Origin of the sequence: Actinacidiphila paucisporea (assembly GCF_900142575.1) — a bacterium.
Lineage (GTDB): Bacteria > Actinomycetota > Actinomycetes > Streptomycetales > Streptomycetaceae > Actinacidiphila > Actinacidiphila paucisporea.
In genome coordinates this window covers 574,846-676,636 of the sequence record NZ_FRBI01000002.1, presented here as the reverse complement: position 1 = coordinate 676,636, position 101,791 = coordinate 574,846, and the positions used below count along the sequence as shown (strand labels likewise).

85 protein-coding genes, 1 other RNA gene and 1 pseudogene (1 of these 87 cut by a window edge) are annotated in these 101,791 nt (G+C 72.1%); 38 read left to right on the top strand and 49 right to left on the bottom strand.

Annotated features, from left to right (window positions below):
- Positions 1-173 precede the first annotated feature (173 nt).
- On the bottom strand, positions 174-2,453 hold the full coding sequence (locus BUE44_RS06080; protein WP_073494469.1) for a galactose-binding domain-containing protein: 2,280 nt from the start codon (positions 2,451-2,453) through the stop codon (positions 174-176).
- Positions 2,454-2,624: 171 nt separating this feature from the next.
- Here BUE44_RS06080 and BUE44_RS06075 point away from each other — a divergent pair, with 171 nt between their 5' ends.
- From BUE44_RS06075 to BUE44_RS06045, 7 genes are all read left to right on the top strand, one after another.
- Positions 2,625-3,650: a LacI family DNA-binding transcriptional regulator gene (locus BUE44_RS06075; protein ID WP_073494467.1), complete on the top strand. Its 1,026-nt coding sequence runs from the start codon at positions 2,625-2,627 to the stop codon at positions 3,648-3,650.
- Positions 3,651-3,950: 300 nt separating this feature from the next.
- A complete protein-coding gene (locus BUE44_RS06070) occupies positions 3,951-5,354 on the top strand; it encodes an ABC transporter substrate-binding protein (RefSeq protein WP_073494464.1) in 1,404 nt (467 codons plus the stop codon).
- Positions 5,355-5,440: 86 nt separating this feature from the next.
- On the top strand, positions 5,441-6,394 hold the full coding sequence (locus BUE44_RS06065) for a carbohydrate ABC transporter permease (protein WP_073494461.1): 954 nt from the start codon (positions 5,441-5,443) through the stop codon (positions 6,392-6,394).
- Positions 6,395-6,408: 14 nt separating this feature from the next.
- Positions 6,409-7,299, top strand: a complete 891-nt coding sequence (locus tag BUE44_RS06060) for a carbohydrate ABC transporter permease (RefSeq protein WP_073494459.1) — start codon at positions 6,409-6,411, stop codon at positions 7,297-7,299.
- A 126-nt stretch (positions 7,300-7,425) separates the two neighbouring features.
- Positions 7,426-9,063 (top strand): glycoside hydrolase family 13 protein, encoded by a 1,638-nt coding sequence (locus BUE44_RS06055; protein WP_073494457.1) that lies wholly within the window; start codon positions 7,426-7,428, stop codon positions 9,061-9,063.
- A 139-nt stretch (positions 9,064-9,202) separates the two neighbouring features.
- Complete coding sequence (locus tag BUE44_RS06050) at positions 9,203-10,963, top strand: NAD+ synthase (protein WP_073494455.1); 1,761 nt, start codon at positions 9,203-9,205, stop codon at positions 10,961-10,963.
- A gap of 119 nt (positions 10,964-11,082) precedes the next feature.
- Positions 11,083-12,594: a N,N-dimethylformamidase beta subunit family domain-containing protein gene (locus tag BUE44_RS06045; RefSeq protein ID WP_235001918.1), complete on the top strand. Its 1,512-nt coding sequence runs from the start codon at positions 11,083-11,085 to the stop codon at positions 12,592-12,594.
- 26 nt (positions 12,595-12,620) lie between these two features.
- On the opposite strand, the gene BUE44_RS06040 is transcribed toward BUE44_RS06045, so the two are convergent.
- The 3 genes from BUE44_RS06040 to BUE44_RS06030 form a co-directional block, all read right to left on the bottom strand.
- A complete protein-coding gene (locus tag BUE44_RS06040; protein ID WP_073494627.1) occupies positions 12,621-13,544 on the bottom strand; it encodes an endonuclease/exonuclease/phosphatase family protein in 924 nt (307 codons plus the stop codon).
- Positions 13,545-13,825: 281 nt separating this feature from the next.
- Positions 13,826-14,446 carry a TetR/AcrR family transcriptional regulator gene (locus BUE44_RS06035; RefSeq protein WP_073494452.1) on the bottom strand — a complete coding sequence of 207 codons (621 nt, stop codon included), beginning with the start codon at positions 14,444-14,446 and terminating at the stop codon, positions 13,826-13,828.
- Positions 14,443-16,035, bottom strand: coding sequence for an MFS transporter (locus BUE44_RS06030; RefSeq protein ID WP_073494450.1), 1,593 nt, complete (start codon positions 16,033-16,035; stop codon positions 14,443-14,445). Before BUE44_RS06030 ends, BUE44_RS06035 begins: the two co-directional genes overlap by 4 nt.
- Before the next feature lie 200 nt (positions 16,036-16,235).
- Here BUE44_RS06030 and BUE44_RS06025 point away from each other — a divergent pair, with 200 nt between their 5' ends.
- On the top strand, positions 16,236-18,626 hold the full coding sequence (locus BUE44_RS06025; RefSeq protein WP_073494448.1) for an ATP-binding cassette domain-containing protein: 2,391 nt from the start codon (positions 16,236-16,238) through the stop codon (positions 18,624-18,626).
- 7 nt (positions 18,627-18,633) lie between these two features.
- On the opposite strand, the gene BUE44_RS06020 is transcribed toward BUE44_RS06025, so the two are convergent.
- Entirely contained in the window at positions 18,634-19,308 is a 675-nt protein-coding gene (locus BUE44_RS06020) for a methyltransferase domain-containing protein (protein WP_073494446.1), read from the bottom strand.
- A 170-nt stretch (positions 19,309-19,478) separates the two neighbouring features.
- Between BUE44_RS06020 and panB the strand changes: the two genes are divergently transcribed.
- From panB to BUE44_RS05995, 5 genes are all read left to right on the top strand, one after another.
- Entirely contained in the window at positions 19,479-20,351 is an 873-nt protein-coding gene (panB, locus tag BUE44_RS06015) for a 3-methyl-2-oxobutanoate hydroxymethyltransferase (RefSeq protein WP_073494444.1), read from the top strand.
- A 309-nt stretch (positions 20,352-20,660) separates the two neighbouring features.
- Positions 20,661-21,152, top strand: a complete 492-nt coding sequence (locus BUE44_RS06010) for a sigma-70 family RNA polymerase sigma factor (RefSeq protein ID WP_235001929.1) — start codon at positions 20,661-20,663, stop codon at positions 21,150-21,152.
- Positions 21,149-21,829, top strand: coding sequence for an anti-sigma factor family protein (locus tag BUE44_RS06005; RefSeq protein WP_073494441.1), 681 nt, complete (start codon positions 21,149-21,151; stop codon positions 21,827-21,829). The genes BUE44_RS06010 and BUE44_RS06005 overlap by 4 nt, the downstream gene beginning before the upstream one ends.
- A gap of 28 nt (positions 21,830-21,857) precedes the next feature.
- The gene (locus BUE44_RS06000; RefSeq protein WP_407640003.1) at positions 21,858-23,030 is read left to right on the top strand and encodes an ATP-binding cassette domain-containing protein; all 1,173 of its coding nucleotides are present in this window, start codon (positions 21,858-21,860) and stop codon (positions 23,028-23,030) included.
- Positions 23,027-23,860, top strand: coding sequence for an ABC transporter permease (locus BUE44_RS05995; protein ID WP_073494439.1), 834 nt, complete (start codon positions 23,027-23,029; stop codon positions 23,858-23,860). Before BUE44_RS06000 ends, BUE44_RS05995 begins: the two co-directional genes overlap by 4 nt.
- A gap of 18 nt (positions 23,861-23,878) precedes the next feature.
- Here the strand turns inward: BUE44_RS05995 and BUE44_RS05990 are convergent, their stop codons facing one another.
- Positions 23,879-27,277 carry a BTAD domain-containing putative transcriptional regulator gene (locus BUE44_RS05990; protein ID WP_073494437.1) on the bottom strand — a complete coding sequence of 1,133 codons (3,399 nt, stop codon included), beginning with the start codon at positions 27,275-27,277 and terminating at the stop codon, positions 23,879-23,881.
- A gap of 176 nt (positions 27,278-27,453) precedes the next feature.
- On the opposite strand from BUE44_RS05990, the gene BUE44_RS05985 reads away from it, so the two are divergent.
- Positions 27,454-28,239: a site-2 protease family protein gene (locus BUE44_RS05985; RefSeq protein WP_073494435.1), complete on the top strand. Its 786-nt coding sequence runs from the start codon at positions 27,454-27,456 to the stop codon at positions 28,237-28,239.
- A 55-nt stretch (positions 28,240-28,294) separates the two neighbouring features.
- On the opposite strand, the gene BUE44_RS37775 is transcribed toward BUE44_RS05985, so the two are convergent.
- Complete coding sequence (locus BUE44_RS37775) at positions 28,295-28,462, bottom strand: hypothetical protein (protein WP_200804337.1); 168 nt, start codon at positions 28,460-28,462, stop codon at positions 28,295-28,297.
- A 141-nt stretch (positions 28,463-28,603) separates the two neighbouring features.
- On the opposite strand from BUE44_RS37775, the gene BUE44_RS05980 reads away from it, so the two are divergent.
- On the top strand, positions 28,604-29,548 hold the full coding sequence (locus BUE44_RS05980; protein WP_200804336.1) for an NADP-dependent oxidoreductase: 945 nt from the start codon (positions 28,604-28,606) through the stop codon (positions 29,546-29,548).
- A 36-nt stretch (positions 29,549-29,584) separates the two neighbouring features.
- On the opposite strand, the gene npdG is transcribed toward BUE44_RS05980, so the two are convergent.
- From npdG to BUE44_RS05965, 3 genes are all read right to left on the bottom strand, one after another.
- Positions 29,585-30,337 (bottom strand): NADPH-dependent F420 reductase, encoded by a 753-nt coding sequence (npdG, locus tag BUE44_RS05975; RefSeq protein WP_073494433.1) that lies wholly within the window; start codon positions 30,335-30,337, stop codon positions 29,585-29,587.
- A gap of 289 nt (positions 30,338-30,626) precedes the next feature.
- Positions 30,627-31,538: a dimethylargininase gene (gene ddaH / locus BUE44_RS05970; protein ID WP_407640002.1), complete on the bottom strand. Its 912-nt coding sequence runs from the start codon at positions 31,536-31,538 to the stop codon at positions 30,627-30,629.
- Positions 31,539-31,705: 167 nt separating this feature from the next.
- Positions 31,706-32,362 carry a biliverdin-producing heme oxygenase gene (locus BUE44_RS05965; RefSeq protein WP_073494429.1) on the bottom strand — a complete coding sequence of 219 codons (657 nt, stop codon included), beginning with the start codon at positions 32,360-32,362 and terminating at the stop codon, positions 31,706-31,708.
- 217 nt (positions 32,363-32,579) lie between these two features.
- On the opposite strand from BUE44_RS05965, the gene BUE44_RS05960 reads away from it, so the two are divergent.
- A complete protein-coding gene (locus BUE44_RS05960; RefSeq protein ID WP_073494427.1) occupies positions 32,580-33,296 on the top strand; it encodes a bifunctional DNA primase/polymerase in 717 nt (238 codons plus the stop codon).
- Positions 33,297-33,340: 44 nt separating this feature from the next.
- On the opposite strand, the gene BUE44_RS05955 is transcribed toward BUE44_RS05960, so the two are convergent.
- Positions 33,341-34,306, bottom strand: a complete 966-nt coding sequence (locus tag BUE44_RS05955; protein WP_073494425.1) for a hypothetical protein — start codon at positions 34,304-34,306, stop codon at positions 33,341-33,343.
- A 66-nt stretch (positions 34,307-34,372) separates the two neighbouring features.
- Entirely contained in the window at positions 34,373-35,230 is an 858-nt protein-coding gene (gene map, locus BUE44_RS05950) for a type I methionyl aminopeptidase (RefSeq protein WP_073494423.1), read from the bottom strand.
- A 64-nt stretch (positions 35,231-35,294) separates the two neighbouring features.
- On the opposite strand from map, the gene BUE44_RS05945 reads away from it, so the two are divergent.
- From BUE44_RS05945 to corA, 3 genes are all read left to right on the top strand, one after another.
- On the top strand, positions 35,295-35,507 hold the full coding sequence (locus BUE44_RS05945) for a hypothetical protein (protein WP_073494421.1): 213 nt from the start codon (positions 35,295-35,297) through the stop codon (positions 35,505-35,507).
- 304 nt (positions 35,508-35,811) lie between these two features.
- Entirely contained in the window at positions 35,812-37,353 is a 1,542-nt protein-coding gene (locus tag BUE44_RS05940; protein ID WP_073494419.1) for a phytoene desaturase family protein, read from the top strand.
- On the top strand, positions 37,350-38,459 hold the full coding sequence (corA, locus tag BUE44_RS05935; RefSeq protein WP_073494417.1) for a magnesium/cobalt transporter CorA: 1,110 nt from the start codon (positions 37,350-37,352) through the stop codon (positions 38,457-38,459). Before BUE44_RS05940 ends, corA begins: the two co-directional genes overlap by 4 nt.
- A gap of 25 nt (positions 38,460-38,484) precedes the next feature.
- On the opposite strand, the gene BUE44_RS05930 is transcribed toward corA, so the two are convergent.
- Entirely contained in the window at positions 38,485-39,489 is a 1,005-nt protein-coding gene (locus tag BUE44_RS05930) for a small ribosomal subunit Rsm22 family protein (protein WP_235001917.1), read from the bottom strand.
- A gap of 461 nt (positions 39,490-39,950) precedes the next feature.
- Here BUE44_RS05930 and BUE44_RS05925 point away from each other — a divergent pair, with 461 nt between their 5' ends.
- On the top strand, positions 39,951-41,336 hold the full coding sequence (locus BUE44_RS05925) for a sugar transferase (protein ID WP_407640005.1): 1,386 nt from the start codon (positions 39,951-39,953) through the stop codon (positions 41,334-41,336).
- Here the strand turns inward: BUE44_RS05925 and BUE44_RS05920 are convergent.
- Entirely contained in the window at positions 41,333-42,373 is a 1,041-nt protein-coding gene (locus tag BUE44_RS05920) for a GDP-L-fucose synthase family protein (protein ID WP_407640001.1), read from the bottom strand. The genes BUE44_RS05925 and BUE44_RS05920 overlap by 4 nt on opposite strands.
- A gap of 79 nt (positions 42,374-42,452) precedes the next feature.
- Here BUE44_RS05920 and gmd point away from each other — a divergent pair, with 79 nt between their 5' ends.
- The 4 genes from gmd (at position 42,453) to BUE44_RS05900 (ending at position 47,399) form a co-directional block, all read left to right on the top strand.
- Positions 42,453-43,466: a GDP-mannose 4,6-dehydratase gene (gene gmd, locus BUE44_RS05915; protein ID WP_073494412.1), complete on the top strand. Its 1,014-nt coding sequence runs from the start codon at positions 42,453-42,455 to the stop codon at positions 43,464-43,466.
- A gap of 137 nt (positions 43,467-43,603) precedes the next feature.
- Positions 43,604-45,823 (top strand): LamG-like jellyroll fold domain-containing protein, encoded by a 2,220-nt coding sequence (locus tag BUE44_RS05910; protein ID WP_073494410.1) that lies wholly within the window; start codon positions 43,604-43,606, stop codon positions 45,821-45,823.
- On the top strand, positions 45,820-46,560 hold the full coding sequence (locus tag BUE44_RS05905) for a hypothetical protein (RefSeq protein ID WP_073494408.1): 741 nt from the start codon (positions 45,820-45,822) through the stop codon (positions 46,558-46,560). Before BUE44_RS05910 ends, BUE44_RS05905 begins: the two co-directional genes overlap by 4 nt.
- Positions 46,561-46,568: 8 nt before the next feature.
- Positions 46,569-47,399, top strand: a complete 831-nt coding sequence (locus tag BUE44_RS05900; protein WP_073494619.1) for a glycosyltransferase family 2 protein — start codon at positions 46,569-46,571, stop codon at positions 47,397-47,399.
- Here the strand turns inward: BUE44_RS05900 and BUE44_RS05895 are convergent.
- Entirely contained in the window at positions 47,365-48,531 is a 1,167-nt protein-coding gene (locus tag BUE44_RS05895) for a glycosyltransferase (RefSeq protein ID WP_073494405.1), read from the bottom strand. The two genes, BUE44_RS05900 and BUE44_RS05895, sit on opposite strands and share 35 nt — an antisense overlap.
- A 148-nt stretch (positions 48,532-48,679) precedes the next feature.
- Here BUE44_RS05895 and BUE44_RS05890 point away from each other — a divergent pair, with 148 nt between their 5' ends.
- Complete coding sequence (locus BUE44_RS05890) at positions 48,680-50,161, top strand: hypothetical protein (RefSeq protein WP_235001916.1); 1,482 nt, start codon at positions 48,680-48,682, stop codon at positions 50,159-50,161.
- Here BUE44_RS05890 and BUE44_RS05885 read toward each other — a convergent pair.
- The 3 genes from BUE44_RS05885 to BUE44_RS05875 all read right to left on the bottom strand — a co-directional run bounded on the left by BUE44_RS05885 (position 50,130) and on the right by BUE44_RS05875 (position 54,480).
- On the bottom strand, positions 50,130-51,398 hold the full coding sequence (locus tag BUE44_RS05885) for an MATE family efflux transporter (protein WP_073494617.1): 1,269 nt from the start codon (positions 51,396-51,398) through the stop codon (positions 50,130-50,132). The genes BUE44_RS05890 and BUE44_RS05885 overlap by 32 nt on opposite strands.
- 119 nt (positions 51,399-51,517) lie before the next feature.
- Entirely contained in the window at positions 51,518-53,194 is a 1,677-nt protein-coding gene (locus tag BUE44_RS05880) for a lipopolysaccharide biosynthesis protein (protein WP_073494400.1), read from the bottom strand.
- Positions 53,191-54,480 (bottom strand): glycosyltransferase, encoded by a 1,290-nt coding sequence (locus BUE44_RS05875; RefSeq protein ID WP_079189523.1) that lies wholly within the window; start codon positions 54,478-54,480, stop codon positions 53,191-53,193. Before BUE44_RS05875 ends, BUE44_RS05880 begins: the two co-directional genes overlap by 4 nt.
- Before the next feature lie 236 nt (positions 54,481-54,716).
- On the opposite strand from BUE44_RS05875, the gene BUE44_RS05870 reads away from it, so the two are divergent.
- On the top strand, positions 54,717-55,184 hold the full coding sequence (locus BUE44_RS05870) for an adenylyltransferase/cytidyltransferase family protein (RefSeq protein ID WP_073494398.1): 468 nt from the start codon (positions 54,717-54,719) through the stop codon (positions 55,182-55,184).
- Between the two features lie 495 nt (positions 55,185-55,679).
- Here BUE44_RS05870 and BUE44_RS05865 read toward each other — a convergent pair whose 3' ends face one another.
- Positions 55,680-56,432, bottom strand: coding sequence for a CDP-alcohol phosphatidyltransferase family protein (locus BUE44_RS05865; protein ID WP_079189504.1), 753 nt, complete (start codon positions 56,430-56,432; stop codon positions 55,680-55,682).
- Positions 56,433-56,888: 456 nt separating this feature from the next.
- Here BUE44_RS05865 and BUE44_RS05860 point away from each other — a divergent pair, with 456 nt between their 5' ends.
- Both BUE44_RS05860 and BUE44_RS05855 read left to right on the top strand, forming a co-directional pair.
- Positions 56,889-57,626, top strand: a complete 738-nt coding sequence (locus BUE44_RS05860; RefSeq protein WP_073494396.1) for a polysaccharide deacetylase family protein — start codon at positions 56,889-56,891, stop codon at positions 57,624-57,626.
- Entirely contained in the window at positions 57,626-58,855 is a 1,230-nt protein-coding gene (locus BUE44_RS05855; RefSeq protein ID WP_073494394.1) for a YVTN family beta-propeller repeat protein, read from the top strand. Before BUE44_RS05860 ends, BUE44_RS05855 begins: the two co-directional genes overlap by 1 nt.
- A 38-nt stretch (positions 58,856-58,893) precedes the next feature.
- Here BUE44_RS05855 and BUE44_RS05850 read toward each other — a convergent pair whose 3' ends face one another.
- Genes BUE44_RS05850 through BUE44_RS05840 form a run of 3 tightly spaced genes read right to left on the bottom strand, consistent with a single transcriptional unit; the run spans position 58,894 to position 61,499 of the window.
- Positions 58,894-59,994: a serine hydrolase domain-containing protein gene (locus BUE44_RS05850; protein ID WP_073494391.1), complete on the bottom strand. Its 1,101-nt coding sequence runs from the start codon at positions 59,992-59,994 to the stop codon at positions 58,894-58,896.
- On the bottom strand, positions 59,960-60,154 hold the full coding sequence (locus tag BUE44_RS05845) for a hypothetical protein (RefSeq protein ID WP_073494389.1): 195 nt from the start codon (positions 60,152-60,154) through the stop codon (positions 59,960-59,962). The genes BUE44_RS05850 and BUE44_RS05845 overlap by 35 nt, the downstream gene beginning before the upstream one ends.
- Before the next feature lie 40 nt (positions 60,155-60,194).
- Complete coding sequence (locus tag BUE44_RS05840; protein ID WP_073494387.1) at positions 60,195-61,499, bottom strand: multidrug effflux MFS transporter; 1,305 nt, start codon at positions 61,497-61,499, stop codon at positions 60,195-60,197.
- A 69-nt stretch (positions 61,500-61,568) separates the two neighbouring features.
- On the opposite strand from BUE44_RS05840, the gene BUE44_RS05835 reads away from it, so the two are divergent.
- Positions 61,569-62,582 carry a Gfo/Idh/MocA family protein gene (locus tag BUE44_RS05835; RefSeq protein WP_073494385.1) on the top strand — a complete coding sequence of 338 codons (1,014 nt, stop codon included), beginning with the start codon at positions 61,569-61,571 and terminating at the stop codon, positions 62,580-62,582.
- Positions 62,583-62,593: 11 nt separating this feature from the next.
- Here BUE44_RS05835 and BUE44_RS05830 read toward each other — a convergent pair whose 3' ends face one another.
- From BUE44_RS05830 to BUE44_RS05790, 9 genes are all read right to left on the bottom strand, one after another.
- Positions 62,594-62,905 (bottom strand): 4a-hydroxytetrahydrobiopterin dehydratase, encoded by a 312-nt coding sequence (locus tag BUE44_RS05830; protein WP_073494383.1) that lies wholly within the window; start codon positions 62,903-62,905, stop codon positions 62,594-62,596.
- A gap of 274 nt (positions 62,906-63,179) precedes the next feature.
- A complete protein-coding gene (locus BUE44_RS05825) occupies positions 63,180-64,394 on the bottom strand; it encodes a cytochrome P450 family protein (RefSeq protein ID WP_073494381.1) in 1,215 nt (404 codons plus the stop codon).
- Positions 64,391-64,933 (bottom strand): GTP-binding protein, encoded by a 543-nt coding sequence (locus tag BUE44_RS05820; protein WP_079189522.1) that lies wholly within the window; start codon positions 64,931-64,933, stop codon positions 64,391-64,393. The genes BUE44_RS05825 and BUE44_RS05820 overlap by 4 nt, the downstream gene beginning before the upstream one ends.
- A 121-nt stretch (positions 64,934-65,054) precedes the next feature.
- Positions 65,055-65,468: a DUF742 domain-containing protein gene (locus BUE44_RS05815; protein ID WP_073494379.1), complete on the bottom strand. Its 414-nt coding sequence runs from the start codon at positions 65,466-65,468 to the stop codon at positions 65,055-65,057.
- On the bottom strand, positions 65,465-65,890 hold the full coding sequence (locus tag BUE44_RS05810; protein ID WP_073494377.1) for a roadblock/LC7 domain-containing protein: 426 nt from the start codon (positions 65,888-65,890) through the stop codon (positions 65,465-65,467). Before BUE44_RS05810 ends, BUE44_RS05815 begins: the two co-directional genes overlap by 4 nt.
- On the bottom strand, positions 65,887-67,260 hold the full coding sequence (locus BUE44_RS05805) for an ATP-binding protein (protein ID WP_073494375.1): 1,374 nt from the start codon (positions 67,258-67,260) through the stop codon (positions 65,887-65,889). The genes BUE44_RS05810 and BUE44_RS05805 overlap by 4 nt, the downstream gene beginning before the upstream one ends.
- Positions 67,261-67,435: 175 nt before the next feature.
- Complete coding sequence (locus tag BUE44_RS35675; protein WP_079189503.1) at positions 67,436-68,041, bottom strand: ATP-binding protein; 606 nt, start codon at positions 68,039-68,041, stop codon at positions 67,436-67,438.
- A gap of 411 nt (positions 68,042-68,452) precedes the next feature.
- Positions 68,453-71,632 (bottom strand): GH92 family glycosyl hydrolase, encoded by a 3,180-nt coding sequence (locus BUE44_RS05795; protein WP_235001915.1) that lies wholly within the window; start codon positions 71,630-71,632, stop codon positions 68,453-68,455.
- Positions 71,633-71,957: 325 nt separating this feature from the next.
- A complete protein-coding gene (locus tag BUE44_RS05790; protein WP_073494372.1) occupies positions 71,958-73,169 on the bottom strand; it encodes a helix-turn-helix transcriptional regulator in 1,212 nt (403 codons plus the stop codon).
- A 268-nt stretch (positions 73,170-73,437) separates the two neighbouring features.
- Here BUE44_RS05790 and BUE44_RS05785 point away from each other — a divergent pair, with 268 nt between their 5' ends.
- Positions 73,438-73,899 carry an ATP-binding protein gene (locus BUE44_RS05785; protein WP_073494369.1) on the top strand — a complete coding sequence of 154 codons (462 nt, stop codon included), beginning with the start codon at positions 73,438-73,440 and terminating at the stop codon, positions 73,897-73,899.
- A gap of 69 nt (positions 73,900-73,968) precedes the next feature.
- On the opposite strand, the gene BUE44_RS05780 is transcribed toward BUE44_RS05785, so the two are convergent.
- Both BUE44_RS05780 and BUE44_RS05775 read right to left on the bottom strand, forming a co-directional pair.
- Entirely contained in the window at positions 73,969-75,336 is a 1,368-nt protein-coding gene (locus BUE44_RS05780; RefSeq protein WP_073494367.1) for a glycoside hydrolase family 16 protein, read from the bottom strand.
- Between the two features lie 315 nt (positions 75,337-75,651).
- Positions 75,652-76,905, bottom strand: a complete 1,254-nt coding sequence (locus BUE44_RS05775) for a PP2C family protein-serine/threonine phosphatase (RefSeq protein WP_073494365.1) — start codon at positions 76,903-76,905, stop codon at positions 75,652-75,654.
- 273 nt (positions 76,906-77,178) lie between these two features.
- On the opposite strand from BUE44_RS05775, the gene BUE44_RS05770 reads away from it, so the two are divergent.
- Both BUE44_RS05770 and BUE44_RS39195 read left to right on the top strand, forming a co-directional pair.
- A complete protein-coding gene (locus BUE44_RS05770; protein ID WP_073494363.1) occupies positions 77,179-78,390 on the top strand; it encodes a GH12 family glycosyl hydrolase domain-containing protein in 1,212 nt (403 codons plus the stop codon).
- Positions 78,391-78,515: 125 nt separating this feature from the next.
- The gene (locus BUE44_RS39195; RefSeq protein ID WP_265737147.1) at positions 78,516-78,650 is read left to right on the top strand and encodes a hypothetical protein; all 135 of its coding nucleotides are present in this window, start codon (positions 78,516-78,518) and stop codon (positions 78,648-78,650) included.
- A gap of 27 nt (positions 78,651-78,677) precedes the next feature.
- Here the strand turns inward: BUE44_RS39195 and BUE44_RS05765 are convergent, their stop codons facing one another.
- Positions 78,678-79,091 (bottom strand): YybH family protein, encoded by a 414-nt coding sequence (locus tag BUE44_RS05765; protein WP_073494361.1) that lies wholly within the window; start codon positions 79,089-79,091, stop codon positions 78,678-78,680.
- A 99-nt stretch (positions 79,092-79,190) separates the two neighbouring features.
- Here BUE44_RS05765 and BUE44_RS05760 point away from each other — a divergent pair, with 99 nt between their 5' ends.
- Entirely contained in the window at positions 79,191-80,081 is an 891-nt protein-coding gene (locus BUE44_RS05760; RefSeq protein WP_073494359.1) for a LysR family transcriptional regulator, read from the top strand.
- Between the two features lie 88 nt (positions 80,082-80,169).
- On the opposite strand, the gene BUE44_RS05755 is transcribed toward BUE44_RS05760, so the two are convergent.
- From BUE44_RS05755 to BUE44_RS05725, 6 genes are all read right to left on the bottom strand, one after another.
- Positions 80,170-82,464 carry an RICIN domain-containing protein gene (locus BUE44_RS05755; RefSeq protein WP_079189502.1) on the bottom strand — a complete coding sequence of 765 codons (2,295 nt, stop codon included), beginning with the start codon at positions 82,462-82,464 and terminating at the stop codon, positions 80,170-80,172.
- Positions 82,465-82,562: 98 nt separating this feature from the next.
- Positions 82,563-83,909, bottom strand: a complete 1,347-nt coding sequence (locus tag BUE44_RS05750; RefSeq protein ID WP_073494354.1) for a ricin-type beta-trefoil lectin domain protein — start codon at positions 83,907-83,909, stop codon at positions 82,563-82,565.
- Positions 83,910-84,512: 603 nt separating this feature from the next.
- On the bottom strand, positions 84,513-85,547 hold the full coding sequence (locus BUE44_RS05740; RefSeq protein ID WP_073494350.1) for a LacI family DNA-binding transcriptional regulator: 1,035 nt from the start codon (positions 85,545-85,547) through the stop codon (positions 84,513-84,515).
- Between the two features lie 172 nt (positions 85,548-85,719).
- Positions 85,720-85,929 (bottom strand): hypothetical protein, encoded by a 210-nt coding sequence (locus tag BUE44_RS05735; RefSeq protein ID WP_073494348.1) that lies wholly within the window; start codon positions 85,927-85,929, stop codon positions 85,720-85,722.
- 457 nt (positions 85,930-86,386) lie between these two features.
- Positions 86,387-87,898, bottom strand: coding sequence for an arabinofuranosidase catalytic domain-containing protein (locus tag BUE44_RS05730; RefSeq protein WP_235001914.1), 1,512 nt, complete (start codon positions 87,896-87,898; stop codon positions 86,387-86,389).
- A gap of 418 nt (positions 87,899-88,316) precedes the next feature.
- Positions 88,317-89,297 (bottom strand): hypothetical protein, encoded by a 981-nt coding sequence (locus BUE44_RS05725; protein ID WP_143172470.1) that lies wholly within the window; start codon positions 89,295-89,297, stop codon positions 88,317-88,319.
- Between the two features lie 153 nt (positions 89,298-89,450).
- Between BUE44_RS05725 and BUE44_RS05720 the strand changes: the two genes are divergently transcribed.
- Positions 89,451-89,651 carry a hypothetical protein gene (locus tag BUE44_RS05720; protein WP_073494344.1) on the top strand — a complete coding sequence of 67 codons (201 nt, stop codon included), beginning with the start codon at positions 89,451-89,453 and terminating at the stop codon, positions 89,649-89,651.
- A gap of 33 nt (positions 89,652-89,684) precedes the next feature.
- On the opposite strand, the gene BUE44_RS05715 is transcribed toward BUE44_RS05720, so the two are convergent.
- The 3 genes from BUE44_RS05715 to BUE44_RS05705 form a co-directional block, all read right to left on the bottom strand.
- Positions 89,685-92,225 (bottom strand): caspase, EACC1-associated type, encoded by a 2,541-nt coding sequence (locus BUE44_RS05715; RefSeq protein WP_073494342.1) that lies wholly within the window; start codon positions 92,223-92,225, stop codon positions 89,685-89,687.
- A 233-nt stretch (positions 92,226-92,458) separates the two neighbouring features.
- Positions 92,459-93,082 (bottom strand): NADPH-dependent F420 reductase, encoded by a 624-nt coding sequence (locus tag BUE44_RS05710; RefSeq protein WP_073494340.1) that lies wholly within the window; start codon positions 93,080-93,082, stop codon positions 92,459-92,461.
- Between the two features lie 93 nt (positions 93,083-93,175).
- Complete coding sequence (locus tag BUE44_RS05705; RefSeq protein WP_073494338.1) at positions 93,176-93,910, bottom strand: SDR family NAD(P)-dependent oxidoreductase; 735 nt, start codon at positions 93,908-93,910, stop codon at positions 93,176-93,178.
- Between the two features lie 138 nt (positions 93,911-94,048).
- Here BUE44_RS05705 and BUE44_RS05700 point away from each other — a divergent pair, with 138 nt between their 5' ends.
- Positions 94,049-94,663: a TetR/AcrR family transcriptional regulator gene (locus BUE44_RS05700; RefSeq protein ID WP_073494336.1), complete on the top strand. Its 615-nt coding sequence runs from the start codon at positions 94,049-94,051 to the stop codon at positions 94,661-94,663.
- Positions 94,664-94,830: 167 nt separating this feature from the next.
- On the opposite strand, the gene BUE44_RS05695 is transcribed toward BUE44_RS05700, so the two are convergent.
- Both BUE44_RS05695 and BUE44_RS05690 read right to left on the bottom strand, forming a co-directional pair.
- Positions 94,831-95,358, bottom strand: a complete 528-nt coding sequence (locus BUE44_RS05695; protein ID WP_073494607.1) for a DinB family protein — start codon at positions 95,356-95,358, stop codon at positions 94,831-94,833.
- Positions 95,359-95,465: 107 nt separating this feature from the next.
- The gene (locus BUE44_RS05690) at positions 95,466-96,248 is read right to left on the bottom strand and encodes a sulfite exporter TauE/SafE family protein (RefSeq protein ID WP_073494334.1); all 783 of its coding nucleotides are present in this window, start codon (positions 96,246-96,248) and stop codon (positions 95,466-95,468) included.
- Between the two features lie 248 nt (positions 96,249-96,496).
- Between BUE44_RS05690 and BUE44_RS05685 the strand changes: the two genes are divergently transcribed.
- Positions 96,497-97,882 carry an FAD-dependent oxidoreductase gene (locus BUE44_RS05685; RefSeq protein WP_073494331.1) on the top strand — a complete coding sequence of 462 codons (1,386 nt, stop codon included), beginning with the start codon at positions 96,497-96,499 and terminating at the stop codon, positions 97,880-97,882.
- A 186-nt stretch (positions 97,883-98,068) separates the two neighbouring features.
- Here the strand turns inward: BUE44_RS05685 and rnpB are convergent.
- An RNA gene (gene rnpB, locus BUE44_RS05680) (RNase P RNA component class A) lies at positions 98,069-98,471 on the bottom strand.
- Between the two features lie 194 nt (positions 98,472-98,665).
- Between rnpB and yaaA the strand changes: the two genes are divergently transcribed.
- Together yaaA and eda are read left to right on the top strand one after the other, a co-directional pair.
- Positions 98,666-99,445 (top strand): peroxide stress protein YaaA, encoded by a 780-nt coding sequence (yaaA, locus tag BUE44_RS05675; RefSeq protein WP_073494329.1) that lies wholly within the window; start codon positions 98,666-98,668, stop codon positions 99,443-99,445.
- 299 nt (positions 99,446-99,744) lie between these two features.
- Positions 99,745-100,377 (top strand): bifunctional 4-hydroxy-2-oxoglutarate aldolase/2-dehydro-3-deoxy-phosphogluconate aldolase, encoded by a 633-nt coding sequence (gene eda / locus BUE44_RS05670; protein ID WP_073494327.1) that lies wholly within the window; start codon positions 99,745-99,747, stop codon positions 100,375-100,377.
- On the opposite strand, the pseudogene BUE44_RS05665 reads toward eda, so the two are convergent.
- The 3 genes and pseudogenes from BUE44_RS05665 to BUE44_RS05655 all read right to left on the bottom strand — a co-directional run.
- A pseudogene (locus BUE44_RS05665) lies at positions 100,352-100,960 on the bottom strand (histidine phosphatase family protein); the annotation flags it as partial. The gene eda and the pseudogene BUE44_RS05665 overlap by 26 nt on opposite strands.
- 15 nt (positions 100,961-100,975) lie before the next feature.
- A complete protein-coding gene (locus BUE44_RS05660; protein ID WP_200804346.1) occupies positions 100,976-101,716 on the bottom strand; it encodes a zinc ribbon domain-containing protein in 741 nt (246 codons plus the stop codon).
- Positions 101,713-101,791, bottom strand: partial view of a Nif3-like dinuclear metal center hexameric protein gene (locus BUE44_RS05655; protein WP_073494319.1) — the end only. Its footprint extends 794 nt past the window's final position; the window shows 79 of its 873 coding nt (coding positions 795-873); the start codon falls outside the window, past its right edge; its stop codon occupies positions 101,713-101,715. Before BUE44_RS05655 ends, BUE44_RS05660 begins: the two co-directional genes overlap by 4 nt.

Genomic DNA, 101,791 nt, shown 5'->3' with positions numbered 1-101,791 from the left:
GGGCCGGGTGCTGGGGCCTGTCGTGTGGATCTCCGCGGCGTCGCGGCGCCCGGCACGCACATCTGCCGCGTTGTCGTCAGTCGACGACGGCTCCGCGTCGCCTCCTTCCTCCGCCTTGCAGCTGCACGCACCGAGCACCGCTCCTTCCTCCACGGAGATCCGAACGACATGCCCTAGGAGGTGTAGGCCTCCAGTTCGGAGAGTTGGGCTGCGGGCCAGCCGGTGTTGCCGGTGACGGTGAGGCGCAGGTAGCGGGTGCTGGTGGGGGTCAGGGTGATGGTGGCGGTGTTGCCGGTGGCGGGGTTGAGGGTGTAGCCGGCGGAGGGTTTGAGGGTGGTCCAGGTGCTGTTGTTGGTGGAGCCGAGTACGGAGAGGGTTTCGGTGCGGGTGGCCCAGGCGGTGGCGGGGGGCAGTTTGATCACGACGCGGCCGACGGTCTGTGCGGAGCCGAGGTCGACGGTGATGGACTGCGGGAAGGCGTTGTTGGTCGACTCCCAGTAGGTGCTCGCGTTGCCGTCGACGGCGTTGGCGGCGGTGTAGACGTCGGCGTGGCCGGTGTCGGTCACGCTGCGGCCGCGCGCCAGGTTGCCGCTCGCCGGCGGCGTCGTCGTACCGCCGGTGGTGCTGCCGGTGGTGCCGCTGCTCGCACCGCCGGCCGTGGTGCCGGGGCCGCTGCCGGGCTGCGGCCAGCTGCTGCAGTCGCCCCAGGTGCCGTCCCAACCGCTGTTGCCGGAGCCCTTGTTGATCGTGAAGGCGGGCAGGTTCGCCGGGTAGGAGCAGTTGTAGACGCCGGTCGCGCCGGTGCCGGTGGCCGTCACGTTGCTGAAGGAGGCCGAGCCGGGCGTCTCGGCCTGCACCACCACGGTGCCGGTGCCCGTCGCGGTCGCGCCGCTGATCGTGACGCCGCTGACGGTGTAGCCGTGGCCGCCGCCGGAGACGAACTCGAAGTCGCTGTAGGGGCTGTCGATGAAGCTGGTGTTGCTGATCCGCACGTCGTTGCTGATGGCGTAGTCGTAGGAGTCGACCCGCAGCGCACCCATCGGGTGGCCCCAGTTGGGGTTGATGGCACCGGTGCGGATGAGGGTGTTGCCGGAGACGGTGACCGTGCCCGACAGCGGGTTGAAGGGCTGCAGGAAGGCCTGGTTGGAGATGGCGATGCCACTGCCGAGCGCGTTGGTGTCGGCGATCACGTTGTTGGAGGCGGTGTTGTTGCTGCCGCCGTAGATCGCGATGCCGTTGGCCAGGTTGGGCTGCACGATGGTGTTGCCGGCGAAGGAGTTGCCGGTGTCGGGCGAGCCCAGCGACCACATGGCGAGCGAGTCGTCACCCTGGTTGCGCAGGAAGTTGTTGGTGACGGTGACGTTGTGGGCGCTGCCGTCGAGGTTCAGCCCGTCGGCGGTGGTGCCGATGATGCGGCTGTTCTGCACCACCAGGTTGTCGTTGTTGCCCGTCAGCCACAGGCCGACCTTCTCGCGCTGCACCCACATCCCGGAGACCACCGAGTTCGGGCCGAGGCTGCCGGTGACGAAGTTGTCGGGCGAGTTGTCGTTGCGGACGCTGACGTCGCCGAAGACGGCGAAGTCGTAGAGCTTGGTGTTGCCGCCGGCCGAGCCCTGGTCGATGAAGTGCGAACTGTGCACGACCGAATACCAGTTGCCGGCGCCGCGCAGGGTGACGCCGTCCGCCGGGATCTGCGAGGTGACCTTGAAGTCGCCCTTGGGGATCCAGACTTCCTTGCCCTGCGCCTTGGCGTCGGATATCGCCTGCCGGAAGGCCTGGGTGGAGTCGCCGCCGCCGCCGGCGTCGGCGCCGTCGGTGACGACCGAGATCGAGTTCGCGGGCTGGGTGGCGGCGCCCGCGACCTGCTCGAAGTCGGCCACGTCGACGGTCGCGCTGCCGGTGTCGCCGGCGTCCAGCTGGAGCCTGACCTTGCCGCCGGCGGCCACGTTCTGGCCGAGCAGCAGCCGGGAGTCGTCGAAGTAGTGGTGCGTCTTGGCACCGGCGATCCAGCCGGTGTCCACGTACGAGTACTGCGAGGTGACCGCGAGCTTGCCGGCGATCTTGGCGCCGTTGACGTAGACCGACACGGTGCCGGAGGCGCCACGCGGCAGGTTCACCGCCACGTCGACGGCGTTGGCCGCCTTTCCGAGGGTGAATTCCACGTACTTGCCCTGGCCGCCGAGGGTGACCGCACGGCGGCCGGACGCCTCGGAGGCGACCGTCGACTGCGTGTAGTCCGGGCCCAGTTGCGACCCGTTGGTGGCGGCGGACTCGGCCTCGTACTCGGTGAAGGGTACGGTGGCGCCGCCGTTGACGGCGAAGGGGGAGACGGCCTGCGCGGTGGGGGCGGCGGTGGCGGTCTGGGTGCTCATGGCGAAGGCGAGTCCGCCGGCGGCGAGCGCGGCGGCGGTCGCCGAGGCGAGCCAGGCCGAGGTGCGACGTCTGGTGTCCATGCGGTGGGGGGGTCCCTTCTGACGGGAGTCGCTGGTGTGACGACCGACACCCTAGGGATCTCCACCTGACGCAGCAATATGTCGACCAGGTTTCGCAAAATTTGGATGACTTGCAGAGATTCCGCAAATTCACCGCAAGAATCTTGCGCCAGCTGTACTAGAATCGACGCCATGACACGACGACTTGCCGAGGTGGCAAAGAAGGTCGGGGTGAGCGAGGCCACCGTCAGCCGGGTGCTGAACGGAAAGCCCGGCGTCTCCGACGCTACCCGGGCCGCGGTCCTCACCGCCCTTGACGTGCTCGGATACGAACGGCCCACCCAGCTGCGGGGCGAACGCGCCCGGCTGGTCGGCATGGTCATGCCCGAGCTGCAGAACCCGATCTTCCCCGCTTTCGCGGAGGTGGTCGGTGGCGCACTCGCACAGCAGGGCTTCACCCCGGTGCTGTGCACCCAGACCGCGGGCGGCGTCTCCGAGGCCGACTACGTGGAACTGCTGCTCCAGCAGCATGTCTCCGGCGTCGTCTTCTTCGGCGGGCTCTACGCCCAGGCCGAGTCCCCGCACGACCACTACGCACGGCTCGCGGAACGCAACCTGCCGACCGTGCTGATGAACGCCGCGATCGACCATCTGGACTTCCCGCGGGTCTCCTGCGACGACGCGGTGGCCGTCGAACAGGCGATGAACCACCTGATGTCGCTGGGCCACCGGCGGATCGCCCTGGTGCTCGGCCCGCCCGACCACGTGCCGTCCCGCCGCAAGCTGGCGGCCGCCCGCCGGGTGGACCCCTCGGTCACCGTGGAGCACGCCCTGTTCACCCTGGAGGGCGGCCAGGCGGCGGCCAGCAGGCTGCTGGCGCGCGGCATCACGGCCTTCATCTGCGCCTCCGACCTGCTGGCGCTCGGCACCATCAGGGCCGCCCGCAGGCGGCGGTTGTCGGTGCCGGAGGACGTCTCGGTCATCGGTTACGACGACTCGTCGCTGATGAACTGCACCGAGCCGCCGCTGACCACCGTGCGCCAGCCCATCGAGGCGATGGGGCGGGCCGCGGTGGACCTGCTGGCCGGGGAGATCAGCGGCGCCTCGGTCGACCACGACGAGCTGTTCTTCGAGCCCGAGCTGGTGGTACGCGGTTCCACCGGGCCCGCCCCGCACCCGGCCCGCATCCCGCATCCGGAGGCCCGGACGAACGCGTAGCGAGGACCCCGCCGGGAGCGTCCGCGGGGCAGAGCGCGCAGCTCACCGTGCCGGGTGCCGGCGCGGTGGACCTGCGCGCTCAGTCGTCTCCGCAGCGTGATCAGCACACCGGCCCGTCGTGACCAAGTCGTGTCTTTGCGAAATTCACGCGACATCTTGCGGACATCTATCGGGTTAAGTACGTTGAGCCAACCCGAGACGGTGGCGCGCACCTGCGCCGGACATCAAGTGCATCATGCGCCGCGGGGGTCCCAGATCGCAGTCCAAAGACGCGCAGTGGTTCAGGGGAAGGGTTTGATCATGAGCAGAATCCGCTACCGCAGACTGGTGGCAGTCGCGCTGGTCGCAGGCATCGGATTGACCGGTGCCGCATGTTCCTCCAGCAGCAAGAAGGACGACAGCGGCAGCAAGGCGAGCAGCTCCAGCGCCGGTACTCCCTTGGACCCGAAGACCAAGGTGACGATCAGCGTCGACTGCATGCCGCCCACGACGAAGAAGCCCGAGCGCAAGCAGTGGCTGGACGACATCGCCGAGTTCCACAAGACGTACCCGAACGTGACCATCAACAGCAAGGACACGTTCCCCTGCGAGGACACGGACAAGTTCACCGCCCAGCTGCAGGGCTCGTCCGAGACCAACGTCTTCTACAGCTACGTCACCGACCTCAACCAGGTCCTCGACGCCGGCCAGGCCGCCGACATCACCGACTACGTCAACGACAAGACGGTGCCGAACCTCAAGGACATCGACCCCAACGTCCTGGCGATCCTGAAGGACAACGGCAAGCTCTACGGCCTCCCGACGACGAACTACTCGATGGGCCTGATCTACAACCGCAAGATCTTCAAGGACGCCGGCCTCGACCCCGACAAGCCGCCGACCACCTGGGACGAGATCCGCACCGACGCCAAGGCCATCCAGGACAAGCTCGGCAGCAAGGGCATCCACGGGTTCTTCGAGTACGGCGCGGGCAACCAGGGCGGCTGGCACCTGACCTCGGCGCTCTACGGCGCGGGCAACAACGTGGTCAGCGACGACGGCAGCAAGGCCGCGTTCAACGGCCCCGAGGCCACCTCGATCCTGCAGACCGTCCACGACATGCGCTGGGTGGACAACTCGATGCCCTCCAGCGCCGGCAAGGCGTGGGGCGAGAGCCAGAAGGCGATGGGCGCGGGCCAGATCGGCATGTACCTCGCCGCCCCCGACGACATCCAGCTCATGGTCCAGCAGTACGGTGCCAACTTCAACGACCTGGGCATGGCGCCGATCCCCGGCGGCAAGACCTCGCTGATGGGCGGCAACGACTACTTCTTCAAGAAGTCGGACTCCCCGGACCAGATCAAGGCCGGCATCGCCTGGATCAACTTCAAGTTCCTGACCCTGAAGAAGGGCCAGTTCAACTACGCGCGCAACAAGGCCGACGGCATCCCGGTCGGCCTGCCGCAGCCCTTCTTCTTCACCGGCCAGTCCAAGGCCACCGACACCGCGGACAAGTCCCAGTACGCGACCGTCCCGGTGCAGAACTACAAGTCCTACGTGGACGCGCAGGTGCCGGTGAAGGGTGAGCCGCCGAACGCGCAGAAGCTCTACACCGTGCTCGACACCGTGATGTCCGGCGTGCTGAGCAACAAGAACGCCGACATCAGCAAGCTGCTCTCGTCCGCCGAGACGCAGGCGAACCAGCTGCTGGCCGCCGGCCAGTAACAGCACAGCCCCCCGCGGGGGCCGGTCGGCGACCGGCCCCCGCGGCGGCACGGATCTCACGCACCGCTTCCAGCCGAGGAGCCTTCATGGCGGCGACGACCGTCCCCGACAAAACAACCAGGCGCCACGCCGGGCGCGCCGCAGGTCCTCGGGCCCAAGGCGGCCGGGGCGGCACGAGCCGCAGACTGAGCCAGAACATCCAGGCCTACGGGTTCCTCATCGGGGCGATCCTCTGCTTCGGGTTCTTCTCGTGGTACCCGATGGTCCGGGAGTTCATCATGAGCTTCCAGTCGACCAAGCGCGGCGTGACCACCTGGGTCGGGTTCAAGAACATCAAGACCGTCTACCACGACCCGTACTTCTGGACGGCGTGGAAGAACACCGGGATGTTCACGCTCTACGCCCTGCTGCTCGGTTTCGCGGTGCCCTTCCTCGTCGCGATCCTGCTCAACGAACTGCGGCACGCACAGGCCTACCTGCGCATTCTGGTGTATCTGCCCGTCATGCTCCCGCCGGTGGCGGGCGCACTGCTTTTCAAATACTTCTACAACCCCGAATACGGCCTGTTCAACCGTATTCTCAAGATCTTCCACCTGCCGACGTCGCAGTGGCTCGACTCGTCGCACACCGCGCTGATCTCGGTGGTCGTCGCGGCGACGTGGATGAGCATGGGAAGTGCCACGCTGATCTACCTGGCGGCGCTGCAGAACATACCCGGCGAGCTGTACGAGGCCGCCGACCTGGACGGCGCGGGCCTGTGGAGCAAGATCTGGCACGTGACGATCCCGCAGACCAAACTGGTCCTCTCGCTGATGCTGCTGCTCCAGATCGTGGCGACGATGCAGGAATTCACCAACGTGTTCCTGATGGCCGGCGGAAACGGTCCCGAGAATTCCACGATGACCGTGGTCTACATGGTCTACCAGTACGGCTACCACTACAACAATTTCGGTGGCGCGGCAGCGCTCGGCCTCTTCCTGCTCCTGGTGCTCGCCGGATTCTCCGGCCTGTACGCGCGGATCAACCGGAACAGCGACTAGGACGGATCACGATCATGGCAGATTTCTCTCCCGCGAACCGGACGCTGATCTCGTCCGCGACCCTGGCAAGGCCCCGGGGAAAGGTCATCTACTGGACCGTGCTGTCCGTGGTGCTCGTGGTCTTCACCCTGGTCTTCGTCGGACCGCTGTACTGGATGGTCACCAGCGGCTTCAAGTCCGTGCACGAGGTGCTCCACAACCCGCCGACCCTGGTGCCCAAGGACCCGCACCCGGCCAACTACAAGACGGCGTGGACCCAGCTCAAGCTCGCCCGACTGCTGTGGAACACCTTCTACTACGCCTTCGGCGCGCTGGCCTTCCAGCTGGTCTTCGACGTGACCGCCGCCTACGCGCTGTCCAAGCTGCGCCCGGTGATGGGCAACGTGGTGCTCGGCGCCATGCTCGCCACCCTGATGATCCCGTCGGCGGTGCTGATCATCCCGCAGTACATGACGGTGCTCGACCTGCCGCTGCTGCACCTCAACCTGATCAACCACCCCTGGGCGATCTGGCTGCCGACGGTGGCCAACGGCTTCAACATCTTCCTGCTCAAGCGGTTCTTCGACTCGATCCCGGACGACCTGATGGCCGCGGCGGCCATCGACGGGGCCGGGCCGATGCGCACCCTGGTGTCGATCGTGCTGCCGATGTCCCGGCCGATCCTCGGGGTGGTGTCGATCTTCGCCGTGGTCAACGTCTGGAAGGACTTCCTCTGGCCGATGCTGGTGGAGCCCGACCCGGCCAAGCAGCCGATCAACATCGGCATCAACTCGCTCTCGCAGGGCGTGCCGCAGAACGTGCTCATCGCCGCGCTCGCCATCTCCGCGCTGCCGACCCTGCTGATCTTCCTGCTCTTCCAGCGCAACATCATGTCCGGCCTGACCGCCGGCAGCCTCAAGGGCTGACCGGCCATGCCGCCGCGCAGCCTTCCGTAACGCTCCACCCCACAGCACTCCGCCGCCGGTCCCTATGCCCACATCCCCGCTCCCGGGGCCGGCGGCGGGGTCCCACCTGCCCGAAAGGACGTTGACGTGGCAGACACCCCTCAGCCCGAGGCCGACGAGAACTGGTGGCGCGGCGCGGTCATCTACCAGGTCTATCCGCGGAGCTTCGCCGACAGCAATGGTGACGGGACCGGTGATCTCGCCGGTGTGCGGTCCCGGCTGCCGTATCTGGCCGAGCTGGGCGTCAACGCTCTGTGGTTCTGCCCGTGGTATCCGTCGCCGATGGCCGACGGCGGCTACGACGTCGCGGACTACCGGGACGTCGAGCCGGTCTTCGGTACGCTCGCCGAGGCCGAGAAGCTGATCTCCGAGGCCCTCGCGCTGGGCATCAGGACGATCATCGACATCGTGCCGAACCACATATCCGCCGCGCACCCGTGGTTCCGCGAGGCGCTCGCCGCGGGACCGGGGTCTCCCGCGCGGGAGCGCTTCTGGTTCCGGCCGGGGCGCGGCGAGCACGGCGAGCTGCCGCCGAACAACTGGCCCTCGCAGTTCGGCGGCCCGGCGTGGACCAGGACCACCGACCAGGACGGCACGCCCGGCGACTGGTTCTTGAACCTCTTCGACTCCGAGCAGCCCGACCTCAACTGGAACCACCCCGACGTCCGCGCCGAGCACGAGGACATCCTGCGGTTCTGGTTCGACCGCGGCGCGGGCGGCGTGCGCATCGACTCCGCCGCCATGGTGTCCAAGGACCCCGGGCTGCCCGACCTGACCGACGAGCCGGGCGTGCCGCACCCGTACGTCGACCGGGACGAGCTGCACGACATCTACCGCGGCTGGCGGTCGATCGCCGACTCCTACCCCGGCGCGCGCATCCTGGTCGGCGAGGTGTGGCTGCCGGACGCGGAGCGCTTCGCGCGGTATCTGCGGCCCGACGAGATGCACACCGCCTTCAACTTCGACTTCCTGGCCTGCCCCTGGGAGCCGGCCAGGCTGCGTACGTCCATCGACACGACGCTGGCGGCGCACGCGCCGGTGAGCGCGCCCGCCACCTGGGTGCTGTGCAACCACGACGTGACGCGTACGGTGACCCGCTACGGCCGGGCCGACACCGGCTTCGACTTCGCCACCAAGGCCTTCGGCATCCCGACCGACCTGGAGCTCGGCACCCGCCGGGCGCGGGCCGCGGCCCTGCTCACGCTGGCCCTGCCCGGCTCGGTCTACCTCTACCAGGGCGAGGAGCTGGGGCTCCCCGAGGTCGAGGACATCCCGCTGGACAAGCTCCAGGACCCGATGTACCTGCGCTCGGCCGACACCAACCCGGGCCGGGACGGCTGCCGGGTGCCCCTTCCGTGGGGGGGTTCCGCGTCGCCGTTCGGGTTCAGCCCGGCCGGGACCACCGCGGAGCCGTGGCTTCCGCAGCCGGCCGACTGGGCGTCCCGTACCGCCGACGCGCAGGCCGCCGACCCGGACTCGATGCTCTCCCTCTACCGTGCGGCCATGCGGCTGCGGCGCGCGGAGGCCGGGCTCGGCGACGGATCCTTCGCGTGGCTGGACTCCGCTCCCGGCGTGCTGGCCTTCCGGCGCTCCCCGGAGTTCGTCTGCGTCCTGAACCTGGCGGACTCGCCCGCGCAGCTCCCCGAGGGCACGGTGCTGCTGGCCAGCGGGCCGCTCGCGGAGGGCCGCCTCCCGGCCGACACGGCGGTCTGGCTGCGGGGCTGAGCGGCCCAAGGGGGGCGCCCCTCGGGGGCGGGTGGGGGCACCCCCCAGGCGCCCCTTGGGGGCACCCTCTCCCCTGGGTGGAACCGCCGTGTGACCTGAGCGACAGCGATGTCGTCTAGGTGACGATTAGACTGGGGCGGTGCCTCAACTACGACTCGCCCTGAATCAGATCGACGCCCGCGTCGGCGACATCGCCGGGAACGCCGAGTCGGTCGTACGCTGGACCCGGCATGCGGCCGGGCAGGGAGCCCACCTGGTGGCCTTCCCCGAGATGATGCTCACCGGATACCCGGTGGAGGACCTGGCCCTGCGGTCGTCGTTCGTCGAGGCGAGCCGCAGCGCGCTGGTGGAGCTGGCCGGGCGGCTCGACGCCGAGGGGTTCGGCGAACTGCCGGTCGTCGTCGGCTACCTGGGCCGTAGCCAGGACGCCCGGCCGCGGTTCGGCCAGCCGGCCGGCGCTCCGCAGAACTGCGCCGCGGTGCTGCACCGCGGCAAGGTGGCGCTGCGGTTCGCCAAGCACCACCTGCCCAACTACGGCGTCTTCGACGAATTCCGCTACTTCGTGCCCGGCGACACCATGCCGGTGATCAGGGTCCGCGGGGTCGACGTGGCGCTGGCGATCTGCGAGGACCTGTGGCAGGACGGCGGCCGGGTCCCGGGCGCCCGTGCGGCCGGCGCCGGCCTGCTGCTGTCGGTCAACGCCTCGCCGTACGAGCGCGACAAGGACGACACCCGCCTGGAGCTGGTACGCAAGCGGGCCCAGGAGGCGGGCTGCACGCTGGTCTACCTGGCGATGGTCGGCGCGCAGGACGAGCTGGTCTTCGACGGCGACACCATCGCGGTCTCGCCGGGCGGCGACGTGATCGCCCGGGTCCCGCAGTTCTCCGAGGAGTGCGTGCTCCTCGACCTGGACCTGCCGGCCGCGCCCGCCGAGGCGCCGTCGGGCCGGGTGGCCGACGGCCTGGAGATCCGCCATGTGACGCTGTCCGAGGAGCCGGTGGCGCCGTACGCCCCGCAGTTCACCGGCGAGGTCGCCGAGCGGCTCGCGGACGACGCCGAGATCTACGGCGCGCTGGTCACCGGCCTGCGCGCGTACGTGGAGAAGAACGGCTTCCGCTCGGTGCTGATCGGCGTGTCGGGCGGTATCGACTCGGCCCTGGTCGCGGCCCTCGCGTGCGACGCGGTCGGCCCGGAGAACGTCCACGGCGTGTCGATGCCGTCGGCGTACTCCTCGGACCACTCCCAGGGCGACGCGGCGGAGCTGGCCCGCAGGACCGGGCTGAACTTCCGTACCGTCTCCATCGCACCGATGTTCGACGCCTACATGGCGTCGCTGTCGCTGACCGGGCTGGCCGAGGAGAACCTCCAGTCCCGGCTGCGCGGGGTGACGCTGATGGCGATCTCCAACCAGGAGGGCCACATCGTGCTCGCGCCGGGCAACAAGAGCGAGCTGGCGGTGGGTTACTCGACCCTCTACGGCGACTCGGTCGGCGCGTACGGCCCGATCAAGGACGTCTACAAGACCACCGTCTTCCGGCTGGCCCGCTGGCGGAACTCGGTGGCCGAGGCGAAGGGCGAGACCCCGCCGATCCCGGAGAACTCGATCAGCAAGCCGCCGAGCGCCGAACTGCGCCCCGGCCAGGTCGACACCGACTCGCTGCCCGACTACGACGCGCTCGACCGCATCCTGGAGCTGTACGTCGACCGCGACCAGGGCCGGGAGGCGATCGTCGCGGCCGGCTACGACGCGGACCTGGTGACCCGCATCCTGAAGCTGACCGACACCGCCGAGTACAAGCGGCGGCAGTATCCGCCGGGGACGAAGATCTCCGCGAAGGGCTTCGGCAAGGACCGCAGGCTGCCGATCACCAACCGCTGGCGCGAGGGCGAGCCGTCCTGACCCCGGGCCACTGCCGCTTTTGGCCGCGCTGAGCTCGTGCGGCAGCCGGTCGGCCCGCAGGATCGTAACGACGGAGCCGAGCGGCGGCACGGGCCCTCGCCTGCCGGGAGGACGCGGACGTGGACGCAGTCGACGGGTGTGCCGGGGCCGGGCACGGTCCCGGCCGGCGACGCGTCCTGTCCGCGGCCGTCGCCGGGGCCGTCACGGCGGCGGCCGGCTGCGAGGCCGGCACGCCGTCTCCCCCGCGGCGCCGCGCCCGGCCCGTGCGCCCCGACGACTGGCGCATCGCCGACGAGGGGCCGCCGGACGCCGTCGAGGGCTACACCGACAAGGCCAGCGTCCTTCCCGGCGAGCGGTTCGGGCTGTACGTGTCCACGACCGCGGACGCCTTCCACGTCACCGCCCTGCGGGTGGGCTGGTACGGCGGCAGGCAGGCCGGGCGGGTGTGGACCTCGCAGCGGGTGGCCGGCCGCCGGCAGCCCCGCGGCCGGCTGGACCTGCCCACCAGGACCGTACGGGCCGGCTGGGAGCGCAGCCTCGACGTCGCCACCGACGGCTGGCCGGAAGGCGCCTACCTGCTGGTGCTCACGGCCGGCAGCGGCCACCAGCGGTACGTCCCGCTGGTGGTCCGCTCGGCCACCGCCGCGGGCCGGACGCTGATCATGCACGCCCCCACGACCTGGCAGGCGTACAACGACTGGGGCGGCTACAGCCTCTACACCGGCCGGGACGGCACCTACGGGCACCGGTCGTACGCGGTGTCCTTCGACCGGCCGTACGCGGCGAGCGGCGCCGAGAAGTTCCTGGTCTACGAGCGGCCCCTGGTGGTGCTCGCCGAGCGTCTCGGCCTGCCGCTGGCGTACACGACGGGCACCGACGTCCACCGGGACCCCGGGGTGCTGCGCGGCGCGACCACGGCCGTCTCGCTCGGGCACGACGAATACTGGACGCCTGAGCAGCGCGGGCACGTCACGGCCGCGCGTGACGCGGGCACCAACCTGGTCTTCCTGGGCGCGAACTCCTGCTACCGGCGGGTCCGTCTGGAGGCCGACGCCCGCACCGTGGTCTGCTACAAGACCGACTACCACCTCGACCCGTACCTGGCGGGGCACCCCTCGCGGCCCACCACCGACTTCCGCGCCCGGCCGGCCGCCGACCCCGAGTCCTCGCTGACCGGGGTCCTCTACGAGGGCTATCCGGCCGACGCCCCCTACGTGGTGGAGAACGCCGACCACTGGATCTTCGCGGGGACCGGCGCCGCGCAGGGCGACCGCTTCGACCACCTGGTCGGCGTCGAGTACGACCGGGTCGACCCCGGCTTCCCGACCCCGGCGCCGGTCGAGATCCTCGCCCACTCACCACTGGTCTGCCAGGGCCGCGACAGCCACTCCGACTCGGCCTACTACACGGTGCCCGGCGGCGCGGGAGTCTTCGCCACCGGGACGATGCGCTGGGTGGAGGGGCTCGTCGCGGGCACCGGCCTGGACGGGCGCGACCACGGGATGGACGAGCGGACCCGGCTGTTCGTCACCAGGGCCACGGAGAACGTGCTCACCGGCTTCGCGGCGGGCCCGGCGGGGACGACCCGGCCCGCGCCACGGGACAACGTGCGGCGGCTGTACGGGAGCTGACCGACCCCGGCGCCGGAGTGGGCCGGCTACCTCGGCAGTTGGAGGCGGGCGGCGATCGGAAGGTGGTCGCTGCCGGTCCTCGGCAGGGTCCAGGAGGACCGGGGCTCCACGCCCTTGACCATGATCTGGTCGATCCGCGCCATCGGTGTGCCGGCCGGCCAGCTGAAGCCCATGCCGTTGCCCGCGGCCCCCTGGGTGGAGCGCATCTGCGAGGTGACCGACGCCAACGCCCGGTCGTTCATGGTGCCGTTGAGGTCGCCGAGCAGCACGACGCTGTGCAGCGGCTCCGCCGCGATGGCCTCGCCGAGCGCGCCGGCGGCGCTGTCCCGCTGCCCTGCGGTGAACCCGGCGTGGAATTTCACCCGCACGGACGGCAGATGGGCCACGTAGACGGCGACCTTCCCGTCCGGCATGCTCACCGCGGCCCGCATCGCCCGCGTCCAGCCCATCTTGATGTCCACCGGCCGCACCCCGCTGATCGGGTACTTGCTCCACAGCCCGACCGTGCCCTGCACCGAGTGGTAGGGGTAGGCGGCCTTGAGATCCTGCGCGTAGCGGGGCGCCTGGTTCTCTGCCAGCTCCTCCAGCGCCACGATGTCGGCCCCGGCCGCGACCAGGTCCCGCGCGGTGCCGTCGGGGTCCGCGTTCTCGGCGTTGACGTTGTGCGTCACCACCATCAGGTCGCCGCCGGACCCGGTCTTGTCGATGAGGAGCCCGCCGAAGAGGTTCAGCCACACCAGGGAGGGCAGCAGCAGCGCGATCAGGGCGGTCGCCGACCGCCGCAGCACCGCCAGCACGAGCAGCACCGGCAGCGCCACGCCGAGCCAGGGCAGGAACGTCTCCAGCAGGCTGCCCAGGTTGCCGATCCGGTTGGGGATCGTGGAGTGGAAGAACAGCAGGGCGGTGAGCAGCACGCTCACCGCGGCCAGCACGATGCCCCGCCGCCACATCCCGGCGGGGCGCCACCAGCGCAGGAACCGTTCCACCACCCGTTCCCGCCGGCCGGCCTCGGCCGGCTCCGGCGTGCCGTCGCCGCCCGCGGCCGCCTCCGTGCTGCTCTGCGCCTGGGTCATGAGGATCCTCGCTGCCTTGCCGGGTGCTCCGCCGACCCTATGGGATCGGTATGTGAACCGACGGCCCCCGCCCCCGTGCGGGTTCCCTCCGCACGCCCGAATCACCCTGCTTGTGACGAAACCCGTACGTGCGGCGCTCCGCGCAGACGGGCGCGCTGCTATTCGGCGGGGTCGGGGGCGATGCCGTCGAGGATGAGGTCGACCACCCGCTCGGCGAGGCCCTCGTCCAGCGGGGCGTCCTGGTGGAAGGCGGTGCGGACGAGCATCGGGCCGGTGACGAAGTCGACCAGCAGCTCCAGGTCGGAGCCCAGCTCGGGCCGGACCGCCCCGAGTTCGATGCCCCGCTCCAGCAGCCGCCTGAGCGCGGCACGCCTGGTGGCGATGACCGTCTCGTGGTAGCGCCGCCACAACTCCGGGTTGTTCTGCGCCTGCGTCAGCATGTTGCGCAGCATCGCGGAGTCCCGTTTGGCCAGGCCGCGCCGGCGTATCGTCTCGACCGCGACGACCAGATCGTCGCGGAAGGACGTGCCGGGCAGTTCCGGCATCGCGGGGTTGTCGACGGCGACCATCGCGTCCAGCAGCAGCGCGTCCTTGCCGGCCCACCGCCGGTAGACCGTCGCCTTGCCGACGCCGGCCTCGCGGGCGATGCCCTCCATCGTCAGGTCGCCGAAGGGCGTCCCCTCGGCGATGAGCCGCAGAACCGTCTCGATGACCTTGTGGCCGACGGCCGCGTCGCGCGGGCGCCCGCGCGGCACGGCGGTCGTATCCGGTCCGCTCATTGCTCGGCACCGGCCATCGTCAGCTCCGCCTCACCGCCGGGCTCGGCGGCCGCGGGCCTGTCCCTGCCGGGCAGGAAGACCAGCACCACCAGCGCGCCGACCAGCGCGACACCGCCGGAGGCGGCGGCGGTGACGTGCATGGCGTGGATGAAGGCGTGGTGGGCAGGCTCGACCAGGTTCTGCCCCTTGGGGCCGAGCTTCGCGGCGACGCCGAGGGTGGCCTCGACGGACTCCCCCGCGGAGTGCCGGGCGGGCGCGGGCAGCCCGCCGAGGTGGCTGTCGATGCCGTTGCGGTAGACCGTGGACATCAGCGAGCCGAGCACGGCGACGCCGATCGCCCCGCCGACCTGGCGGAAGACGTTGTTTATGGCGGAGCCCGAGCCGGCCTTCTCACGCGGCAGCGACGACATGATCATCACGGTGGCGGGCGGCATGACGTGCGCCATGGACGTGCCCATCAGGAAGAACAGCACTTCGAGCACCCAGATCGGGGTGTCCGCGCCGAGCAGCAGGAAGCCCAGGAAGGACACGCCGGTCATCGTCATACCGGCCGCGCAGACCGCCCGCGCGCCGAACCGGTCGACCAGCAGCCGCGCCCTGGGCGCGAAGACCATCTGCGCGGCGGCCAGCGGGAGCAGTAGCAGGCCGGACTGCAGGGCGCTGTAGCCGCGGACGGACTGGGTGTAGAAGACGATGAAGAAGGTCACGCCCATCAGCGCGAAGAAGACCAGGCCGATGGCGGCGACGGAGGCGGAGAACTGCCGCTTCTTGAAGTACGTCACGTCCAGCGCCGGGTGGTCGCTGCGCTTCTCGTACCAGACGAAGCCGGCCAGGACCAGCACACCGCCGAGCACGGTCACCCACACCTCGGGCTTGGTGAAGTCGCCGGCCTGGCCGCCCTTGATGATGCCGTAGATCAGCAGCACCAGGCCGGCCATCGACACCAGCACGCCGACCGGGTCGAGCTTGCCGGGCCTGGGGTCCTTCGAGTCGGGGACGAGGACGAACATCGCGATCAGTCCGGCGACCACGATCGGCACGTTGACCAGGAAGACCGAGCCCCACCAGAAGTGCTGGAGCAGCAGGCCGCCGGTGATCGGCCCGATCGCGATGGCCAGGCCCACGACACCGGCCCAGATGCCGATCGCCTTCGGCTGCTCCTCGCGCTGGAAGACGTTCATGATGATGGCCAGCGTCGCGGGCATGATGAAGGCGCCGCCGAAGCCCATCAGGCCGCGGTAGGCGATCAGTTCGCCGGCGGACCCGGCCGACGCCGACAGCGCGGAGCCGACGCCGAAGACCAGCATGCCGAACAGCAGCACCTTCTTGCGGCCGAGCCGGTCGCCCAGCAGCCCCGCGGTGAACAGCAGGCCGGCGAAGACCAGGGTGTAGGAGTTGATCGCCCATTCCAGCTGGCTCTGCGTCGCGCCGAGCCCGGTCGGCTTCGGCTGCGCGATCGTCTTCATCGCCACGTTGAGGATGGAGTTGTCCAGCACCACGACCAGCAGGCTGAACAGCAGCACGGTGAGGATCGCCCAGCGCCGGCGGTGTATCGCCTCAGGGACGGTGAACGTCGGATTGTCGGCCATGCTGTCAGCGTAGGACGGATTTACGATACGGAGGTGTCTCGTATCGTAAAGTCCGGGTAAAACCGGCGGGGAGGGCCAGGTCGGGGGCCTATCACTGCCGGAAGCCGATCAGGAACAGAGAAGCGCGGCCCGCCCCGCACCCGTAGCGTGTCACCAGGGCCGATCCCGGGGAGGCGGCCCGTGCGACCGAGGGAGACACCATGGGCAAGCCCGCCAGGACGGACCACCAGCCGCAGGCGCCCGGCAGCGCCGACAGCCACGATCTGATCCGGGTGCACGGCGCACGGGTGAACAACCTCAAGGACGTGAGCGTCGAGATCCCCAAGCGCCGGCTGACGGTCTTCACCGGCGTCTCCGGCTCCGGCAAGAGCTCCCTGGTCTTCGGCACGGTCGCCGCCGAGTCGCAGCGGCTCATCAACGAGACCTACAGCGCCTTCGTCCAGGGCTTCATGCCGACGCTCTCACGGCCCGACGTCGACGTGCTCGACGGGCTGACCACCGCGATCGTGGTGGACCAGCAGCGGATGGGCGCCGACCCGCGCTCCACGGTCGGCACCGCCACCGACGCCAACGCCCTGCTGCGCATCCTCTTCAGCCGGCTCGGGAAGCCGCACATCGGCCCGCCGAGCGCCTACGCCTTCAACGTGCCCTCGGTCCACGCGGCCGGCGCGATCACCGTCGAGCGCGGCGCCAGGAAGGCGGTCAAGGCCACCTTCGACCGCACCGGCGGCATGTGCCCGCGCTGCGAGGGCCGCGGCACCGTCTCCGACATCGACCTGACCCAGCTCTACGACGACGCCAAATCGCTGGACGAGGGCGCGATCACCATCCCCGGCTACGGCTCGGACAGCTGGAACATGCGGCTCTACAAGGAGTCCGGCCTGGTCGACCCGGCCAAGCCGATCCGCGGGTTCACCAAGAAGGAACTGCACGCCTTCCTGCACCACGAGCCCACCCGGATGAAGATCGCCGGCATCAACATGACGTACGAGGGGCTGATCCCCCGGATCCAGAAGTCGATGCTGTCCAAGGACAAGGACGCGATGCAGCCGCACATCCGGGCCTTCGTGGAGCGGGCGGTCGCCTTCGACACCTGTCCCGAGTGCGACGGCACCCGGCTCAGCGAGGGCGCCAGGGCCTCCAAGATCGGCAAGATCAGCATCGCCGACGCCTGCGCGATGCAGATCAGCGACCTCGCGGACTGGGTCCGCGGCCTGCGCGAGCCCTCGGTGGCACCGCTGCTGGCCTCCCTGCGCGACAGCCTGGACTCCTTCGTCGAGATCGGCCTCGGCTACCTCTCGCTCGACCGTCCGGCCGGCACCCTGTCGGGCGGCGAGGCGCAGCGCGTCAAGATGGTCCGCCACCTCGGCTCGCCGCTCACCGACGTCACCTACGTCTTCGACGAACCGACCATCGGCCTGCACCCGCACGACATCCAGCGCATGAACGAGCTGCTGCTGCAACTGCGGGACAAGGGCAACACGGTGCTGGTCGTGGAGCACAAGCCGGAGACCATCGTCATCGCCGACCACGTGGTCGACCTCGGCCCCGGCGCCGGCACCGACGGCGGCACCGTCTGCTTCGAGGGCACCATCGAGGGCCTGCGCTCCTCCGGCACCGTCACCGGCCGCCACCTGGACGACCGGGCCGCGCTGAAAAAGGCGGTACGGGAGCCGGCCGGGGCGCTGGAGATCCGCGGCGCCACGACGCACAACCTGCGCGACGTCGACGTCGACATCCCGCTCGGGGTGCTCACCGTCATCACCGGCGTGGCCGGCTCCGGCAAGAGCTCGCTCGTGCACGGCTCCATCCCCGCCGACGCCGGTGTCGTCTCGATCGACCAGGCCCCGATCCGCGGCTCGCGCCGCAGCAACCCGGCGACGTACACCGGCCTGCTCGACCCGATCCGCAAGGCCTTCGCGAAGGCCAACGGCGTCAAGCCGGCGCTCTTCAGCGCCAATTCGGAAGGCGCCTGCCCGACCTGCAACGGCGTCGGCGTCGTCTACACCGACCTGGCCATGATGGCCGGCGTCACGAGCGTCTGCGAGGAGTGCGAGGGCCGGCGCTTCCAGGCCTCCGTGCTCGAATACCGCTTCGGCGGGCGGGACATCAGCGAGGTGCTGGCCATGTCGGTGGCCGAGGCGGAGGACTTCTTCGGCTCGGGCGACGCCCACACGCCGGCGGCCCACACGATCCTCACCCGCCTCGCCGACGTGGGCCTGGGCTACCTCAGCCTCGGCCAGCCCCTCACCACGCTCTCCGGCGGCGAGCGCCAACGCCTCAAGCTGGCCACGCACATGGCCGAGAAGGCCGGCGTCTACGTCCTGGACGAACCGACCACCGGCCTCCACCTCGCCGACGTCGAACAGCTCCTGGCCCTGCTCGACCGCCTCGTCGACTCCGGCAAGTCCGTCATCGTCGTGGAACACCACCAGGCCGTCATGGCCCACGCCGACTGGATCATCGACCTCGGCCCGGGCGCCGGCCACGACGGCGGCCACATCGTCTTCGAGGGCACCCCCGCCGACCTGGTGACCACCTGCTCCACCCTCACCGGCCGACACCTCGCCGCCTACGTCAGCGAGACGTAGGCGCGCCCTACGCCGAGGAGCCCGGGGCCGCGGGCGCACGGCTCGCGGCCAGCGCGTCGTACCCCACGAAGGTGAACATGCGGGCGTCGCCCGCGAGCGCCCGCGGCTCCGCGGTGCGGTGGTGGACGCCGACCCCGTACCCGGCGTCCGGCTCGGAGAGGAAGCGGCGGTCGAAGCCGCTCGCTTCGAGCCGGTCGCAGATCCGCGGCACCAGGTCCGGCGCCTTGCGGTGCCTGGTCCACACGAGCGTGCCGCCCCGCCGGCACAGCGCGGCGCAGTGGTCCACCGTGGCGAGGACGTCGTCGTCCGTGATGTTGCCGAACACCCCGCACATCAGCACCAGGTCGGCCGGCGCGGCCCCTCCATAGAGGCGGGTCAGCGCGGCGTCGCCCTCGACGACCCCGACGCGGTCCAGCTTGGCTGCGGCGGCCGCCCGCCGGGCCACGGCGACGTTGCGCGGGTCCAGCTCGACCAGCCGCGCGGTCACGTCGGCCGCCCGCGGGTGCCCGGCCAGCACCTCGATCAGGTCGCGGCCCTGCCCGGCGCAGACGCTGATGACCCCGATCGGCCCCGCCGGATACGCGTCGAGCGCCGCGCGGACGTGCTGCTGGACGACGAGCAGCCGCCGGCCGAGGGAGGAGTTCGGGGTGTCGTAGAGGTCGTGCCAGGTGTGCCAGTCCATGCGCGCACCCTAGGGAGCGGGCCGCGCCCCGCGCACCCGGTTTGCGTTCGGGGATCGTGCCGTACCGCACAGCGCACCTCCCCTTTGCGGTCTCCGCGAGGCGTGTCAGCATGGAGGGGATCCGGGGACGCCGTCAGGGCGCCTCGAGATGACATGAGGGAGCTGTCACCATGACGCAACTTCCGGCTGCCCAGACGACGCCCGCGGGCGGCGACAATCCCAAGGCGCTCTACGGCGGGGCGGGGACGCGGCGGGTCACCGTGCGCGACCTGGCGCTCGCCAAGGAGCGGGGGGAGCGGTGGCCCATGCTCACCGCGTACGACGCGATGACCGCGTCGGTCTTCGACGAGGCCGGGATCCCGGTGCTGCTGGTCGGGGACTCGATGGGGAACTGTCACCTCGGCTTCGACAGCACCGTGCCGGTCACGATGGACCACATGACGATGCTGGCCGCGGCCGTCGTCAGGGGGACGAGCCGGGCACTGATCGTCGGGGACCTGACCTTCGGGTCGTATCAGGAGGGGCCCGTGCAGGCGCTGCGGAGCGCCACCCGGCTGGTCAAGGAGGCCGGGGTCGGGGCGGTGAAGCTGGAGGGCGGCGAGCGGTCGCTGCCGCAGACCGAGACGATCGTGCAGGCCGGCATCCCGGTGATGGCGCACCTCGGCCTGACCCCGCAGTCGGTGAACACCCTCGGTCACCGGGTGCAGGGCCGCGGCGAGGAGGCGGCGCAGCAGCTGATCAGGGACGCGAAGGCGGCGCAGAATGCCGGTGCCTTCGCGGTGGTGCTCGAACTGGTCCCGGCCGAGGTCGCCGCCGAGGTCACCCGTTCGCTGCACATCCCGGTGATCGGCATCGGGGCCGGCCCCGACACCGACGCGCAGGTGCTGGTGTGGACCGACATGGTCGGGCTGACCGGCGGGAAGGTGCCGCGCTTCACCAAGCAGTACATGAACCTGCGGCAGGCCCTCGGCGACGCCGCCAGGGCGTATGCCGAGGAGGTCGTCGGCGGGGCCTTCCCGGCCGAGGAGCACACCTTCCACTAGGTGCCGGGGCGCGGGCGGCGGGTGTCCCGACACTTCCGGGTTTTTCCGAAGTGCCGCCGGTTCATTTGAGACATCCCGCCGCCGCGTCCGTATGGGTGGGTGAGCTCCACCAGAGCTCCGCCTGGGGGTACCCCACCCAGGGGCGGCGGCCACCGGCGCATACGGGAAGTCGGCATGACCTTCACCACACGTGGCGGCGCCCTCACCGGCGAACTCGACCGGGCGCCCCGGGTAGGGCAGGATGCGCCCGTGGACGGACCACCGCTCGGACCCTCGGAGCCCGCAGGCTCGGCCCCGGAGGAGGAGCTGATGCGGGCGCTGTACCGCGAGCACGCGGGCGCGCTGTACGCCTACGTGCTCCGGCTCGTGGCGGGCGACCGCTTCCTGGCCGAGGACGTCGTGCAGGAGACGCTGCTGCGGGCGTGGAAGAGCGCCTCCCGGCTCGACCCGGCCGCCAGGTCGCTGCGGCCGTGGCTGGTCACGGTGGCCCGGCGGATCGTGATCGACTCCCATCGCAGCCGGCAGGCCCGCCCGCCGGAGACGTCGCCGGCGGCGCTCGAGCAGCTGCCGGCGGACGACGAGATGGAGCGCTCGCTGCGGCTGATGACGATCTCGGACGCGCTGCAGGACCTGTCGGAGGCGCACCGGGAGGCGCTGGTCGCCACGTACTTCGGCGGCCGTACGGTAAACGAGGCCGCCGAGGAGCTGGGGCTGCCGCCCGGGACCGTACGCTCCCGGGTGTTCTACGCGCTGCGCGCCCTGCGGAACGCGCTGGAGGAGAGAGGTGTGACCACCTCATGAACCCGCACATGGACGTGGGCGCCTACCTGCTCGGCGCGCTGGACGACGAGGAGATGGCGCGCTTCGAGGCGCACCTGCTGGACTGCGAGCTGTGCGGGCACGAGCTCGACGAGCTCAGCGGGGTCCTGCCGGTGCTCGACGAGCTGCGCGACGACGGGCTGGCCTTCGCCCGGATGCCCAGCGGTGACGCGGTGCTCGACCGGCTGCTCGCGGAGGTCGCGGGCGAGCGCCGGGCGCACCGGCGGCGGCGCCTGGTCTCGATCGCGGCGGCCGCGGTCCTCGTCGTCGGCGGCCCGGCGGTCGCCGTGCTGGCCGCCCAGGACCGCGGCGGCTCCCCCGCGGCGGTCCAGACCTTCGGCTCCGACCAGCACACCGCCTCCGACCCCGCGACGGGCGTGTCCGCGGTCGTCGGCGTCACCGACAAGGGGTGGGGCAGCGTGGTCGACCTGCGTCTCACCGGCGTCGAGGGGCCCCTGACCTGCAGCCTCATCGCGTACGGGGCGGACGGCAAGCAGCAGACGGTGGCCACCTGGTCCGTCCCGTCCGGCGGCTACGGCACGGACGCCAGGCCGGCGCCCCTCACCGTGCACGGTGCCGCGGGGCTGCACGCCTCGGCGATCACGCACTTCGACGTCCGCACCGACACCGGCGCCCTGCTCGTCACCGTACCGACGTAGGCCCGACGCGGCGGGCCCTCCCGCCGACATGGCGCGTCGGCGGGATGTCGGTGCCGTGTCAGGGCGACCCGCCACTGTGGTGGGCATGACGACGCGACTGAGCAAAGAAGGCGCCGCCGTCGAGGTACGGGGGCTGGTCAAGCACTACGGCCGGACCAAGGCACTCGACGGGGTGGACCTCGACGTACGGCAGGGGACGGTGCTCGGTGTCCTCGGGCCCAACGGAGCCGGGAAGACCACGCTGGTCCGGGTGCTGTCCACGCTGGTCAAGCCCGACGCGGGCTCGGCCCGGGTGGCGGGCTACGACGTCCTGCGCCAGCCCCGGCAGCTGCGCCGGGTGATCGGGCTCACCGGGCAGTACGCCTCGGTGGACGAGAAGCTGTCCGGCCGGGAGAACCTCTACATGATCGGGCGGCTGCTCGACCTGCCGAGCAGGCAGGCCAAGGCCCGGGCGGACGAGCTGCTGGAGCGGTTCTCGCTGACCGAGGCGGCCAAGCGGCCCGCGATGCAGTATTCGGGCGGCATGCGCCGCCGGCTCGACCTGGCGGCGAGCATGATCGGGAACCCGTCGGTGCTGTACCTGGACGAGCCGACGACCGGCCTGGACCCGCGGACCCGCAACGAGGTGTGGGAAGAGGTCCAGCGGATGGTGGCGGAGGGCGCCACCGTGCTGCTCACCACGCAATACATGGAGGAGGCCGAGCAGCTCGCCAGCGAGCTGACGGTGATCGACCGCGGCCGGGTGGTCGCCAGCGGCAGGGTCGCGGAGCTGAAGGCGAAGGTCGGCGGCCGGACGCTGCAGATCGTCCCCTCGCAGCCCGACCAGCTCGGCGCGATGGCGGACGCGATCGACGCGGCGGGCATCGACGGCGTCGCCGGAGTGCGCACCGACCGCGCCGCGGGCGCGGTCAACGTGCCGATCGTCGACGACGGCCAGCTGACCGCGGTGGTGGGCCTGCTGGCCACCCGCGGCTTCGGCATCGCCCACATCGGCACCCATCTGCCCAGCCTGGACGAGGTGTTCCTGGCGATCACCGGCAGGAAGGCCACGACGGACGCCCCGGCGGACGCGGCCCCGCTCACGAAGGACACCCCCGCGAGGGACACCCGGGCCAACGGCGCTTCCGCCGAGGACGCTCCCGGCAAAGACGCTCCCGCCGACGACGCTCCCGCCGACGACAAGGAAGAGGTGACGGTATGACCACGGCCACGGCCACACTGGACCGGCCGGCCAAGGCCGCCGCTGCCGCCGAGGGCCGGATCGGCCTGCGGGCCAACCTGCGCCACATCGGCGCCCTCGCCCGGCGCAACATGCTGCAGATCAAGCAGGACCCGGAGTCGATGTTCGACGTCCTGCTGATGCCGGTGATCTTCACCCTGCTGTTCGTCTACGTCTTCGGCGGCGCGGTGGCCGGCAAGGGCAACCAGCAGGAGTACGTGAACTACGTGGTGCCCGGCCTGATGGCCATGATGGGCATGAACATCGCGATGGCGGTCGGCACCGGCATCAACGACGACTTCAAGAAGGGGGTCATGGACCGGTTCCGCACGATGCCCATCGCGCGCTCCTCGGTCCTGATCGCCAAGATCGTCGTCGAGCTGGGCCGCATGATGATCGCCACCCTGATCCTGCTGGGCGTGGGCTTCGCGCTCGGCCTGACGGTCCACACCGACGTGCTGCACCTGCTCGGGGCCGTCGCCCTGTCCGCGGTCTTCGGCGCCTCGCTGATGTGGATCTTCATCCTGCTCGGCCTGACCATGAAGACGCCGCAGGCGGTACAGGGGGTCGCCATGCTCGTGCTGATGCCGTTGCAGTTCGGCAGCTCGATCTTCGCCAAGCCCACCACGATGCCGGGCTGGCTGGAGGGCTTCACCAGGGTCAACCCGCTGTCCAACCTGGCGGACGCGGCCCGCGCCATGATCAACGGCGGTGCCGTCGCGCACTCGGTGTGGATCACGCTGGCCTGGTCGGTGGGCATCACCGCGGTGACCGCGCCGCTTGCGGTGGCGCGCTTCCGCAAGAAGACCTGACGGACCGGGCCTTGCGGCTCAGTCGATGTCGCGCATCAGGGCGACGGCCTCCCGCAGATCGGGGCCGTCGCCCTCGGCATATCCGGCGGCGTATCCGTCCTCGCCGAGCAGCGCGGTCAACCGCGCCCTGGCGTCGTCCAGTTCGCGCTGCACGCCGGGCGGGACCGCCGACGGGCGGAGCCGGTCGTGGACGTTCATGACGGCCGCGGCGCGGCGGGCCCGGCGCTCGGTGGCGCCGTCGGGACCGCCCCGCTCGGCGAGCAGCGTCAGCAGCTCGATCGCGCCGGGCGCGAGCAGCATGCCCAGACGCGGCGTGATCACCTCGGCGAGCGGGTGCTCGGCCAGGGTCGCCAGGCCCTCGTGCAGCAGGGCCAGTCCCCCCTCCGGGTCGCCGAGCCTGCCGATCAGGGAACCCTTCATGCCCTTCAGCATGCCCATCACGAAGGCGGGCTGCCCGCTGGCGGCGACACCCCGCGCCATCGTCTCCTCGATCAGTTCCAGCGCCTCCGCGGGCCGCCCGGTGCTGCCGAGCGCGCCGGCGAGCATCATCCTGCCGAAGAAGCCTGCGCCGTCCTGGTCGGTGCCGGTGCGGGTGGCGTCGTCCACGCCCTCCCGGAGCTTGCGCATGCCCTCCTCGACCTGGCCGGCGTTGACCATGGCATCGCCGAGCCGCACGGTGAGGACCGGCACGTGCTGCGGGGAGCCGATCTTGCGGGCCAGCTCGATCCCCTCGACGCAGCACCGGGCGGCGTGCTCCCAGTCGCCCGCGTTGCCCGCGGCCTCGGCCTCCGCCGACAGCGTCTCGGCCATGCCCCACTCGTCACCGAGCCGCTGGAAGATCCGGCGGCTCTCGCCTATGTCGAGGACCGAGTCCGCTATGCGCTCGGCCACGTCGTTGTTGATCTTCGCCCGCAGTTGCAGCACGTACGCCAGCTCCCAGTCCCTGCCGTAGCGGCGGCAGGCGGCCACCGTGTCCTCCACGAGCGCCTGCAGCCGGCCGAAGTCGCCGGTGAAGAAGGCGCCGTAGGCGCGCAGGATGCCGGGGAAGCGGGCCGACTGGGGCAGCTCGGGCGGGTAGTTGGCGATGAGCGAGCGGCCGATGCCGACCATGCTCGGTTTCGTCCACCACTCCGCCTCCTCGTCGTTGGCCGCCATGTCGATGACCCGCACCCAGAGGCGGGCCTCGTGCAGCTGCTCCCGGCTCAGCGGCGGCGGGTCCTCCAGCGGCCCGCGCTCGACCGGCCGGGTCGTCGGCGGCTCGGCGAAGGGGTCGGGGCCCATCCCCGCGACCCGCTTGGGCCAGTAGCGGCGCTCCGAGACGTAGTTGCGCACCTCCCAGAACCAGTTGCAGCCCAGCACCAGCAGCAGCGCGTCCTCCTCCGCGCCGGCGTCCACCGCCCGGCGCAGCGCGGCCCGCAGGTTCTCGTGCTCGACCTCCAGCCGCTCGAACCAGGCCAGTTGGCCGGCCCGGCGCAGCAAGGGGTCCGCCCTGCGGGCGAATTCGCGGAAGTACGTCAGGTGCCGCTGTTCGACCGCGGACCGCTCGCCGGACTCGTCGAGCCGCTCCGCGGAGTATTCGGAGATCGTCTCCAGCATGCGGTAGCGCTCGCTGTCCGCGGTCAGTTCGGCGAGGACCAGGGACTTGTCGACTAGGGAGGCGAGCAGCGGGGCGACGTCGGCCGGGCCGAGCGCGGCCCCGTCGGCCGGTGCGGCCGGTGCGGCGCTCTCGGCGGGTGGGGTGGCCGCCTCGGGCAGGTCGGTGCAGATCGCCTCGACGGCCTCCAGCGTCCAGCCGCCGCGGAAGACCGCCAGGCGGCGCAGCAGGGCGCGTTCGGCCGGGTCGAGCAGGTCCCAGGACCAGTCCACCACGGCCCGCAGGGTCTGCTGCCGCGGCAGCAGCGTACGGCTGCCGCCGGTCAGCAGCCGGAAGCGGTCGTCGAGCCGGTCGGCCAGCCCGCGCGGCGACATGCTGCGCAGCCGGGCCGCGGCCAGCTCGATGGCCAGTGGCAGCCCGTCGAGGCGGTGGCACAACTCGGCGCAGGCCACCGGGTCGTCGTCCACCGAGAAGCCGGGCCGGGCGGCCGCGCCCCGGTCGGCCAGCAGCCGCAGCGCGGTCGGTTCCGGCAGCGGGTCCAGCGGGCGTATCAACTCCCCCGGCACGCCCAGCGGTTCACGGCTGGTGGCCAGCACCGCCAGGCCCGGGCACTCGGCGAGGAGCTGGGCGGCCAGCATGGCGGCCGCGTCGATCACATGCTCGCAGTTGTCCAGCACCAGCAGCATCTCGCGGGTCGCGAGGTGGTCGGTCAGGCGCCGCAGTGGGTCCTTGACCTTGGTCTCCACGGCCATCGCCGTCTCCGCGGCGCCACCGTGCAGCTGGGTGTCGCGCAGCCCGAGCGAGCTGATCACGGCCTCGGGGAGGGTGCGCGGGTCGCTGACCGGGGCCAGTTCCGCGTACCAGACGCCGTCCGGCCAGCGACCGGCGACCAGGTCGCCGGCCTCCTGGGACAGGCGGGTCTTGCCGGTGCCGCCCGGGCCGGTGATCGTCACCAGCCGGGCACGGGACAGGTCCGCGCCCACCGCGGCGATCTCGGCCTCCCGGCCGACGAAACTCGTCAGCCGGATACGGGCGTTGCCGCCGGGCCCGCCATGACGGCTCCCCGGCCGCCCCACCGGCTCGGCCGGCTGCGGCGGCTCCTGCCGGGGGTTGAGCAACTCGGCGTGCAGGGAGCGCAGTTCCGGGCTCGGGTCGGCGCCCAGCTGGTCGGCCAGCGACCGGCGCACCACGTCGTACGCCGCCAGCGCGTCGGCTGTGCGGCCCGCCGCGCGCAACGCCCGGATGTGCAGCGCGTGCAGCGGCTCGTCCAGCGGGTGGTCGGCGGCCAGCCCCGCCAGTTCGGGCAGCACGTGGGCGGCCCGGCCCAGCTCCAGCTCGGCGGCCAGCCGCAGCCGCCGGGTGTCCAGGCGCAGCGCTTCGCTGCGTACGGCGGCGGTGCCGCGGTCCGGCAGGTCGGCCAGCGCCGGGCCGCGCCACAGCGCGAGCGCGTCCGCCAGCAGCGTGGCGGCCTTGACCGGGTCCCCGTCGTCCAGCGCACGGGCGCCCTCGGCGGCGAGCCGCTCGAAACGGTAGAGGTCGACGTCGTCGTGCGCGGCGGCCAGCCGGTAGCCGCCCTCCACCGAGCCGACCGCGTCATGGCCGACGGCCTTCCGCAGCCGCCCGACCAGTGCCTGCAACGCCCCCGTCCCGCCGGCCGGCGGCTCCCCGTCCCACACCTCGCCGATCAGCACGTCCGCGGTCACCACCCGGCCGGGCCGCAGCGCGAGCGCCGTCAGCAGCGCACGGAGCCGCCCGCCCGCGAGGGCGACCGGCTCCCCGTCGTCCCGCAGGGCCCCGGTGGTGCCGAGAATCGTGTATCGCACGGCCCCATTCTTACGCCAGTCGCCTCCGGCGCGGCGACCGTCCCTGCTGGCCGCACCCGGTATTCCCCGGCGCCCCGGGGGCGACCCCTCGCGGTGGCGGGGACGTGGGATGATCGGGCGCCCGGGGGCGATGTGCGCCGCCGGGGTCGGTTGCCGTCGGAAGCTGGAGCACTCGCATGAGCGTCACGCCGATTCGTCAGGCCCGCGGCGGCGGGGAGCGGGCCGTCAGCCCCGTCTTCCTCGGCATCGCGGCGGTCATGGCCGTGTCCGGGTGGGCGGTGTGGAGCGGCTTCGCCTCGGACGCCGGCTTCGCGGTGTTCCTGTTCGTCGTGTCCGGCTGGATCGTCTCCCTGTGCCTGCACGAGTACGCGCACGCCCGTACCGCGCTGCACAGCGGCGACATCACCATCGGCGGCAAGGGCTACCTCACCCTCAACCCGCTGAAATACGCCAACGCCGCGCTGTCCATCGCGCTGCCGGTGATCTTCGTGATCATGGGCGGTATCGGCCTGCCCGGCGGTGCGGTCTTCATCGAGCGGGGCCGTATCAGGGGCCGGTGGCGGCACAGCCTGATCTCGGCCGCGGGCCCGCTGATGAACGTGCTGTTCGCCGCCGTGCTGATGCTGCCCTTCACGATGGGCCTCATCGACAGCTGGCCGCGCACCTTCCTCTTCGCCCTCGCCTTCCTGGCCTTCCTCCAGGTCAGCGCGGCCCTGCTGAACCTGCTGCCGATCCCGGGCCTGGACGGCTACGGCATCTGGGAGCCGTGGCTGCCGTACAACTTCCGCCGCCAGGTGGAGCCCTTCGCGCCCTTCGGGCTGATCGCGACCTTCGGCGTGCTCTACATCCCGGCGGTCAACGACAAGTTCTTCGAGGGCGTCTACCACGTCATGGGCTGGTTCAAGGTGCCGGACATCGCCGTGGAGTACGGCTACTGGCTCTTCCGCTTCTGGAAGCACTGACGGGTCCGCGTCCGGAAGCGCTCCCTCGCCGGCCCTCGTCCCGCCGGGGGCGGGCTCACGCGGTCGCGCGGGCCTTCCTGCGCAGATACCACCACATGTTGCTGGACACGCCCGCGAGCAGCACCCACACCACGCCCAGCCAGTTGCCGTTCACGAAGGACACGACGGCGGCGGCGACGGCGAGGACGCACACGAGGAGTGCGTAGAGGGCGAGGCGGGGCATGCGGGACGGCTCCTGTCCTGACACGTGCGTACGGGCTGTGTGCGCCCATTGTCCCCCATGGTCCGCAGCCGGGAGGCGGGCGGCCCGGGGAGCCGGTTGACTGGTGGGCGACAGCGCCGCCGGGCGCGGAAGGGACGTCTCGTGGACACCACCATGCACGCGGTACGCGGCCACCGCCGCGGCGGACCCGAGGTACTGGCCTACGAGACCGCGCCGCGCCCGGTGCCGGGCGAAGGCGAGGTCCTGGTCCAGGTGCGGGCCGCCTCGATCACCGCGGGCGAGCTGGCCTGGGACGCCACCTGGACCGACAGCCTGGCACCCGGCGGCAAGCCGCGGCTGCCGGCGACCCCGGCGAAGGAGCTGGCGGGGGTCGTCGTCGAGGGCCCGGGCACGGGCGACGAGGTCTTCGGGCTGATCCCCTTCACCCGGGACGGCGCGGCCGCGGAATTCACCGCGGTGCCGGCCGAGGTGCTCGCGCCGAAGCCGGCCGGCCTCGGCTTCGAGGAGTCAGCCGCCCTCACCCTCGCCGGGCTGACCGCCTGGCAGGGCCTGGTACGGCACGGCGGGCCGGCCGAGGGCCGGCGGGTGCTCGTGCACGGCGCGGCGGGCGGCGTCGGCTCGCTCGCCGTCCAGATCGCGGCCGCCCTCGGCGCGGAGGTGATCGGCACGGCGGGCGCCGACCACCTGGACTTCGTCCGCGGCCTGGGCGCCGCCCGGGCCCTGGACTACCGGGCGGAACCCTTCGAGGACCAGGTCAGGGACGTCGACCTGGTCTTCGACACCGCGGGCGGCGACGTGCAGCAGCGCTCGTGGCAGGTGCTGCGGGACAGCGGCGTGCTGGTCAGCATCGTCTCGCCGCCCGAGCCGCCCGAGCCGCCCGAGCCGCCCGCGGGCGAGGGCCCGCGCGGGACCTTCTTCGTCGTGGAGCCGGACCGGGCCGGCCTCGTCGAACTGACCCGCCTGGTCGACGCGGGCCGGCTCACGGTCCCCGTCGACCAGGTGATCCCCCTGTCGGGGACGTCCGCCGCCTACGCCGCCCTGGAGCAGCGCAGCCGCCGCGGCAAGATCGTCCTGAGCGTCTCCTGAGCTGCCCGGCCGGGCGCCGGGCCGGGGTCGTGGGGCTCAGACGTCCGTGAGGCGGAGGCCCGCGTGGGCCTTGTAGCGGCGGTTGACCGAGATCAGGTTGGCCACCAGGGACTCGACCTGGTGGGCGTTGCGCAGGCGGCCGGCGAAGACGCCGCGCATGCCGGGGATGCGGGCGGCGAGGGCCTGGACGATGTCGGTGTCGGCGCGGGACTCGCCGAGCACCATCACGTCGGTGTCGATCTCCTCGATCAGCGGGTTCTGCAGCAGCACCGCCGACAGGTGGTGGAAGGCGGCGGTGACCCGGGAGTCGGGGAGCAGCGCGGCGGCCTGCTGGGCGGCGCTGCCCTCGTCGGGCGTGAGGGCGTACGCGCCCTGCTTGTCGAAGCCGAGCGGGTTGACGCAGTCCACCACGAGCTTGCCGGCCAGCTCCGCGCGGAGCGACTCCAGGGTCTTGGCGTGGCCGTCCCACGGCACCGCGACGATCACCACGTCGCTGCGCCGGGCGCACTCCGCGTTGTCGGCGCCCTCGACGCCGAGGCCCAGTTCGGCGGCGGCGGTCTGCGCGCGCTCGGCGTTGCGCGAGCCGATGACGACCTGCTGGCCGGCCCTGGCCAGCCGGTAGGCCAGGCCGCGGCCCTGGTCGCCGGTACCGCCGAGCACCCCGACCACCAGCCCCGACACGTCGGGCAGCTCCCAGGGGTCCTTCGCCGGCGCCTTGGCCGGCGCCTTGGCCTCCGCGGCGGGGGCTTCGTCGGTCGCCGCGGTCCTGCTGTCGTCAGCGTGAGTCATGCCGCGATCCTGCCAGGTCCGCCCGCCCTCGGCGCCGGGCGCCCCCCACGGGTGTCCCGTATCACCCACCAGGCGGGGCCCACCACCCTCCGGCGACCCGGCCCGCACCGTGCGCGCCCAGCACCTGAGGGGTGCGGCCTTGCCCAGAGGGCGACCACCAGGGGCGCGTGGGGGTATCCCCCAGGCGAAGCTCTGGGGGAGAACTGCGCGCCCGGCCCACCACCGGTCGGTGGGCCGGGCGCGACGGGGACAGCCCCGTTCGGACGGTGGCGACGTGCGCGACGGGTGGTCACACGGTGGGCACCCCGACGGCCGCCGAGGCCGTCGCGTCGTGACCGCCCCGCGCAGGTCGCAGCTCCATCGTGCAGCACTTGACGCTGCCGCCGGCCTTGTGGAATTCGGACATGTCGACGCCGATCGGCACGTAGCCGCGCTCGCGCAGCGGGTCGTGCAGGGCCGCCGCTTCCCGGGGGAGCAGGACGTTGCGGCCGTCGCTCACCGCGTTGAGTCCGAAGACGGCCGCGTCCTCGGCGGTGGCGAGCAGGGCCGTCGGGAAGAGCCGGGCGAGGACCGCACGGGAGCCGGGGGAGAAAGCGCCGGGGTAGTACATGACGTCGTCCGCGGTGTCGTCCAGGACGGCGAGAGCGGTGTCCAGGTGGTAGTAGCGCGGGTCGGTCAGCTCCAGGCTGATCACCGGGCGGCCGAAGAACTCCTGCGCCTCGTCGTGCGCGAGCGGGCTGCTGCGGAAGCCCTGCCCGGCCAGCAGCCAGCTGCCGGTGACGGCGAAGTCACCCTCGGCCTCGTTGACGTGCTCGGGCTCGCGTACGTCGGCGAAGCGCTCGGCGCGGGACCGGAACCACGCCAGGTGGGCCGGGGCCTCAGCGGCCCGTTCGGGGTTGGCGAACCGCGCGCCGAGCACCCGCCCTTCCACGACGGTGGCGCCGTTCGCCGCGAAGACCATGTCGGGCAGGCCCGCGACCGGGTCGAGGATCTCCACGGTGTGGCCGAGCGCGCGGTAGCGGTCGCGCAGGTCCTCCCACTGGAAGAGCGCGAGCGCGGGGTCCACCGGTTTGTCGGGGTCCATCCAGGGGTTGATGGAGTACGCCACGCGGAAGTGCGCCGGGGGGCACATCAGATACCGGCGGGGGGTCGCAGTGCGCAATGAGGGCTCCTCGTGGTGGTGAGTGGGCCTGGGGTGCACAGTGGCGTCCCCCGCCGGACGATCGGCCCGGCCGGGGACGTACTACGAGGATTGTGCGCCCGATCACCCCTCTGGGAGCCCGACTTCGTACGGAAGGGCGGTCGCGCCGCAGAAGCTCCGGCCTCGGGGCCGCCCGGCGGCCGTCGATCGTGCCGCGACCGCCCGGGTCAGGCGGTGCGCGGGAAGGCCTCGCCCAGCGCGGTGAAGACCGCGCTGTTCAGCGCGAAAGCGGCCCGGCACTCGTCGACGACCCGCTGCCGCTCCAGCTCGTCGAGCGGCATGGCGTCGAGCAGCCGGCGGTAGCCGCGCTTGAAGGCGGCGGGGTTGTCGATGCCCTCGAAGACGTAGAAGCGCACCCCGTCGCCCTTGTGGGGCAGGCCCCAGGTCTTCTCCGCGATGTCGCGGATGATCTGGCCGCCGGACAGGTCACCCAGATAGCGGGTGTAGTGGTGGGCGACGTAGCCGGCCGGCCAGTCGGCCGCGGTCTCGGTGATCCGGGCGGCGTAGCGGGCGGTGGCGGGCAGCGGCGAGGCCCGCTGCCGCCACTCCTCACCGAGCAGCCGGTCCAGGTCGCTCTCCAGCGCGGCCAGTCTGCGCAGCTCGGGGGGCCGGACGAAGGGTCCGGCCACCGGGTCGTCGGCGAGCCCCGCCGCGCCTTCCTCCAGCGCCCGGTAGACGAACCACAGCTGCTCCGTGTAGCGCGCGTAGGCGGCGACGCCGAGCCGGCCGCCCAGCAGATCGGCCATGAAGGCGGAATTCTCCGCCTCGGTGTGCTGCTGCCGGCTCGCGGCGCGGATGACGGTGGAGAAGGGCTGCGCGGACATGGGTCCTCCGGTTCCTGGCGGCGAACCTGCTGGTCCGCCGGGCTGTTCGTGGCGATTCGGTACGTCTGAGCGAGTGCCTTGCCGACATTCTGTCGGGAAATCCCGCCGGAGGAACACTTCCACCCCCGGCGGGTGTTCATTCCCGGCAAGAGGGAGGATGTCCTCCATCAGCCGCGTACCGTGTGCACTGCGGGACGGGGGCGAGGGAAGGAGCTAGATGGCAGGCAAGAGCAGGTTGTCCGAGTGGGTGCGCCGCCGGACGGAAGGCGCTTCCGGCGCCCCCCGGGCAGCGGAGCCGGACCTGCGCCGAGACCCCCTGGTCAGAGCAGCCGCCACCGCCGGATTCCCGGTCGCGCCCGCCGCGCACCCCGCCAACTTCGGCTGTTCCTGCGAGCGCATCGGCTGTCCGATCCCGGCCGTCCACCCGGTCTCACTGGCCTGGCAGACCCAGGCGAGCACCGACATGGACAAGATCGACCACTGGCTGCGCACCGACCCGCTGGCCAACTTCGTCACCGCCACCGGCATCGCGCACGACGTCCTCGACGTCCCGGCGGAGGCCGGCAGGCTCGCCATCGAACGGCTGATCGCCGACGGCGCCACCCTGGGCCCGGTCGCCGCCCGCGCCGACCGGCTGCTGTTCTTCACCGAGACCCGCGGCAATCCCGCCGACGAGGACGAGTGGTGGCCCTGCGAGCTGGACAGCCACCCGGAGACCGCCGAGGAGCACCCCGGCATCCGCTGGCACTCCCGCGGCAGCTACGTGCTGCTGCCGCCGTCCCGGCTGCCGTCCGGCCATACCGTCGAATGGCTGCCGCAGCACGACCTCGACCTGCCGCTGCCCGACCCGCTGCCGGTGCTGGACGTCCTGTCCGACGCCTGCGCCCAGTTCTCCTACGAGCCGGAGCGCGAACCGGCCACCTGGCTGCGCTGACCGCTGACCGGCCACCTGGCGGCGCTGACCGCTGCCGGCGGGCGCTACTCGCCCTTCGCGGTGACCAGGCCGACGACCCGGCTGAGGAAGACGACCTCGCCGCTGCCGGCGGCCGGCGGGACGGTGACCGCCTCGTCCGCCAGCCGCGACAGCGTGACCGAGGTGTGCGGGGTGCCGGTCATCAGGGCCTCGGTGTCGACGTCGATCGCCAGGCGGTAGCCGAACCTGAAGGTGACCCGCGACTGGTGGCGCGAGGCGAAGAAGACCAGCGCCCCGCCGTCGGACGTACGCAGCGCGACCGGCGTGAAGTCACCGCCCGCGGCGGGCTGGTCGGCGTACCGGGTGACCGAATTGGGGTCCCTGGCGCGGGCGTTGCGGTCCGCGCGCAACTGCGAGGTGTCGGGGCCGTCCGCGAAGACGTCGCTGCCGCCGCTGCCGAGGTACGTAGCGTAGTCCGCGCTCACCTGGCCCGGCTGCACCAGCAGGTCCGTACCGGCCAGGTCCAGCGCGACCGCGTAACCGTCCTTGTCCCGGGCGAATGCGGGCACGTCCACGGTGGCGATCGACGCGACGTACGACGCCTTCCACGGCTGCCCGGCGGCGGACCGCCGGAAGACCAGCAGCCAACGGGTCGCGGCACCGCGGTTGGTGGCGGTGTCGGCGACGAAATACTTCGGCCAGCCGACCTGCCGGGGTATGGCGAAGCGCGAGTCGGAGAAGACCAGCGGCCGGTAACCCGGGTTGCCCTGCGGGTGGTTGGCGTGTTTCGCGCGCAGGCCCGCCTCGTCGGTCGTCCCGAGCGCGCCCGACTCGACCGCGGTGACGCCCTCGGCGTCGTAGGTCCTGCCGACCCGGTTGTCGACCGCGGCGAAATTCGCCAGCACCCGCACGGCTTCGGCCTTGCCCACTGAGGGGATGTCCGCCCGCTCGCCGTGCACCGTCATGCACCCGGCCGACTGCAGCGCCAGCGCGACGGCGGCGGCCCCGAGGCACACCCTGCGGCGGTTCATGGCGCGTCGGCTCCTCAGCAACTCATCCGCACAGTCGCCGCCACCTTATCCGCCGCGGGCCGCCGCTCACGGCAGGGTCAGGATCTCCGCACCGTCCGCCGTGACGACCAGCGTGTGCTCGAACTGGGCCGTCCGCTTGCGGTCCTTGGTGACCACGGTCCAGCCGTCGTCCCACACGTCGTACTCGTGCGTGCCCAGCGTCAGCATCGGCTCGATGGTGAAGGTCATGCCGGGCCGCATCACGGTGGTCGCCCGCGGGTCGTCGTAGTGCGGGATGATCAGCCCGGAGTGGAAGGACGTGTTGATGCCGTGCCCGGTGAAGTCCCGCACCACGCCGTAGCCGAAGCGTTTGGCGTACGACTCGATGACCCGCCCGATCACGTTGATCTGCCGCCCGGGCCGCACCGCCTTGATCGCCCGCGTCAGCGACTCGCGGGTGCGCTCCACCAGCAGCCGCGACTCCTCGTCGACGTCGCCGACGAGGTAGGTAGCGTTGCAGTCGCCGTGCACCCCGTGGATGTACGCGGTCACGTCGAGGTTGACGATGTCGCCGTCGCGCAGCACCGTCGAGTCGGGGATGCCGTGGCAGATGACCTCGTTGAGCGAGGTGCACAGCGACTTCGGGAAGCCCCGGTAGCCCAGATCGGAGGGGTAGGCGCCGTGCCCGATCATGTACTCGTGCGCGATCCGGTCCAGCTCGTCGGTGGTCACCCCGGGTGCGACGGCCTTCGCCGCCTCCTCCATGGCCCGCGCCGCGATCCGCGACGCGACCCGCATCCGCTCCACGGTCTCCTCGTCCTGGACCTCCGGCCCCGTATAGGGCGTGGGCCCCGGCTTCCCCACGTATTCGGGGCGCGGAATCGAGGCGGGCACCTGCCGCGGGGGCGACAGCTTGCCGGGGACGAGCAGCGACTGACCAGACATGCCGACGAGTGTATCGGCGCGCGAAAATGGGACTGCGTCACCCGGCAACGGACAGGAGAAGGACATGGCAGTCTTCCGAGTGAAGAAGCCGGCAGGCAAGCCGGGCGAGTGGTTCTACTGCATCGAGCACAAGCGGGCCGAGGAGGGCCCCGACTGCCCGTCCAAGAACCGCTTCGGCCCCTACCCGACGAAGGCGGCGGCCGAGCACGCGATGGAGACGGCCGCGGAGCGGAATCTTGAGTGGGACACCGATCCCCGGTGGAACGACCGCTCCTGACCACCCGGCTCAGCCGCTTGCGGTGGCCCGCTGCGTTCTGCGCCGTCGTGGCCGGTCGCGCAGTTCTCCCCCAGAGCTTCGCCTGGGGGTGCCCCCACGCGCCCCCCGGGGGCTGCACGCTGTGCTGAGGGTGAGCGTTTTTCAGGGGCGCGGGGAACGGCGCGGCAAGCCACGGTGCAGCGGCACTGTGAACGCGACAGAACGGGGCTGCCACCCAGGGGTGCGGAGGAGCACCGTGGGCGCGGCCACTCGGTCAGTGCGGCTGGGGGGTGAGGGACCGGGCCTGACGGCCTAGGGTGCGGGGATGGCGTATGACGTGGTGGTGGTGGGCGGAGGGCACAACGGGCTGGTCGCCGCGGCCTATCTGGCGCGGGCCGGGCGCACGGTCCTGGTGGCCGAGCGGCTCGGCGCGGTCGGAGGGGCCGCGGTCTCGACGCGGGCCTTCAGCGGGCTGGACGCCCGCCTGTCCCGGTATTCGTATCTGGTCAGCCTCCTGCCGAGGAAGATCGTCGACGACCTCGGCCTGCGTTTCGCCGTGCGCCGCAGAAGGATCTCCTCGTACACGCCGCACGGCGGCAGCGGGCTCCTGGTCGACGCACAGGACCCGGCCAGGACCCGGGAGGGCTTCGCGCGGCTGACCGGCTCGGACCGGGAGTACGCGGCCTGGGAGCGCTTCTACGCGATGACCCGCCAGGTGGCCGAGGCGGTCTTCCCCACGCTCACCGGGCCGCTGCCCTCCAGGGCCGAGCTGGAGCGCCGGGTCGGCGACCCGGACGCCTGGGCCGCGCTCTTCGAGCGACCCCTCGGGGAGACCGTGGAGGCGGAATTCGCCGACGACACCGTCCGCGGCATCGTGCTGACCGACGCCCTGATCGGCACCTTCACGCACGCCCACGACCCGTCGCTGCGGCAGAACCGCTGCTTCCTTTACCACGTGATCGGCGGCGGCACCGGCGACTGGGACGTGCCGGTGGGCGGCATGGGCGCGCTCACCGACGCCCTCGCGGACGCCGCACGCGCGGCAGGCGCGGAGATCGCCACGTCGACCGAGGTGACCGCGATCGCGACCGACGGCGTACGCGCGGAGCTGACCTTCGCCGACGGCCGCACCGTCGCGGCCCGCGACGTCCTGGTCAACGCCTCCCCGTACGCGCTCGCGGGCCTGCTCGGCGAGCTGCCGCCGGAGCCCGGCCCCGAGGGCGCCCAGCTCAAGGTCAACATGCTGCTGCGCCGCCTGCCGCGGCTGCGGGACACCTCCGTCGACCCGCGGGAGGCCTTCGCCGGGACCTTCCACATCGCGGAGGGCTACGCCGGGCTGCAGACCGCGTACGAGCAGGCCGCCGCGGGCGACGTGCCGGACGCGCCGCCGTCGGAGATCTACTGCCACAGCCTGACCGACCCGTCGATCCTGTCCCCCGAGCTGGCGGGCCAGGGCGTGCACACGCTGACGCTGTTCGGCCTGCACGTGCCCGCCCGGCTCTTCGCGGCCGACCCGGCGGGGGCCAAGGAGGAGGTGCTGCGGGCGACCCTCGCGCAACTCGACGCCGTCCTCGCCGAGCCGCTGGAGAGCTGCCTGGCCCTGGACGCCGATGGCAGGCCCTGCGTCGAGGCGAAGTCGCCACTCGACCTGGAGCGTGAGGTGGGGCTGCCGGGCGGGCACATCTTCCACCGGGACCTGTCGTGGCCCTACGCGGCCGACGACGTGACGGACGCCACCGGCAGGTGGGGGGTGGGCACCTCGTATGCGAACGTCTACGTGTGCGGCGCGGGAGCGGTGCGCGGCGGCGGGGTGAGCGGTGTGCCCGGCCACAATGCGGCGATGGCGGTACTGGAGAAGGCACGATGAAGCAGCACAGGACCACGGCGAGCGCCGAGCGGGCGATCCGGCAGTGGCGGCGCGGCGGCCGCTGGCACACTTTGGACGGCGCCGAGGGCGTACCCGGGCAGCGCCGCCGCACCGCCGACGTGGTCGTGGACTGCGCGGTCTACGAGGACGGCTGCCGGGCGGCGTCGCTGCCGCCGCAGCAGGCGCTGGACGAGGCGCGCAAGCGCGGCGGCTTCGCCTGGATAGGCCTGCACCAGCCGGAGGCCGAGCACCTGGCGGAGATCGCCGAGGTCTTCGGGCTGCACCCGCTGGCGGTCGAGGACGCGGTCCAGGCGCACCAGCGGCCGAAGCTCGAACGCTATGGCGACACGCTCTTCCTGGTGCTCAAGACGATCGTCTTCGTGGAGCACGAGAAGCTCACCGCGACCAGCGAGGTCGTCGACACCGGCGAGCTGATGATCTTCCTGGGCCCTGACTTCGTGGTCGTGGTCCGGCACGGCAGCGCGCCCGGCCTCGCCCGGGTGCGCGCCGCCCTGGAAGCCAGGCCCGACATGCTCAGGCACGGCCCGGCGGCCGTCCTGCACGCCATCGCCGACCAGGTCACCGACGACTTCATGGACGTCGCCGACGCCGTCGAGCTCGACGTGGACACCCTGGAGTCCGACGTCTTCTCCGCCGCCCACGGCGACGACGCCGAGCGCATCTACCAGCTCAAGCGGGAGCTGATCGAGTTCAAGCACGCCGTCTACCCGATGGCCCGCCCGCTGGAGCGCCTGACCGAGGGCGCGGACGGCCTGATCGGCACCGAGATGCGCCGCTACTTCCGTGACGTGGCCGACCACCTCTCGCACGTGAAGGAGCGGCTGACCGCGTACGGCGAGCTGGTGGACGGCCTGCTGGCGGCCAATCTCAGCCAACTCGCGGTACAGCAGAACGTGGACATGCGGCGGATCAGCGCCGGCGCCGCCATCCTGGCGATCCCGACGATGATCGCCGGTTTCTACGGCATGAACTTCCGCCACATGCCCGAACTCGGCTGGAGCTTCGGCTACCCCCTGATGCTGGGGGTGACGGCCGCCCTGTCCGCCGTCGTCTACCGCGCCTTCCGCCGCATCGGCTGGCTGTGACGGGAGGCCCCGGCGAGGCGCCGCCTCACGCGGCGGGCGGGTCGTCCGGGGGCCAGGTGTCCCCCCACTCGGTGTCGCGCGCCGCGCGGTAGGCGGCGCCGTGGCGCTTGCTCACCGTCGTACGCTCCAGGCCGGGAGGGCGCTCGCACAGGTCGAGCAGGACGAGCCCCTTGCGGATCTGCGGGTGGCGGACGACCCGCGCCGGGGCGGGGTCGGCCGGGAAGCGCGCGGCGGCGACGTAGCTGAACTTCTCGTCCTCGTACGGCAGCGACGCCCCCTTGACCTGCCGGTGCAGGGCGGTGCGCTGCACGCGGGCCGCGAAGTGGCACCAGTCGTCGCCGGTGACGGGGCACGGCCCGTCGTGGGGGCAGGGCGCGAGGACGTGCAGCCCGGCGCCGATGAGGCGGTCGCGTGCGTCGAGGACGCGCCTGTAGCCCTCGGGGGTACCGGGTTCGACCACGACGACGGCGCCGGCCGCGGCCTCGGTGGCGGCGGCGAGCAGGGACTCCCGGTCGGTGGAGGTGAGTTCGCCGAGGACGTAGGAGACGGTGACGAGGTCGGCCCGCGGCAGCCGGGCCGTGCCGCCGAGCGGCTGCCTGGTCCATTCGGCATCGCGTACCGCCGCGGTGTGCGCGGTCTCGGCGAGGGCGGCGCCGAGGGTCAGCGCGGGCTGGGACCAGTCGAGGACGGTGCTGCGGTGGGCGGCGTCCTGCCAGGCGTCGGCCACCGCCCAGGTCGCCGCCCCGGTGCCGCCGCCGAGATCGAGGTGCGTTTGCGGGGCCCAGTCACCGGACTGCAAGCGGAATGCGTCGAGCGCCGTTCTGACAGCGGCATAGGTGGCCGGCATGCGGTAGGCGGCATAGGCGGCGACGTCCGCCGCGTCGCGCAGGATCGGCGCGGCGGTGGGGGTCGTACCGCGGTAGCTCTCGATGAGCCGTTCGACCTGTGCGGACGCACTGCTGGGAGCGGTGGACCGCAGCTGGTCGGCGAGGGCCGCGCGGAGGTCGTCGGGGAGGGGCACGGTAGGCACAAGCCCCAACTGTAAGGGCCGTTCACTCCTGTAACGTTTCCCTTACAATGGGTGTCCAATGACGCTCCATAGCCGTGTTAACTCGGTCATAACATCGGCTCGATTATGCGCAAACCACAGCGGAAGAGCCGCCTGTTGGCCTAGCGTTCGCTCTTATCGCGGCGAGTCGCCACTTGGGGAAGTGGAAGGAAGCCGTCGGTCGCGAGGTGACTGGGGGGTCCATGCGGCATGTCGAGGCACAGCCGATCAGACCAGCGGTAACCGTGGCAAGTGAGCGGAGAACCGGGCGGAACGGAAATCCGCTCGCGTTCGGAGCACAGGGTCAGCCGACCGCGCCCGCTGTCGCGGCGGGCGCGTCGCTGCCGTACGCCGGACGGCGTGCGCGCGGCGGCGACGCGCGGACCGGCGCGGCCGCAGCGCACAGCGGGCAGCGCGGCTACGGCCACAAGGCCGGCTGGTACCTGCCGGTCGCGGCGGCCGTGGACGCGGTGGGCGCCGGTGCGCCCGCCGGCGTGGTGCTGCACGCGGGAGGCCAGCCGCATGTGCTGCTGTGCGCGCTGGCGGCCGCGCTGGCGTGGCCCGCGGTGCGGGCGGTGCGGCGGCGCTACGCGCCCGCCGCGCTCGGCGAGAGCCGCGGCGGCCTGCAGGTGCTCGGCGACTGGCTGGTGCTGCTCGGGGTGCTCGCCGTGGTGCGCACCGCGTTCGGTGAGATCACCGAGCCGTCGATCGCGCTGGCCGGGCTCGCCTGGGCGCCGCTGCTGACGGCGCTGTGCCGGCGGGCGACGTACCACCACCTGATCGCCGCCCGGCGCGAGGCGCACGCGGTGCGCAGGGCGCTGGTGATCGGTGAACCGGCCGCCGCCGACCACGTGGTGGGGCATCTGGCGAGCAGGACCGAGCACGGCTACGTGGTCGTCGGGGTGGTCCCGGTGGGCAGCGCGAAACTGGAGTGCGGGGCGCCGGTGACCGAGCGGCTCGCCGTGCTCGACCCGGCCGGGCCGCAGGACGACGCGACGGCGGTGCTGCGGGCGGCCCGCGAGCACGACGCCGAGCTGGTGCTGGTGGCGCCGGGGCCGCGGCTGTCGGCGGAGCGGCTGCGGCGCCTGTCGTGGTGCCTGCACGACGCGGGGCTGCCGGTGGCGCTGCTGCCGGGACTGATCGACGTGCAGGTCAACCGGGTCGGTCTGGACGCGCCCGCCGGCCTGCTGGTGCTGCACATAGCGCCGCCGGTCAGGCACGGGGTGCAGGTCGGGCTGAAGTCGGCGCTCGACCGCACGGGCGCGGCTCTCGGGCTGCTGCTGCTGGCACCGGTCTTCTGCGTGGTGGCGCTGGCCATAAGGCTGACCTCGCCGGGGCCCGCCTTCCACCGGCAGGTGCGCTGCGGGCGGCACCGCACGCGGTTCACGATGTGGAAGTTCCGCACGATGGTCGCCGACGCCGAGTCCCGCAAGCCGGAGTTGGAGCAGACCGGCGCCAACGAGCACGACGGGCTGATGTTCAAGATGCGCCGCGACCCGCGGGTCACCGCGATCGGCCGGCTGCTGCGGCGCTGCTCGCTGGACGAACTGCCGCAGCTGGTCAACGTGCTGCGCGGGGAGATGTCGCTGGTCGGGCCGCGGCCGCCGCTGCCGGAGGAGGTCGACCGCTACGACGAGGTGGCGCTGCGCCGGCTCGCGGTCAAGCCGGGCATCACCGGTCTGTGGCAGGTCAGCGGGCGCTCCGACCTGTCCTGGGACGAGACGCTGGCGCTGGACCTGCGCTACGTGGACAACTGGTCGCTGGCCGGCGACCTGGAGGTCATGACCCGTACGGTACGGGCCGTGGTCGACGGCCGCGGGGCCTACTAGTGGGCCGCCGCGGGCTCCGCGCCCGTGTCCGGCTCAGACCCGGCGGCCGCCGCCGCTCCTCCGGCGCCGGCGACCGCTGCCCTTTCCACGCCCTCGGCCTGCGCCCGCCACTGCTCGTGCACGGCCGCGACACCGTCCCGCAGCGCGATCCGCGGGCGCCAGCCGAGCGCGAACAGCCGGGAGACGTCGAGCAGTTTGCGCGGGGTGCCGTCCGGCTTGGCGGTGTCCCAGCCGATCCGGCCGCGGTAGCCCACCACGTCCGCGACGGTCTCGGCGAGTTCGCGGATCGTCAGGTCCTCGCCGCAGCCGACGTTGACCGGCTCGTCGGCGTCGTAACCGCGCAGCAGCAGGGTGCAGGCCGCCGCGAGGTCGTCCACGTGCAGGAACTCGCGCCGCGGGGTGCCGCTGCCCCACAGTGTGACCTCGGGGGCGCCGTCCCGCGCGGCCTCGTCGAAGCGGCGGATCAGCGCGGGCAGCACGTGCGAGGTGGCCAGGTCGAAGTTGTCGCCCGGCCCGTAGAGGTTGGTCGGCATCGCCGAGATGTACGCGGCGCCGTACTGCCTGCGGTAGGACTGGACCTGGACGATGCCGGCGATCTTCGCCAGCGCGTACGCCTCGTTGGTCGGCTCCAGCGGGCCGGTCAGCAGCGCGTCCTCGCGGATCGGCTGCGGGGCGAACTTCGGGTAGATGCACGACGACCCGAGGAACAGCAGCCGCTGTACCCCGGCCGCGTGGGCGCCCGCGATGACGCTCAGCTGGATCCGCAGGTTGTCCTCGAGAAACTGCACCGGGTGGGTCGAGTTGGCCATGATCCCCCCGACCTTGGCGGCGGCCAGCACCACCGCGTCCGGGCGGGTCTGGTGCAGCCACGCGGCGGTGGCCGCCGTGTCGCGCAGATCCAGGTCCGCACGGGTGCGAACCAGTACGGGATGGCCCTCGGCGGTGAGGCGGCGGACCACCGCGGAACCGACGAGGCCGCGGTGGCCCGCGACGAAGACCCGGGCGCCTTCCGGAAGTAGTTCCGTCATGAACGGCATTGTGTCAGCACACATCGCGCGTTCGGACATTAATTCCGCATTCGTGCGGACCTGAACCGAGACCACTTTGGGGGAACGTGTGGGCAAGACCGCGCTCATCACCGGCGTGACCGGGCAGGACGGCTCTTATCTCGCCGAACTGCTGCTGGACAAGGGATACACCGTGCACGGCATCGTCCGGCGCTCCTCGAGCTTCAACACCGAGCGCATCGACCACATCTACCAGGACCCGCAGGAGCAGAACCGGTCGTTCGTCCTGCACCACGCCGACCTCACCGACGGTGTGGCGCTGGTCAACCTGCTGCGCGACCTGCGGCCCGACGAGATATACAACCTCGGCGCCCAGTCCCACGTCCGGGTGTCCTTCGACGCGCCGCTCTACACCGGTGACGTGACCGGCCTGTCCGCCCTGCGGCTGCTGGAGGCGGTACGCGCCAGCGGCACCGAGGCGCGGATCTACCAGGCCTCGTCCTCGGAGATGTTCGGCTCGGCCCCGCCGCCGCAGAACGAGCGCACCCCCTTCCACCCGCGCAGCCCGTACGGCTGCGCGAAGGTGTTCGGCTACTGGTCGACGGTCAACTACCGTGAGGCCTACGGGATGTACGCCGTCAACGGGATCCTCTTCAACCACGAGTCACCGCGCCGCGGTGAGACCTTCGTGACCAGGAAGATCACCCGGGCGGTGGCCAGGATCAAGGCGGGCCTGCAGGACCGGCTGTATCTGGGCAACCTCGACGCGGTCCGCGACTGGGGCTACGCACCGGAGTACGTGGACGCGATGTGGCGGATGCTGCAGCGCGACGAACCGGAGGACTACGTGGTGGCGACCGGCGAGGCCGCCACCGTGCGGCAGTTCGTCGAGGTCGCCTTCGGGCACGCGGAGCTGGACTGGACCCAGTACGTCCGCTACGACCCCAAGTACGAGCGCCCCAGCGAGGTCGACGCGCTGATCGGCGACGCGACCAAGGCCCGCGACCTGCTCGACTGGGAACCCAAGGTACGGGTCGCCGACCTGGCCCGCATCATGGTCGAGGCGGACATCCGGCAGGTCGCGGACCAACTGGCGGGCGTGACGGTGCGCATCGACAGATGACCCCATGTCGGACAACTTCACCGTACTTCACCAGTTTCGGCAAAAGGGCAGACTGCGGCAAGCGGAACGTCCTACTCTGCCGTGCACCACAACGGCCGTCCAAGGCCGTTGCACATCAGGGGCCTGGGGGGCAACTCATGCGTAAATGGCCGGTGTTCGCGGCTGCCGCCATACTGGCGGCCGCAACGCTGGGAGCGCTGTCGTCACCATCGGCGACCGCGCTCCAACCACCTGTCGGACTGACCGCCGACAATCTCAGCACGTATCAGACCAACGGTGTCGTCTGGGCCGTGGCCCAGGCAGGCGGCATCGTCTACACCGCGGGGACCTTCTCCGCGATACGCCCGGCCGGATCCGCGGCCGGGACCAACGAGACGGCGGTGGCGAACTTCGCCGCCTTCGACGCGGCCACCGGCCAGCCGGCCGGCTGCCAGCTGAACTTCACCGTCGGCTCCAACAACGCGACGGTCCGCGCGCTGGCCGTCTCGCCCGACGGCCACACCCTCTACGCGGGCGGCTTCTTCGGCCAGGTCAACGGGGTCGGGGTGAGCAGCCTCGCCGCGATCGACCTGCACACCTGCACCGTCGACAGCACCTTCCACCCCGGGGTGTCGAGCACCGTGCGGGCCATCCAGGCGACCTCGGACACGGTCTTCTTCGGCGGTGACTTCGCCTCCGTCAACAGCCAGGCCAGGAGCCGCTACGCGGCGGTCAGCACCGCGGGCGCCCTGCTGCCGTGGGCGCCGACAGCCGACGATGCGGGCCGGGCGCTCGCGCTCACCCCGGACGGCCAGGACGCCATCCTCGGCGGCGACTTCAACACCGTCGACGGGGTCAACTCGCACTCCCTCGCGGTGGTCGACTCCGCGACCGGCGCGCTGGTCAAGGCGTATCCGACCGGCTTCATCGACGCGACCTCGGTGACCAAGGACATCGTCGTGGACCCGGCGAGCAACAGCTTCTACACCGCCAACGAGGGCACCGGCGGCGGCGTCTTCGACGGCCGCATCCGGTTCAGCCTCAGCGACTTCGGCCAGGTCTGGCGGGACACCTGCCTGGGCGCCACGCAGACGGTGGCGGTCTACCAGACGGTGCTCTACAGCGGCAGCCACGCCCACGACTGCTCCAGCATGGGCGAATACCCCGACTCGGTGCGCAAGCACCTGCTGGGCGAGTCGGTGGACGACCCGCACCTGCTGGCGTGGTTCCCCGACACCAACGACGGCATCGGCGAGAAGATCGGCCCGCGGGTGATGGCGCTCGCCTCCTCCGGCGGCACCGACTACCTGTGGGTGGGCGGCGAGTTCACCACCGTCAACGGGGTGGCGCAGCAGGGCCTGACGCGCTTCGCCAGCGGCCCGGACACCGGGGCGCCGTCGCTGCCGCAGACGTCGGTGACCAGCATCGACCCGGGTTCGGTGAAGGTCAGCTGGCAGTCCAGCACGGACAACGACGACGGCGTGCTGACCTACCGGGTCTACCGCAACGGCGGCACCACCCCGGTCTACACCGTCACCGGCAGCTCCCTGCCGTGGATCCGCCCGCAGCTCACCTACACCGACACCAACGTCACGCCGGGTGTCAAGTACACCTACCGGGTCTCGGCCAGTGACGGCACCAACACCAGCGCGCAGTCGCCCAACGCGTCGGCCACCGTGCCGGCGACGGCGGAGGCGTACCCGACCCGGGTGCTCGCCGACGGGGCGACCCTCTACTGGCGCGACGACGCGGCCTCCGGGTCGTACAACGCCGACTCCTCCTCCGGCGACGACAGCGGGATCAGCGTCGGCGGCCCGGTGCACGGCGTGACGCCGGGCGCGGTGCCGGGCTCCAAGGCGTACACCTTCAACGGTTCGACGCAGTGGACCTACAGCGACCGGCTGCACCCGACGCCCGCGCAGTACAGCATCGAGACATGGTTCAGGACGACGACCACCTCGGGCGGCAAGCTGATGGGCTTCGGCAACAACTCCACCCACCCCAGCGGCAACTACGACAAGCACATCTACATGACCGACAGCGGGAGGCTGATCTTCGGCGTCTACACCGGCGCGACCCGGATCGTCACCAGCCCGGGCGCGTACAACGACGGCGCCTGGCACCTGGCCGTCGCGACCCAGGGAGCCGACGGGATGAAGCTGTACGTGGACGGCGTGCTCCAGGCGGCCGATCCGACGGTCACCACCAGCCAGAACTACGCCGGCTACTGGCGCATCGGCTACGACAACCTGGGCGGCTGGCCGTCCCAGCCGACGAGCTCGTACTTCGCGGGCTCGACCGACGAGACGGCCGTCTACCCGACGGTGCTCACCCCGGCGCAGATCGCCGGCCACTACGCCCTCGGGACCGCCGGGTGACGGTCACCCGCCGCCCGGCCGCTGTCGCCGCCGTCCTCGTGACGGCGGCGGCAGCGCTGCTGCTGAGCGGCTGCGGCTCGGGGGGCGGCGACACCGCGGCCGGGGGCGGCAAGGCCGGGCACAGCCCGACCGCCGCCGTGTCGGCCCCCGTCGGGGCCCCCACGACCTCCACCGCCTCGCCGGCCGGCACCGCCGCCACCGAGGCGGCCGGTTCGGCGGCCGACGCCCCGAAGGTGCCGGACGCGAAGCTCACCCCGCCCGGCGGCGGCAGCTTCACCAAGCAGCAGAAGACGTACCTGTCCGGCCGGGTCCCGCAGGGCACCGACCCGGCGGCGGTGCTGGAGGGCGGCCAGGAGATCTGCGACCGGCTGACCCGTACCGCGAAGGTCGACAAGGACGCTGCGGCCACCGCGATCGTCACCGGCGACATCAGCATGGCGGGCGCCGCGGCGGCCGTCAGCGCGCTGTGCCCCGGCCAGCAGCCCGTCGTCGACGCGGCACGGCACGGCTTCGGCGACGGTACGTTCACGGTCGCCGCCAAGGCCGTGCCCGGCACGTCGGTCGCCCGCGGTAGCTACCGGGTACCGCACCCGTCGTCGACCTGCTCCTGGCGGGTCACCGGCGCGAACGGCGCCACCCTGGCGTCGGGCCGCACGGCCCGGCTGACCGTACCGGCCGCCGCGCGCGGCATCACCTCCAGCGGGTGCTACGCCTGGCTGGCCGACGGAGGGGCCTGATGGACCCGATGGACAGACTGCCGCTCGTCGTGGCGATACCGACCAAGAACGAGGCCGAGAACATCGCCCGTACGGTGTCCTCCGTCATCGGCCACGTGCAGGCCGTCGTCGTGGTCGACTCGCACAGCACCGACGACACCTGCAAGATCGCCGCCGAACTGGGCGCGGAGACCGTCGAGTACACCTGGGACGGCCGCTACCCGAAGAAGAAGCAATGGTGCCTGGACCACGTCCACCCGGAGATCCCGTGGCTGCTCTTCCTCGACGGCGACGAGACGCCGAGCCCCGAACTGCTCGGCGAGCTGCGGTCGGTGTTCGCCGGCGGGGCGCCGTCGGTGGCCGCCTTCGACATCCCGCTGGGCTACTGGTTCGCCGGCCGGCGGCTGCGGCACGGCTACACCATCGTCAAGCGCGCCCTGATGGACCGCACCCGCTGCCGCTTCCCCGAGGTGGGCGACCTCGACGCGCCCGGCATGGGCGAACAGGAGGGCCACTACCAGCCGGTGGCCGCGTCGGCCGCCCGGCTGCGCTCCCCCATCGAGCACGAGGACCTCGACCCGGTGAACACCTGGTTCGACCGGCACAACCGCTACTCCGACTGGGAGGCCTGGCTCGAACTCAACCCGCAGGTCAAGGAGCAGATCAGGAAGGTCAAGACCCGGCAGGGCCGGATCTTCCACAAGGTGCCCTTCAAGCCGCTGGTGTCCTTCGGCTATGCGTACGTCTACAAGCGCGGCTTCCTGGACGGCAGGGCAGGCCTGGACTACGCCCTCGCGATGAGTTTCTACCGCTGGCAGATCGGGCTCAAGACCCGTGAACAGCGCCGCCCGGGGCCATGACCCCGGCGTAGACGTCCAGCAGGGTGTCGACGACCGCGTCGATCGAGAAGCGGTCGTTGACCAGCTGCCGGGCGGCCAGTGACGCCTGCTCGTTGGCGGCCGGGTCGAGCAGCTCCAGCACCGCCCGGCCGACCAGCGGCCCGTTGTCCGCGTCGGGCACGCTGTCGGTGACCCGGCCCGCACCCGCCGCCTCGACATCCGGCGACAGGCCGCCGGTGCGGGCCACCACCACCGGCAGCCCCACCGACATCGCCTCCAGGATCGACACGGCGAACGGCTCGACCACCGACGGCAGGACGTACACGTCCGCCGCCCGCAGCCGTTCGAGCACCTCGTCGTGCCCGAGCGCGCCCACGCACTCCAGCGACCCCGACACCCCCAGGTCCGCCGCCAGCTTGCGCATGGGCCCGGTCAGATCGCCGGTGTCCGGCCCGGCCAGCACGAACCGGGCGTCCGGATAGTGCGCGAGGACGGTCGGCATCGCGTTGACGAAGTCCTCGGGCCGCTTGCGCTTCTGCACCCGGGCCAGGTAAAGGACGGTCGGCGGCCGGTCGCCCCGCGGCGGGCGCGCGTCCTGCGGGGTCACGCCGTTCACCAACCGGTGGAAGGTCCGCAGCGGTGTCCCCGGCACCACCGCCTGCACCCCGTCCCGCTCCATCCGGGTCAGGTGCAGGATCGCGTCCGCCCGGCGCAGCACCCGCTTCATGCCGAGCACGTCGACGGCCTTCGCGAACAGCTTCTCCGTCGGGTCGATCATCCCGTGCGTCTGCACCACCAGCGGCACGTTCGCTTCCAGCGCGATCAGGGCGAAGGGCAGGGTGATCAGGTCCCGCATCAGGTGCACATGGACGACGTCCGCGCTCTTCACCATGCGGCGGGCCTGGCGCAGCAGCGCCGGCGAGGTGATCCCGCTGACCTCGAACGCCGGCAGCACGTGCCGCGCCTGATGGACGAAGGAGGGCACGCCCTCCACCTCGGTGGGCAGCGGCCCGGTGAACTTGTCCCCCAGGGTGGCGATCCGCGCGTCCGCGCCTTTGCGGCGCAGGCCCTTGCAGAGATTCAGGGCGACCCGCGTCGGGCCGCCGAAGTCGTTCGTCGGCGTGTGCAACGTGACGACATGCAATACCCGCACGGTTTCCTCCCCCGGGAACCCCCCAGCCCCCTCTTCTCCACCCTATCCGGGTACGGTCCGCCCCGCGCACCTTCCGCCCTTTTGTCAGCGCGCCCGCCAAGGCGGGGCAACCGCAATAGACTTCCCCCGGGGAGGGGGTGGTGGAGGCGTGACGCTCAGCGCGAGCCCGCGCACAGTGACGCCCGCGAGAGCGGCCGCCTCGGTGCCCCGCGCGGCACTGTCCCGCGCCCTGTCCGTACCGCTGGCGCTGGCCCTCGTCGGCTTCCTCCCCGGTTACGTGACGGCGCAGCCGGGAACCGGCGTCCGCGACACGGCGTACTGGCTGCAGCTCACCCTCACCGTCTACGCCGGCGGCCGGCTCGCCGCCATGGTGCTGACCAGGCGCCGCCGCCTGATCCAGGGCGCCTTCTGGCTGTTCGTCTACGTCGCCATGGGCGTCGCCCCGCTGGCGCAGGAGGTGATCGGCCAGGTCCCGACACCGGTGGTCGGGCCGCGGTCCGACACGACCACCGCGATCACCCTGGTCATCCTGGGGTGCGTCGCCTTCGACGTCGGCGCGCTGCTGGCCCGCCACCGCCCGGCGGCGCGGGTGCTCCGGGCACGGCCGCCCGCGCAGGTCTCCCGCCGCAGGCTGTGGCTGCTGATCGCGGTGGCCTACCTCGGCAGCGCGGTCTCGATCGCCAAACTCGGCGGCCCCGCCGTCTTCTTCACCAGCCGCCAGGCGATCAGCGAGTCCGTGCAGTCCAGCGGCCTGGCGGGCGGCAGCGGCGACAGCCATGTCGGCTCGGCCCTCATCCGCGGTTTCGGGACCGTACCGGCCCTGCTGGCGCTGCTGTTCCTGGTGCGCTGGATGATCACCTCCCGGGTGGCCCGGCGCACCCCGCTGGCGATCGCCGCGCTCGGCGGCCTGGTCGTGATCAACCTGATCGTCAACAACCCGATCTCGAACCCGCGTTACTGGTTCCTGACCGTCGTCTTCTCGCTGCTCTTCACCGCCTTCCCGCGCAGCCCCGTGATGTACCGCGCGGCACTGGTCACCGGCGTGGTGGCCGCACTGCTGCTGTTCCCGTTCCTCGACCGCTTCCGCTACGACTCCGGCGGCTACCACCCGGTGCAGACCACGTCGGTCCTCGAACCGCTGACCCTCAAGGACTACGACCAGGTGGGGATGTTCGCGAACACCCTGACCTTCGTGCACTCGGGCAAGGGGCACTCGCACGGTCGGCAACTCGCCGCCGACGTCTTCTTCTTCGTGCCGCGTTCGGTGTGGCACGGCAAGCCGCTGGACTCCGGGGTGCAGGTCGGCCAGTGGATGGGCATGACCAACACCAACCTGTCGTCGCCGCTGTGGGCCGAACTGTGGCTGGACTTCGGCCCGGTGGGGATGACCGGCGGCTTCCTCGCGCTGGGCTACCTGTGTGCGCGGGGCGACCGGCGCTATGCGCAGCGGACGTTGGAGGACGGGCGGCCGGGCACCGTGATGGCGGTGGTGATCCCGCTGGTGTGCGGGTATTCCTTTATCCTGCTGCGCGGCCCGCTGCTGCAGGCGTCGGGGCGTATCGGCATCGCGGCCGTGTGCCTGGCGCTGGTCACCACCTTCAGCGAGGACCGGCGGAAGATCCTGCGGTGACGGTCTCGCCGGTGCCGCCCTGGGCCTGCTGCCCGACGGCGGGTGCCTGGCGCCGCCGGTGCGCGGCGATCCGCAGCCACAGGGCGGCGGCCTTGAGGGCCGAGCCCAGGCACAGGCCCCAGGCGGCGCCGTAGACGCCATCGAGGCGGTAGCCGCCGAGCATGAAGGCGACGGAGGCGAGGGAGAAGACCACCTGGATCGGCAGCGTCGCCTTGGGTTGCAGCACCCGCAGGGTGAGCAGGGCGCTGGTGCCCAGCGCGATGCCGGCGTACTGGCTGCCCGACGCGGCCAGCAGGCCGGCGGACGCCGCCCAGGTGTCGCCGAGGAGCTGGCGGCCGGCGCTGTCGGGCAGCAGCATCAGCACGATCGTCCAGACCACGGCGACCCAGGCGAGCGCGACGGCCAGCACGGCGGTGGCGCGGACCTTGGCGTCGGCGTCGCGTACCCGGTTGAGCAGGGGCGGGCCGAAGGCGGTGGCCGAGTTGAACAGGACGTTCATCGGGCCGAAGAGGGTGGTGGCGCCGCGCAGGGCGCCGACGGCGAGGGGCGCGGCGAAGAGGCCGAGGCCGACGACGGCGAGCTGGCTGGTGGCGTTGCCGACGCCGAACTCGACCACGAAGCGCTGCCCGAGGTGCCCGCGGCGGAGGAACTTCCGCAGGTCCAGCGGCGCGCCCTTGATCCGCGGCCACAGCAGCGCGGCGGCCACCAGCAGCGCGGGCAGCGCGGACAGCCCCCATACGGCGACCAGCCGCTGCGGCCCGGCCCCGTGCGGCTGCACGGCGAGGGCGGGCACCGCGACAAGCAGCCGCACGGTGTCGCCGACCAGGGCGTAGTGCGGCAGCCGCAGCGCGGAGAAGCAGTACCGCAGGCCGTCCTGGGTGAGCACGATCGGCAGGACCAGGCCGAGCACGGCCAGACCGTGCGCGGTCGCGCCGTCGGCGAGACCGAGCCCGACGGCCATCGCCAGGCCGATCGCGGTGGAGGCGACCGCGGTGAAGGTGGCCGCGGACCGGCAGGCGGCCCGTACGCGCTCGGTGCCGCGCTCCAGCACCAGCGCCTGGCCGACGTACGACACGCCGACGCCGAGCAGCACGGTGAAGATCATGTAGACCATCGAGAACACCGAGAAGCCGGCGGCGCTCGACAGCCGGGCGGCGACCACCAGCACGATGATGTTGGTGAGCGCGGCCACCCCCTGGTCGGCCACCGAGCTGACGATGGCGGCCTTGGGGCCGATCCCCGCGGCGCCCTCCTCGGGGTCGCCGCCGGCGGCGGCCGCGGCGCCGTCCGGGCCGGCGTCCAGCGGGTCATGGGGGGCGGCCCCGGCCGCGGCTGCGTGCCGCGGGGCGGGGCCCGTCAAGGGACCGGGTGGCGTTCTGGCGCTGTGGTGGCTTCCTGGGGCAGGTCGCCGTCGGGGCGGGCGGCGGGGGCGGCCGGGGCCGCCGGGCGGGACCAACGGGCGAAGCCGAAGCGGCGGCCGTTGCCGTCCTCGGAGGAGTGCAGGACGACGCCGAGGACGGCGGCGCCGGCGGCGTCGATCAGTTCGCGTACGCGTTCCAGGTCGGCGCGGTGCACGGCCCGCGGGTCGCACACCACGACGACGCCGTCGACGCGGTCGGCCAGCGCGACGGCGTCGGCGTAGGCGAGGACGGGCGGTGCGAGGACGACCACGACGGAGCCGGGCTCGTCCGCCTCGGCGAACAGCCGCCCGGCCGAGGCGGAGGTCAGGGCGCGGGCGACATTGCGCACCCGGCGGCCAGGCACCAGGTCGAAGGACCCGGACTCCCCGGCGTCGATGGGCATTTGCAGCCCCGCGGGCCAACCGCCCTCGCCGAGCCCGGGAGTCCGGGCCCAGCCGGGCCTGGCACCGTCCGCGGTGCGCAGCCGGGCGGACAGCGCGGGGGTGCGCAGGTCGGCCTCGACGAGCAGTACCTCCATGCCCATCTCGGCGAAGGACGCCGCCAGGTTGACGGCCACGGCGGCGGGTGTCTCGCCGGTGCCGCGCGGGGCGACGACCAGCAGCCGGCGCCGCTCGGAGAAGCGCTTGTCGCGGGTGAGGCGGAAGGCGACCGCCCGGTACTCCTCGGCGAGCCGCCCGTCGCCGCGGCCGCCCGCGAGCAGGCCGCCGCCGGCGGTGCCCGCGAGGGCACGGCCGCGCAGCCGGGGCAGGGTGCCGAGCACGGGGGCGCCCAGGGTGCGGGTGACCTCGCCGTCGCTGCGTACGGTCGGGTCGAAGACCAGCCGCACCCAGGCGAGGAGCAGGCCGAGCGCGACGCCGACGACGACGCCGAGACCGAGCATCATCGGCAGCCCGGGCCCTGAGGGCGCGGCGGGCGGGACGCCCGGCTTGATGACCAGCCCCGGCGTGGTGTCCAGTGCGCGCAACCCGCTGATGTTGGCGTTGAGTTCGGTGATCCGGCTGAGCAGATTCGTCTGCGAGGAGACCAGGGTCCCGACGACCTGGCTGCTCTTGGCGTGGGCGATCTGGTCGAGCAGGTCGTTGCGCTGGGTGACCATCGGGTCGAGCTGGGCCTGGTAACTGGTCACCATGCGGGCGACGGTGGCCTTGGTCTGCGCCTGGCGGTCGTCCAGGTAGGCCTTGGTGAAGGCGTTCACCCAGTCCGCCGCGTGCTGGGCGCTGGCCGCCGTGCAGGTGAAACGCAGCACGAGCGTGTTGGGCGGGTTGGTCACCTGGAGGCACTTCGACATCGCCGTGACCGGCGCCCCCGTCGCCTTGGCGGCCGCGTCGGCGACCGTGCTGCTGAGCGCGCTCTGCCGCTCGGTGCCGATGTCGATGTTCTTGTCGGCGGTCGCCCCGGCCACGAAGGGATCCTCGATGGCGGCCCTGACCCGCAGCTCGCTGGTCGCCGTATAGGTGTCGGCCCCGCTGAAGGCGAGGTAGGCGCCGCCGAGCAGGCCGATCAGCAACCCGACCACCAGCAGCGACCGGTAGCGGATCAGCTGGCGGAACTGGTCGCGCAGCAGGTCGGGTTCGTCCTGCGGCTGCTGCTCCGCACGTGTCACGTCGATCACTTGGCCTCTGCCCCCTCGTCGTCCACCGCGCCGGGCACCGCCGCGGCGGCGGCCATCGCTTCCCGCGGCGCTCCCGGCCGCACCCCGGCCATCTCCCCGAGCGCCTCGGTGAGCAGCGCGTCGATCCGCGCGAGGCCCGCCTCGCGGCTCAGGTGGTCGCGCACGTACAGCGGTCCGCGGGCCCCCAGCGCGTCCGCCCTGCCAGGATCATCGGCCAGCGCGCGCACCGCGTCCAGCAGCGCGCGCGGATCCTCCGGGGCGATGACGACGCCGGCGCCCGACCTCTCGACCTCCTGCGCGGTGCCGCCCGCCGCCGCGACGGAGGCGAGCACCGGCCGCCCGGCGGCGAAGTAGGAGGTGAGCTTGGAAGGGATGCTCATGTCCAGCACCGAAGCCCGCTGGGTGACCGCGAGCACGTCGGCTGCGGCCAGCACGTCGGGGAAGTCCGCCTCGTCGGCGGGCGGTGCGAAGTGGAGGTTGGGCAGGTCGCCGGCCGACCCCTGCAGCTTCTGCCGCTGGTTGCCGTCGCCCATGAGTACGACCTGCAGTTCGGGGTCCAGCCTGGCCGCCTCGACGAGGACTTCGAGGCCCTGCTTGAGGCCCATGTTGCCCGAGTGCAGCAGCACCGTCCGCCCCGGCCGCCAGCCGAGCCGGGCGCGCGTCTCCTCCCGGGGGCGCGAAGGGCTCCGCACGTGCGACCAGTTGGGCACCAGCCGTATGCGCTCCTCGGGCACGCCGAGGGCGGCGACCTTCGCCACGAAGGTCTCGTGGATCACGCCGACCAGGGTCGCCCTGCGCAGGGCGTAGGCCTCCGCCGCCCCGGCCACGGCCGCGACCCGGTCCCCGCCGCGTATCCCGCTCTGCCTGGCGGCCGCGCCCATCAGATCCTGCACCACGGGGATGTACGGCACCCGGTGGTGGCGGGCCAGCCGGGCGCCGATGATGCCGCCCGCGAGGCTCGGCAGTTGGGCGACCACCGCGTCGGGCCTGTCCATCGCGGGCGGGGCGTAGAGGCCGTGCCCGAGCACCGACGCCTCGAACAGCGCCCGGCGCAGGGCGGTCTGCCGTGGCGGGACCGTATGCCGCCGCCGGTGCACCCGTACCCCCGCGCGCTCCTCCTGCGTACGCCACACTCCCGCGTAGGCCGGGTCGACCCGCCACGCCGGGTAGTGCGGCATCCCGGCGAGTACGTGCACCTCGGCGCCGCCCGCCGCCCAGTGCTCGGCGATCTGGGTGGCGTAGGGCCCTATCCCGGCATGCTCGGGCGCGTAGTTGGTGGAGACCAGCAGCAGGCGGCGGCGCGCGGCGGAACCGGCCACGGAGTGTTCCTTCCCCCCAGACGAACAACCCACAGACGAACAACTGCCCACACTAGCCGTTCACCGGGGCATCACGCCGGGTCTTGCCAACCGTCGGACTTTGGCGAATCGCCGCTTTTCCGCCCGGCGGTCCGGCTATCGTCTGAGACTCCGCAACGCCGGGGAGCGTTGTACGGCTGCACGTACGGCTGGGGGGTCGTGTCATGGCACAACGGGTCGGTACGCACCGGGTCGGTTACGCACCGGGGGTCTACGACCTCTTCCACGTCGGGCACCTCAACATCCTGCGGCACGCCCGCAGCCAGTGCGACTACCTGGTGGCGGGGGTCGTCTCGGACGAGATGGCCCAGCTCGCCAAGGGCCGCAGCCCGGTGGTGCCGCTGATCGAGCGCCTGGAGATCGTCCGCAGCATCCGCTTCGTGGACGCCGCCTTCGTGGAGACGGTGCCGGACAAGGTGGAGACCTGGCGGCAGGTCAGGTTCGACGTGCTCTTCAAGGGCGACGACTGGCGCGGCACGGAGAAGGGCCTGCGCCTGGAGCGGGACTTCGCGGCGGTGGGCGTGGAGATCGTCTACTTCCCCTACACCGTCCACACGTCGAGCACCCAGTTGCGCCGGGCCCTGGACGTGCTGGCCCAGCCGGTCATGCCGTCGGAGGCGCTGCCGAACTGAGCTGGGCCGGGGCGTCTTCGGCTGGTGCGGCTCCTGTCGCCTGCCGCGACGGGTCCGCGAGCCGGGACCGCGTACGGCGGCGGGTCCCCCGGCGGCTGCCCGTTCCGGCGCTCCGCGGGCTGGCCCTGACGGCCGCGCTCGGCGAAATTTGGCCCGGACATGCCGTTCGTGGCTGATGAGTTGTCGGCAGGTGCCCGGCCCGTGGGCGACAGCGTGCGACAGGTCCGGCGGAGCCGGCCCGGGGCGATGACCCGCGCCCACGGCTCGCGGGACAGGACGCCGACGCCCTGCCCGTGCGGCCGCCCCGAGGCGGCCGCCGAGGCCAAGGCCGCGAAACCGCCCGGGCCGGCCGGGAATGCCGCCCCCGACCGGCACCCCGGCGCCCGTACTCCCGCCGCAGACCGTCGCGAGCGCGGCGGCTCCCGACCCGGCCCTGGAGCCGGAGGGGGCACGCGTGCTGGGGTGGAGGACCGCGCGCGCCGGCACGGCCGGCGGTCAGGAGGCGAGCCGGATCTCCCTGAACCACTTGGTGAGGAAGGCCGCGAGGAAGACGGCGTGCACGGCGAAGAACGCCAGGTAGGCGTAGCGGAAGGCATCCTGGCTGCCGAGCAGCAGGAAGACGGCGCAGAAGACCCCGTAGTCGACCGGGAGCAGGGCGACGGCGCGCAGGCGTGACGGGGCGGCGTCCCCGGCCTTGGACTTCGGCTTGAGCTTGTCAGCGAGCAGACCGCCGAAGAAGATCATCACGGCGGCCAGCTGGAAGCCCAGCGGGAGCAGCAGCCAGCCGTCGCCCGGCAGGGCGAAGTGCCGGTAGAAGGTGATCAGCACGGCCGCGTGCAGAGCGGTGATCTTCGCGCAGTCCACGACATGGTCCAGCCACTCCCCCGCGGGGCCGCCCGTCCCGAGCAGCCGGGCGAGCTGCCCGTCGGCCGAGTCGAACGCGAACCCAACCGCGAGCGCCCCCCACACCGCCACGGCCAGCCCCCACGACGGCGCCGCCACCGCGAGCGCGGCGATCCCCGCACCGCTGAAGGCCCCGCTGACCAGTGTCACCTGGTTGGGCGTCATCCGGGCGCGGTACGCCCCCGCGGCAAGCAGCCGCCCGACGGGCCGGTTCACGTACCGCGAGTACAGCGATACGCCTTTGGCGCCCTTCTGCGCCCCCGCGAGCCGCCGCAGCGCCTCCCCGTACCCCAGCCGGGGCGCCGCGGGCGCCGGTATGGCCTGGTCAGTTGGTGCCGATGTCATGTGGCCCCCCACTCATCTCTCCTCGTCCGGCGATCCGGACCCGACAGCAACGACCCCTCACGGGCCGATGACCCCGCGCGCAACCACCCACCGCCTGCTGGTCCGGACGACAGCAACAGCCCCTGCGGCGCGCGCCCTGCCCCGGAGGGTGCCCCCCAGGGGCGCGGGGAACTGCGCGCGCAACCCACCACCACCCGGTGATCCGGACACGACAGCAACAGCCCCCCTCGCACGGTGACGACCCGCAGCCGGTCGACGGCTGGTCGCGCCCACGCGGCGCCAGCCGCACATCGGATGCAGCCCCGCGCCCCCGTGGGCTGCCCTCCGCGGCAGAGGGCGCCCACCCGGGGCGAGGGCTCATGATGGCAGGGGCACCGCCCCTGCCGATACGGCATTCGTGGGACCCCCGCCCACCCCAGTGCGATAAATCAGACATTACGTCTTAAAGTGGCGCCGATGTCGATCTCACGTCGCAACCTCCTCCAGGTGACCGCCTCCGGGGCCCTGCTGTCCGGCTGCACCGCCGGCACGGCCGCCCGCTCGGGGCCGGGTCCCGTGCTGCCGTCGACGGCAACCCCGGCGGCAGCCGCCGGTCTGCCCGATCAGATCGAGCACGGCCCGCGCACCCGGCCGCAAGTGGCGCTCACCTTTCACGGGCAGGGCAATCCGGACGAGGCGGAGACGTTGCTGGCGGCGGCCGAGCGGTCCGGCGCGCGGGTCACCGTACTGGCCGTGGGCGACTGGCTCGACGCGTATCCGAAGCTGGCCGCCCGCGTGCTGGCCGGCGGCCACGAACTGGGGAACCACACGCAGACGCACGGCGACATCGGCGCCATGGACGCCGATGCCGCCACCGCCGAGATCGAGAACTGCGCCCGCCGGCTGCGGCAGCTGACCGGCACGCCCGGGCGGTGGTTCCGGCCGTCGCAGGCGCGGCTGACGACACCGCTGGTGGTCTCACTCGCGAAGAAGGCGGGCTATCCGCACGTGCTGTCGTACGACGTGGACCCGCTGGACTACACCGACCCCGGCGCGGAGGCGGTCCGTTCCGCCGTGGCCGCCCAGGCCGGGCCCGGCTCGGTGGTCTCGCTGCACTTCGGGCACGCCGGCACCGTCGCCGCGCTGCCCGGGATCCTCGACGACCTGCACCGCCGCGGGCTGCGCGCGGTCACGACCTCGGAGCTGCTGACCTGATGCGCCGCCACCTGACTCCCCTGCGCCGCCGCGCGGCCGTCACCGCCGTCGCCGTCGCCGTCGCCGTCCTGGCCGCCGGGTGCGGCGACAGCGGCAACCGGTCGCTGGCCCCCTCCCCCGCCCAGCGGGCGATCGCCGCGCAGGCGGCCGCCGCCGCGGCCGCGGCCAGGGAGCAGCACCTCGCCGCCGTCGCGCACCCGGGGCTGGCCGGGATGCCGCCGCTGATCGACCAGCACGACGTCTACGCGGCCGACCGCCCCGGCGCCCTGTCCCCGGTCGTACGCGGCTTCCCCTCCCTGGTCTACGTGCCCAACACCGGGTCCGACACCGTCTCGGTCATCGACCCGAAGACGTACAAGGTGGTCAGGACCATCCCGGTGGGGCGCCAGCCGCAGCACGTCGTGCCGTCCTGGGACCTGCGGACGCTGTGGGTCAACAACGATGTCGGCAACAGCCTCACCCCGATCGACCCGGCCAACGGCCACGTGGGCAAGCCCGTCGACGTGCACGACCCGTACAACCTCTACTTCACCCCGGACGGCAAGTACGCGATCGTGATGGCCTCGCTCGACCGCCAGCTGGTCTTCCGCGACGCGCACACCATGGCGGTCAGGAAGGTCGTGCCGGTCGACTGCTACGGCGTCAACCACGCCGACTTCTCGCCGGACGGCCGCTACTTCATCGTCTCCTGCGAATTCTCCGGCGAACTGCTGAAGGTCGACACCGCCGCGATGAAGGTCATCGGCCAGCAGCGGCTGCCGCTCGACGGCGCGATGCCGCAGGACGTCAAGATCTCACCGGACGGCAGCACCTGGTACGTCGCCGACATGGCCGCCAACGGTGTCTGGACGATGAACGGCGACACCTTCTCCAAACCGGTGCTGCTGCCCACCGGCAAGGGCGCCCACGGCCTGTACGTCTCACGCGACTCGAAGTACCTCTACGTCACCAACCGCGGCGAGGGCTCCATCTCCCTGCTGGACTTCGCCACCGGCAGGCTCGCCGCCAAGTGGCACATCGACGGCGGCGGCAGCCCCGACATGGGCGGCGTCTCGGCCGACGGCAAGGTCCTGTGGCTCACCGGCCGCTACGACGCCGAGGTCTACGCCATCGACACGGCCACCGGCCGCACCCTGGCCAAGATCCCGGTCGGCGCCGGCCCGCACGGCCTCGCGGTCTACCCCCAGCCGGGCCGCTACTCCCTGGGCCACACGGGCATCTTCCGCTGAGGCCGCGGCCGAGGCCGAGGCCAGAGCTGAGGCCGAAGCTACGGCTGACGCTGCGCCGGGAGGGCTCGGGCCAGGTGGGTGGCGGCGGTGGCGCGGGGGGCGGAGCCCTGGGTGTGGCGGACGGGGTGGACGGTGTTGGCCAGCAGGACGAGGTAGGCGCCCGACGCGGGGTCGAGGACCAGGCTCGTCCCGGTGAATCCGGTGTGGCCCAGGGCGCCCCGGCCGGCGAGGGCGCCCATGAACCAGGCCTGGTCGCGCTCGAAGCCGAGGTCGGGGTCCAGCGGGAGGGTGCCGTCGAGGAGGGCGGTGGCGAAGAGCGCCAGGTCCCAGGCGGTGGAGAAGAGGCCGGCGTGGCCGGCGACGCCGCCCATGGCGTAGGCGTTCTCGTCGTGGACGGTGCCGCGCACCATGCCGCGGTCGAGTTTGGCCCAGGGGCGGCGCTGGTCCTCGGTGGCGGCGGTGCGGTCCTGCCAGGAGGGCGGCGGGGCGAAGCGGGTGGAGGCCATGCCCAGGGGGGTGGTGATGCCGTCGGCGACGAGGCGGTCCAGCCGTACGCCGGTGATCCGCTCCAGGACGGTCTGGGTCAGCAGCAGGTTCAGGTCGGAGTAGCAGCGCCGGGTGCCCGGCGGGGTGAGCGGCTGCTCGGCGGCGAGCCGGGCGGCACGTTCCGCGGGTCCTGGCAGGTCGTAGAGCGGGAGTTCGGGGCGCAGGCCGGAGGTGTGGGTGAGCAGGTGGCGCAGGGTGAGGCCGGGCACCAGGCCGGGGACGTACGCGGTCAGCGGGCGGTCCGGGTCGAGGGTGCCGGCCCGGATCTGCTGGACGGCGGCGACCGCGGTGAAGAGCTTGGTGAGCGAGGCCAGGTCGAAGACGGTGTCGGGCCGCATCGGCACCCGCCGCGCGGGCGGCAGCTCCACCCCGCGCCCGGCGGGCTCGTCGTAGGAGCGGTAGCGCACCGCCCAGCCGACCGCCTCGTGCAGGGCCACGACGGGGCCGCGCCCGGCCAGCACGACGGCGCCCGCACACCACGCGGGGCCGGCCGCCGGCTCCAGCGCGGCGGACAGCGAAGGGACGATCAGGCCGATCTCGTCGGCGTCGAGGCCCGCTTCAGGGCAGGTACCTCTCGACAGCGGCTCGGCCATGCTCCTCCAGATCCTTGCGGGCCTTCTCGATCAGCTCCGGTGTGCAGTCCCGGCCGGAGGCCATGACCAGGTCCTCCGGATCGACGGCGCTCTCGGCACCGGTGTGCAGGGAGCTGTCGGCTGTCTTGAACGCCCAGGTGCGTTCGTCCGGATCGGACATCGCTTCCTCCTGATGGCCTCAGGCCGTTCGCCTCGTCGGCCTACGGTCCCTCCACGGTACGTCGGCCGGGCACGCACAGCCCGACGAAGGCCGCGCAGGCGATGACGGTGCAGGTCAGTTGGGTGACGGCCATGGGTACCGCGGTGCCGTCGCCGGCGATCCCGGCGAGCGGCGCGATCAGGGCGCCGACCAGGAAGGACGAGGTGCCGATGAGCGCGGAGGCGGCGCCGGCGTTCCGTTTGGTGCGCAGCAGCGCCTGCGTGTTGGTGGTGGGCAGCACCAGGCCCATCGACGCCATCAGCACGAACAGCGCGGCGGCGATCTCGGTGAGCGACGCCCGGCCGACGACGCCGGTGGTGAGCAGGACGAGCGCCGCGGACGCGGCGGTGATCAGCACCAGGCCGACCGCGAGCACCCGGTCCATCGGGACCCGGCCGACCAGCACCTTGCCGTTGAGCTGGCCGATGCCGACGATGCCGATCGAGTTCAGGCCGAACAGCAGGCTGAAGGTCTGCGCCGAGGCGCCGTAGATGTCCTGGACGACGAAGGACGACGCGGACACGTACGTGAACAGGGCCGCGAAGCCGAAGCTGCCGGCGATGACGTAACCGGTGAAGGCGCGGTCGGCGAGCAGGCCGCGGAAGGCGCTGAAGGTGCCGGCCAGCTCGCCGGAGTGGCGTTCCTCGGGCGGCAGGGTCTCGCCGAGGAAGCGCCAGACCACGGCGGTGAGCAGGATGCCGATGGCGGTGCAGACGACGAAGACCCCGCGCCAATCGGTGAGCTGCAGGATCTGGCCGCCGATGACCGGGGCGACGATCGGGGCGACCCCGGAGATGAGCAGCAGGGTGGAGAAGAAGCGCGCCATCTCCACGCCGTCGTAGAGGTCACGGACGATCGCCCGGGAGATCACGATGCCGGCGGCGCCGGCCAGGCCCTGGAGCAGGCGGAAGCCGACCAGCAGCGGGGCGGTGGGCGCGAAGGCGCAGACGGCGGTGGCCAGGACGTAGACGACCATGCCGATCAGCAGCGGTCCGCGGCGCCCGAAGCGGTCGCTGAGCGGTCCGACCACCAGCTGGCCGAGCGCCATGCCGGCCAGGCACGCGGTGAGGGTGAGCTGGACGGTGGACGTGGTGCTGTCCAGGGCGGTGGTGACCTGCGGCAGCGCGGGCAGGTACATGTCCATGGACAGCGGCGGCAGCGCGGTGAGCCCGCCCAGTACCAGGGTGACGAGCATGCCGACGCGGGCCTGGCGGCCGGCGCTGGGGGTGAGGGTGGCGGAAGCGGTCGGGGCGTTGGCCTGAACGGGGGTTCTCGGCCCGGCGTCCTGCACGGTGACACTCTCCATCGGGGTCGTTGAATCGTTGCCTATTCTTTCAGTGATCGGGGACGGCCAAGACCATGTTGTGGGGCATCGATGAGTGATGTGAAGCGCACCATCCGCTGGGGAATCCTGGCGACCGGCGGCATCGCCGCGACCTTCACCGAGGCGCTGGCCACCGTGCCGGACGCCGAGGTGGTGGCGGTCGGCTCGCGCAGCCCGGAGGGCGCCAAGGCCTTCGCCGAGCGGTACGGGATCGCGCGGGCGTACGGCAGTTGGGCCGAACTGGCCGCGGACGACGCGGTCGACGTCGTCTACGTGGCCACCCCGCACTCCGCGCACCGGGCGGCCGCCGGGCTGTGCCTGGAGGCGGGCAAGGCGGTGCTCTGCGAGAAGGCGTTCACGCTCAACTCGCGTGAGGCGCGGGAGCTGGTCGAACTGGCCGAGGACCGCGGGCTGTTCCTGATGGAAGCCATGTGGACGTACTGCAACCCGCTGATACGCCACCTGGCCGCGGTCGTCGCCGACGGTGCGATCGGTGAGATCAGGACCGTCTCCGCCGCCTTCGGCTTCGGCGGCGACTTCCCGCCCGAGCACCGGCTGCGCGATCCCGCGCAGGGCGGCGGCGCGCTGCTCGACCTGGGCGTCTACCCGGTGTCCTTCGCGCAACTGCTGCTCGGCGAGCCGGACACCGTGCAGGCCTGGGCGCACCTGACGCCCGAGCGCGTCGACGACAACACCGGCATCCTGCTCGGCTGGAATGACGGCGCCCTGGCCACCTTGACCTGCACCTTCACCGCGGACACCGGTGCGCCGGCGACGATCACCGGCACCCGGGGGCGGATCGAGATCCCCGAGGGCTTCTTCAACCCCGACCACTTCACCCTGCACCGGCAGGGCGAGACCCCGCACACCGTGCACTTCGCCGACCTCGCGGACGACGGCGTGACGCGCGGCACGATGCGCTACGAGGCCGCGGAGGTGACGCGCTGCCTCCAGCAGGGCCTGACGCAGTCCCCGCTGGTGCCGCTGGCCGGCACGCTGTCGGTGATGCGCACGCTGGACACGGTGCGCGAGCGGATCGGGGTGCGCTACCCGGGGGTCGACTGACCCCTGCGGGACTACCGGGCGCCGTGCCCCGGCGCGACGGCGGCGACGCGGTCGGCGAGCCCGAAGTCCTTCCCGGTCAGCCGGCCGCCGGCCGCGTGGGTGGTGATCTCCAGCCGGAGCGTGTCGTAGCCGAGGGTGAGGTCGGAGTGGTGGTCCAGCTCGGCCTGGATGCCGGCGATGTGCAGCGCGAAGATCGCCGCCGGCAGGTGGTCGAGGTGGTACGTCCGCCGGAGCGTGCGTCCGCCCTCGTCCACGGTCCAGCCCGGCAGCCGGGCCAGGCGGGCACTGATCTCTTCCGCGGACAGCGGCTCTGCGTAGGGCATGCTCCCATGCTCCCACCCACCCCCCTGCGCCACCACGCGACGCCGTGCCCCCACGGCTGGGGGTTGCTCCCAGGGGCGCCCCCTGCCGCGGAGGGCTACCCCCAGGCGAAGCTCTGGGGGAGAACTGCGCGCTCAGCCGGCCACCGGCCGGTGGTCCGGGAACGGCAGCAACAGCCCCTTCCGGACGGTGACGACGTACAGCCCGTCAACGGCTGAGCGCGCAGTTCCCCGCGCCCCCCGGGGAGGCACCCTCCTGCCACAGCGGCCCGCAGGGCTATTCGTCGGGTGGGGGCGGGGCCTTCGGGGCCCAGGGGGTGAAGTGGACCGGGAGGGTGGTCAGGGAGCGTTGGAAGGGGCCGGGGCGCCAGCGCAGGTCGGCGGCCGGGGTGGCGAGTCGCATGTCGCACAGCCGGCTGGTGAGCTGCTCCACCGCCGAGATGGCGATCAGCAGTGCCGGCTGCCGGGCCGGGCAGCTGTGCGGGCCGGCGCTCCACGCGAGGTGCGCACTCTCGCTGGCACCCCACGCGTCGGTCTCGCCGCCCGGCGAGGACTGGCCGTTGGCGGCCGCGTAGGAGACCAGGACCAGCTGGCCCGCGCGCAGGCCCACGCCGTGGAAGGTCGTGTCGTAGCGCACGTAGTAGCCGGACGACGTGGACTGCGGCGGGTTGCGCCACAGCACCTCGTTGATGGCCTCGTGGGCGGTCATGGCGCCGGCGTAGACGGAGCCGTCGTAGCGGGGATCGGCGAGCATGTGGAGCAGGGTGTTCGCGATGAGGTTCGCGGTGAACTCGTAGCCGCCGCTGAAGGTGACGGCGATCTGCATGATCGTCTCGGCGTCGTCGAGGCCGGCCGGGTGCTGGACGAAGTACGACGTCAGGTCGCGCCGCGGGCGGGTGCGGCGCTCGGCGACCAGGCCGCCGATGATCCCGGTCAGGTCGGCGGTCGCGGCCCGGGCGTCGGCGCCCGAGGCGAACATCGTGGCGAGCCGGTCGGCCAGCGCCTCGCCCTGGGCGTCGGGAACGCCGAACCAGGTGTTGAAGACCCGCAGCGGCAGCTGCCTGGCGTAACCGGTGACGAGGTCGGCGCGGCCCGCGGCGGCGAACCGCCCGATGAGCGCGGCGGCGGCGTCGGCGACCTGCGTCTGCAGCAGGTGCGGGCCGAGCAGGCCGAGGCTGTCGCCGATGACCTTGCGGTAGCGCGCGTGGGTGTCGCCGTCGGAGAAGGCGACGGCGGGGCGGTAGCCGAGCACCGAGCGGACCGGGGAGTCCTCCGGAATGGTGTCGGGCCAGGGCCGCGGGTCCTTGGAGAAGGTGTGGGTGTCGCGCAACACGTCGAGCGCGGCCTGGTAGTCGGTGACCAGCACCGCCTCCGCGCCGGGGGCGATCTCGACCCGGGTCAGCGGCCCCTGGCGGCGCAGCCGCTCGTAGTGGCGCCCGGGGTCGGTGGCGAAGTCCTCGCCGTACAGCGCGGGCAGCGTACCGGCGGTCATGGCGCGTCCTGGGGCAGTCGGGTCAGTACGTACTCGGCGAGTGCGATGAGCGTGCCGATGCTGTCGCGGCGGTTGCGGGCGTCGCACTGCACCAGCGGCGTCTCGGGCGCCAGGTCGAGGTGCTTGCGCAGCACCTCGTCGCTGTGCGCGGGGGCGCCGGGGAAGCGGTTGACGGCGACGGCGTAGGGCAGGCCCTGCTCCTCGACCATGTCCATCACCGGGAAGGAGTCGGCCAGCCGCCGGGTGTCGGCCATCACCAGGGCGCCGAGCGCGCCGCGGGCGATGTCCTGCCACAGCGGGAAGAAGCGTTCCTGGCCGGGCGTGCCGAACAGGTAGAGCACCAGGTCGCCGGGGACGGTGAGCCGCCCGAAGTCGACGGCGACGGTGGTCGTGGACTTCTCGGGCAGGCCGCGCAGGTCGTCGAGTCCCGCGCTGGAGCTGGTCATCACCTCCTCGGTGTGCAGGGTGGGGATCTCCGAGAGGGTGCGGATCAGCGTGGTCTTGCCCACGCCGAAGGGGCCGGTGACGACCAGCTTCATCAGGGTCTGCCCGGTCGAGGGCAGATACCGGACCGTCCCGGGACCCGCCTGGGGGCCCGTCGCGGGCGCCGCTGCGGCGTCCGGCTCGGGCCGCGGTTCTGCGACCGGCGCGGTCGCGGGTTCAGGGGAGGGCACGGAGTCCAACGAGCAGCCTCTCGATGAGCGTTCGGTCGATCGCCTCGGCCTTGGGGACCGGGGACCGCGCGAGCAGATGACCGCCGCCGACCAGGTCGGCGGCCAGGAAGACGGTGGCGCTGACGGGCAGCCCGAGGTGGGCCGCGCACTCCACCACGGTCAGCGCGCCGGGGCGCAGCAGCGTCCACAGCCTGCGGTGTTCGGGCCCGAAGTCCATCTCCGGCGGCTGCTGGTCGGTGGACACCAGCACCGTCAGCCGGTCGAAGTCGGCGGTGCCCCGCGGGCGTTCGCGGCCGCCGGTGGCCAGGTACGCCGGGACCAGGCGGCGCCCCCGGCCGCCTGGTGTCCCGGGTTCCGGCGTGGTGGCCGCTCCTGAAGTGCCGGGCCTGCCGGGTGTCATGGCCGGTCGGCTGCGTCCGGCTCGCGGGCGGGTGCGCTCATCGCTCGGGCGAGTGCGGCGACCTGCACCTGCATCTGGTAGGCGATGTTGCCCAGTTGGGTGTCGGGGGCCGCGAAGACCGCCAGCGAGGTGTTCTGCCCGGCGGGGACGACGATGGCGAAGCCCTGCTCGGACTCCACCACGGTCTGCGCCAGCCGCGGCGACTCGACCTCGGTGAAGGCGGTGGTGAAGGCGCGGGCCGAGGCGTGCAGAGTGGCGGTCATCGCGGCCACCCGTTCCGCGGCGGCCCGGTCGAGGCCGGGCGAGGAGCCTTCCAGCAGGCCGTCGCCGGTGGCGATCAACGCGTGCTGGACGCCCGGCAGTTCGAGCAGCGGTTCCAGCACCCAGGCCAGATCCTCTGCCATGGGTCGGCGGGTGGTCATGAACGGTCGTCTCCTTGCTCGTCGCCTGCGGCGGATCCCCCGGCCGCGGTCCTGCCGCTGGTGGTACCGACGGCCGTACCGCTGCCTGCCGCGGACCTGCCGCTGCGGGTGCCGTCCTGGAGGGCGCCCCACAGCGCGCCCGCCTGCTCTGGTGTGCGCGCCACGGGTGCCTCGGCGGCCGGCGGGACCGGTGCGACGGGGCGTGCGGCGGCGGTTCTCGGGCTGCGGCGGCGGCGCGAGGGCAGCGGGGTGGCCTCGACCACCGGCCCGTCGTCCGCCGGGTCCTCGGCGGGCCTGGCCGGGGCCGCCGTCTCGGCCGGGGCGGGTACCAGCACGGACAGCGTGTGCTCCTCGTCCAGGACGGTCAGCAGCTCGGCCGGCACCCGCAGCATCGCGCGGACCCCGCCGTAGGGCGAGGACTCGACGTGGCAGGAGAAGCCGTACTGCCGTACCAGCCGGCCCACCACGGCGAAGCCGGCCTGCGGCGGGTTGCCCAGCTCGGTCAGCAGCAGCACCTCGGGGCCGGCGAGCAGCCGCCGGGCGCGGGCCAGCGTCTCCTCGTCCATGCCGATGCCGCCGTCGTCCACCACGATGAGTGCGCCGCGCCCGCCGCTCTGCTGGATCGTCACCGGCACCGCGGTGTCGGGGTGCGAATACGACGTCGCGTTGGCCAGCAGCTCGGCGACCGCGATGGCCAGCGGCTCGGCGGCCCGCGCGACCACCGCGAGGCGCTGCTCGCGCAGGTGGTTGGACATCTTGATGCGGGCGTAGCCGGCTACCCGGGACTGGGCGCCGATCACGACCTCGGCGAGCGGCGAGTCGCTGCGGGCCAGGCCCGGCCAGGCCTCGCAGAGCACTGCGGTGGCCTGAATACGCCGCAGCGCGAGCTCGTTGCGGAAGTCCAGTTCGAGCAGCCGCGGGTCGTCCAGCTCGTGCTGGAGGTCCTGCAGGACGCTCTGCGTCTGGTAGAGCAGCGACTGCACCTTGGCGGTGGCGCCGCGCATCGCGGCCCTGGCCGCCGCGTCGACCCGGTCGCGCTCGCCGGCCGCGGCCGCGCTGGTCGCCGACAGCACGTCCCGCATCGCCTTGGCCAGGGTGGCGTTGGCCTCCTGAGGGTGCAGCAGGCCGGGGACCGGGGCGTGCTCATGGGTCAGCGCGAGGACGGCGGCCGGGATGCGGTCCGCGGCGAGGAAGCGCAACTCCTCGATGGCGATCCGCAGTTGCTCGTCGGCGTTCTTGGCCCTGACCTCCGCGGTCTGGACCGTGGTGCGCGCCATCCGTACCAACTGGGCATCCCGCACATGTCTGAGGCCCGACCAGATGCCACCGACGACGGCGGCCAAGAGAACACCGATGAATGCGAAGAGCACGACGCGACCCCACCCCAGAACTGTCTTGAAGCGTGATTATGCCGTGGCGAAATCCCGCCACAAGGTTCGGCGACAAAATTTGTTGCAGATTCGTGTACTTCCGAACGTCGGGAGGTCAACTCCGTACGCACGCGGGACGGGTGGTACGGGAGCGCGTACGCCTGTCGCCGTGCGCTCAGCCGGGGGCGGGGGCGGGGGCGGGGGCGGCCAACTCGGCCCAGGCCAGCGTCCCGCCGGGGCCGACGTGGCGGCCGTGGGCCTGCGCAAGTGCCTGGACCAGCGCCAGGCCGCGCCCCCCGTCGCCGGGGTCGCGCTGCAGCGGCGAGCCGCATGGGCCGCCGTCGGCGACCTCGACCCGTACGGTGCCGCAGGACAGCCGCTCCACGTGCAGGCACACCGCGGGCAGCGCGTGGTTCAGCGCGTTGGTGACCAGCTCCGATATCACCAGGACCACGTCGTCCGCGGTCTCCTCGGGCACCTGCCACCCGGCGAGCACGGCCCGCGCGGACCTGCGGGCGTCGCCGCCGGCCTCGGGCCGGTGCGGCAGCGGCAGGCAGCCGATGCCGGCGTCGACCCGGGTGCCGGTTTCCGCGCCGGTCCCCGACCCGCCCGTCCCCGGGTCCGCCGCCGAGTCGCCGGCGCCGCTCCCGGCGGGGTGCGGTCCACCGCCGCCCCGGGGGCGGGCCGGCCACGCGAGGCGCGACTGGCCGCGGCCGGCCCACTTCGGCGAGGACGCCGGGCAGGCGGCCGGGAGTGCTGGGTCTGGGGAGAGGATGCGCATGTCGATACCTGGCGGGTAGGCGGGTCCCGGTCCGCCGCCGGTGGGCGGCGGCCCGGCACGGATGCGTGACGCTCCTGCGTCGGGGGCCGGTTTCGTCACCTCGTACGGGCGCGGTGGCGGCACACGGCCGCAGGCTCGGTTCGCTGCTTCCACCTGCGGCCTATTCGTTGTCGATCACCACAATACGACTGAATACGAAAAACACACCAGCCTGACGGCGGCAATGTTCCCCCAGCGGCACCGGAGGGGCAGCGCCGCAGGTCAGGGCAGTGCGGGGAACGGGAAAAGCGGCAGCCCCGGCGTACCGGAAGGCACATACCTTCGGTACGCCGGGGCTTTTCGGTCGCGCTCAGTGACCGCGCGCCGCGGTCAGCGACCGCCGGCCGCGCGAGCCGCCCGCAGGCGAGCGGGTCACCCGGCGTCGTCCGGGCACAGGTGCAGGGCCAGGACGTTGTCGCCGCTGACGGCCACCCGCACCCTGCCCAGCGTGCCGGTGTCGCCGCTGTTGGCGACCCGGAAGTCGCTGCCGGCGTTCTCGCCGTTGCGGAAGGCCGCGTCGTCCAGCGCGAAGGTCGCGGTCTTCCAGGTGTCGGTTCCGGTCTTGGCCACCGACGTCGACTGCTTGTACGCGCCCGCCGTCGAGTCGTACTGCAGGCTCCAGCTGCCGGTGCCGTGGTCGTAGTAGTCGATGGTGACGGCCGCGTGGTAGGCGCCGCCCGGGACGACGGTGTTGTCGATGTCGAAGTACTCGAACGGCGAGCCGTCCGTGGTGGACCGCCCGCTGCGGCCGCCCAGGGTGACCGGCACGGTGTGCCCGTCGCCGTTGTCGCGGAAGCGCAGCCCGCACTCGGTGTCGGTGGCGCCGAGCGTGTCGCAGGCCGTGGCCGCGCCGTCCGCGGCCGGTACGGTCACCACGACCGCGCCGCCGGGCAGCGACGTGCCCGCCGCCGTACGGAAGGCGACCTTCACCGGGTGGTAGCCCGAGGGGGTGTCCGCCGCGACCGAGATGGTGACGGGCACGGTGGCACGGTCGGCGTGCCGCAGGTCCAGGGTGCCGGACGACGGGGTCACCGTGACGCCCGGCACGTCGGAGGCCGCACTCCAGCGCACCGTCCCCGCGTGCCCGGCCAGGATGGAGGCGCCCACCGTCGCAGGCAGGCTGCTGCCGCCGGGAGTCACCTGGGTGCCGGTCGGCGTCAGGTAGCCGACCGCGGGCACCTCACCGGTGCGGTACGACGGCGGAGCCGCCTCGGCGCTCGTGGCCCAGTGGGTGTCGGGCCTGGTGGACAGGTCGACGTCCAGGTCGCCGCCGCGGGTCGCGAAGGACGCGGGCAGCGCGGTGGACTCGAAGTGCCGCCCGTCCAACCGCATTCCGGTGACGTAGGGCGCCTTGTCGGCGGCCTTCGGCGCGTCGATCGTGATCCGGTGGCCGTTGCCCAGGCTGATCACCGCCCGCTTGACCAGCGGGCTGTCGAGCACCAGCGTCGGGGTGCCCGGGGTGGCCGGCATCATGCCGAGCGCCGCCCACACGTACTCCGACGACAGCGCTCCGTTGTCGTCGTTGCCGGGCAGCCCGTCGGGCGCGGTGGTGAACAGCTCGGTCTCGAACCGCCGCGCGACCTCCTGGGTCTTCCACGGCCGGCCGACGTAGTCGTACATCCACGGTGTCGTGGTGTCGATCTCGTTGCCCGCCCAGTCGTAGGGCAGGTTGCCGCCCGCGTTGAGCCGGCTGAAGTAGTCGTCGAGGCGCGGGATCACCTTGGCGTTGCCGCCCATCGCGGCGACCAGGCCCGCGATGTTCTGCTGCACCGAGAAGTTGTACTGCGCCGCGTTGCCCTCGTCGTAGCCGTCCTGGCCGAAGGCGCCGGCCGGCGGGGCCTGGAAGCCCGGTCCTGCCGGGAAGGCGCCGTTGTCGTCGCGCGGGCGCAGGTAGTTGGTGGCCGGGTCGAAGATGTTCTGCCAGTTGTTGCCGCGCACCGCGTACTCGGCGGCGGTGGCGCGGTCGCCGGCCTTCGCCGCGAGCTGCGAGATCGCGAAGTCGTCGGTGGACCACTCCAGGGTCTCCGAGGCGCCCTGCAAGCCGTGGTCGCCCTGCGAGGTGCTGTTGTTGGGCGCGTAGCCGAGCCGTACGTAGTCCTCGACGCCGGGGCGCTCCACCCAGCCCCAGCCGACCTTCTGCGACTGCGTCGCGGCCTTCTCCATGATCGGCAGCGCGTCCTTGACGTCCACGCCGGTCGCGCCGAAGGCGACGTACTGCGCGAAGAGCGGCACCCCGTTGTCACCGTTCATGACGTTGCCCGTCATGTTCTGCGACGGCCACTTGGGCCACCAGCCGCCCTGCTGCTGGGCGTCCCGCAGCAGGGAGTTGGCCATGTCGCCGGCCTCGCGCGGGTAGAGCATCGTCTGCAGCGGGGCCAGCGAGCGGTAGATGTCCCAGTCGGAGAAGGTCGCGTACTGGGTGTGCCCGCGGGGCACCTGGTGGATCACGTTGTCGAAGCCGATGTAGCGGCCGTCCACGTCGTTGAAGACGCTCGGCGACTGCAGCGAGCGGTACAACGAGGTGTAGAAGGTGGTCAGTTCCTCGTCGGAGGCGCCGCCCACCGACACCTTGCGCAGGGCGTCCCGCCACGCGTCCCTGGTCTGCCCCTGGACCCGCCCGACACTCCACCCCGGGATCTCCGCCGTGGCGTTGGCCGCCGCACCGGCCGTACTCACGTACGACATGCCGATCTTGGCGGTGACGCTGCGGTCGGACCCGGTGTCGAAGGTCAGGTAGGCGCCGGAGCCCGAGCCGGTAGCGGTGGACGAGTCCGGGGTGACGGCCGTGCCGCCACCGGCCTTCTGCCACGTGCCGTGGGCGGTGAACGGGCGGTCGAAGGTGATGTCGAAGTACATCGTGTACTTGCTGTTGCCGCACAGCCCGCGCGGTGTGGTGGTGCCGGAGATCTCGTGGTCGCCGACCACGTTCACCTCTGCGGCCAGGTCGCCGCCGAGACTGGTCCCCGACTTCACCAGCAACTGCGCCTGGCTGCCCGCCGGGTAGCCGAACGACGCGATGCCGGTCCTGGCGGTCGCCCCGATGTCGACCTGCACGTCCGAGTCGTCGAGGTGCACGTCGTACGAGCCGGGGGCGGCCTGCTCGTCGTCGTGCGAGAAGTGCTCGGTGCGGCCGGCCGGGTCCGCGCCGACGCCGCCGGTCACCGGCAGGATCGGGATGTCCCCGAAGGACGAGCAGCCGCCGGAGAAGTGGTCGAGGCTGAAGCCCTTGATGGTGCTGTCGGTGTAGCCGTACCCGGTCGGCGCGGAGGCGGTGTCCGGGCTGAACTGCATCATCCCGAAGGGGGCGGTGACGCCGGGGAAGGTGTTCTCCCAGTCCACGCCCTTCTGGGTGCCGACGAACGTGTTGACGTACGCGGTTGGGTCGGCGACCAGCGGCGTCCCGCCGCCTCCGCCGCCCGCGCCCGCGGGCCCCGCCGCCAGCGCGGAGGGCACGGCCAGCAGACCGGCCGCGGTCACCGCTGCCGCGACCACGGCCAGCCGCCCGCGGCGGCGGCCGGTGGTGTCCCGGTGTTTCTCTCGGTGTCGGTACACGTGAGACCTTCCCTGTCACCCTGTACGGCTCTCCCGCGGGGCAGGCGTTGTCAATTAACTCCCGTGACAACGTTGTCACCCGCGCGCCCCGAGTTTTCCCCCGCGCCGCACCCGCGTCAATAGCCTCAACGGTTCCGCTGCCGCGGGGGTAACCGCACGACGAGCCGTATGTCGCCATCGGCCCGAAGGGGCCGCGCGGTCCGCCCGCTCCCGGAGGGTCCCGCGGATCACCGGACCCCGACGTCGCGGAGTCTCGGGATCTCGGAGTCCCGGAGCCGACGGGCCGGCAGGGCGGGACCGTGGCCGGTCGCTCCGCAGGCAAAGGTCACACGTGGCGAGAACCGAGACTTTCGTATGCGTCCCGCAGATCGGCGGCCTCAGGCAACTGTCCGGCCTCGACGGACTTTACGACTTCAAGCGCTCGCCAGTGGTTGGACGGAACCACTCGCCCCGAGAGTATGGCCTTCCGCGCCGCGTCGCAGGCTTCGTCAAGGCGATTCCCTGCCACCAGGACCAAGGCCAGGTCGATATTCGCCGAGGCCACCCGCCGAGGCCACTTGGCGATGTCATCGTGCGGGTCCAGTTGCGCGATGACCGCACGCGCGAACTGCTCGGCAACCGGATCACCGAGCCACGCCAGAGTCGTTGCCGTATAGGAGAGCGATTTGGCCGGGTCATACTGATAGTGGTGCTCGGGGTCATCCAGCCGCACGAGCGAGGCCGACAGGCTCTGGACCCGATCGATGGCCGAGTACGTCTCTTTCGCCTGCCCCAGACGTGCGCGTGCGCGCCCTTCCTGGGCGGTCGACTGAATCTGTGCCGAGCTTCCGGCGGGCGCAATCCCCTGTGCAATCTGCGACAGCTCAATGGCGCGGACGTAGTTGCCATCCGTCAGAACACGCCAGGCCTCAGTCTCATAGCACCACGCCTCGATCTCCGGGTGTTCCGCCTGCCGGGCCAGAATCGCAGCCGTCTGCAGACGTGCGCTTGCGGCAGCATTCTGCTTGAGGTCGATATGAACTGTCGCGCCCAGCAGGGACAGCCAGCCACCGAAGACCAACAGGCGGCGATGCTCGGCCAGGGTCTTCCTGGCATCGAGCAGGCGTGTGACGTACGACGAATACTTTCGCACCTGCTGCAAGATCTCTTGGGGAGGGACTTTGGGATACGCGGTGGCCAGCTCATCGAAAGCCGTCTCAAGGCGACCGAGTGTTTCCTGCCCGACGTCGCTCGACTCTACGCGTCGCGCCAACTCCCAGGATTCCAGCTCGTCGTCATCGGCCTGGACCTCCCGATGGACCCGCGGATCGACAGCTGTGCGAATCACGGTGTCGGAAGTCAGCAACTCATCCAGTTCCTTGGAAGTGAGCTGCAACAATTTCGCCAACTTGGGACGCTGATGCGGATGAGGATCGACTTCGCCCCGCTCCCACCGCTGGACTGTTGTGCGATCCACCGTGAGCGCATCGCCGAACTCTTCCTGGGTGTAGCCGCATGCCTTCCGGCGCTGCGCTAGCCGCTGTCGCTTGGCTGCCATGCCCGCACTCCGTCCGGTTCCCCTCCCTGGTCAGGGTACCCCGCGCAGCCAACGCGCCGCAGAGATGCAGCACTTCTGCCGTGGTGCCCGCATAGCCGACACAGCAGCCTTGTCTGACGCAAGTCCCCGGCGACCGTGGCGACGGTCCTCGGGGCGTGGCCCACCCTACTGAGGAGCGCCGACGCATGGACCGAATGGTCTGGCTGGTCGCCAAATCGACGACCGCCTTAACCGAACACCGGACTCCCGGCAGTCGGGGGTCGCGGTAATGCTCCCCGTACCGTCCGCCCCTACGGACCCCGACATCGTCGCCAGACGATGGACCCAGGCGCCCAGAAATGTCCAGCGGGCACGTGCTGAACTGTCACGTCATCTGGCGGAGTGGGGATGCCCGGCCGAAGTGATCGACTCCGCCGTAGTGGTGCTGTCCGAATTGCCTACCAACGCCATGCGGCATGCGGGAGAACCGCGGGGGCGCCACATCGAGACGCGCTTCCACCGCGGAGATTTCTGCGTGCGGATCGATGTGCACGACGCAAACGACGCCAAGCCGGAGCGCCGGGAAGCCTCCGACGAAGACGAGTCCGGCCGCGGCCTTGAGCTGGTCGACGCACTGACCAGCGGGCAGTGGGGGATCTCCTCCCGGGTGGGCGTCGGGAAGATGGTCTGGGCGATCTGCGCCTACGACGGGGCACCGGACCTTCGGGACGCAGCGGCCGGGGCCCGGTGAGCGCGGCAGGTGTCCTCGCCGAACTCCCGTCCCTGGCCGCGCACGTCACCGCGCCGCGCTGAGGCCCAGCTACCCCTTGTAGGTGTACGTGAAGTGCGGGGTGTCGTACTGGGGGCCGTTCTTCTCGTAGGTGAACCAGTACGTGATCACGTTTCCGGCCGACAGTCCGTTGATGGTCTGCGTCCACGTGCCGCCGCTGTTGGCCATGCGGAAGTTCTGCTGGCCCGCACCGTTGACGAGGTAGTGCACGTCGACGTAGGCCGCCGGGGTCGTCGGGACGAAGGTGATCCGCACCTGCCCGGAGCCGGTGGTCGCGGCGCTCGCGGTGTAGTCCGGCGAGGTCGTACCGCCGCCGGTGGACGTGCCGGTGGACGTTCCGGTGCTGGTGCCGGTGGAGGTGCCGGTCGACGTACCCGTGGACGTACCGGTCGACGTACCGCCGGCCGTACCGCTGCCGCCGCTCGTCCGGTTGACGGCGATCCAGTCGACCGTCATGGGGGCGCCGGAGCTGATGCTGGCCGAGGGCGAGGTGCAGCCGCAGACCTTGTTGGGGTACGAACCGCCGATCGCCACGTCGAAGATGGCGAAGAAGCCGTGGTCGACGGCGGCTTGCCAGGTGGCGGTGGAGACCTGGTTCTCGTTGACCGTGTACGTCACGGTGCCGTCGAGGGAGAAGCGCAGCTGCTCGGCGGCGGTGTTGGTGCGGTCGATGACCACCGAGTAGGTGTGGAAGCCCGACTGGCAGCCGCCGCACGCCTGCAGGCCGCTGCTGATGCCGTCGGGGTCGTGGCACTCGCCGGCCCAGGCCCCGCAGTGGAAGGTGGTCGAGTGCTGGCTGAGCGCGTTGACGTCCTCCATGATGTCCAGCTCGCCGATGCTCGGCCAGTTGGTCGCGCCGACCGGGCGGGCGTCGGCGCCCATCGCCCAGAAGGCCGGCCAGTAGCCCAACCCGCTGGCCGGGGCGGGCTGCTTGAGCGACGCGCTGATCTCCAGCTGGCCGCCCGCCGGAGCGGCGAAGTCGGTGCGCTGGGTCTCGACGCGGCCCGAAGTCCAGTGCCCCGCCGCGTCCTTGACCGGCTTGATCACCAGGTGTCCCGACCCGTCCTGGTAGACGTTGGTGGTCGAGTCGGTGGCGGTCTCGATCTCGCCGGTGCCCCACATGGTGGCGGCGCCCGGGTAGGCGTAGCCCGTACCGGTGTCGTAGAGCCAGTCGGCCCGGTTGAGGCCGGTGCCCGAGGCGCCGTTGAAGTCGTCGCTGAAGATCGTGGTCCAACCGGCCGGCGGGCCCGGCACCGCCGCCGCGGCCGAGCCGCCGGTGGCGGACAGCCCCAGGGCGCCGGCGACCAGCACGAGCAGCGCGCCGATCACGGTCGGAAGGGCGCGCCGGCTGCGGGGCCGGGCACCCGGGAGGGCGCTGGGACGTGGGTTCTTACTCATGGGCATGAGGACCTTTCTCCAAAACGTGGGGGGTTGTTGAAGAGGTCGGAACGTGCGGCGCTCGGAAACATGGGAGGAGTCCGACCGTTCGGGAAGTGAACAGAGTGTGCGGTCCGTACGGATCACGCCTCCACACCTCCGTCGACGGCAGGCGTCCTCCGTCGAGGAAACCGTCGGGTCAGCGGCTTGGAAGCGCTCTCACGCAACAGGGTCGAGGTGGAGTCTCAGTGCGTGACGCGTACTCGTCAATAACTTGAACAAGATCAACTCACCGGCGCCCGCCGGCGCCTCCGCCGCGGACGCGCGGCGCCGGGCTCAGAACCGGGTCACCATCAAGGAGATGTCGTCCTGCTGCCCCTCGGGGTTGGCCAGGGTGTGCAGCAGGCCGTCCGCCACATCCTCGGGCGGCAGGTGCCGGAATTCGCCCGTGACGGCGACCAGGCGGGCCAGGCCCGCGTCGATGTCCTCGCCGCGGCGCTCGATCAGGCCGTCGGTGTAGAGCACCAGCAGGTCGCCCGGCTGGTATTCGGCGGTGGCCTGCGGCCTGGGGACGTGTTCGAGCCGTACACCGAGCGGCGGGTCGGTGGCGCTGTCGAGCAGGTGGTACGTGCCGTCGGCGTGCATCAGGACGGGCGGCGGGTGGCCGGCGCTGCTGTACGTCAGCAGCCGGCTGACCGGAAAGACCTGGCAGGCGAAAGTCGTGGTGGCCGTCGCGCCGTCCAGGGAGCGCGCGTACAGGCCGAGCGCCTCCAGCGCGCCACTGGGCCCGTCGGCGACCCGGATGGCGGCGCTGAGCGCGCTGCGCAGCATGCCCATGACGCTGGCGGCGCCGACCCCGTGGCCCACCACGTCGCCGACGGTCAAGCCGAACCGCCCCCCGGGCAGGTCCACCACGTCGTACCAGTCACCGCAGGCGTTCATGCCGCGCATCGCCGGCCGGTAGCGCACCGCGATCTCGGGGTGCCGCGCCAGGTCGGGGGTGGCGAGCATGGCCTGCTGGAGCGCGAGCGCCACGTCGTGGCTGCGGGCCGTCGACTTCTGCAGCCGGGAGTGGGTGTGCGCCAACCGCTGGACACGGCTCATGAGTTCGGCATGCGGCGCCGCCATCCGCTGCCCGTCGGGCCCGCGTACGGCAGCCGCGTGCTCCGACGTCACGTAGTCGCTGACGTCCTCGACGCGGTGGATGATCAGGTCCACCTGCCCGTCGGCCCCGATGAGCGGCTGGTTCGCCACGTTCCACCAGCGCGGCTCGAACTCGCCCGCCCTGCCGGCCCGGGGAATCGCGTAGTGCTGCAGGAGCAGCACATTGGCCTGCCCCGAGACCAGCACCGCTTCGAGCGACTCGCGCTGGGCCTCGGCCCCGCCCGGCGTCGGGTCGCTCGGGTCGGGCGGGAAGGCCTCGAAGAAGGACCGGCCGGTGAGATCGGCCGCCGGCCGCCCGGTGACCTCGACGTACGCGTCGTTGGCGGCCACGATCGTCAGCTCGCGGTCGAGCACCACGCAGGCCGCGGGCACCGCGGCGAAGAGGGCCGCGTAGTCCAGCCCCGTACCCCCCTCGCGTCCCGCCACCCCGGCTCCTCGCTGCCGCTCGCCCGCCCACGGGTCCTCGTGTGGCGGCCAGTCAACCCCACCGCGGCGGCCGTCCTCCGCAGGCGCACGCGCAACTCGTCCGTACAGCCGATACGGGCGTAACTCTTGCCACGTACGCGGCGGCGCCCTATCGTCCCGTTCTCGGAGCGGTGTGGGAGCGCTCCCATCGTCGAATTCGTCGAAACCGAATGGGACGGACTCCCACCGACGCTTGCACTTCCCCCCACCTCCGTGCCTGTCGAAAGGGACAGCATGAAGTCTCTCCAGCAAGCCTTCCGATCCACCCGCAAGGCCGCCGTCGCGGCCCTGGCCGCTCTCGGCCTCGCCATCGGCGGCCTGATCACCCTGACCGCCGCGCCGGCCGCCCACGCGGACACCCAGATCTGCACGCAGTACGGCTCGACCACGATCCAGGGCCGCTACGTCGTGCAGAACAACCGCTGGGGCACCAGCGAGACCCAGTGCATCAACGTCACGAGCACCGGCTTCCAGCTCACCCAGGCCGACGGCTCCGTTCCCACCAACGGGGCCCCCAAGGCGTACCCGTCGATCTTCAACGGCTGCCACTACACGAACTGCTCGCCGGGCACCAACCTGCCCGCCCAGCTCAGCGCCATCAGCAGCGCCCCGACCAGCATCTCCTACACCTACGTCGGCAACGCGGTCTTCGACGCCGCGTACGACATCTGGCTCGACCCGGCGCCCAAGAAGGACGGCGTCAACAGGACCGAGATCATGGTGTGGTTCAACCACGTCGGCGCGGTCCAGCCGGTCGGCTCCAAGGTCGGCACCGCCAGCGTGGGCGGGCGCAGTTGGGACGTGTGGACCGGCAACAACGGCGGCAACGACGTCATCTCCTTCGTCGCCCCCTCGGCGATCGGCAGCTGGAACTTCGACGTCAAGTCCTTCGCCAACGAGGCCATCAACCGCGGCCTGGCCCAGAACTCCTGGTATCTCACCAGCGTCCAGGCCGGCTTCGAGCCCTGGCAGAACGGCGCGGGCCTGGCGGTCACCTCCTTCTCCTCCTCGGTCAACATCGGCGGCGGCTCGACCACGGGCGGCACCACGACCGGCGGGACGACCACCGGGGGTACGACCACGGGCGGCACCACGGGCGGCACCACCGGCGGCACCACCGGCGGCACCGGCTCGTCCGGCTGCAAGGTGACCCTCACCCCGCAGAGCTGGGCCGGCGGCTTCTCCGCCAACGTCACCGTCGCCAACACCGGCTCCAGCGCCGTCAACGGCTGGCGGCTGGGCTTCACCCTCCCCTCGGGAGAGACGGTCACCAGCGCCTGGAACGCCACCGTGAGCCCGACCTCCGGTGCCGTCACGGCCACGAACATGTCCTACAACGCCCAGATCCCGGCCGGCGGCTCCCAGTCCTTCGGCTTCCAGGGCACGTCCAACGGAGCCTTCGCGGCCCCGACCGGCTTCACCCTGAACGGCACCGCCTGCTCCTGACCCCTGAGCGCCACCCCCGCACCGTGCCGCCTGCCCTGCGGGCGGCACGGTGTCCGGTTCTCGTCGCGGAAAGTGGAGCCGGCGCTACGGTGAGTCGTACGCCTCCACGCCCCGAAGGTGCCGTCATGATCGGAACCAAGCGGCTCACCACCCTGGCCGCCCTGACCGCACTCGCACTGGCCGACGTCACCGCCTGCGCCACCGAGGCCGGGGTCCCCAGCCTCGACTACGCGACGGTCCTGACGATCCTCCCGCTGTAGCGCGAGCGGGAGCCGTCCGCGGCGGATTCAGCGGGTGGGCGGGGCGAATTCCGGCTGGTCGAGCAGGCGCAGCCAGCTTCCGTCGGGCTGGCGCCTGACGACCTGCGCGCGGGCGCCGGACCCGTCCTTCGGCGGGGTCGAGGTGAGGGCGATGTCGCCGCTGACCAGCGTCGGCAGCGGCTCCTCCGGTGCGAAGTGGGGGCGGTTGGCCAGCACCTTCTCCCAGAGCTCACGGATCGCCTCGCGGCCCACCGTCCGGGCGCCGGGCGGGTAGGCCATCACCGCGTCCTCCTCGTAGAGCGCGGCGACCCCGGCCGCGTCACCGGCGTTGGACCGTTCGACGAACAGGCGGGTGATGTCCTCGGGCCGCATGGCCTTCTCGTACACGTACTCCTTCGCGGCCCCGCCCTCACCCGGCACGGCCTTCTCGTATCCCGGCATGGCTACCTCCTGACGTCGGGCTTCGTTCCCTTCCCAGCGTGGTCGGCCGCTGATCAGAAGTCCAACAGATAGCTCTTCCGGGAACTAGAATCGATAGTCATGGACCTGAGGCAGCTGGAGTATTTCGTCGCGGTCGCGGAGGAGCGCAATTTCACGCGGGCAGCCGAGCGGGTGCATATCAGCCAGTCAGGCGTCAGCGCGCAGATCCGCCGACTGGAACGGGAGCTGGGCGCCGACCTGTTCGACCGCTCGGCGCGCACCGTCACCCTCACTGTCGCGGGGAAGGCCGCGCTCGACCCCGCCCGCGCCGCCCTCGCCGCGGCCGGCGCTGTGGGCCAGGCCGTCACCGAGGTGACCGGCCTGATCAGGGGGCGGCTCGCCGTCGGGATGGTCGTCGGCTGCACGATCACACCGCTGTTCGACGCCCTCGCCGCGTTCCACCGGGCCCATCCCGGCGTGGAGATCTCGCTGACCGAGGACAATTCCGACCGGCTCGCCGAGGAGGTGCGGGCCGGCGCCCTCGACCTGGCTCTCGTCGGGACCGCGACGGCCGTTCCCCCGGCGCTGGAGGCGATGACGATCATCAGCGAGCGACTCGTCGTGGCGATTCCCCACGGGCACCCGCTGGCCGAACTGCCCCGGGTCACCCTGCGTGACGTGGTCGCCCACCCGATCGTCTGCATGCCGCCGGGGACGGGCCTGCGCACGGTGTTCGACGACGCCTGCGCCGCACAGGGCCTCCAGCCGGCGATCGCGCTGCAGGCCGGCGCCGCGGAGGCCATCGCCCACCTCGCGGCCCGCGGACTCGCCGCCGCCGTCCTCAGCGACTCGATGGCCGCGAGCTACCGCGACCTGCTCACCGCCCGCGTCATCGACGACGTCGAGGCACCCGCCGTACTGGCCCTGGTCTGGAGGAGCACGCACAGCCCCGCGGTGCGCGAGCTGGTCGGACACTGCCGGGGGGCGTTCACCGCACGCGACCCCGGGTAGCGAGTGGCCGGGCGGCCCGGAGGGGAAGCTGCCCGCTCCGTGGCCGGCCGGTGTGCCGGCCGGCCACGGAGCGTCGCGCCGGACGCGGCTACTGCGCGGTGAGGGTGAAGGACTGGGCGGGGCCGCCGGTGCAGGACCACTGCTGGAGGCGGGCGCCGTCGGCGGTGGAGGTGTCGGTGACGTCCAGGCACTGGCCGGTGTTGCTGCGCGGGCTCAGCGTGTAGGTCCCGCCGGACGCGGCGACCGGCTTCCACTGCTGGTTGGTGCCGCCGCCGTAGGCCCACAGCTGGATCTTCGCGCCGTTGCCCACGCCCGTCCCGCCGGTCACGTCCCATGCCGCCGACGCCGAATTGCGGCCGACCACCTTGTAGTAGCCGCTGTCGGTGGCCTGGAACTGCCACTGCTGGTTGGCGCTTCCGGCCACGCAGGCCCACTGCTGCACCGCGGCACCGTTGGCGGTGGAACCGGCCGCGTCGTCCACGCACTTGCCGCTGCTGGTGTTCTTCACCGTGTACCACTTCGTCGGGTCCACGGGCCCGCTTCCGCCCCCGCTGCCCGTCGTGACGGTGGCGGTGTTCGACGCCGCGGAGAGGTTGCCCGCGGCGTCCGCCGCCCTGACGGTGTACGAGTAGGCCGTCGAGGCGCCCAGACCGCTGTCGGTGTAGGAGGTACCGGTGGCGGTGCCCACCTGGGCGCCGCCGCGGAAGACCTGGTAGCCGGTGACGCCGACGTTGTCCGTGGAGGCGTTCCAGGACAGCGAGACCGCGGTGCCCGACGCCGTCGCCGTGAGGTTGGACGGGGCCGAAGGGGCCGTGGTGTCCGGGCTGCCGCCGGTGGCGGGCCACACGTAGGTGCCCACGGTCTTGGCGGGCAGCGTGGCGCTGACCTGCTGGCCGCCGGCCCGCAGGGTGAACGGCTGGGCGGCCGCGGTCTGGTTGACCACGACGGTGACCAGGGTGCCGTCCGGGTTGAGGAAGGCCACGTTGGTGACGGTGCCGCTGCTGCCGTTGCCGGTCTGGACGCGGGTCGCGCCGCGGGCGACGAACTTGGAGAACTGCGCGATGATGTAGTACTCCGGCAGCGCCCAGTAGGTGTCGGGGCTGCCCGGCGACTGGATCAGCATCGTCGGGTCGGGCGAGCCGGACCACTGCTCGGGCTTGCGGTTCTGGTCGAGCATGGTGACCCAGTCCTCGTACATGATCGACTGGTTGCGGAAGTACTGCACGATCCGGTCGGCGCCTGAGGTGCCCCATACCGCGCGCTCGGTCATCGCCACGTTCTTGGCCGGGTAGTTGGCCTTGACCTGGGACATGGTCGTCGGGTCGCCGCCGTAGTCGTGGAAGGCGATGCCGTCCACGGCGTCGAAGGCGTCGCTGGGCGAACCGGGGTTGCCGAGCACGCCGGCGGTGTAGCTCGCGCCGTCGGAGAAGTTGTGGTCGAACGCCCAGATCTTCGTGGACGCCGCTCCGTTGCCGTTCAGCTCGCCGCGCAGGGCGGTGGCGATGCGGCGTTCCTGGTCTGCGGTGATCGTCGTGCCCGGGTAGTCCGCGGGCGAGAACAGCGGCTCGTTCTGCATGGTCACCGCGTACAGCGGCAGTCCCTGGCCGGCGTAGGCGGTGACCGCCTTGCGCAGATACGTCGCCAGCACCGGAATGCTGGAGTCGGGCAGCGACCCGCCGATGAGGCTGTTGTTGCTCTTCATCCAGGCCGGCGGGCTCCACACGCTGCCGAACAGCAGCAGGTCGGGGTTGATCGCCTTGGCTTCCTTCAGGACGGAGATGATGTTGTAGTCGATGTCCTTCTGGATGGAGAACCGCGACAGGCTCGGGTCGGCCGCGCCGTCGTCGTAGGTGTAGAACTGCCGCGAGGTGAAGTCGCTGGTGCCCAGCGGGATGCGGGCGACGTTGAATCCGGCGCCGTTCACCGGGTCGACGAGCTTGTGCAGGGCGGCGGTCCTGGCGGCGGCGCTCATCCGGGACAGGTTGTAGATCGTGGACTCCTCCAGGGAGGAGCCGACGCCCAGCACCGACTGGTAGCGAGTGGCGGTGTCGGCGGTGATGGTGGCCGAGCCGGAGGCCGCGACGGGGGTCAGGTCAGGCTGCCTGGACAGCTGGTAGCGGGTGGCCGCCAGCCCTGTCGCCGGGTCGGTGAACCAGTTGCCGTTGCCGGGGGTGAACCCCGCGGCGGTGGACTCCGAGCTGAGGTAGACCTGCACCGGCGCGGCGGCCGCGGCCGCCGGGCCCGCGGCGGCCACCAGGGCGCCCGGGGCGAGCAGCGCGCCGGCTGCCACCGCCGTGACGGCGACGACCGTCCGGCGGCCGCGCATGAGGCGCGGGCGGGACCGCGAGCGGGAAAGCCATGTCCGTGGGTATCGCAGGTGCATGAATTCTCCTGGTGCGGCGGGAAGGGACGGCCGGATCTACGGAAGGCGCGCTGCCGGCGCGGCGGGGAGACCGCAGCCGGAAGCGCCGTCCTGTCAAATCAACGGGGCACGTTCCACTGCTGGTTGCCGCTGCCGAAGCAGGTCCATATCTGCAGCCGGGTGCCGTTGGCCGAGCTGTTGCCGGTGGCGTCCAGGCACTTGCCGGAACCGGTGTTCACCAGCTCGCCGTTGGCCTGGTGCTGCCAGGCCTGCGCCGCTGTGCCGTTGCAGTCGTAGATCTGCACCTTGCTCCCGTCGGCCGTGCCCGCGGACGCCACGTCCAGGCACTTGCCCAGGGCGCGCACCGTTCCGTCGGTGCCCACCGTCCACTGCTGCGCGCCGCTGCCGTTGCAGTCGTAGAGCTGGACGGCCGTCCCGTTGGCGCTGTTCGCGGCCGCCACGTCCACGCACTTGCTGCCGTAGCCGGTGATCTGGCCGGTCTTGCCGGTCCCGCCGCCGCCACCGGTGCTGCCCCCGGTGAGCTGGTTGAAGATGCGCGAGTAGGCGTAGCCGGTGGCCTTGTCGTAGTAGTCCACCTCCCAGAAGGACAGCTCCTGCACGCCGTTGGCGGCGGCGAAGCTCTCCAGGGTCTGCGCGTCGGACTGCGAGAAGTACTCGTTGTCGTCGTTCTGGCCGGCGATCGGGGTCAGTCCGATACGCCCGTAGGCGGCCGAGGTGGAGATGCCGTACAGGCTCGCGAGCTGGCCGGCGGAGGCGCGGGCGGCCGACTCGGCGTCGTTGAGGGCGTTCTGGCCGTTGCCGAAGTCCATGGTCATGAGGTTGACGGCGCTGACGCTCACGCCCTTGCTCTTGGCGTCGCTGAGGACGTTGTACTCCTGGGAGGGCAGGCCGCCCGGGTCGACGGCCAGGGTGTACGCCACCTGGACCGCCGGGTTCTGCGCCTGGAGCGCCGCCAGGGCCTGGTTGCGGCGCTGGTTGGCGGCGGTGTCGCCGAGGGTGCCTCCTTCGATGTCGAAGTCGAGGCGGGTGATCCCGTAGGTGTTGACGACGTTGGCGTAGGCGGCCGTCAGGGAGGTCACCGAGGTGCAGGTCTGGGCGAGTTCGCCGCCCTCGGCCCCGCCGAAGGACACGATGACGGTGCCGCCCGCCGACTTGACCGCGTTGATCTGGGAGGCGAACGCGCCGACCGAGTCGCCGCTCGCCTCCCACTGCGGTGTGCAGCCGGACCTGGGGATGAGGAAGGCCAGCGTGTAGTACTTCAGCCCGGTCGCGTTCGTGTCCGCGGCCATGTCGTTGGCGGTGCCGCTGTCGATCTGCAGGTAGGGGGCGGCGAAGTGGGCGGGCAGCCCCGTCGCCGCGTGGGCTTCGGACGCGGCGCCGACGAGTGCCGCGGCCGAGGCGAGGGCCAGGGTGGAGAGCGAGGCGATGGCGTGGGTGAGACGCATGGATGACTCCGTACGGGCCGGTGGTGGGGGGATGTTGCATCGCGGTCCGCCAGAACGGGCGGGGGTTCAGGAGCGGGGAGAGCGCTGCCTGGTTTGCGGTCACCGCCGTGGCCGCAAACCAGGGGTTCGGGTGGCCGCCGCCGGGAGGCCGGACCGCCCTGTCGGGGCAGACCCGTCCTGCCGGGAGGGCCAGGAGTTGGTCGTGAGGCAGGCCGCGGTGGAGCTGGGCCGAGGGGGCGACCGCGGAACTGCCTTGCTGAGCGATTTGCGGTGCCTGCGTGACGTGTTCGTATCAGACTTTTATCAAGTCGTGAAGTTAGAGCGGGAGGTGGGCCCCGTCAACCCCCGCATCACGGGAAAGAGCAATCACTTGGCGTTTCGCCAGGTCAGAGCGTGAAGAAGATTGAGGGCCGGGACGGGCCGCCGAGATACCGGCCGGCCTCCCGGGCGGCGGCTCGGCCCGCCGCGTCCACTTGGTGAACGCGCGGGTGCGCGATCTTCAGCCGTGAACGACGGCGCTCGGTAACGCGCACGAGCGATAGTTTTCAAACGCGTCACGGCCGGGTGGCGGTCAGGCCGGCGGGTCGCGGCCGAAGGCAGGTGTCAGCCGGTCCGCGGGGCTCGGCCGACCCGTGCGGTCGACTCCCGGACGACCAGCGGCGTGGCGAGTTCGACGTGCAGGGTGTCGACCGCATGGCCCGCCACCAGGCGCATCAGCAACGACACGGCCATGCGGCCCATCTCCTCCAGCGGTTGCCGGGCCGTGGTGAGCATCGGTGTGGTGCTCTCGGACAGTTCGCTGTCGTCGAAGCCGGTGACCGACAGGTCCTCCGGGACCCGCAGACCCCTGTGCCGGGCCGCGCGCAACGCGCCTGCCGCCGTCTTGTCGTTGAACGCGACCACCGCGGTGGGCGGTTCCGCCTGCTCCAGCAGCGACAGGGCGGCGCGATAGCCCAGTTCCGCGGTGGGCTCCTCGACATGGCGCACCAGGTCCGGCTCCGTGAGAAGGCCGATCTCCGCGAGAGCCGAGGCGTGGCCGACGAATCGGCTGCGGCTCGCCTGCCAGTCGACCGGCCCTCCGACGAAGCCGATGCGCCGGTGGCCGAGGGAGAGCAGATGGCCGGTGATCCGCCGCGCGCCGGCCGCGTGGGCGGCCGACACCGACGCCACGTCCTCCGGCAGTTCGACGCGGGGGTCGATCACCACCAGCGGGTAGCGCCGTGCGTGCAGGGCCTGGAGGTCCTCGGTCGAACTGGGCGGCAGGACCAGGACGGCGCCCGCGATCCCCGGCTGGCCGGGAAGGTCGAGCAGCGTGGACGTCTGACCCTGCGCGGTCTCCCCCGCCTGCACGACCGCCCGCCGCCCGTGCAGCGCGAGGGTCTCCACGACGGAGGTCACGATCGTGCCGAAGTAGTCGGTCAGGACGTACGGGCAGTACACGAGCACCGGGTGCGCGGCGGTCGGGCCGATCCCGCCGGGCGCCCCGCCCAGCCGCTCGGCGGCCTGACGGACCATCTCCCGCGTCGCGGGAGCCACCGGGGCCCGCCCGTTGATGACCCGGGAGACGGTGGCGATCGAGACCCCGGCCTCGTCGGCGATGGCCCGGATGGTGACCCCCGCCCCCGGCCGCCTACCCAATCGTCACAGAGCTCCGCCTCATGGCGGCACAGTCTAGGCCGGACGCGGCGGAAAGCCCGGGCCGACGACCTCGCGGAACCCGGCCGAGGCGCACTCGGGTGGCCACCGCTGGAAGGCGCTGCCACCGGTGCGCGCCCCGGCCCCCGTTACGGATTACGCGTCACGCGTCCCCTCACGCGTCGGCGATGGTGAAGGCAGCGCCCACCGCCGTCCAGTCGGTGCCGTCTGCCACGCCGGGCCAGCCGGTCACGGTGTCGTCGGACGCGCGGCCCCACAGGTCGGGGACGCCGTCCCCGCTGATGTCGCCAACCGAGCCGAGGACCGGGTAGTCGGCGGCGTCGGCCCGACGCCGACCGCGACCCGCGCGTCGGGGGCGGCCCACGAGGTCGGGTCGAGGACACCGGCGGCACCCGCGGCTCCGTAGACGCGCCACAGGGCGCCGCCGGCGTCGTCGCGCAGCAGCAGGTCGCCCAGTCCGTCGCCGTTCAGGTCGCCGGGAAGATCCCGGACGCCGGAGCCGCCCGCCGCCGAGACCGCCGGCCCCGCTGCTTCCGTCGCTGCGCCGGCACCGAGGCCAGGCCGACAGCACCGAGCGCGCATACACCGGCGAAAGCGGTGCATGCGGCAAGAAACGAACGATTCGGTGAATTGGCAAACCGCGAAATGCAGAACATGAAACTCCCTTTTCCCTGGCAGTCGGGAATACGGTAATGCAGCACCACAACGTGCGACAGGGAATTTCTCGGCGCCCGGCGGCGCGGGCCCGGCTCGACAAAGGCGCCTGCCCCTGCCCGGTTGGCGGGGCAGGGGCAGGCGCCGTGCGGGGCGCGGCGCCGGCGTCAGTGGAGGGTGAGGTCGAACTCCTCCCAGGGGCCGATCGCCGTGCGGTTGGCGATCAGCGCCGCCGCGCCGGCGTTCTCGGCCGTGACGAGGTGCTGGTTGTTGTAGGCACGGAAGCTGACGCTGCCGTCGGGGTTGTGGATCAGGTAGAACGTCTCCCACGGGCCGGGGCCGCCGCGGTTCGCGATCAGCGGGGAATTCCCGCTGTTCTCGGCGGTGACCCACTGGTTGTCGGAGTGGGCCTTCAGGTTCACCGTGTTGTTGTTGTTGGCGACCATGGTGAAGGTCTCGTTCGTGCCGACCGAGGTCGCGTCGGCGATGAGCGAGGTCGTGCTGTTCGCCGCGTCGACGTACTTGCCGTTGGCATGGGCCTTGAGGCTGATCACGGACTCGGTGGGCGGCGGGAAGGTGGTGGTGTTGTTCGTGTAGCGGGCCGCGGTGATGTTCGCCTGCACGGAATTCTCGGTCGCGTCGGTCGGAAAGCCCTTCGTGACCGCGCCCTCGAAGAACTCACCGGTGCCTTCCGGGCTGTTGTCGCCCCCGGTGCCCAACTCGATCGATGGCTGCACCTTCATCGGGTTGTAGCCGCCCGGCAGGGCGCCGGAATACGCCTGGGTCAGCCCGCCGGACTGCCCGTTGCCGTATTTCAGCGTGAAATTCGTCGTGCCGTTGTTCTTCTCCCAGGCGCTCAGGAACGAACCCGTCTCGCTGGGGATGTTCGCCGGGTTGGGGCCGGCCGCGCTGAAGTACATGCCGTTCTCGAGGTCGCCGCCGACCCACGGGCCTGAGCCGGTGCAGCCGCCGGTCCAGCAGGCGGAGCCGTAATAGATCGCGTTCATGGTCGCGTTGCCGTCGTCCGAGTCGTCGGTCTCGGCCGAGCCGAAGTCGAAGCAGCAGCTGTTGCTGGTGAGATTGGACGACGTGAGCATGTATATGCCCTCGGGCTGCGAGCCGGTGGGCACGTTCTTGGCTGCGTTGTTGCGGTATCCGGTACCGATGTTGTTGACGAGCACGCCGTAGGCGGCCTGGCCGCCGATGGTGATCGGCAGGGCCATCGCGTTCGCGCCGATGTCCGAGCCGTTCGGGCCGGGGCCGGACAGGGCGCCCGAGCAGCCCGAGCAGGAACTGCCGGGCGAGATGGGCATGTTGTTGGCGTTCGGCGTCTGGTCGTACAGCTGGGTGATGGTGCACGTCGTTCCGGAGCAGAAGGAGACCTGCGGCGCCGAGGCGACCAGGCCGCCGGCCGACGCGAGCCCGACGTTCAGGGTCTTGCTGTCCGAGGCGCGCTGGATCTGGTAAAGCGGGCCGTTGTACGAGGAGAACATCGCCCGGGTGGTGCTGTACGCCGCCTCACACGGCGTACCGCCGGACGCGTAGATATCGCAGGGCCCCGAGGTGGCCGCCGCGGCACGCGTCGCCGTCGTGCCGAAGACCGGCACCGCGATCGCCACCGCGAGCAGGAACGCGATCAGCAACTGCGTCCGGCGTCGGAGCGTGGGTATGACCAGCACATATACCTCCGGAAATGTGATGGTGCCATTCCGCCCGTGCCGTTGAGCCGGTCGCGACCGCGCTCACCGTCGGGCGCGGTCGAGGATCACCGGCGGTGCCCGACGTGCAGCAGGCGGCGGCGTCCCCTTTGGCGCAGCCCACATATTTAGCTGGCTCTAGACATAAGTCAAGGCTGCCGTCTGACCGCGCGGGACATTTTGGGAGAGCTTTGAAGCGATAGCAGCGGATCAGCGAAACTATCCGGAGTCTTATGTACAAAGTGAGCGCAACAGGTCGGCCTTGATCGCCGGCCGTGCGGCCTGGTCGGCGGAGTCAGCCGCCGGACCCGGGTCAGGGCGTGGGGAAGGGGACGTCGGTGAGCTTCTCGCTGGCCGCCGAAAGCTGAGCCCCGCCCCGCCGGTCAACCCGCCCCGCCCGCTACGCCGGCGACCCGAAGCGCGCCGCGACGGCCTGCTCCAGGGTGAGGCCGCCGGCGTCGTCGTCCGGTTCCAGGAAGGCGTGGATCACCGCGAGCGCGACCGTGCCCATGAGGGAGCGGCGTTCGCCGTGGTCGACGACACCGGCGGCGGGGTCGCCGATGGCCCGCAGCGTCATCCCGTCGGTGGCCGCGGACAGGGCGTTCGCCAGGTCGTCGAGGGTGAGACCCCTGCGCAGCCGCAGGTGCCGCTCCCGCAACACCGTCTCGTACAGCTTCTTCCACGAGCCGAGGTAGTCCTCGTAGACGGCGGAGATGATGCGTGTCACCTCCTCGTCCCCCTCGGCCGCCGTCATGAGCGCGAGGCCGAGCCGGACAGAGGGCAGGCCGACTCCCTCGACGGTGTGCCGGTAGGCGATGTCGTGCACCGCCTGCACGAAGTCGGGCCCGTGCACCAGCCTCTTGATGTTGTCGGCGCGCTGCTTGCGGTACTGCGGGCGGTAGTTCTCCCGCCACACCGCGAAGGTGATCAGGTCGGTGACGTAGTCCGCGTGCCGGCTCCAGCGGTCGCGCAGCATCGAGACGCCGTTGCCGTACCGGGTGAAGGGCGCGGGGTTGCCCGCGAACTCCTCGGCGACCATGCGCTGCGACAGGGACCCCAGCAGCAACCGCTCGCTGCTGACACGCTGCCGGCCGCCAGGACCGAGGTGCCGTACGAGCAGCCGCATCCCGGCGGCGAGCAGCGCGGAGGTGACGCGGTCGTTCGCGAGCCGGTCACGGCCCCAGCGGGTGCGGCGGTTGAGGTTGCGCAGGACCCCGGACAGGTCCTGGTCGTAGGGGAAGGGCAGATCCCGCTTCCCCCTGAGGCCGCGCGGCCCGTCCGGGGCGCCGACGCGGTCCGTGCCGTACGCGTCGTCCGCGCCGTACCCGTCGCCCGTGCCGTCCGTGCGGCCCTTGCCGCGCATGCCATCCGTACCGTCCATGCCCGGATGGTCCCCGGTCCGCCGCCCGGCCACCAGGGGCGCGGGTGCGCGGAGTTGGGGCCCCGACACCGGTTCTGCGCGGCTGCGGGGAAGCCGGCCGGCGCTCTCGCGCGCTACACCGGAGGTCTCCCCACCGCAGAAGGGTGACCGCCGATGCTCGCACCCACCACGGACGCCGCCGCATGGGTCCTGGCCTCCGCCGCCGCAAGCGGCGCCCTGGTCCGGCTCATCATCGGCGTGCTCGCCGCCCACGCGACCCGCGCGGCACTGCGCCCGTCGACCACCGAGGAGTCCGCCCACCGCCTCGCGGTCCTGCGCGCGCTGCTCGCCGAGCTGAGGCGTCCTCGACGGTGAGCGCTGTGGAGCGGTGTTTTTCGAGCCTGCGGGTCAGGTCACCCGCAGGAAGGACTCCAGCGGCAGCGCCGTCATCCGCCGGGCCGCGTTCGGCTCGGCGAAGACCCGCAGGGCCCGCACGTCGGCTACGAGCGGGGCCAGTTCGGCGGCCACCGCCTGCGCGTCCCGCGCGTCAGGGTCGCCCGCGTACGCCTCCAGGCGGGCGAGCAACCCGGGATCGTCGTCCACGGCCCGCGCCAGATGCGGCCAACGCAGCCGTAACGCGACCCACTTGCCGAGGGCCACGAGCTGGTCGATGTTGAAGTCCAGCACGGCGCCCGGTGTGCTGCCCGCGACGTGCAGCTGCAGCCGGTAAGCGTTGTCGAACCGTTTGACCTGGCGGGGGTTGGCCTCCAGGCAGCCGAGGACCTCCAGTTCCGCCTTCGCGACGTCGTTGGAGTCGGCGTTGAACCGCCTGGCCTGGGCCCTTCTGACCGCTTCGTTCAGCGCGAGCTGGCTGCTCTCCGAGGCGTCGGCGCCGATCAGCGTCTGGCCGGCCGCGAAGACGTCGACCGGGTTGCGTGGCAGCAGCTCCTCGATCTCCCGCTCGTAGCGCGTGACTTCCTGTTCCGAGGGAGCCCGCAGCGCCTGAAGTGGCCGCCGGTCCCCGGTCACCGCCGTGAGGTAGCGGCGCAACGCGGCGGGGCCGGGCACCGCCACGGACACCGTCATCTGCACGATCTTGGTGAGGAACGTGGCGCCGAAGTCGTCGGCCAGCGGGCTGCGGCGGGTCCGCAGCATGCGGATGGTGTCCTCGTAGGCCACGTCGATACTCGCCGCCACGACGGCGGAGTCCATGCCGAGCAGGAAGGCGCACTGCCGGTTCTGCCCCGAGTTGAAGATCTGGTTGACCGCCTCGACGACCTCCACGACGTGCTTGCTGTCGCACCGGTCGAGGTCGTCGACGAACACCGCGAGCGCGCGGTCGCCCCGGTGGAGCAGCGCGTCACTCAGGGCCTGGATGTCCTCGTCGACCTCCGAGGTGAAGCCCAGTTGCTTCTCGTACCGGTATTTGCTGACATGCCGGTCGATGGCGCGCTTGAAAGGGTCCCCGACGATGCCCCAATAGCGCGCGACCGTCGCGGTGATCGAGGCGAGCACGATCGCGGCGCCGCCGACGAACGGCACGCCCCGCCCGGAGGTCGGGCCCGCAGCGGCGGTGAGCAGCGCCACCAGCAGCGCGGCCAGCGCCGCCAGCAGGGGGCCGATCCCCTTGACCGCGAAGTCGAGCGGATCGTGGCGTACGCGCTCCAGCCGCATCTTGAACCGGGTGCGGCCCGTCCGCGACATCTGCGCCTGCGGCTGCTCGTAGACCGCCTTGGCCAGCGCCGCCCACAGTTTCTCGCTGTTCTCGTACTTCCACGCCGGGAAGTCGACCACGTACCAGCGCCGCGCGGCGTCCGCCGGGGTGGCGGCCAGCCGGTTCTTGAGCTGGAGCATCGCCGAGGACTTGCCGCCGCCCCAGGGCGCGTCGACGGCTATGGCCAGCGGGAGGCTCGTCGCCGGGTCGTTGAGCAGCTGTTCGAGGCCGCCCACCAGCGGGCCGAAGCCCAGGCGGTCGACCGGGGACGGCTGATCGCTGACGGCGTGCGGGCTCAGGGCGGGCCGCGGCTGCGGAAGCACCTGCGGCATCGGTCCGGCTCGGGCGCCGGGTTCCGCCCCGGTCTCTTCCGCGGGACCCTCCCCCGTGGTTGCCGGGTTGGCGGCCGGGGACGGGAGCGGGGGCAGGGGCTGGGGCGGCGTCCGCCCGGCCGCGGCCGGTGCCCGCGCCAGCACGATCGAACCTTCCACGCCCAGGGTCCAGCGCTTGGGCGTCTGCTGCGGATGGCGCAGCCGGGTCGTGCTGTACACGTAGTCGTACAGCTCGTCGACGGTGACGTATCCGTCCCCGTCCACGTCGGCCTCGCCACTGCGCAGTCCGTGGACGAGGGCGGAGGTGAAGGCCGAGGAGGACTGCGGCGCACCGCTGTTGCCGCCGAACTCCTCCGTGACGTCGTCGCCCTCGAAGGCGTACTGCATCGCGCTGGACGACGTGATGATCACCCTGCCGCGGCCGCCGAGGTGGTCCATCAGGTCCACCGTGGGCTCGGACCTCGTGGTCATGCCGAGGACGAACGCCTCGCTGTAGGGGGCGTCGAGGATGATCACGATCCGACGCGAAAGGCACCGGTCCATCATCGTGTTGAGGGTGACGGCGGACATCGCGGTCACCAGCAGCCGGTCCCTGCGGGTGTCCGTCGCGGCGAAGTACAGCTGGCCCGACTCGTCCTTGAGCCCGTGGCTGGCGATGTACAGCAGGAGCAGGTCGGCGGGACCCGCGGTGGCGAAGAAGCCCTGGATCGCGGCCAGCGTCGACGACAAGGGCTGGTTGACGAGCAACTGGGCGTCGAAGCCTCCGATGTCCGGGTCGCTCAGCACCGCTGCCAGCGCCGCCACTTCCGTTCCCGGGGACCGCAGGGCTCGCAACCCCTCGTCCGCGAAGGTGTCGACCCCCACGAGCAGCGCCTGCCTGCGTCCCGCCGCCTGCTGCGTCATCGGCTCCCCCCGGCGCTGCACGGTGCGTGCCGCTCGATTGTGCCCGACGGGACGCGATCGCGGCCCCGGTTCGTCACACCTCGCCCGCCGCGGCGCCGGGCCCGGCGCCGCTCACGCCGCCGCCGGCGCCCCTCCGGCATCACGCGGACCTTCGACGACGCGGCAGCTCACCTGCCCAGCCGGGCCGGGATCGTAGGAGAGGGTCCACGGCACCGGCGCGAGCGCGGTGCGGCTCAGCCGGTGAACTCGTCGACACCGAGGGCGAAGTCCCAGTGACCCACTCCGCGGCCGACGAGGCCCACCGTGACCAGGCCCGCTCCTTCCAGCCAATGCGCCATCTTCAGGTCGCCGACGTCCAGCGGGCGTAGCCCGAGGCTCTTGACGAACTCCGCCACGTCCGCCTTGGCCTGCGCACTGTCGCCGGCGACGAAGACGACGGGCCGGCCCTTCTCCAGGACCTGCCGGAAGATGGTGTTGAACGCCTTCACCACGCTGGCGCCGGCCGGGGCCACCTTGGCGGCTTCCTGCGCGACCGAGGTCTGCTCCTGGTGGGCCAGCCCGTCGAAGGTGGAGTTGAAGGGGTTGCTGATGTCGACGATGACCTTGCCCGCGAGGGCGTCTCCGTACCGCGCGACGGTCGGGACGACACCGTCGAACAACAGGGCCACGATGACGATGTCCCCGGCAGGGACGGCGCCCCACTCTCCCGTCGTGGCGCCGCCGCCGAGAGCCTTGGCCAGGTCGGCGGCCTTGGACTGGTCGCGGCCCATGACCTCGACGGTGTTGCCGCCCGCCACCGCCCGCGTGCCGATGGCGCGGGCCATGTTGCCGGTGCCGATGATGGTGATGCTGCTCATACGGTGTGCCCTCTTTCGTGTTCTCGAGCTATCGATGTGTCTCGTTCGTGCCGGCCTGGCCCGGCGCGCGACTGATGCGCCGATGTCAGGCGGTCAGATGACGGTGGTACCGCCGTCGGTGGTCAGTTCCAGCCCGTTGACGTAGCTGGAGTCGTCGGAGGCGAGGAAGAGTGCGACGGTGGCGATCTCCTCGGGGCGGCCCATCTCCGCGCGGGGGATCAGGGACTCGAAGGCCTTCTTGGTGGCCTCGTCGAAGAGTTCCTCCTGCTTCGCTGTGGCGACCTGGCCGGGGGTGAGCACGTTGACCCGGATCCTGCGGTCCTTGAGCTCGTTGAGCCACACGCGGGCCCAGGCCTGCTGCACGGCCTTGCTGCCGGCGTACACGCTCCATCCGGGATAGCCGCGCAGGGAGGCGGTCGAGCCGGTCATGAAGATGGAGGCGCCGTCGTTGAGCAGCGGCAGCGCCTTCTGCACGGTGAACAGGGTGCCGCGCGCGTTGAGCGAGAAGGTGCGGTCGAACTGCTCTTCGGTGATCTCGCCGAGCTCGGCCTGCTCGCCCATCCCGGCGCTGGCCCACAGGACGTCGATCGAGCCCTTCTCCTTCTTGACCGTCTCGTAGAGGCGGTCGAGGTCGGCCAGCTCCGCCGCGTCGCCCCGCACGGCGGTGACGTTGCGACCGATCACCTTGACGGCTTCGTCGAGGGCTTCCTGCCGCCGGCCGAGGAGGTAGACGTACGCCCCTTCCTCAACGAACAGCTGGGCTCCGGCCAGCGCCATGCCGGTCGATCCGCCGGTGATCACCGCTACCTTGCCGTCGAGCTTTCCCATGATCACTCCATGAACTGCCGGGTATTCGGGACAGCCGGAACGTTATATACACCGGCCTGTGTACTTACCGTATCCGAGGGTCGACCGGACCGCAAGCTATGCACACCGATCGGTACCCGACTGGGCTAGACTGGGCCTATGACGGAGCTGGAGAAGGGGCCCCAAGGCCGACGCCGAGGCCGGGGCGCACGCGAACGCATCCTCGGCGCGTCCCGGCAGCTGTTCCGCGACCAGGGCATCAACCGCACCGGCATGGACCAGCTGTGCGCAGTCGCCCAGGTCTCGAAGCGCACCGCCTACCAGCACTTCGCCAGCAAGGACGAACTCGTCACCGAGTACCTTCGCCGCTTCGATCCCGGCACCATGTCCGCGGTGTTCGACCGCCCCGACCTGGCCCCCCGCGAACGGCTGCTCGCCGCCTTCGAGTTGCCCGCGTCCGGAACACAGGAGCTCACCCCCATGTGCCCGTACATCGCGGCGGCCGTCGAACTCCACGACCCCCGGCACCCCGCGTCCCAATACGCACGCGACTACAAGCAGGCCATCGCCGCGCGCCTGGCCGACACGGCACGCGAAGCCGGCGCCACCCACCCTGAACAGCTCGGCGAACAACTCGCCCTGCTCCTCGACGGTGCCGCGGCCCGCACGCGCGTCATGAACACCGAAAGCTTCCCCACCGCCGCCGCCATCGCCGCCGTCCTCATCGACAACGCCATTCCCGCGACGACCGGCGATGAGGACCGATCACGCTGAGTCGCCGGTGTCGTACCGGCCCTGAGGGGTGGGGCCCGCATCGGGGTCCCCGATGGAGTGGCCGTCGTCGCGGCCGCCCAAGGACCGGACCCAGCGCGGTGAACGGGACATCCGCTGTCGCGTCGGGGAGACTCGCGGCAACGGCTGGGAAGCATGGCCGGCGATGCTCAGTCGCCCGTTGCGCCGTCGGTCCGTTCCCGTAGGAAGTCGGCGTGGCCGTTGTGGCGGGCGTACTCCTGGATCATCAACACGTAGACCCAGCGCAGGCTGAGGGGAACTCCGCGAGACGACAGGAAGGTCTCGTCGAGGTCGTGCCCTGCTACGGCCGCGTCGCACGCTCTGACTTCGGCCTGGAACATTCCGAAGTCCCGCTCGGCATCGGCCGCTTGGACGCCGTCGAACCCCTCATTGCCGTCCGACGGGCCGGTGAAGACATCGCCGATGGACTCACCCGCGAAGTTCCGCCGGAACCACCGTCGCTCGACCTCCGCCATGTGCCGGACCAACCCGAGGAGGGTGAGGCCCGACGGCTCCACGGTCGCCCGTGCCAACTGCGCCGGCTCGAGCCCGGCACACTTGCTCAGCAACGTTTCCCGATGCCGGCTCAGCCAGCCTTCCAGCAGCTGGCGCTCAGCCGCGCTACCCAGGCTGCCGAGCTGCTCGTTGCGCTTGACCGGCGGTGCTGTCCACGTCATGGGTCCACCCTGCACCACCATCGGGGAGCGGTACTCCTTCAGGGTCGGACCTCCTTGATGCCACTGAAGGTCCTCGAACCCACCCTCGGTTCCGGTGCACGTACTGGTCAGCGGAGGGCCTGAAGTGCGTAGAGAGTGCCTACGGCAGTGGCCAGGGTGCCGAGCAGGAGGCGCAGTGCGGGCTCGGGCAGGTGGGGCTGGAGGCGGGCTCCGAGGTAGCCGCCCGCCAGGCCGCCGGATCCGCAGGTCAGGCCGAGCAGCCAGTCGGGGGCGATGTCGCCGGTGGCGGTGAGGGCCAGCACGGCATACGTACCGGCGCCGACGAGCGAGGTCACGAACGTCGAGGCCAGTGCGGCGGGCGCCACCTTGGCGACCGGTACGCCGCGACCGACCAGGAGGGGGCCGAGGATCGAGCCACCGCCGATCCCGTAGATCCCGCCGACGACGCCGACCGCCAGGGCGAGTCCGGTGGTCGTCCTGGCCGTCGGCGCGGTGGCGGTACGGGGCCCGGGCGGGCGCAGGGTGCGGGCGCACAGCCAGACACCGAGGGGCAGCAGCAGGGCAGCGACCAGGAGCCGGAAGACGCGCGGACCGGGGACGGCGAACACCCGGATGACGGCGCCGACAACGACCCCGGGCACGGTGCCGGCGACCAGCAGGCGCGTCAGCGGCCCGCCTACGCTCCCCGCCCTGCGGTACCTCAGCAGGGCGCCGGGGCCGGCCACGACGTTGAACAGCAGGTTCGTCGGCGTCACCGCGGGGCTCGGTACGCCCAGGACGCTGACCTGCACCGGCAGCAGGAACACCGCCCCCGAGACGCCCACCGGCGCGGTCACCGTCGATATCAGCAGCCCGGCGGCGAAGCCGAGCAGGCCCGAAGACCAGTCCACCCCAGGGCCCCCTCGACAGATCGTCGGGCCAGTATCCGCCATTCCCCCGCCGCATCGGACCGGTCCCGTAGTGGACGAGCGGATGCCGTTTCGCCGTCCGGCCGACCACATCGACCACATCGACCACGCGGCGATTCCGCGACTCGCGGCGCTCGGAATCGATGACCGTCTATGTTGACGCCCGTCGATCCAGCTGCCATCCTGGCAACAGAAGCCATCGACAACGGTCGAATCAGAGGGGAAGCATCGTGAGCGCGCCCACTACCGCCCTGCCCACCGTGGTGATCGGAGCCGGCCCGGCCGGACTGGCCGCCGCCGCCCATCTCACCGAGCGCGGCCTGGAGGTCCTGGTTCTCGAAGCGGGGCCCACCGCGGCGGACGCGGTACGCGAATGGGGCCACGTACGGCTCTTCTCGACCTGGGCGGAGCTGACCGACCCGGCAGCGGAGAAGCTGCTCGCCCCGACCGGGTGGGTCAAGCCGGACGGCGCGGCCTGTCCGAGCGGCGCCGACTGGGCCGAGCGCTACCTCCAGCCGCTGGCCGACGCCCTGGGCGACGCGGTCCGCTACGGCGCCACCGTCACCGGCGTGGCCCGCGCCGGCCGGGACCGGATCGTGGACGCCGACCGCGAGCAGCAGCCCTTCGCGGTGCACTTCACCACCGCCGACGGCCGGGAACAGCGCGTCCTGGCCGGCACGGTCATCGACGCCTCGGGTACCTGGAAGAGCCCCTCCCCCGCAGGCGCCGACGGGCTGCCCGCGCTGGGCGAGCGGGCGGCGGCCGACCGTATCTCCTACCGCGTCCCGGACCTCAAGGACCCCGCCGTACGCGCCCGTTACGCCGGCAGGCGCACGGCCGTCATCGGCTCGGGCGCCTCCGCCTTCACCGCCCTCGCCGCACTCGCCGACCTGGCGAAGGCCGACGACGGGTCCGGCACGCACGCGGTGTGGATCCTGCGCCGCGGCATCAGCGGCTCCACCTTCGGCGGCGGCAGCGCCGACCAGCTGCCCGCCCGCGGCGCGCTGGGCCTGGCGGCCAAGGCCGCGGTCGACGACGGGCACGCCGACGCCGTCACCGGCTTCCGCACCGCCGCCGTCGAACGGGACGGCGACGGCGGGCTCGTCCTGGTCGGCGAGGACGACCGCCGCCTGGAGCCGGTCGACGAGGTCGTCGTCCTGACCGGCCTGCGCCCGGACCTGTCGTTCCTCGACGAGATCCGCCTCGGCCTGGACGAACGCCTCCAGGCCCCGACCGCGCTCGCCCCGCTGATCGACCCCAACCAGCACTCCTGCGGCACCGTCTACCCGCACGGCCACCGCGAGCTGTCCCACCCCGAACCCGGCGTCTACCTGGTGGGAATGAAGTCCTACGGCCGCGCCCCCACCTTTCTCGCGATGACCGGGTACGAGCAGGTCCGCTCGGTCGCCGCCGCGATCGCCGGGGACACCGAGGCCGCCGACCGCGTCGAACTCACCCTCCCCGAAACCGGGGTCTGCGGCGGCGCCGGCCTGTTCGACACCCCGGCCGCCGAACAGGGCGGCGGCTGCTGCACACCCGCACCGGCGCTCGTACAAATCGGCGTGGGCGCCCCGGCCGCCGAAACCCAGGAGCCCTCCGGCGGCTGCTGCGGCTGAGCTGCGGTGACCTCCGCCGACACCGCACAGGCGGCCATGACCGGTACAGGGGTCCGGTCACGGCCGCCGGCCGTACTCCCGGCGCTGTGCGCCACCCAGATCACCAGCTGGGGCGTGGTCTACTACGCCGGCAGTGGGGGCGAAGGTCTGCGCCCTGAACAGGGCAAAAGCCCACAGCAGGAGCGGCAGACGAGTCGGGCTGTAGGCCGGGTTCTGTACCCGGGGGCCTCGCGGCCCGCCGGGTGGCGGCCATCCATCTAGGGCTGCCGTTGCCGACAGCCTCGTGCGGTCTACCCGCGGACTCGGGCGGGCAGCCCTCGAACGTCCGCGCGGACGGCGTATCGCTACGACGCCCTCTTGACCTTGCTCCGGGTGGGGTTTACCTAGCTGCCCAGGTCGCCCTGGGCACTGGTGGTCTCTTACACCACCGTTTCACCCTTACCGGGGACCGAGGTCCCCGGCGGTCTGTTTTCTGTGGCACTGTCCCGCGGGTCACCCCGGGTGGCCGTTAGCCATCACCCTGCCCTGTGGAGCCCGGACCTTCCTCGGCAGGACCCGAGGGTCCTGACGCGGCCGTCCGCCCGGCTCGTCTGCCGTACTCGCCATCGTAGTGGATCAGGCCGGGGCGAGGAGCACACCTGGACGGCCGGCCCGGGCGGCCGCCGCCGCGGGGTCCGTACGCTTGTCGACACGTCCGTACGCGCCTGCGCGGGCGCCGCGGGGTCCGCCCCGCCTGACACACCCGCCCGGGCCCCCGGGTCCGCCGCGTGAGGGAGAAACGCCGTGCTCGTCCTGCTGCCGCCGTCAGAAGGCAAGGCCACCGCCGTACGCGGGCGGCCGGTCGCGCTCGACGGGCTGTCGCTGCCCGGCCTGGGCGCGGGGCGCGCGGCGGTCCTCGACGAGCTCGTCGGCCTGTGCGCCGCCGACGAGGACAAGGCGGCCGAGGTGCTCGGGCTCAGCCCCGGTCTGCGCGGCGAGGTCGCCAGGAACGCCGGCCTGCACACCGCCCCCGCGATGCCCGCCGGGCGGCTCTACACCGGGGTCCTCTACGACGCGCTCGGCCTCGCCACGCTCGACGCCGCGGCCAAGCGGCGGGCCGGGAAGTCGCTGCTGGTCTTCTCCGGGCTGTGGGGGGCGGTACGGCTCGCCGACCGCATCCCGGCGTACCGCTGCTCGATGGCGGTACGCCTGCCGGGCGCGGGCGGGCTCGCCGCGTACTGGAAGCCGCACCTGGACCGGGTCCTGCCGGAGGTGGCGGGCGGCGGGCTCGTGCTCGACCTGCGCTCCTCGGCCTACGCCGGGGCCTGGCGGCCCCAGGGCACGGTGGCCGCGCGGACGGCGACCGTGCGGGTGCTGCAGGTCTCCGTTGTCGACGGGGTCGAGCGGCGGAGCATCGTGTCGCACTTCAACAAGGCCACGAAGGGGCGGCTGGTGCGGGCGCTTCTCACGTCCGGGGCCAGTCCCCGGACCCCTGCGGCGCTGGCCGCCGACCTCAGGGACCTCGGCTTCACCGTGGAGGGTGACGGGACGCGGCTGGACGTGCTGGTGCGGGACCTCCACTGAGCCCCTGCGGGGTTGCTTGGAGGGCTCCACGGCTGAGGTCCGCTGTGGCCTGTCGCGCAGTTCCCCGCACCCCTGGGCGATTCCCCCAGAGCTGCGCCTGGGGGTACTTCCCCGCGCCCCCGGGTGATTGCCCCTTGCGGTGCGTTGCTTCCTTTCCCGCGTTTTCGGCGGGGCGCGCAGTTCCCCGCGCCCCTTTTGGTCCGTGTCCTCCGACGCCCGGCGTTCGCCCTGGCAGGGGGGCGGTTGCGGAGGGTGCAACGGGCGTTGCAGGGGGTGGTCCGGGGGGAGAGGATGAGCGCATGGACACTGTGCTCGGGCTGGCCTCCGTGATACCCGTCGTCGTCGTGGAGGACGCCGACGACGCCGTGCCGCTCGCGCGGGCGCTGGTCGCGGGGGGGCTCGGGGGGTTGGAGATCACGTTGCGGACGGCGGCCGCGCTGGAGGCGATCCAGGTGGTGGCGCATGAGGTGCCGGACGCGGTCGTGGGAGCCGGGACCGTGCTGACGCCGGACCATGCGGCGGCGGCCGCGGCCGCGGGGGCGCGGTTCCTGGTCAGTCCGGGGTGGACGGAGCGGTTGCTCGACGCGATGTGCGGGACGGGGCTGCCGTATCTGCCCGGTGTCTCGACGGCGTCCGAGGCGCTGAACCTGCTCGAACGCGGCATCACCGCCATGAAGTTCTTCCCCGCGGAAGCGGCCGGCGGCGTACCGTTCCTGCGGTCGCTGGCCTCGCCGCTGCCCAAAGCGCGGTTCTGCCCGACCGGCGGGATCGACGCGGCCAAGGCGGCGCAGTATCTGGCGCTGCCCAACGTGGCGTGCGTGGGCGGGAGTTGGATGATCCCGAAGGAGTTGCTCGCGGCCCGGGACTGGGAGGGCGTCACGGCGCTCGCCAAGGAGGCGGCGGCGCTCAGGCCAGGTGCGCGGTGGAGTTGAGGAAGCGTACGGAGGCGTTGCCGTCGGCGTAGTAGGCCACCGCCGACAGGGACGCCGGGTCGAGGTCCATGCGGAAGACGGCCTCGTGCGGGGCGCCCAGGGCGAGGCGCAGCAGGGTCTTGACCGGGGTGACGTGGCTGACCAGCAGGATCGTCCGGCCGCGGTGCGCGGCCAGCAGGTCGTCGCGTATGCGGGCCACCCTGGCGGTGACGTCGTCGAAGCTCTCACCGCCGGGGGGCGCGGCGGACGGTGAGGCGAACCAGGCGTCCATCTCGGCCTGGTGGCGCGAGCGCGCCTCGGCGAAGGTCAGTCCCTCCCACGCGCCGAAGGCGGTCTCGCGCAGGCCGTCCGCGACGGCGACCGGCAGCCCGAGCCGGTCGGCGGCCGCCTGCGCGGTCTGCCGGCAGCGGGCCAGCGGCGAACTGACGACGGCCTGGACGGTGTCGAGGACCGGGGCCCGCGCGGCCCGCGCCGCCTGCGCGAGGCCGACCTCCGACAGCGCGGGATCGGCCCCGCCGCTGCCGGAGAAGCGCCGCTGCGCGGTGTGCGCGGTCTCGCCGTGCCGCAGCAGCACCAGGACGGTCGCGTCCACCGCGGGCTACAGGCCGGAGTCGGCCGTACGCACCAGGATCCGGCGGCAGTTCTCGCAGCGCACGACCTGGTTGGCGGGGGCGGCCCGCACCTCGTTCAGCTCGGTGATGTTCAGTTCGAGGCGGCAGCCTTCGCAGCGCTTCTGGTAGAGCCGCGCCGCGCCGACGCCGCCCTGCTGGGAGCGGAGCTTGTCGTAGAGCTTGATCAGGTCGTCGGGCACGGTGGAGGCGATGACCTCGCGCTCCTTGGCGGCGGTGAAGCCCTCCGCGTCGATGCCTTCCAGGGCCGCGGACTTGCGGGCCTCGGCCTCGGCGGTCTTGGCCTGCACCGACTCGACGCGCGCGGTCAGCTCGGCGGCCCGCTCCTGGGCGGCCTCGCGGCGCTCCATGACGTCGAGGACGACGTCCTCCAGGTCGGACTGCCGCTTGGCGAGCGAGGTGAGTTCGCGCTGCAGGTTCTCCAGGTCCTTGGGGCCGACCGCGCCGGAGTCCAGCCGCTGCTGGTCGCGTGCGGCGCGCTGGCGCACCTGGTCGACGTCCTGCTCGGCCTTGGTCTGCTCGCGCGCGGTGTCGCTCTCCTCGGTCTGCGCGGCGACCAGCAGGTCGCGCAGCTGGGCGAGGTCGGCGCCGAGGCGCTCCAGCTCGGCGTGCTCGGGAAGGGTCCTGCGCTTGTGGTCCAGCTGCGCGATGCGCGCGTCGAGTGCCTGGACTTCGAGAAGGCGGATCTGGTCGGCGGGCTCGGCGTTCAGCGGGGGGCTCCTGGGCTGCTGGAAGGGACGGAGGAAGCGGAGGGTGCGTGCGCCGTCCACGGGTCGGTGACGGCG

What these genes read in the sequence shown, in the direction of transcription:
- BUE44_RS06030 (WP_073494450.1), bottom strand. Translation starts at nt 16,035, where the DNA reads ATGGCCGACAATCCGACGTTCACCGTCCCTGAGGCGATACACCGCCGG.
- BUE44_RS05985 (WP_073494435.1), top strand. Translation starts at nt 27,454, where the DNA reads ATGAGCGTCACGCCGATTCGTCAGGCCCGCGGCGGCGGGGAGCGGGCC.
- BUE44_RS05840 (WP_073494387.1), bottom strand. Translation starts at nt 61,499, where the DNA reads ATGGAGAGTGTCACCGTGCAGGACGCCGGGCCGAGAACCCCCGTTCAG.
- BUE44_RS05920 (WP_407640001.1), bottom strand. Translation starts at nt 42,373, where the DNA reads ATGCCGTTCATGACGGAACTACTTCCGGAAGGCGCCCGGGTCTTCGTC.
- BUE44_RS06020 (WP_073494446.1), bottom strand. Translation starts at nt 19,308, where the DNA reads ATGGACTGGCACACCTGGCACGACCTCTACGACACCCCGAACTCCTCC.
- BUE44_RS05720 (WP_073494344.1), top strand. Translation starts at nt 89,451, where the DNA reads ATGCTCGCACCCACCACGGACGCCGCCGCATGGGTCCTGGCCTCCGCC.
- BUE44_RS39195 (WP_265737147.1), top strand. Translation starts at nt 78,516, where the DNA reads ATGATCGGAACCAAGCGGCTCACCACCCTGGCCGCCCTGACCGCACTC.
- BUE44_RS05780 (WP_073494367.1), bottom strand. Translation starts at nt 75,336, where the DNA reads ATGAGTAAGAACCCACGTCCCAGCGCCCTCCCGGGTGCCCGGCCCCGC.
- BUE44_RS05815 (WP_073494379.1), bottom strand. Translation starts at nt 65,468, where the DNA reads ATGACACCCGGCAGGCCCGGCACTTCAGGAGCGGCCACCACGCCGGAA.
- BUE44_RS05765 (WP_073494361.1), bottom strand. Translation starts at nt 79,091, where the DNA reads ATGCCGGGATACGAGAAGGCCGTGCCGGGTGAGGGCGGGGCCGCGAAG.
- BUE44_RS06035 (WP_073494452.1), bottom strand. Translation starts at nt 14,446, where the DNA reads ATGAGCGGACCGGATACGACCGCCGTGCCGCGCGGGCGCCCGCGCGAC.
- map (WP_073494423.1), bottom strand. Translation starts at nt 35,230, where the DNA reads ATGTCTGGTCAGTCGCTGCTCGTCCCCGGCAAGCTGTCGCCCCCGCGG.
- BUE44_RS05725 (WP_143172470.1), bottom strand. Translation starts at nt 89,297, where the DNA reads ATGGACGGTACGGATGGCATGCGCGGCAAGGGCCGCACGGACGGCACG.
- BUE44_RS06065 (WP_073494461.1), top strand. Translation starts at nt 5,441, where the DNA reads ATGGCGGCGACGACCGTCCCCGACAAAACAACCAGGCGCCACGCCGGG.
- BUE44_RS05820 (WP_079189522.1), bottom strand. Translation starts at nt 64,933, where the DNA reads ATGAAGCTGGTCGTCACCGGCCCCTTCGGCGTGGGCAAGACCACGCTG.
- BUE44_RS06060 (WP_073494459.1), top strand. Translation starts at nt 6,409, where the DNA reads ATGGCAGATTTCTCTCCCGCGAACCGGACGCTGATCTCGTCCGCGACC.
- npdG (WP_073494433.1), bottom strand. Translation starts at nt 30,337, where the DNA reads ATGACTCACGCTGACGACAGCAGGACCGCGGCGACCGACGAAGCCCCC.
- BUE44_RS05715 (WP_073494342.1), bottom strand. Translation starts at nt 92,225, where the DNA reads ATGACGCAGCAGGCGGCGGGACGCAGGCAGGCGCTGCTCGTGGGGGTC.
- BUE44_RS05900 (WP_073494619.1), top strand. Translation starts at nt 46,569, where the DNA reads ATGGACAGACTGCCGCTCGTCGTGGCGATACCGACCAAGAACGAGGCC.
- BUE44_RS06000 (WP_407640003.1), top strand. Translation starts at nt 21,858, where the DNA reads ATGGCGCGTCGGCGGGATGTCGGTGCCGTGTCAGGGCGACCCGCCACT.
- BUE44_RS05830 (WP_073494383.1), bottom strand. Translation starts at nt 62,905, where the DNA reads ATGCCCTACGCAGAGCCGCTGTCCGCGGAAGAGATCAGTGCCCGCCTG.
- BUE44_RS05750 (WP_073494354.1), bottom strand. Translation starts at nt 83,909, where the DNA reads ATGCGTCTCACCCACGCCATCGCCTCGCTCTCCACCCTGGCCCTCGCC.
- BUE44_RS05910 (WP_073494410.1), top strand. Translation starts at nt 43,604, where the DNA reads ATGCGTAAATGGCCGGTGTTCGCGGCTGCCGCCATACTGGCGGCCGCA.
- BUE44_RS05710 (WP_073494340.1), bottom strand. Translation starts at nt 93,082, where the DNA reads ATGAGCAGCATCACCATCATCGGCACCGGCAACATGGCCCGCGCCATC.
- panB (WP_073494444.1), top strand. Translation starts at nt 19,479, where the DNA reads ATGACGCAACTTCCGGCTGCCCAGACGACGCCCGCGGGCGGCGACAAT.
- BUE44_RS05700 (WP_073494336.1), top strand. Translation starts at nt 94,049, where the DNA reads ATGACGGAGCTGGAGAAGGGGCCCCAAGGCCGACGCCGAGGCCGGGGC.
- BUE44_RS05810 (WP_073494377.1), bottom strand. Translation starts at nt 65,890, where the DNA reads ATGACCACCCGCCGACCCATGGCAGAGGATCTGGCCTGGGTGCTGGAA.
- BUE44_RS05870 (WP_073494398.1), top strand. Translation starts at nt 54,717, where the DNA reads ATGGCACAACGGGTCGGTACGCACCGGGTCGGTTACGCACCGGGGGTC.
- BUE44_RS06005 (WP_073494441.1), top strand. Translation starts at nt 21,149, where the DNA reads ATGAACCCGCACATGGACGTGGGCGCCTACCTGCTCGGCGCGCTGGAC.
- BUE44_RS05755 (WP_079189502.1), bottom strand. Translation starts at nt 82,464, where the DNA reads ATGCACCTGCGATACCCACGGACATGGCTTTCCCGCTCGCGGTCCCGC.
- BUE44_RS05850 (WP_073494391.1), bottom strand. Translation starts at nt 59,994, where the DNA reads ATGGCCGAGCCGCTGTCGAGAGGTACCTGCCCTGAAGCGGGCCTCGAC.
- BUE44_RS05960 (WP_073494427.1), top strand. Translation starts at nt 32,580, where the DNA reads ATGGCAGGCAAGAGCAGGTTGTCCGAGTGGGTGCGCCGCCGGACGGAA.
- BUE44_RS05860 (WP_073494396.1), top strand. Translation starts at nt 56,889, where the DNA reads ATGTCGATCTCACGTCGCAACCTCCTCCAGGTGACCGCCTCCGGGGCC.
- BUE44_RS05995 (WP_073494439.1), top strand. Translation starts at nt 23,027, where the DNA reads ATGACCACGGCCACGGCCACACTGGACCGGCCGGCCAAGGCCGCCGCT.
- BUE44_RS06070 (WP_073494464.1), top strand. Translation starts at nt 3,951, where the DNA reads ATGAGCAGAATCCGCTACCGCAGACTGGTGGCAGTCGCGCTGGTCGCA.
- BUE44_RS05845 (WP_073494389.1), bottom strand. Translation starts at nt 60,154, where the DNA reads ATGTCCGATCCGGACGAACGCACCTGGGCGTTCAAGACAGCCGACAGC.
- BUE44_RS05965 (WP_073494429.1), bottom strand. Translation starts at nt 32,362, where the DNA reads ATGTCCGCGCAGCCCTTCTCCACCGTCATCCGCGCCGCGAGCCGGCAG.
- BUE44_RS05835 (WP_073494385.1), top strand. Translation starts at nt 61,569, where the DNA reads ATGAGTGATGTGAAGCGCACCATCCGCTGGGGAATCCTGGCGACCGGC.
- BUE44_RS05695 (WP_073494607.1), bottom strand. Translation starts at nt 95,358, where the DNA reads ATGACGTGGACAGCACCGCCGGTCAAGCGCAACGAGCAGCTCGGCAGC.
- BUE44_RS05865 (WP_079189504.1), bottom strand. Translation starts at nt 56,432, where the DNA reads ATGACATCGGCACCAACTGACCAGGCCATACCGGCGCCCGCGGCGCCC.
- BUE44_RS06010 (WP_235001929.1), top strand. Translation starts at nt 20,661, where the DNA reads ATGCGGGCGCTGTACCGCGAGCACGCGGGCGCGCTGTACGCCTACGTG.
- BUE44_RS37775 (WP_200804337.1), bottom strand. Translation starts at nt 28,462, where the DNA reads ATGCCCCGCCTCGCCCTCTACGCACTCCTCGTGTGCGTCCTCGCCGTC.
- BUE44_RS05825 (WP_073494381.1), bottom strand. Translation starts at nt 64,394, where the DNA reads ATGACCGCCGGTACGCTGCCCGCGCTGTACGGCGAGGACTTCGCCACC.
- BUE44_RS05770 (WP_073494363.1), top strand. Translation starts at nt 77,179, where the DNA reads ATGAAGTCTCTCCAGCAAGCCTTCCGATCCACCCGCAAGGCCGCCGTC.
- BUE44_RS05955 (WP_073494425.1), bottom strand. Translation starts at nt 34,306, where the DNA reads ATGAACCGCCGCAGGGTGTGCCTCGGGGCCGCCGCCGTCGCGCTGGCG.
- BUE44_RS06040 (WP_073494627.1), bottom strand. Translation starts at nt 13,544, where the DNA reads ATGTGGCGGCGGGGCATCGTGCTGGCCGCGGTGAGCGTGCTGCTCACC.
- BUE44_RS06025 (WP_073494448.1), top strand. Translation starts at nt 16,236, where the DNA reads ATGGGCAAGCCCGCCAGGACGGACCACCAGCCGCAGGCGCCCGGCAGC.
- BUE44_RS05790 (WP_073494372.1), bottom strand. Translation starts at nt 73,169, where the DNA reads ATGGCAGCCAAGCGACAGCGGCTAGCGCAGCGCCGGAAGGCATGCGGC.
- BUE44_RS06080 (WP_073494469.1), bottom strand. Translation starts at nt 2,453, where the DNA reads ATGGACACCAGACGTCGCACCTCGGCCTGGCTCGCCTCGGCGACCGCC.
- BUE44_RS05945 (WP_073494421.1), top strand. Translation starts at nt 35,295, where the DNA reads ATGGCAGTCTTCCGAGTGAAGAAGCCGGCAGGCAAGCCGGGCGAGTGG.
- BUE44_RS05705 (WP_073494338.1), bottom strand. Translation starts at nt 93,910, where the DNA reads ATGGGAAAGCTCGACGGCAAGGTAGCGGTGATCACCGGCGGATCGACC.
- BUE44_RS05785 (WP_073494369.1), top strand. Translation starts at nt 73,438, where the DNA reads ATGCTCCCCGTACCGTCCGCCCCTACGGACCCCGACATCGTCGCCAGA.
- BUE44_RS06075 (WP_073494467.1), top strand. Translation starts at nt 2,625, where the DNA reads ATGACACGACGACTTGCCGAGGTGGCAAAGAAGGTCGGGGTGAGCGAG.
- BUE44_RS05855 (WP_073494394.1), top strand. Translation starts at nt 57,626, where the DNA reads ATGCGCCGCCACCTGACTCCCCTGCGCCGCCGCGCGGCCGTCACCGCC.
- BUE44_RS35675 (WP_079189503.1), bottom strand. Translation starts at nt 68,041, where the DNA reads ATGCGCATCCTCTCCCCAGACCCAGCACTCCCGGCCGCCTGCCCGGCG.
- BUE44_RS05760 (WP_073494359.1), top strand. Translation starts at nt 79,191, where the DNA reads ATGGACCTGAGGCAGCTGGAGTATTTCGTCGCGGTCGCGGAGGAGCGC.
- corA (WP_073494417.1), top strand. Translation starts at nt 37,350, where the DNA reads ATGAAGCAGCACAGGACCACGGCGAGCGCCGAGCGGGCGATCCGGCAG.
- BUE44_RS05940 (WP_073494419.1), top strand. Translation starts at nt 35,812, where the DNA reads ATGGCGTATGACGTGGTGGTGGTGGGCGGAGGGCACAACGGGCTGGTC.
- eda (WP_073494327.1), top strand. Translation starts at nt 99,745, where the DNA reads ATGGACACTGTGCTCGGGCTGGCCTCCGTGATACCCGTCGTCGTCGTG.